This window comes from Sphingobacterium sp. 1.A.5 (assembly GCF_002734235.1).
GTDB lineage: Bacteria > Bacteroidota > Bacteroidia > Sphingobacteriales > Sphingobacteriaceae > Sphingobacterium > Sphingobacterium daejeonense.
In genome coordinates this window covers 57,672-173,014 of the sequence record NZ_PEBA01000012.1, presented here as the reverse complement: position 1 = coordinate 173,014, position 115,343 = coordinate 57,672, and the positions used below count along the sequence as shown (strand labels likewise).

The window sequence follows — 115,343 nt, the reverse complement described above, 5'->3', positions numbered from 1 at the left end:
AGCTTCAAGGAGTAACTGATTTCCAAGCATATTGGGCTATCAACGAAGCACTGAACGGAAAGTTTGGCTGGATGGATGGAGTGGTAAGACTTTATAACACCTTTGCAAGTGATTTTATTTATGAAGATCCTTATCGTAATGTTGTGTTTTTGGACAATCATGACCTGAGTCGATTTTTGTCAGTCGTTGGCGAGGATTTCAAAAAATATAAGTCTGGAATAGCTTGGTTGTTGACCACCAGGGGTATTCCTCAATTATATTATGGAACTGAAATACTCATGAAGAATTTCGCTAGTCCCGATGGTTTGGTCCGTGAGGATTTTCCAGGTGGATGGCCAAAAGATAAAGTCAATAAATTCACTGCTACAGGTCGTAGCGAAAGGGAAAATGAAGCCTTCAATTATGTGAAAACCTTAGCTAATTACCGCAAAAACAACCCTGTTTTGCATCACGGTAAAATGTTGCAGTTTATTCCGGAAGATGGGGTTTATGTGTATTTCCGCTATGACAATCAGAAGAGGGTGATGGTAGTTATGAACAGTAAACAAGAAGATATAAAACTCAATGCTAAAAGATTTCAGGAAGGAATTGGATCATCAACCAAAGCAATGAATGTAGTCACCGGGGCATCATTGGACCATATTCAGGAGATAGATGTTCCAGCTGTAAGTACACAGGTGTTTGAGTTAAAATAATATTATAATGGGTTTAGAAGCATGTTTATTTGATCTGGATGGAGTATTGGTTGATACTGCCAAATATCACTATCTGGCCTGGAAACAATTGGCAAATTCCTTGGGTTTTGATTTTTCTGAAGAGGAAAATGAACAGTTGAAGGGAATCAGCAGAGTGGAGAGTTTAAGGAAGATTTTAGCTTGGGGCGGAGTTGACTTCCCTCAGGAAAGACAAGATGAACTCGCAGTTTTAAAGAATGGCTGGTATGTGGAAATGATATCTGAGATGACTGCTAATGAGGTGTTACCAGGCTCAATAAAACTTTTGGAAGAACTAAAGAGTAACCATATCAAGATTGGACTGGGATCAGCAAGTAAAAATGCTAAGCTGATATTAGATAATACAGGACTTACACCTTATTTTGATGCCTTAGTTGATGGAAATATTGTCAACAAATCTAAACCTGATCCTGCAGTATTCCTCAAAGGAGCAGAATTGTTGAATGTTGATCCGAAATCCTGCGTAGTTTTTGAAGATGCAAGTGCTGGTGTAGAAGCAGCCTTGAGAGCAGAAATGAAAGCTATAGGAATAGGTGCTGAAAAGGACCTCGGAAAAGCTCATTTAGTCGTTAGTGATTTAACACATATCGACCTGAAAACAATTCAAAATCTATTTTAGTGCGTATCTAATTCATTTAATATATGAAAAATTATATCCAAGCCGATCCGTGGAATATCATAGAAGAGGGCTTTGACCCAAGACTGAATAAGATTTCTGAAAGTTTGTTTAGTATCGGCAACGGTAAGATGGGGCAGCGGGCAAACTTTGAAGAATCGTACTCTGGAGAAAGTTTACACGGATCCTATGTTGCAGGTATATACTTTCCAGATAAAACTAGAGTGGGCTGGTGGAAGAATGGATACCCACCAACATTTGATAAAGTTATCAATTCAACGAATTGGATCGGAATCGATATCTATATTGACAATGAATTATTGGACCTTGCCAAATGTCAAATTAAGGAATTCAAGCGTGTCTTGAATATGAAAGAAGGATATCTGCAAAGAACCTTTATTGCAAGCTTGGAATCTGGCAAAAATGTTAAAGTGAATGCAATCCGGTTCTGCAGCATTGCAGATGATGAAATCGGTGCAATACAATATTCAATAACCCCTGTTGACTTTGATGCAAATATTCGAATAGTTTCAAAGCTTGACGGTGATATTGCAAATGAAGACAGCAACTATGATTTTAAGTTTTGGAATGCTGTTTCAGATCGGTCAACAGATAATGGAATCTTCCTTCAGACAAAAACACTGAAGACTGAATTTGATCTCTGTGTGGGTGCTCAGACAAAACTAAAAGTAAATAATGAACCTGCTGAGAAATTAAAATATATCGTTCATCATAAACCAAAATACATAGCTGAGGAATTTTCCTTAGATGTATCAAAAGGTTTCGAGGTCGAGATTGTCAAAATTGCCTGTGTTGAATCTTCATTGAATTACAAGGCTGATGAATTAATGGCCTCTTGTGAGAAAAAACTTGTTGATGCTAGTAAAAAAGGATTTGACAATTTGATGAATGAACAAAAAGAAGCTTGGGCAGAGAAATGGGAGCAGAGTGATATTCAAATTGAAGGTGATATAAAAGCACAACAAGGGATCAGATTCAATATATTCCACTTGTTCCAGACTTATACGGGGACGGATTCTCGTCTTAATATAGGTCCCAAAGGTTTTACAGGGGAGAAATATGCCGGCGCCACATACTGGGATACCGAGGCGTATTGTATTCCATTTTACCTAGCTACTGCTCCTCAAGAGGTCGGCAGGAACTTATTGGTATATCGATATAATCATTTAGATAAAGCAATTGAAAATGCAGAAATGCTGGGCTTTATAAATGGTGCTGCATTGTATCCAATGGTAACGATGGATGGTACCGAAAGTCACAATGAATGGGAAATCACATTTGAAGAGATTCACAGAAATGGAGCCATTGCCTATGCCATTTATAATTATATCAATTACACCCAAGATTGGGATTATCTCCAAGAATATGGCCTCGAGGTATTGATTGCCATTGCTCGATTTTGGGCACAGCGTGTAAATTGGAGCCAGGAAAGGGAGAAATACGTCATGCTCGGGGTTACAGGACCGAATGAGTATGAAAACAATGTCAACAACAATTGGTATACGAATTACCTTGCTGTATGGTGTATTAAATATTCCCAAGAAGCCATGAAGTATGTCGAAGAAAACAATAAATCTCGATATGATGAAATCCTCGACAAGCTTAATTTCAATGCTGGGGAATTAGCCCAATGGAAGGATATTGAGAAGAACATGTATTATCCTTATCACGACAGGCTAAAAATCTATCTACAGCAAGATGGGTATTTGGACAAGGAGCAATGGCTGGTTAAAGACTTGCCAGCATCAGAAAGACCATTGAATCAAAAATGGAGTTGGGACCGGATATTGAGGTCAAATTTCATTAAACAGGCTGACGTTTTGCAAGGGATGTATTTTTTTGAGGATGACTTTGATATAGAAGATATCCGAAGGAATTTTGATTTCTATGAACCTCGTACTGTCCATGAAAGCTCATTGTCACCATGTATCCATAATATCCTTGCAGCGAAACTTAATGATGAATCTAGAGCATATGAGTTTTATTTAAGAACCGCTCGATTAGATCTAGATGATTACAACAACGATACAGAGGACGGTCTGCATATTACTTCCATGGCAGGGACATGGATGAGTATTGTTCAAGGATTCGCAGGAATGCGCATTAAAAACAATAAGCTCTATTTCCAACCCTTCCTTCCCGAACAATGGAATTCATTTACATTCCATATAGGATTTAGAGGAGATATATTATCCATAAAAATTAGTAAAGGTTTTATGGAAATTGTAAATAAATCGCATCATGATATTACAATAGCGGTTGTGGACAAGGAATACAGTATTCCGGCAAGTTCATCGCTGGAAATAAATTTGAAGGTTTAAGTTGATTATATAGTTATAGTGAAAAAGCGCCCTTGATGGCGCTTTTTTTACCTACACGGTCTGTAGCAATTATTCGCTGTTCATCCTTTTACTAATAAACCAAAAAGTTATGAGCTTAATCACACTAACATCAAAAAGAAAAGTCATTTTCTCATTTGCGGTACCATTTTTTCTGTTTTCCTCGGTATTGTTCCAGTATTGTGAAAAAGAAGGATCCAAATTGAACGAAGATGAATTTATTGTTACCTATTTGGACGAAAAATCAAAGTGTTCTGGAGAATTGGTTGAATACAGGGAAGAGGATCGTGAGAGAATTTCTAAGTTTTCAGGGAATACGGTTTCTTCAGAAAAGTTTGGTGTACTTAATTTCACTGGGAAATATAACAAAGGGAAACAAATTATCGTTAAGGTTCGGAAACCAGATGATAATATATACTGTACGACGGAGGTTTTAGCGTACGGAGCGGTATATAAAATAGAAGTTTTAGATTAAATACCAATATATAAAATTTAAAAGGGCGACATCATTCGATATCGCCCTTTGTTTGCTTTTATTATTTCTTAGCGAAATATAGTTTTTTGTCGATTTCATCACCGCCTAATTCAGCAGCTGCTTTTTTCCAGTTTTCGGGATTTAGCGTCTGTTGGTTTGTCGGATACCTTACACGATCAGGAAGGCGTGTTGCAACAACGTTTCCTGATTGTAGCGGAGTAAACACATAAGTTGAATTATCATTTGGCCTACGTCCGGTTTCTCCTGGCATTAAAAGAATATCAGAATCTGGATATCCTGTTCTTCTAAACTCATTCCAGGCTTCATCAGGATTGAAGAATAAAGTGATGTATTTCTGAGTCATCACATTTTTTTGATTCGCAGCAGGTAAAGTAGCTACATATTTATCTATGGCTGCAGCATCAATATTCTGACGTTCCATATTTGCTCTAACCCCTTTAATGTAATCAGCTTGGTTCCAATTATTAATTTCACTTAGAATAAATGCAACTTCTGAATACTCCATCAATACTTCACCTCTATCCACTTTTAGGATATCTTTTGCAAAGAAGTTCAAGTTAGCTTCGGCAGTAAAATATGCTTCAACTCTTGGCAAGCCGTAAGGCATCCCTGTGTATAACTTCATATCTGGAGAATCCTCATATCCTGCATTATATTCAGGGAATGTGATATTCTTAGGTGCTGCGATTTTATATAATCTTGGGTCAAATCCAAATCCGCCTGTTGTACCTTTAAGTAAATTTATAAAGGAACTATTTGGCCAGAAGTCATTTCTTTTGCCTACATAGAAAGTCTTCCAAAATGGATTTCCTTCTGCATCTGATGTTCCAGAAGCATGTATTGCATTGTCTGCATTTGAAGTGAATACCCCTGAATTTATTGCATCTTGAATCTCAGCATTTGCCGCAGGGTAAACGGCCTTTATTCTATTTGCGATTCTTAATCTCAAAGAATTTGCGAACTTTTTCCATTGACCAGCATCACCACTGTAGATATTGTCTCCATCTGTGAAAACATCTTTTCCTACCTCCAATTGTGCAGCGGCCTCTTTCAATTCCTTCAATAAGTCTTTATAAACTTCTTCTTGAGATACATAAGCAGGGGCAAGATATTCCTCAATGTTTAATGCTTGAAAATCAGGATTATCTTTTTGTCCGTATGACCAGTAAGGAATATCTCCAAAGTGGGTAACCAAGTTGTCGAAAACATAAGCCAACATAATCCTAGAAGCTGCAATTTGGTTGGGAATACTACCTAAAGCTTCCATTTGAGCTACTAATTCTGGCGTCTCGCATTTATCAATCACATCTTTGTAGTTACTAGCTGCACGATACAAAGCTGCCCAGCCATTGTTCGTTTGATTGGCCCTATATTGGTATTTATCTTCTTCAACATAGTTGTTCTGTGCTGAATATTGCATCCATGGCATAGACATTCTTGCCATCCACCAACCATCACGAGTATTGTCGAATAAAAATCTGTTCGCCCCATTAAAAATTGTATTTGTAGGTACAATTTCTGGATTATTGGGGTTCACATTTATTTCAGCTAAATCTTTTGTGCAGGATACCATACTCATTGTGGAAATCCCGATTACAGAAGAAAGTAAAATTGCTTTTATATTTTTCATATGCTTAAGGTCAAATAATTAAAACTGTAATTTTAAGTTCAATCCAAAAGTTTTAGATGCCGGTAAGTTACCGCCTTCAAAACCTTGAATATTTCCACTACCTGTAGTTGCCATTTCTGGATCGAAGTTTTTATTTGCCAATCCCCATGCTGCTAAGTTTCTAGCGAATGCAGAAATAGTTGCATTCTTGATCCTTAATTTACTTGTGAAAGATGTTGGAAGATCGTAACCAAAAGTAATTTCACGAAGCTTAACATAATCAGCATCAAAAACGTTCTGAGAAGTAGGACCCCCATAGAAATGATTGAAGTAGGTTTCAGCATCAACTCTTGTTTCGTTCTTCGCAGTATTCGTTACAGTATAAGTTCCATCAGGATTACGAGTAACATCACCAGTTACACCATCAACAATAATTCCCTCCTCACGGATGCCGTTTGCAGCGGTTTCTTCCAAAACACCTGTGTAGCTACCAAACATATTTGAGATAGAATAGAATTTACCTCCTTTTTGAATATCGATCAATGCACTAAGATTAAATGCTTTATATCTAAAGCTGTTTCTCCAACCGGCATTGAAATCAGGTAATATCGTACCTAAGTTTCTAACATCTGTACCTAGATAAAGACCATTTGCTCCCACTACTGGAGTTCCATTTGAATCACGGATAATATCAGTCGTATAGATTTGTCCATATGGTTGATCAACCATCGCAATTAAACTTGCATTAAATGGAGCTGTTCCGATTGTTAGAGTTTGGATATCATCATATAATTCAATCAATTTATTTCTGTTTCTTGAAAAATTGATGTTTGATGTCCACTCATAATCTTCATGTCTTACTGGAACCAAGGTAAGCATAGCTTCAATACCTTGATTGTTCATTTTTCCAGCATTCATAAACTTCGCATTATAACCAGTTTCTGGACCGGTTTGAACATTCATGATAAGGTCAGTGGTAGTCTCATTGTAATAGGTTACATCAATTCCAACTCTATTCTGGAACATTTGCATCTCAACACCAAATTCATAAGACTTTTTAGATTCTGGTCTTAATTCCTCATTCATTTTACTTAAACTCTTAAGGAAATAAGGATTTCCAATATATGTTGTGTTGGCATAAGTCGTGTTTAAATAGATATCTCTCAAACGATAAGGATCTGTATCATTACCTACTTGTGACCATCCTGCACGTAACTTACCAAAGTTTAACCAATCTGCTTTAACCAATTGAGAGAAAACCAAGGAACCGGTTACAGAAGGATAGAAATATGATGAGTTTTCTTTTGGTAGGGTAGATGACCAATCATTTCTCCATCCAAAATCTGCAAATAAGAAATCTTTGTAACCAAAAGAGAAATTACCGAATACGGAATTCACTCTCTTTTTGAAGTTTTCAACCAAAGCAGAAGGCGCCTGAGAGCTGTTTGAAATAGAATAAAGATCTTTTACGATCAATCCACCATTAGTACTTGTATTATTCAGTGCTCTAGTAGTGTTTCTTCTGTTGGTACCTATAAAAGCATTTAATGAGAAATCTTCCCATTTTTTGTCATAATGAACTCTAGCTTCATAGTTCATCTCCGTGAATTCACGGATGTTTTCCAAATATTCAGATACAGGTTGTGAACCTACGGCTGTACGCTCAGTTATTTTAAGGGTATAGTTGTCACCATAAATGTTACCTGTTGCATACAAGCCAGGAGCAATGTCATATTTCAATTCAACATTTCCATAAAAACGATCACGTTGGTCAGTAGCAATATTTTCATTGACAATCCAATAATAGTTGTCAGAATATTTAGGAGTCGCATTATTCCATGCTGTTCTGTTCCATGTTTTTTGTTCTCCCAATGATGTTTTATAGTTCTTCAGACGGTCATAATCCAATTGAACCTGACCCCATTGGAACATTTTTTGGCCAATTGAATTACTTCCATATCCTTGTTCAGGACGGTTGTAACCATTGGTTCTGATATAATTGATCGTTCCTGTAGCAGTAAGTTTTTCGCCAAATTTATTGTTCACACTTAAAGCAACGGTTGTTCTCTTTAGGTCTGAATTAGGTACAATACCAGATTGAGTTACATTTGATGCTGATAATCTAGCAGAAGTGTTTTCATAAGCTTTAGCTAAAGCAATTGAATTGGTATAACTTACACCTGTATTAAAAAATGATCTATAATCTTTTGATGGATATACCCAAGGTCTGGTTTTTAAATAATTTTGAGTGTCTTCAGGGTCGAATGCATCCCAATGCAATACCTCCTGACCATCCAATTTAGGTCCCCAAGATTCATCTGCTGTATAATCGACTAGTTTATATTCTTTACCGTCAATCATTTGCGTAGCGAAGTCTGTTTCAAAACCACCACCATATAATTTTTGTAATTTCGGGGTAATCCCTAATGACTCAAATCCAACTCCTGTGTTGAAAATGATTTCATCACGACCATTTTTAGCGTTTTTAGTTTTGATTAACACAACACCGTTCGCTGCGCGTGCTCCATATAGCGCCGATGCCGGACCACCTTTAAGAACGTTTACAGACTCAATTTCATCTGGGTTGATGTCGAATCCTGTATCACCATAATCCCTACCACCTGCACCACGGTCAGTATTTGGATTATTGTAATTGGAGTTGTCCATCGGAATTCCATCAACAACAATTAATGGTTTGTTTTCACCTGTTAGGGATCCAATACCTCTTAGGACGATACGTGTAGATCCGCCTAAACTCGAAGATGGGGCATTAATTACCGCACCGGCTACATTTCCTGATAAAGATTGCAATGGATTTCCGCCTCTTGCAGCATTTAATACATCTCCTTTTACCTCCTGTGAAGCATATCCCAAGGATTTTTTATCTCTTGAAATACCTAATGCTGTTACCACAACTTCATCTAAGGCTTCATCATTTCGTACTAATTGTACATTAATAACGGTTTGATTGGAAATGGAAACTCGTTGTGAGCTGTAACCGATGTAAGAGAATGAAAGTTCTGTTGCTGGTTCGGTTAAGGTGAGGGTGTAATTACCACCTTCATCGGTCTGTGTTCCTACAGTTGTCCCAACTGCGCTTACTGAAACCCCTGCAATAGGGCTGCCGTCACTTGAGGAGGTGACTTTCCCAGTAATTTCTCGATTTTGCGCATAAGTGACTCCAACCAAGAGCACACATAGCACCAAAATACTAAGTACTTTTTGTTTCATAGTTCGTTGTTTTGTTTATCATAATGTGGCAACCGTCTTTATAGCTAAAGAGGTAATCGACAAGTAAATTTATTAAATAAAAAGTAATGTTTTACATTTTTTAACATTTTATTTATTAATTGGGTTTAGATTGGAAAATAAATAAGAATATGTTGTTTAAATACGTGTATTTTTTACTTAATAAATTGTGCTTTATTGAATTTATCAGTAAAATTAGGCTGATTAGGACATTTTCTGTTAAGTTTGATTCTTGATAAAGACTAATTTTAATCATTGTAACAATGCTATGTGTTCATAGTATTTATAAGCTAATTATTGAGCAAATTTTGAATCCTATTTTTTAAAAAAATGGATATTCCTCTTTTCGATAATTCATAATTTATAGAGCAAGCGCTTTATTATTAAATTTGTGCTATTTTAGGACTTTTCTTAATTGAAAAAATAGCGCCATTATTAAGGTTGATTATGAGCATCATTACATTAAAAGAATTGGCGGCAAAATTGGGTCTATCGGTGTCTACCGTATCAAAAGCTTTGAACAATAGCTTTGAAATTAGTGATGAAACCAAAAATAGGGTCAGAAAAATGGCTCAAAAATATAATTATAAACCTAATATATTGGCCAAAAGCCTAAAAACAGGCCGTAGCAATTCAATTGGAGTGATCATTCCTTACTTAGGAAATCCATTTCAGTCCCAAGTCTTAGAAGGAGCTCACCAAGCTGCCTATGAAAGAAATTACAAACTTGTCTTTATGCAAAGCCGAGAGAATGCGAAGCTCGAACAAGAATCTTTAAAAACTTTGAACCAACAAAACGTAGACGGAGTGATAATTACTCCTTCTGCAAACAGCAATCTCAAGTATCTAAAACAATTTCATCAAATCTGTCCCCTAGTCCTCGTCGATAGAATTGATTTTGATTTGCCGACCTTTAAAATTGGTGTTAACAGTGAAAAAGGAGCTTACGATGCCACTCAGCATTTAATCAATTCAGGACGTAAGAACATTTTAGTGCTCTGCGGAATGAATATTGGAATAAACCAAAAAAGAATTTCAGGATATAATAAAGCATTGATGGCTAATTTTATACCTTTTGATAAAGAAAATATAATCCAAGTCGAATATGGTCAATCAAGAGAAGATTTAATTAAAAACCTAACTCAAATTTTAAAGGATAAATTAAATCAAAATTCTGAACCTATGGGAATATTAGGTACAACAGATACCCTAACGGTTTCATGTCTGGGAATTCTATCAAACCTAGGGATAAAAGTGCCGGAGCAAGTTTCTGTTATAGGCTTTGCAAATACCGAAGCTGCAGAGTCCTTAAACCCATCCTTATCCACAATCATTCAACCTGCATTTGAAATTGGACAGATAGGGGTTGAAAAATTAATTCAACTCATTGAATCTAAGGATAGGTTCAAAATGGATTTTGACACAACTATCCTAGATACATTTATCGTTGCCCGAAACTCAACTAAAGTTTGACGGGTTTCATTTTAGGAACCAAAATCTTCATGATAATCCATGCGATTAAATAAGCCAAAGAACAAAAGGTAAATACGATCATGTATCCTTGATCTATACCATTGGCTACGGTTTCACCCTGAGAAGAAAGTTGTTTCAGGAACTCTTCGATATTGGCAACGCCATTTTGCTCAAAAAAAGCATTACTTGTTTCTACGTTAGCTATTTCAGGAAATCTTTTCAGCAGATTTTCTCCATTTACCTCGCTCCAATGTGTCTCAGCATAATCAAATAACTTTCCAGAATAGATATTTATGAAAAATGAACCTAGTCCTCCAGCTAAACCTCCTATGCCCGTTACAGTAGCAATAGCCTTTTTGGGAAACATATCTCCAATCGTAGAGAATATATTGGCTGACCAAGATTGATGTGCAGCAGCACCAATACCGATCAAGATTGTTGGAATCCAAAAAGAATAGTGCCCAAATGGCTGAGCTAACAGAACCAATAATGGGAAAAATGCAAATATCAACATCGCACGCATCCTTCCGGCATATGCATTCATGCCTTTGTTGATGAAATATGAAGGTAACCAACCGCCAATCAAGGAAAGCATCGTGATGCTATATAGCACAAACAAAGCTAATTGACCATTTAAGTCGGAAGACTTAACTCCATAAACGGAGCTTAAGTATGCAGGCATCCAAAATAAATAAAACCACCAAACTCCGTCGGTCATAAATTTACCTACTGCAAATGCCCAAGTTTGATTGTGTTTTAAGCAGTTGAGTATACTCACCTTTCCTTGCGTCAAAGGTATTGTAACATCGTGTTGTTGCGCTTCGATTACGTCATCTTGCTGGAAATATTCCAATTCCGCCTGGTTTACTTTTGGATGCGACTCTGGTTTATCGTACATGAAAATCCAATATCCCATCCATACAAATCCCAATGCTCCAATTATAATAAATGACATTTCCCAACCCCAGTATTTAGCAATGACAGGAATACACAATGGAGCAATCAACGCACCAATAGTAGAACCGGCATTAAATATACTGGTGGCAAACGCTCTATCTTTTTTAGGGAAGTACTCCGCAGTTGTTTTGATCGCTGCCGGGAAGTTTCCAGCCTCACCTATGGCTAAAACAAATCGGGCAAAAATAAATAAGACTACACTGACATTGATAACCCTAGAAAAATCATGAACCTTTTTGATGGCTTCTTTTGCTCCTTCAAAACCAACAAACCATTCTCCTGCGACAATGCCTGATGTAGCTATTCCACAGAATGCATGGAGGATGGCTCCAAATGACCAAACAGCAATCGCCCATAGAAAACCTTTTTTTGTGTCCATCCAATCAATAAATCGACCGGCAAACAACATCCCAACAGCATAGAAAATCGAGAATAGGGCAGTGATCAAACCATAATCGTTATTCGTCCAGTGAAATTCTGGAGAAATAAAATCTTTCCACGTTAAGGATAGTACTTGCCTGTCCAAGTAATTAATGGTCGTTGCGAAAAATAGGAGGGCACATATAGTCCATCTATATTTGCTGGCTTTTTGGTCAGTCATAAGGCTGCTTATAAGGTTAACAGTTTATAATTACTATAATTATCAAAATAATACATCGATTTACACTTACTGGTAGTATCTATATGTGTTAGTTTGTGTTGCTGTTTATTGAGTTTTTCGCTTAAACATCTTACTGAGCAAGCCGAAGAATTCATCTTCCAATATGTGGATTCTTTTAATTCAATCTTGTTGATTGTATTACCTAGTTTTGGCATCACGATTATCTATTTTTTACGTAAATTTCTGTTTAAGAATAGGAAGAACAAAGGGATTGCAGAAATTTACAATACATTGGATAAGCGAAAAGATCACTTACCGTTTTTTAAGATTCCTTCACATTTTATCAATGGCTTTTTGACGGTCATATTTGGTGGATCTACAGGTGTTGAAGTTTCAACGGTTGTCGCAACTGCTACTATCGGTAATGAATCGTATAAAAGGGGATTTTCTGCTTTCAAATATAAGCGCGAATTGATTTGTGCAGGAGTCGCGGCTGGTGTAGCAGTTTTATTTGCAAGTCCAGTAGCAGGCCTTTTGTTTGCCATAGAAGTTATTGCCCGAAAGGTTCAAAAAACGATTTTGATTAGCTGTATTGCTTCAGCATTGTTTGCTGGGGTTTTTATCTATTTTTTTGATAGAAAACCATTCTTTGACACTCCGGTTCAAGGCTGACAATGGAAAGCCACACCATTCTTTTTGGTTTTGAGTTTGTTTGCTGGAGCTCTTTCTGTTTATTTTACCAGTGTTGTGATCAATGTTAAAAAGCTCTTTGAGAAGATTTCCAATAATTTTATCCGAGTAAATCTTGGTGCTATTACTGTAGGATTAATGATTTTCTTTTTACCGATATTGTATGGTGATAGTTACCATGGTTTACACAATGTATTAGATCAGATACTACAACAAAAAGAGTATTCTCTCTTAACTTTGGGACTGTTTGTAATCTTGAAACCAATAGCTTCTTCACTTACTTTGGGTGCAGGTGGAGATGGAGGTGTATTTGCACCTAGTATAGTTGCAGGAGCATTTTTAGGCTTGCTGGTTGCGTATAGTGCAAACTTGTTGTTTGGTACGAATTTGCTGTTGTTCAATTTTATGATAATAGGAGCTGCTTGTACATTGGCAGGATCTATTTTTGCACCGATGACAGCCATATTCTTGGCGTGTAGTTTGGCACCTAATGGCTATGCGTTGATCGTTCCTTTAGCATTATGTTGTTTTATAACCAAATATTTTGCTCAATGGTTGTTACCTTATAATGTTTATACTTATGAATCGTATAAAGAATCCGATTTAGCTCGGGCTGAAAGTTGATTTTCAAGAATGTTTTTGGTATGTTCATTGAGCCTTTTTACTTTTTCGTGAAAATCGCCTTGTATAGAATCTCGTAGTTGTCCCATTAGTGCTAGTGTTTCGTCAATCTCTTCAGGAATTAGCTGATCCAAAAATTCTTTTAAACGTTTTGCTATTGTAGGCGATTTTCCATTGGTAGAAATACCTATTTTGAGATTTCCTTTTTGCACAACACTGCCAAGGTAGAAATCACATAAAGAAGGTTTGTCGGCTACATTCAATAGAATATGTTTTGTTCTACATAGATATTGTATGTGGGCATTTAGCCATCTATTGTTACTGGCAACCAATACTAAATCTATTTTATCTAAGTCACTTTCTTTAAACGAGCGTTTTGAAAGATGTGTACGATTATGTTTGTTTACAAGTATCTCGACTTCGAGGCATACTTTTTCGGCTACGATGTGAACATTCGCTTCGGGCGAATTTTTTAGTATAGCCTGAAGTTTTTCTAAGCCGATTGGCCCAGCTCCGACTAATAGCACTTGTATTTTATCCAGTTTGACGTATATCGGAAATAAGGTGTTCATAGACTTGTGTTTTCAGACCACGATTCTATTATCTTGTAATATGCTGCTGTAGATGTTGTTTTGCAAGTTTACAACGTGTCCAATAACAATAATAGCAGGATGAGCCATTTCATGTTGCTGACTTGTTTTTTGTAAATCTTTAACCGAGCAAGTCACTATTTTTTGATTGGGACGAGTTGCGTGTTGTATTATAGCTGAAGGAGTGTCACCTTTGCCATGTAATACATATGTACGCGCTATCTCCGTTAGTTTTCGCATACCCATATAGATAATGACCGTTGAGTTACTTTGTGCCGCAAGCGTGAGGTCTGCCGCCATTTCTCCGTTACTTTTCATTCCAGTCAAAGCCCATACACCTTCACTTATGCCACGATGTGTCAAGGGAATATCATTTACGCCTGTGCCTTGCATGCTGCTGATTCCGGGTATGTATTCTACTGCGATCCCCAGGGTCTTTGCATACAACCATTCTTCAAAACCTCGTCCGAAAATATAAGGATCACCTCCTTTTAATCTGACCACATTAGAAAATCGGTTGCAATAATAACTTATTAGTGTATTAATATCGTCTTGTGGAACATATTCACCATAAGGATGCTTACCTACATAGACTTTTTTACAATCTTCTGGACATAAATCGAGTATTTCTTGACTAACAAGGTTGTCAAATAATACAATTTCTGATTTTTTTAACATATTGTAGGCTTTTATTGTTAAAAAATCTGGATTTCCAGGTCCTGATCCAATAATAAATAATGTTTTTTTGATTTCTGTTATCATTTTCACAACTTTTTTATCAAATTTATGATTTATTTATGATATAAATCATAAAATATTTGAATTTATATGGGTTTTATATCTAAATTAGCTGATGTAAGTTGTATTTTATTATAAAAATTGAATTTATGAGAGATAAAATAATAGTTGTGATCGGTAATGGGATGGTCGGTCATAAGTTTTGTGAGAAATTGCTAGCAAAAACAGATGTATTTAAGTTGATTGTGTTTGGTGAAGAGTCGATTCGTGCTTATGATCGCGTTCATTTGACAGATTATTTTAAAAAATCTGGAGTTAACGATCTTTATTTGTCAGATTTGACCTGGTATCATGAAAATAATATAGATCTGCACCTGAATGATCCCATAATTGCTATAGATACAGCACAGAAATCTGTTCAATCAAAACATGGCGTACGAGTTTCATATGATTTCATTGTTTTTGCCACAGGATCTGCTGCATTTGTTCCTCCGATACCAGGTATAGATAAAGAGGGCGTGTTCTTGTATAGGACTATTGAAGATCTAGATCGCATTAAAGAATATGCCGTACATGCACGCAAAGGAGCGGTGATTGGCGGAGGTCTTTTGGGATTGGAAGCTGCCAAAGCACTGGTCGATCTACAGATTAAAGAAACTGCTGTAGTTGAATTCGCAGCACGACTCATGCCAAGACAGATTGATGATGCCGCAAGTGCAACATTGCAAAATAAACTACATTCATTAGGACTTAATTGTCTACTACATAAATCGACTACCCAAATATTGGGAGATACCAAGGTTGCGGGTTTAGCATTTTCTGACGAAACATCTGTAGAGGCAGATATATTAATCATTTCTGCAGGAATCAAGCCTCGTGATGAACTAGCCAAAGTGGTCGGTCTGGCTACTGGACATCGTGGAGGTATCGTGGTAGACGAAAATATGCGTACTTCCGACCCTAGTATATTTGCTGTTGGTGAGTGTGCATTATATAATGAGATGATCTATGGTCTCGTAGCACCAGGTTACGAAATGGCAGAAATTGCAGCATCCACAATTTTAGGCGAACAGAAATCTTTTTGCGGTTTTGATATGAGTACTAAACTCAAATTGATGGGTGTCGATGTAGCTAGCTTTGGAGACCCTTTTATTTGCGAACCAGATGCACGAACTATCCATATTGAAGACAAGAACAAAGGAATCTACAAAAGACTCAACATTAGCTCAGATGGCAAAAGATTATTGGGAGGCATCTTGGTAGGTGAAGCGAGCAGTTACAATATGCTTTTGCAGACGGTTAATAACAATATGCCGATTCCGGAGCATCCAGAATTATTACTTTTTCATGAAAAGGCAAGTAGTCAACCTGTCGGATCGGGACTAGATACCCTACCAGACAATGCATTAATATGCAGTTGTGAAGGGGTGACCAAAGCTCAGATTTGTGATGCTGTAATCCAACAAGGTTGTGAAAATGCAGATGGGGTAAAGAAATGTACAAAAGCAGGCTCTGGTTGTGGAGGGTGTATTCCGATGGTAAAAGACCTCGTAACCTACACCATGAAGCAGCAAGGGAAATATATTCGCAATACTATCTGTGAACATTTTGACTATAGCAGGCAAGAGTTGTTTGATCTGATGAAGATACATGAACTGCATACTTACGACGAGGTTTTGGACAACTTGGGCAAGGGGCATGGATGCGAGGTATGTAAACCGCTAGTTTCTTCGCTACTTGCAAGTCTTTGGAATGAAATGATCTTGGGCAAAGGAAATGATGTTGCGCAGGATAGTAATGACCGTTTTTTGGCCAATATCCAACGTGGCGGAACGTACTCTGTTGTTCCTCGTATCCCAGGCGGGGAAATCCGTCCAGAGAAGCTCATCGTTATTGGAGAAGTAGCGAAGAAATACAATTTATATACTAAAATAACGGGAGGTCAACGTATCGATATGTTTGGTGCGCATGTAAATGATCTTCCTTCTATTTGGGAAGAACTTATTGCAGCTGGATTTGAAAGTGGACATGCTTATGGAAAAGCCCTACGTACTGTCAAAAGTTGCGTAGGAAGCACATGGTGCCGTTTTGGATTGCATGACAGTGTTTCTTTTGCGATCAAGATTGAAGAGCGGTATCGTGGAGTTCGTGCACCACACAAATTTAAGTCGGCAGTCAGCGGTTGTATTCGAGAATGCGCCGAAGCTCAAAGTAAGGATTTCGGTATTATCGCTACTGAAAAAGGTTGGAATCTTTATGTATGTGGCAATGGAGGCAGTAAACCTCAACATGCTTTGCTTTTAGCAAGTGATATTGATAGCAATACTTGTATTCAGTACTTAGACCGGTTTTTGATGTTTTACATCCGTACGGCAGACCCACTGACACGTACTGCGACATGGTTAAACAAGATGGATGGAGGTATTGATTACCTACGCAATGTTGTTGTTAATGATAGTCTTGGCATGGCAGAATCATGGGAAAAAGAGATGGAAGCACTAGTAAAAGCTTATCAATGTGAATGGAAAGCCGCTGTCAATGATCCGAACATTCGTAAGCGCTTTGTACACTTTGTAAATGCTCCAGACCAAAAAGACGAAACTGTCCAATTTGACGAAATGCGTGGACAGAAGAAAGCTGCAGATTGGAATGCAGTGATTACACAATAACGATTTAAAAAAAATATAAATGGAAACAATTACTACAACATCATGGGAATTAGCGTGTCATATTGATGATGCAGTCGAAAATGGCGGAGTTTGTGTTCAAATTGGAGGTAAACAAATTGCTCTATTTTACTTCAAACGTCGAAACGAATGGTATGCCACTCAGAATGAATGTCCACACAAAAAGCAAATGATTTTGAGTCGCGGAATGATAGGCTCTCTTGGCGAAAAACCAAAAGTAGCTTGTCCATTTCATAAAAAGACATTTGCATTGGACACAGGAGAATGTCTTTCGGGCGATGAATGTGCTATTCAAACTTACCCAGTCAAAGTAGAAGCTGGATTGGTCTACATCTCTTTAGAAAATTAACCAATTTTTTTAACAATAAAAATATAAATTCATGGATTACATCACACCAAAAGAAGTTGCCGATAACATGATGACTACGGCGATTAATAAGTCAAAATTAAGCATCAAAGATTTGTTGATAAGAGGGGCCCTGTCTGGAGCGTTGTTGGCTATTTCTGTTACGCTAGCCTTGATGGCGACAACACAAACTTCACTGAGCCTCATGGGAGCTTTTGTCTTCCCTGTAGGCTTTGTTATTATTGTTATTTTAGGTTTAGAATTGGTTACTGGAAGCTTTGCTCTAGTACCTCTAGCTTGGATGGAAAAGCAGATTACAGGGTTTAAGGTGCTTCAAAATCTATTTTGGGTATTTATTGGTAATTTGATAGGAAGCCTGTTGTTTGCTGTATTATTTTGGGCTGCTAGTACAGAGTCTGGGCAGTTGCAAGATCTTGGTGTTATTGAACAAGCATTAGTATCCATTAGCGAAAAAAAGACTATAGGATATAGTAGTCATGGGGCATCTGGGTTGTTCTCTGCGTTCGTAAAAGCGGTATTGTGTAATTGGATGGTGTGTATGGGGGTTATTATGTCTATGACATCTAAATCTACCTTGGGTAAGATATTGGCTGCTGGTATTCCCATCTTTATTTTCTTTGCTCTGGGCTATGAGCACGCTGTCGTGAATATGTTTGTTATTCCTGCGGGTATGATGTTTGGCGCTAAGGTGACTATGAGCGATTGGTGGTTGTACAATCAGTTGATCGTTACAGCTGGGAATATCGTCGGTGGTTTGTTATTTACAGGTATGGCTATTTACTACACGCATACGACTAAAGAACATCGATTATCTACCAAATAAATCATAGATTATGACAATTTTAAAAATCCTTATAACAGTTTTGTGCTTGTTTGGTTTATCTGCCAAAGGGCAAGACAAAAAATTAAGCACTACACTTTTTGAAGGCACCATTGTAGCAGGATACATTGATAAAGGAGCGTACATCAACTGTACTGGACCTGCTGTTAAATTTACTAAACCAACATACAGTGTGCTTTTGGGGTTACTCCCTTCGATTAAAATTAAAGAAGATAGAGCAACTGTAAAGAATTCTATCTTTACCCCGACGTTAGGTTTTGGAGCTACCATCATCGTATCAAAGAAGTTCGCTATCCAGATACCGACTTTCTATACACCCAAAACTGCTACTACGGATGGGAAGTGGAAACTTGGAGCTGGTATTGGATATAAATTGTAAGGTATTGGATACGAGGGAATGAATTGGTCGATAGCTTACTATCGGCTAATTCTCTTTTTTGAAAGGGTTAGATCAAACTGGATTCTATTAACTTTTGACGATCTAAAATCTTGATTCGCTTATTTGCAGTCTCAATAATTTTTTCGTTTTCTAGTTCCATCATCATCCGGTAGATAGTTTCGTACGTACTCCCTATGTATGCTGCTATATCTGTTTTAGATAGTGTAATGTTGATATAACCATCTCCTTCAATTCCCATTTTTTGTTCTAATTGCAGGATGCTCCATGCCAACCTTCCTTTTACGGAAAGTTGTACTTGATTGCTCGTCTTTTGTTCGGAAATTTGCAATTCGTCGGCATAAAATAACAGCATCTCATACGTGAAATCTGAATTTCCTTTCAATATCGTTTTGAAAAAATCAATAGGAATAAAACAGACCTCGCTGTTTTCTAATGCGGTGGCAGATATGGGGAAAAGTGTTTGCGAAGAAGATAATCCACGATGCCCTACTATATTCCCTTTTTTTGCAAAACGAACAATACTTTCTTTATCACCCCAGTGTTTATGTACTTTGATCACGCCTTCTTGAACAAAATAAATACCTTCTGCTGGCGTTCCTTCCTGGATAAATTGATCGCCTTTCTTTAATTTAATTATTTCTCTATTGGCATTAATCAATTCCTTCCATGCAGGAATTATATGTTTACACATAAAACATGTGTTCTCACAGTCTTTCTTTTTTTTTGCCATGTTTTTAAAGTGGAAGTCTTTTTGAGAAAACTTCTACCATTTTTTACAATCTATAATACAAATATATACCATTATTATTTTTTATACAGCACATTCTAGCAAGAAAATGTTCAACGAGAAGCTTTTGACGATGATTAGAAGTCAAAGGAACATGTTTTATAACTGATGACGACACCTGAGGCAAACTGACACTTAAAAAGTTGTCGTCAGTTTTATGCTACATAGAGTATAGAAGTACGTTTTGTGATTATTAGTAAGTAAAATCACAAAACGTACCTCAAATTACTATTATAATTAACTTAATTGGAGTGAAGCTGGACCAAATTCTTCAAAGTGAATATGACTATTGGCTCCACCTCGTTCTATTAAGTAATCGTGGTGCTTTTGTATAAAGCCTGCAGGTCCACAGATGTAGTAGTCTGCTTCGAGTTCTAACACATCATGGGCAAGGTTTGATAAATCAACCCAACCTTGTTGAATATGACTTTCCTCTTCTTCCACTTCATCATAGAATAGAAATTGCTTGACATTTATTTGTTGTTTGTTGATTTCGGTCAATCGATCCTTAAATGCATGGACTTGTTCGTTTCGACAACCATGAATCCACACGAGATTGGTTGATACATTATCTTTAGAAATCAGTGCTTCTAGCATGGATAATAGTGGCGTTTGACCAATTCCTCCGCTGATAAAAACTTTTGTATTGCTGTTTTCTTTTAGGACAAAAACTCCAGCTGGAGCACTTAAATCTATTATTTCACCCTCTTGTATATAGTCGTGTAATCGATTACTAATCATTCCGTCTGGATGATTTGTGCTGATTTCTTTCTTGACCGATATTCGATAGTATTTGCCATTTGGAGCACAAGAAATACTGTACTGTCTTGGTTGTAACAAATTAAGCTCTGGCAAGAATAATCGTAAACTAATGTATTGCCCTGGCTTGAAATCAGCGACTTGTCCATTATCAGTAGGATACAGTTAAAATGAGGTGATTTCTTCCGATTCCTTAACTTTTTGTTTAACGACAAACGGGCGCCAACCTGCCCAGCCTCCGGTTCTCTCAGTTTGCTTAATATACAATTTCTGTTCGTGACCAGCCATTAAGTCGGCAAGTTTACTATAAGCTAACGTCCACGCTTCTAGCAACTCAGGTGTTGCTGCATCTCCCAACACTTCTTGAATTGAAGCAATTAAATGCCTGCCGACAATCGTATAATGCTCTGGACGTATATCCAAGCTTGTATGCTTATGTCCGATATGGTCAACTACAGGAAGTAGTACTTCGGGTGTTTCAATATACTCAGCATAAGCTAGAACAGCCATGGCCAATGCAGTCTGTTTCTTGTTGTTTTGTTGATTACCCATATTGAATATATGTTTCAATTCAGGATTGTTTTCAAACATTCTTTTGTAGAAATGAGATGTCAATAGGACACCATGTTCTCGTAGCACGGGAACTGTTGCTTTGATAAGCTGTATTTGATCTGAAGTCATGGCAAATGTAATTTATTTATTAATTTTTGATATTTTAAATTCTGTTGTCAGCATGCCGATTAAGCCAATACTGATTACCATCGAAGCTATGAATAGAAAAATAGGTACATAAGGGAATCCTTGGTTGAAAAGAGCTAATGAAGCTTGAAGTGCTAGCAATAGTTCATTCAATACAACTCCAAAAATGAAAATGTTAAAATAGCTCTTCATATGATGGTTAAAACATAATAACTTGGTCTGGTAGCTATATCCGATCAAAAAGGTAGAAACAATGACTAGTAGAACAAGGTGTAAATAAGCAATAATAACTGGTCTGAATCCATATACATAGTCACTTAATGAAGGAATGACAGATAATGCTTGTAGACAAAATTTTAGTAATACAGCGACGGAAATCAGTAAAAAAACATTTTTTAAATATGGATGTATATAACACGTTTTTTTTTGAGTGGTAGAGGTGTGTAATTGAATCAACCAATAAATCCATATGGACTATTGTACAAATACAAGTATGGTAATCAATATGTAAATAACGCTATGGAACTTTACCCAAAGGATAGATAACAGGTATAGTGGTATGGTTGCGATACTAAGTGTATAGAATAATTTATCTGTAGCCCGTTGAAGAATATTGAGTTGAGATAACAAGTGACTGACCAATCCCATGATAGCAAAGAAAAACCATCCGTTAAATTGAAAGTGAAGATAGAAATAGATAGCAGACAATTGACGCTTAACTTCTAGCTGATGAGAACCCATTATATAAGCCAAATAGAATGTACCAACGGATGATATCAGTAAGAATACCAATGCCATATAAAACCATCTTGCTATACGATTGTCTAATTGTTGCTCTCGCATATCTTTCCAAAATGTTAGTGCGAAACAGTAGGAGATAAGAATACTACAGGTGGAGCATAATATAGAAATAACACCATACCCTTGATAGATAAAACTAAATAGCATACCATAGGAGCACATTAGATTCGCCCATAATATTCTATTTTGATTATGAGGTATAGGATCATTTTTGCCAAGGCGAAATGTTATAACAACTAGTAACAACATCAATAGATGTGATACCCATCCCGTAAAAGCAAAATGCGAATGTGCGTGCTGTAAGTTTTTTAGCTGGACGAACGGCATAGGCAATATGAATTTTAAACGCATAATTACCCCCATCAATGCAACGATAAGTAGATTGATCAAACCTATTGTTGCCCATGTTCTAGTAGATGTTTGCCGTAATATTCTCATTATTCGGAAACAAACTTAGCCCGAATATATGATATGTTTTATGAGTGAAATCATAAATTGATCTATCGTATTATAAGAAGAAGTTGTAAAAGCTACATCAGGACAATGACTAAATAACAATAGAAATGTGTAAGCCTGTAGTAGGACGAGTCACGGCTATATAAATCGTAAAAACTGTGAGCAACATGAGCGATCCCCAGAGCGCATTGATCCTTGTCGTCGGAAATAACAGTGCTGTCATCAAAATGATTTCTACGACCGGAACCAACCAAGTGAGTACATTGGCAATGTATTTCGGGAAAACCTGATTTTGCATTTCCCATCGTGATTTATCATAGTCCATCAGTTTGCTAAAGGCAGCGTAGAAGAATAGCATAGCAACTAGCGTAGTGATCGTAATAATCACCTTTTCCCTTTTTTTTATATATTCATGTTTCAAATTCATCGCCAGATCATTTAGCATGTTTTAAATAATAATTGTTAATGCTTACTTAACAAAGTTCAATATCATTTCTCGAATGGAGGTGTCAAAAAACAGAGAAAATTTGGGTGTTTTTGGCAAAAAAAAGGGGGTAAAATGTAAGTTTTTTGATACCCATAAAGTTTTAGTAACCTAAAAAGAGCTGGAAAAATGGCCTAACGGTACTCTGAGGGCGGAAATCCAAATGTCTTGACGAACTGTGTCCTAAAACTCCTAAAATTGTCGTATCCCACCAAAACACTGACTTCTGTTGGAGTTTTTTTCTCGATCTGCAAAAGTCTTTTCGCCTCCTTCATACGAAGATTTATCAGGTATCTGTGGGGCGTTTCTCCGAACTCGTCCTTAAACGTGTCAATCAAAGTTCTTTCGGTGATGTAAAATTTATCCATCAATGCTTTATTGTTCAGGTTGGGATCCATGTAATTTTGATCCATATGCTCTTTTATAAGACATGCACGGGCAGTCATTTTTTCCTCGACTGCTAGCTGATAATGATATAGCACCCTTTTTGCATCGCGAAGGAGGACTGCTTCAAGATCCTTGTCCCGTATCTCCGTCCTTCCAAAGAGCTTATCGAGACTTCTTTACATTCCTTTTTCGATTCGGCAGGAAGGCATATGTCCGAATGGTAGATTATTTTGTTCCATCTGCTGTAGAAACGGTTCCAATCTTGGATAATAGCGGATATTCTTTGTTACCCACTCGTTCCTAGGAATGATATAGCAGAGACGGTGTCTTCCTGCCGGTAAGCTGAACGAATACGTGCCTTGCCGGTTGTACGTAGCATAGCAGATATTTTCTTTTGCTTCGGCAATATGTTCTCCATCGTGTTTCTGGAATAGAATATTCCCTTCCAACATCATAAAGAGGAATAGGCTGGTATCCTCCATAAGGTAATCTGCCTGCAGATCGGTATGTATATCAACTTCCAACACCTCAAGAAAGAAAAGGATATGGCTGTAATGCTGGCTGATGATTGTACCCTCTTTGATATCTATGCGTTCTGCCTGGGCATAGGGCAAACGAAACCTACACCACCGGGGTATACTCCCGCTGATATCGGTCACAACAGCATGCGACCTGAACATATATTTTACCGTCCTGCGCATGGTTCGCAAGTTTTTTCATACAAGAATAGATGTCTTGAAATGTGATCTTCATATTAGTCTTCTATCAAATTTCGACATAATCTTGGGATGCTGATCTATGTGGTCTTCATCATGAACAGGTAGTTTTTTTATATTTTAAAACAAGTTGTCCGTTTATATTGTTTCTTAGGTTAGTAAAGCATGTTAGAAGTTATGGAGATTTAAAATATGGAAACTTTAAGCTTAATATTAACGGGAATTGTAGCTCTTGAACATTTGTATATCCTTTGGATGGAGATGTTCGCTTGGGAAACGGTTGGCAAAAAGACTTTTAGAGGTGCTTTACCGGAAGAACTGTTTAAGGCAACCAAAGGCTTAGCGGCTAATCAAGGTTTGTACAATGGCTTTTTAGCGGCGGGGCTGATATGGTCTTTTTTTATCGAAAACCCAGAATGGAGTTTTAATATCCGTGTATTCTTTTTGGGATGCGTGATTGTTGCAGCACTTTATGGAGGTATAACCTCTTCTAAAAGTATCCTTTTAAAACAAGGGCTGCCCGCAATACTTGCGCTGATTTGTGTATTGATTTCTTATAATTCTTAAAACAAAAAGTATGGAGTTTAAAAATGTAATAATAGCGGGAAGCGGTGTATTAGGCTATCAAATCGCTTTTCAAACGGCTTTTCATAACTTTAATGTAACTGTTTACGATATTAATGATGAAGTTTTAGAAAAGGCAAAAGCAAAGTTTGCTATTTTAAGTGCTGCTTTTAAAAGAGACTTAGGTGCTACAGATGAACAATTGGCAGCTACCAAAGCAAGATTATCCTATAGTTCGGATTTGGGAGAGGCTGTAAAAGATGCCGATTTAGTTATTGAAGCTGTTCCTGAAAATCCGGAGATTAAGATTGATTTCTATCAGAAATTGGCAAAATTGGCACCCGCTAAAACGGTATTTGCAACAAATTCATCGACTATGTTGCCTAGCCAGTTTGCCGAGTATACGGGGCGTCCGGAAAAATTTGTTGCACTTCATTTTGCGAATGAAATATGGAAACATAATACCGGTGAAGTGATGAAGCACGCAGGTACATCTGATGAGGTATTTGAAAGTTTGCTGCTATTTGCTAAACAGATAGGCATGGTGGCCTTGCCTTTGCACAAGGAACAGCCCGGTTATATTGTAAATTCCCTCTTAGTACCGCTTTTAAGTGCTGCTATGGATTTGTGGATAAGAGATATTGCGGATATTGAAACGATCGATAAGACTTGGATGGTAGCTACAGGAGCGCCGCTTGGTCCCTTTGGAATATTGGATGTAGTAGGTATTACTACTGCTTATAATATTAACAAAATGGCCGCAGACGCGACTAAAGATCCTGTAAAGGTTGAAATTGTAGAAAAATTAAAATCGGAGTTTATAGATCAAGGTAAATTAGGCGTTGCAACAGGTGAAGGATTTTATAAGTATCCTAATCCAAAATATAAAGTAGAAGATTTCTTAAAGTAATTAAAAATGCCTAATTATCAATATCTTCTGGCTTGTAACCTTTAATGTTATAAGGGTTGAAGGTTGAGATGTTAAACATGAACTTTATAAAATGGTAATTGTCAGTCCAAGAGGCACTGGTAATTACCATTTCTAGTTAGTACTGCTGCTTTGATACTATAATCTATTTGACCCAGATCTGCGATTTTTCGGTGATTTTTACCTTTAGTAGCACTATTTCTCCTTGTCACCAATTGGGTATAGTTGCACGCCTTAACACTAACTAAGGATTACAGACCCGATGCAAAAAGATATTAAACCCATTTTAGAGAAAGTAGAATCCGGCACTTACAATGGGGAGGAAGAGCGCATTGCCAAGCTCTGGCTTTTCCAATTAAGGAGTAAGGATCTGGATCAGATTTCGGAAGCCGAATTGGAGGATACCAGCGAACAGATCTGGAATCGTTTACAGCCGGACGCGGCAACCCCTGTCCGTAGGTTCAAAGGTTGGCAGCGTATCGGTGCTGTGGCGGCAGCTATCCTAGTCATTGCATTTGGATTTTATTTCTACTACGATAAGAAACAGCTTGGTTTGGAGTCTGCAAGCGGTCTTGTGCAGGATGTAGCTCCAGGGGCACAGGGTGCTACGTTGACCTTAGCCGACGGCAAGAAGGTAAGACTGTCCGATGCCTTGAGCGGTGCCATAGCCGAAGAATCCGGGGTGAGCATTACAAAATCAGCTGATGGGCAGTTGATTTATGCACTAAAGGGCAACAGTGCTGATGTTAATAAAGAGAATACCTTGTCTACTTCTAATGGGGAGACCTATCAGTTACGCTTGCCGGATGGTACCCGGGTCTGGTTGAACACGGGGTCGAGTTTGACCTATGCGCCCAAACTGGTCCAGGCAGGCAAGCGTAGGGTCAAGCTTGTAGGAGAAGCTTATTTTGAAGTGGCCAAAGATAGATCCAAACCTTTTATTGTAAGGACAGGTACACAGCAAGTCGAGGTTTTGGGAACCAGCTTCAACGTAAATGCCTATCTGGATGAACCCGTGACGAGCACTACGCTGGTGGAGGGATCTATTAAGATCAAGACCGAAAAAGGAGAACATCTTGTCCGACCTGGAGAACAGGCCATCAATACCGGAAAGGATATCCGCATCGTACGTACCGAGACAGAGAATATCACCGACTGGAAAGACGGCGATTTTTACTTAAACCATGTCGATTTCAAAGTGGCCATGCGCAAGATAGCCCGATGGTATGATGTCGATATCGTCTACGACGGTTCTGTACCCGAAGGTCTGGAATCTGGGGGATGGATATCCAGGGACAAACCGCTATCGCAGGTACTTAAATCTATCGAATCCTCGGGCATGGTACGATTTCGGAAAGAAGGCCGTACGATCCATGTGATCCGTTAGCTCTATACCGGCAAAAACAAAAAACTAACTAACCCTATTTTTAAATCTAAAATTGAAGAGCATGAAACGAGAGAAGACATAACTGCTATAAACGATAAACCAGAAGCATAAGATGCTCCTGGTCCAGCTTGGAATTATAACTATTTATGACAGCAACCTCATCCGTCGAAAGCTAAGGATTGCCGTCTTACCAAACTAAACAAACTTAGCGAAAATTGTGCGTATGTACAATGGGAGGCTTCTTGTCGGCTGCTAGGCTTGTTTAAAAACTATGACAATAAAATGTATAAAACCTTTGCCAAATATATAGAGGTATACAAAGGCCTCTATGCTAAAATCGTGCTGATTATGCGACTAACCACCATACTATTGATCGCAAGCCTGATGCAGGTCAGTGCATCGACATTCGGACAGCAGATCACCTTGTCCAAAAGAAATGTATCTATAGAATCTGCCCTGAAAGAAATCAGGGAGCAGAGCGGTTATGACTTCTTCTTTGATGGAAAGAGCCTACCCAAAGACAAGGTGATCGATGTTGCTTTAACAACTGCAAGTATCGATGCCGCCCTAAAAAGTGTGCTAAGAGGACTGCCTTTTACATACAGTATTGAAGGGAAGATCATTTCCATCCGCAAGAACGAACAGCCCTCATCGGGTATCGCGGCGGGAGCAGCCATACTAAATATCGACGTCCGTGGTCGTGTGGTCGATGAAGAAGGTAATCCGTTGGTCGGTGCGACGATCCGAGTCAAAGGCGGGGGCAATGACATCATTACCGATGAGAATGGACGGTTTATATTGCAGCAGGTCGCCGAGAATGCCACTATCCAGATCTCCTATGTGGGCTACTACCGTAGAGAGGTAAAAGCAGCACCCAACTTGGGTGATATCCGGTTGGAAATGCTGAGCAGTAATGTCGAGGAGGTGGAGGTAAGCTACTCTACAGGTTACCAGAATCTTTCGCGTGAGCGCAGTGCGGGTTCTTTTTCGAAGCCCAATGTCAATATCATGAAAAATCGCTCTTCCAGCGTGAATGTACTGCAGCGGTTGGACGGATTGGTCCCAGGGCTGACTCTGAATAATTCGATTACAGCCGAGGACAATCCCTTTCTGATACGCGGCCTAACATCTATTAATTCGACACGTGGTCCACTGGTGGTGGTAGACGGGGTCGAATTGCAGGGGGTCTCTATCGAAAGTCTTACAAGTAAAATTTGAGGAACTCTTTGGTCAATGAAAAACTGGGGCCTGATCGATATGCTTTTTTACGGAAATGTGTAAACCCATAACAGGACGAGACACTGGAGCAAGCGGAAGTTGGGCAGAGCCCTACTTTGCTTGCCGTATGCGCTGCAAACGGACTTTAGGGTGTCCTCCGGGGATACCCTTATGGCCTAGCGGCATGGTAGAGGTCGGTTTCGGTATACTCTCGGGTATACCGGACAGGCTTTTTCAGATATACCGATATATCATGATGCCGATGTACATATGGCTGTATATACCCTGATTTTCAAGGCACCTGTTTTGTATCTTTTTAGTAAATTTGATTTATGTCGTCAAAATACTTTAAATACCGCAGAGCATTCCAGCGTAAGGTACATCCTTATGATCTGGGGGTATTGACCGGTCTGAAAAGGGGAAGTGACGACAACCATTTCCTATTAAAGGTCTATAAACTCGACGCATATGCATTTGAGGATTATTATCTCTACCATCTGGAATATTATCTGGAAAAGGACGAACGGAACAATGAAAAAGAATTCTTTGAACATGTCTGGCGGATCGTAGAAAAGAGGATCGAATACTTTGAGGGGCGGGATCCCTTTTCTTCCAAGCATGCCCTATATGTATCCAATACCGGAAAACTAAGGGCATTTCAGGAATTTTTAATGGAAGGGACAAATGGAACATCAGGCCGAACGAACTCCTGCTGACAGAAAAGGACAACCTGATCGCAGAACTCCGCGAAAAGATCGGAACATTGGAAGAAAAACTTGCAAAGCTGGAGGACTTTGAGGTATCCGTCAAGGCGATGGTGCAGGATGACCATCTTCCGACCTTTATTGATCTCATCCACCAGTTAAAGGATCTAACACTACCCAATGGCCGAAAACTGTTGAAATCCGATTACGAAAGCCCCTACTACAAACTTGTCGCCATGTACTTTACCTACGAGGGTAAGGATATCCCCATCAGTACTGCGCGCAACTACTTCGTAAAAAAAGATCCGAAGGATGCAAAAAAAGGCGTGAAGATCGAAGAGCACGAAAAACTCTTTGTGATCGTTCCGAAAAAGAAGTCCTGATACCATCCCGTTCAGATTCCGAACATGACCAACAGCCTCCGTTGGTCAGCCTAGACATGCGATAATGCCCCATTTTTGTACCGTGGTCAGCGAAAGGATCGCGACTAGATCATCGTAACAAAAATCGGGAGAATATGGAAATAGACATCGTAACAAAGAAGGATCTCCAGCAGTTCAAGCAGGAAATACTGGAGGAAATGAGATCAATCCTAGCAAACAAAAAGGTAGAAACAAAGGACAGGCAATGGCTGCGCAGCGCAGAGGTGAGGCAGATGCTCGGTATATCTGCGGGAACCTTACAGAACCTGCGTATCAACGGTACATTGCCGTACCAAAAGATCGGTGGGACAATGTATTACCGTAGCGAAGATATCGAAACCATGATGAAAGGGAGGGCGGGGCATGGATAGACATATGCTTATACCCAGACATTCGTTCAGCGGCTATTTTGAGCGGAAAGCCAGTGACAGCAGGTTATTGCCATCGCACATCGGGCTTATCATGGCACTCTTCTACCATCAGGGCGGGAGCAATCCGTGGGATTTCTTTCACGCCAGCCGGAGCAGGCTTATGCGGTATTCGAGGTTACGCTCCATAGCCACTTATCACAAGTGCCTATCCGATCTGGTGGAATACGGCTATCTGGAATATATCCCTTCATGGCATCCGGTTAAAGCAAGCAGGTTCAGGTTTATCCAAATAGCTGATGGATAGAACAATGGTTAGATCGGATGAAAATACCAAATCGGTACGTTTTCCGAAGGAGATCGATGACAGGCTGGCGCTGTTGTCCCGAAAACTAGGAAGGACAAAGCGTCTGTTGGTCATGCAGATGGTCGATTATTTCTACAAGAGCAAGAAGGATCCGGCAGACCTGAACGATGAGGTACTGAAAAAGGAACTGTCGAGCGGTGTCAACCGTATCCTCTCCTTTATCAAGAAACAGGAGAGCGACCTGTTGGTACCGGTCTATTCCATGCTGGACGAGCTCACGGCGATGGTCAAACTAATGGGTTCGATCACCAAGGCGATTGCTGAAAGTCAGCTCAAGGGAAGCTCGGCTTTAGGCGAAAGTTTGGCGTATGCAAAGCTGATGGATGCCAATCTGAAAAATTTGATTGTAGCACTCGGAGAGAAGGAAACCCTGAAATCTAATTTCAGAAAGATACTGGAACATTATATCGCACAGCGAGAAACCCTGGGCTGGCCGGTGTCGGCAACGAAGAAAGAGGAACTCGCCAAACAGGTACGGAATGCTGTCGAAAAACTTTAACAGATCATAATGTACATCAATATCACGACCTCCGAAACGGGCGACAACAAAGGGAGCTGTGGCACATTGGTAAATTATCTTGAAAAAGAGAACAGGGATAAGAAAAGCATCGACCAGCACGAAAAATGGTTCAATGGCAACAGCAACGGCATCAGACCCCATGTGCGGATCGGTATAGACAACAACATCGCCAAGCTGGGAAAAGATGACAGCAAATTCTTTCTGATCAATATCAGTCCGAGCCAGAAAGAACTGACCTATCTGATATCTCAATACGGAGAACAAGGAATCAAGGACAATCTCAAAGAATTTGCTATCAAAGTCATGGACGAATACGCTAAAAATTTCAAGCGGGACAATATCCGTAGCCATAAAGATCTGCTCTGGTTCGGTAAACTGGAAAACTACCGATACTATGGCTATAATGATAAGGAAGTGAAGAACGGAAGCAGACAACTTGGCGAGCATAAGGAAGGACAACAGATGCATATCCAGATCATCGTAAGTCGTAAGGATATAACCAACAGGATCAAGCTCAGTCCGCAGAATACATCAAGAGGAAAGAATGTCTCTCATTCGAAAAAGCTGGGACAGTTCGACCGTACGGCATTCAAGCAATCGGGTGAAACCCTTTTTGATGAGATGTTTGGTTTTAATCGCGGACTGAAAGAACGGATGGATTATGCCAATACGATGAAGAACGGCACCGCACAGCAGAAAGCACAGTTACATGCAGTTTCAGCCTTAGCTGAACGCTATCCGCAGTTGCAAACTGCCCATGTGACAGATAGTTTTATGAAAGACATCAACACTGAAAAGTACCTTGATGTCGGCGGTATGCTTTCCTCTATTGCTGGAGGAGCGTGGGGATTATTTGAAATGCTGCTTGAGCCTACATTCGATACATCGGGCGGCGGTCAGACCGTGGCCGATGAGGAAGAAAAGAAGCGCAAGCGAAGGAAAAAAAGGGGACTACGGAGATGATGACAGGTACAACTCCCTGCGGTACACCTGCATTCTTCCTTTGTCAGAAAGCAGAAAAACCTCGCTCGATTAGCAAGAGGTGTTTTGCTAAAGCGCACACCACTTGCGAGGTAAAAGAAAGCTACTATATTGGGATAAAACTCTTCCCATCTGCACCGCTTTTGCAAAATTACCCACGGAGACGGAAAGTTCAAGGGTATAATAAACGCACTCCTTCGCTGCGGCCCATTCTCGTGCGCCCTTGACCCGATTCCGTCTCCTTGTGTCCGGTGGCCTAAGCGGTGAAAATGGGATGCTGTGTGTATGATATATGGTGGCTAATCATTGAAATAGATTCCCCAAGTTTTACGTATCAAACTATGCTTAAAAGAATAGCTCCGGATACAAATCTCTTAGCAGCGGATCGATCGAATGGTCTGTTTCAACATTCTCCAATCCAAACTCTTTGATCTTTCTTAAGAATGTACCCTTTTTATCCACTCCAACAATAAGATCCCATGTTTCATTCTTTTTCAAAGCAAGTTTAGTATAATACCTACACCGAGGCGGTATATTACCCGTGATATCGGTCACAACAGCATGCGACCTGAACATATATTTTACCGTCCTTTTCATGTCCGTATAGCTTGAAAACCTTAAAAACGGGAATTAAATTTAAAAACAATGGCGGTCTTGGACAAATATTTTCGACCAAATGGTGTTTCACCACCACGAAATACTTCTGATACACCATAAACCGATTATTATTAGTCTTCATATTCATTCGGTCAGTATAAATATACGGTGAATTAAGTGGTCAACGCGATTTTACCGGAATAAACATATAACCGTTTTCAAGTTTTGGTAGGTTAGTGATTTCTGAATGAACCACGTAGACGCGGGGCTTGATCATTTTCTCGCTGGTGACCATACCTCGCTTAGACCCAAACAATCGAGAATCTCCAAGGTCTGCGAACGAACAAATGTAGATTAGCTGGGAGATTGCCCTTGCTAATCGATATTGTTTGCATTCTTCTTTTAACCAGCTTTATCGGTATTCAAACACGGTTGTAGCGAAACAATCGGCATTTTTCCGAAAGAAGCCTTTGGCATTAATGTATCATATTTCGGTCTTTTACTAACCAATGTTTCCTCCAATTGATCCATATCCTGACCTATCCGTGTATCCAACAGCTTAGCGTAATGCTGGGTGGTCTTGATATCCGTATGACCGAGCATCTTGGATACCGTCTCAATAGGGACATTGTTGGATAGGGTAACTGTTGTGGCGAAAGTGTGCCTTGCCATGTGGAAGGTCAGTTTTTTGGTGATACCACATAAGTCGGCAATCTCTTTGAGGTAACTGTTCATTTTCTGGTTACTGAGTACCGGAAGCAACGTTCCTTTAGAAACACAGGACGGATAATCACTGTACCGTGAAAGAATTTCCAGAGCCTTTGGTAGTAATGGAATGTTCGATGCCGTTTCTGTTTTCTCTCGGCTGGTAAATATCCAGAGCTTGCCTCCGAAACCTTTTCCGATTTGGTTATCGGTAAGTTTTTTAACATCGGCGTATGACAGTCCCGTATAACAGCAGAACACAAAGATGTCACGTTCATGCGCGAGTCTGGGTACGGTAAACAGTTTACGTTCTATGCGCTCCAGTTCGTGCTCGGTAAGGAATTCTTTTTCTTTCGGTCTGGCAGAATTCTTATAGAATGCAAAAGGATCGTCGGTAATCCATTTGTGGGCAATGCACAGCCGTACTATTTTACGCAGATGCTTGATATACTTGGCAGCAGAAACTTCCGAACAGCCCAATGCAGAACGCAGATAAAATTCATATCCTGCGATAAAGCCGTGGTCCATCTTTCTGACATCAATGTCTGAGCATTTGTGTGCTGTCTTTAAATACAGTTCGATATGGGACATTGAGGTCTTATAACCTTTGAGTGTATTAGGCTTGAATCCGTTGCCCAATAGAGCTTCCATCTGATTGTTATGTTCAAGGAAAACAGCAAGCAACGATTTTCTCTTAATATCTTTTCCTAGATATTTCAGTTTAATGGATTCTGAGGTAATATCCTCGCCGCTTTTGACCATTTGGAGATGGAGGTCGGCAACCTTGTGTTCGACGGTATCCAGATATGTATTCAGTGTTTTAACCTCCTCTTTGGTTCCTTTGGCACGGTTTGCCTTTGAAATCCATTTAGCAGGTTCACAATCCTTCCCGGTGGACACCTCCTTTGGTATCCCGTCCACGGTAATGCGCATGTAGATCGGTTTCTGGCCGCTCACATAGTTTTTTGGTTTCTTCAGGTAGAAGAGCAAGGAATAATTTGTACTCATGATAGTATCATTTAAGTGAAACAAACTTAGCCTTGCAGCCTAACGAAATCAAGATGTTCATTTTCTGAACAAGTTGTCAATCAGAAGATTAACCCCTTTCCAGTGAGTCGTGTATTTTGAAAAAGCGACTCACCGAATGACTCACTTTTTTATTGGGAAAAACTGAATATTTTGTAAAATCTGATAAAATAAAAAACGCTGTAAACATTTAATTTACAGCGTTTTAGTATGTTTTGATCTCAAGATCTGTAGCCCGTAGGGGAATCGAACCCCTGTTTCAAGAATGAAAATCTTGCGTCCTAACCCCTAGACGAACGGGCCGTTTTGTTTTCCGGTGTGCAAATATAGAATTTACTTTTATTATCACAAAATATTTTTCATAAAAATTGCTGCTTTACATATAAGATGCTATTTTTAGGTTGAAAACAAATCATATGAAACTAATTAAAGCCTTAAGTATCTGCGGAATTCTGTTGGCAGCACTGCAATTGAATGCCCAACAGAAAAATATAGAAGTTAAGTGGGACTTCAATGAAAATTATAATCCCAAAGATAATATTGCCCTAAAAATAATCATCAAGAACAATGATGGACAGCCGGTCGATTTGAAAGGTTATAATCTTTGGTTCAATTCTATATATCCAATCGAAGAACAGAATATTCCACTATATTCTATTCACAATCGCAACGGGAATCTTTATTCCATTGATTTTGCTGACCAAGCAAAAATAGGTGCACAGGATTCTATGGTGATTGATTATAAATCCCCTTACCCTATTACTCACACTTCATTGACTCCAAATGGATTCTATCTACAGAGTAGAACAAACCCAAGGGAATTAATAAATATAGGTCACCCAACTGTTAACCCGCTAAAGGTTTCCGCCGAGGAACAAAATAAGGTCTTAAATGAGCTGTTTGAAAGAAATTCAAATCGAGTTACCAAAGGAGAGCAGTTGATCCTACCTACACCTGCGCATTTAAAGATGGGAAAAGGAACCTATAAATTCTCTCAGCAAGTAGGTTATTATATCAACGAGCACTTTAATTTTGCGCTAAGGCCGTTTCAAGACCTTTCAGAACAATTGACACAGTACTCTTTTATCAATCAAGATGAAAAGAATGCAGCTATAAAGGTTTTGTATAAGAAGGGATTAGGTCCAGAGGAATACAATCTGAAGATTAACGCGAAAGGGGTAACTATTGAGGCTACCGAAGCTGCGGGTGCATTCTATGCCCTTCAATCCATCAAGTCTATGCTTTCTGCAGAAGAGTTGAAAGGTAATGGAGAAGTATCTCTTCCTTATGTGGAAGTAAATGATGCGCCAAGATTTGATTACCGTGGCTTTATGATGGATATTGCCAGGAATTTTAAGGATATCAATACCATCAAAAAGTATATTGATGTCATGGGGCAATATAAAATAAATAAGCTTCACCTACATTTTATTGATGATGAAGGCTGGAGGTTAGAAATTCCTTCACTTCCAGAATTAACTGAAATAGGCTCCAAAAGATCACCTTACTATCAGGACGGCACGAGCATACAGCCAGCTTATGGTTCAGGAAACAATGTAACGGAGGGTCATTTTCTGACCAAGGCCCAATTTCAAGACCTTCTGAAGTATGCAGCTTCTAGATACGTAACGATTATTCCAGAAATTGAAACTCCCGGACATGCCCGAGCAGCTATAAAATCCATGGAAACAAGGTATAATCGTTTGATGAAAGAAGGGAAGACAAAAGAAGCCGAGGAGTTCCTGTTATATGAAACAGCTGATCAGTCGGAATATAGTTCTGCACAATATTGGGATGATAATGTCATGAACCCTGGGCTGCCTTCTGTATATCGGTTTTTAGATGTTGTGCTGGATGATATCAAGAAGATGTACGAGGAAGTTGGTTTGACCCTGAAAGTAGTTTCTTTGGGTGGCGATGAAGTTCCGGCGGGATCTTGGGAAAAATCTCCTGCTATTCAAGAACTCATGAAAAAAGAAGGCTTTAAGTCCGTTTACGAGGTATGGCCATACTATGTTGAAAAAATCAATGCAATCTGTGCGTCCAAAGGATTAACCATGCAGGGATGGGAAGAATTCGGAATGGTGAACAAAGGGTCGGGGATGGTAGTAAATGATAAATTGTCGCACCTCAATATGTACTTAGATGTTTGGGCAAATGTAATTGGTGGCGGACAAGAGGATCTTGTTTATAGGCTTGCCAATGCTGGATATAAAACTATCTTTATTTCAGCCGCCAACTTCTACCTAGATATGGTATGGGATAAAGATTTCAGAGAACCCGGACTTAAATGGGCGGCAATATCAGATCTTTACAACTCATTTTCATTGTTGCCTGAGGATTTTTTCTCTAACATGAGCTTGACAGATCCAGGTAAAAAATTGGAAAAAGATTATATCGCTTCAAAAGTAAGGCTTACGGAAAAAGGAAAGTCTAATTTATTGGGTGTTAAGGCTGCGCTTTGGGCGGAAACGGTTCTTACTCCAGAACGTATGGACTATATGCTATTCCCAAGGTTGTACGCATTATCCGAACGTGCATGGGCACCAAAAAGAGTATGGGAATCGGAAGCCAAATTCAATGAAAAGTCTTTCAACCAAACTTATGCTGATTTTGTAAATAAGGTCGGTATTTATGAATTGCCAAAACTCGACCTTATTGCTGATGGATTCAATTACAGATTGCCATCCGTAGGGGTAACTCAAAAAGAAAATAAGTTGATGGCGAATATAGAATACCCAGGATTTACGATTTATTACACAACTGACGGAACCGAACCAAACTCCAATTCAAATAAATATCCTTCTGAAGGAATTCAAGTGAAATCTGGTGACAAAATCAATCTGGCAGTAGTGGATGACAAAGGTAGGGTAGGAAGAGTGTCGACGTATGTAACGGAATAGACAATAGACAAAAGACATAAGAGATTAGAATTGTATTAATCCCTAGATAGGGTTGGTTGTTTTATACTTTTGTCTTTTTTCATAGTATTTTCACCACTACAGGGCAGCATGGCGTTTTGTAAACATTTCTATAATAGTTATACTCCTATAGGGTTGGAAGGTCGGATTACAAATCTGCTATAATAGTTACATCCCGATGGGGTTGTGCTATTATCGAAAATGATATTTCACGCCATACAACCTTGCTAGGGGTGGAACTATTATAGAAAAAAATGGCCATTGGATTATTTTCAGTGGCAGGTGGGGACACCTGCCACGGCTAGAAAACCCCATCGGGGTTAAATGCCAGGGCCATGAAATCCTTCTTAAATACTGTATTCATGTAATATCTATAGCATTGAAATCTCCCAAGAACCTAACGCCGTAGATGTGGCATGTTAACGGCTTTTTGGATGAAGACACTAGCAAACCATACCCTGTCTAATGTCTAATGTCTAATGTCTAAAAACTACCTGAACCCCATAAAAGAAGCAAAGCATAAATGTTTATGTAGTACATCAACTTTATTAAAACCAACTTTCTCCAATAAATTCAATTGGTATACTAATGGTCTTGGTGAGTCTTCTTTTTCAATATAGGCGAATACATGTTCTTGATATTCCTTATCCTTTAAGTCAGTCAAGAACGCTCCATACCTTTCATTATAAATAAACTCTTGGACTTCTGGACTGTTTTGCTGGACCATGTCCAAAATCCAAATACTGCCACCTTTCTTAAGAAGACCAAATAACTTTTTGAAAGCCCTTTCCCAATCCTTATCGTCGCGAAGATGGTGGAGAACCATCGTAGCAATAATAACGTCGTATTTTCCGTCCTCCAGTTCAACTGTTCTAAAATCCCCTTTGTAGATATTAACTTGGCCTGATGTATATTCCTGAACTCTCTCTTTTGCTCTATCCAACATGTTTTGACTAAGGTCAACCAAATCTACATTCACCTTGTTATTGGTCTTCATTAAGGTTTTTATAGCATAGTTACCGGCGCCGCAACCAATATCTAAGATGTTTTTAAGATCCGGATATACCTTTTGAATACCATCAGTGATGAGCTCCATATTGAAGACCGCATCAAGCGTATTCGCCTGACTGGTATTCAAATCCGAAAACCGTTCAACATCAGCATCAAACCGTTGTTCTATTTCTTCAAGCGTTGATTTTTTCATCTTATTTAAATTGGTAAACTATAGACTTCGATAGTCCCTTCGAATTGCGACCACCGCTATAGTAAATTTACGAATAATCCAATGAATTTGTGATTTCGATCCTGACTGTTCTAATGTCTATTGTCTAATGTCTTTTGTCTAACCCCATACAAAATAAAAAAGACGTCCCTAAAGACGTCTTTTTCGTTGTGTATGGGAGTTTAGAACTCCTTAAATTTCTCAGGCTCCATTTCCGTAAAGGATGCTACCTTTTGGTAGGTAATGCTGTCGCCGCTGCCTTTAAATGTGGTAGGAAGGATCAATCCATTCCCAACATCCTTATAGCCATTCACTAAATAGCTTTTGTTGTCCAAATCCAATCTTTTCACCAAGCCAGATTCTTCACTTACGTAGAAACTCCCAGAGTTACCCAAGAAGTTTGAGAAATCCAGTTTCTGTAGTTTCTCCGCATTGATGATCTTGTTGCTGGATTGTGAACTAATATTGGATGCCATAATGCTAATAGGCAAAGACAATACTTTCAAGTCTATATTATATTGACCAATTAGATCTGGCAATACTTCTTTATATTCTTGTAATGACACTTCAGCACCATTTTCATCAAATACATGATTTAATTTTTGGTTCTGAACATTCAATAAGGCGACTACATTTTCATTGTTCAATGTTCCTTCAAAACGAACATTCCCTGTTTGTTTGTCCAATAAGAACTTTCTGCTACCGCTGATAGAAGGATACTTGCTGTTCCCTGAAACGGTGAACATAAGGTATTTTGTGCTTTCCCATTTGTTCTTACCGCCTACGCCGGTCCAAATTTTGTCAATAATGCTGTTAGATTGTGCCAACATCAAGGTTGGTGAAAATGCTAAGACAGCAAATATTAAATAGATATAGTAAACTATATTCTTTCCTTGTTTCATAATACTGATTTTTATGATATATGAGAGGGTGACACTACGTGCAATAACTTGCAACCCCAAAATCAAATTGGGAATGATTGAGTTGCGTTGTCCGTATGTGCAAAATGTTTCATAACCTCCCAGTTATCAAAAACAATACCACTAATGATTTTTATGTATTAAAGCCATTTGGATTGCCGTAATGGCAGCCTCTTCTCCTTTGTTTCCGTGTTTTCCTCCAGCTCTATCCAATGCCTGTTGTTCATTGTCGGTTGTTAATACCCCAAAAATTACAGGTTTATTATATTTTATCCCCACATTTGCGATACCGTTTGCAACAGCATCACAGATAAAGTCAAAATGGCGGGTTTCACCTTGAATTACACAACCTAAAGTAATAACAGCATCCAATTCAGCATTGCGTAAAGCAATATCACTTCCTGAGATAAGCTCATAACTGCCGGGAACCTCAATAAGTTCAATGTTTTCGTCCTTAGCTCCGTGATCCAACAATCCTTTATACGCACCGTTCAATAGGGCGCCAGTAATCTGTGCATTCCATTGAGAAACTACAATCGCAAACTTTAAATTCTCAGCATTCCCCACTTGAAGATGTGAAAAGTCTGAAAGGTTTTTTAACGTACTTGACATACTATAACATTAAATAAAAAGGGCTACCAAAGGGTAGCCCTCAAAGTTAATTAAAATATTTTTGTTGATTAGCTTTGAACTATTGGTATCCAGAAAACTACTGTTGTTTTGCTTGAACGCGAGCAATAAAACTTTCGATTGAAGTAGATTCAACACTCTCAGGATATTCTTCCCTGATTCTTTGGTATGCTGCCTCTGCGTTCTTGAAGTCGTTCAACTCCTCATAAACCAATCCTAATTTCTTAAGGAATAATGGAGTAGTATAGCCGTTTTTGCTCTTATCTGCAGCTTTCTTGTAGATAGTTGCTGCCTTATCGTAAATTTTTTCTTCTGAATATGCATCTCCCAAAAGACCAATAATCAATGGGTCAAGAATTTCACTTCCTGTTTCAGAATATTGCTCTAAGTATTTGATCGCTTCTTTGAAGTTCTTTTGACGCAAATATAAACCTCCTAAATAAGCGTTTGCAATGTTTGCTGATTTAGTGTTAGAATACTCATCTGCTATTTCTTTGAAACCTGGGAATGAACCATCGCCTTCAATCGCTTTGTTTTGTAATGAATCGATCGTTGCGTAGTACTCTGCTTGGTACATTTGGTTTGCAGCTTTCTCAGCTCTAGGTGCTAAGTATAATTTTTGGTACCCAAAATATAACAAGATCAATACAATGATACCTGCTACGATAAAGATGATACTCTTTTCATTTTCTTGAAAAAATGATTTCTTCGGCCCTGTTTTTACCGCTGAAGAACCGCTTTGATTATTTTGTGACATTCTTTGTTTTAATAGATTACGGAACGCAAAAATACACTTTTAAAGAATACTTGCAATAACTTAGGAAAAATATTTAACAGCATTAAGAGTTGATATTGACCATTTTTTCCTTATCCAATTGTTCATAAATAGAATTTTGGCTTTTGAATTCAGGTACCATGACCTTCATCTGTCTAACAATATTGAGGTTGTTGTTGCTGTTTAATTCCTTTGAAAGCACATGAATTTCATTTTTTACCAATTCAAAGTCATTCTCTCTAACTTTGGCGATCATGATTTTTTCATGATGTGTAGGCATCGTGTTCTCAAGGTCATTCAACAACTCTTCATATAATTTCTCGCCTGGTCTAAGACCTGTGAATTTGATGTCGATATCTTTAAATGGCGTAAATCCAGACAATCTGATCATTTTCTTGGCCAAGTCCACAATTTTAACGGATTTGCCCATATCAAAAACGAAAATCTCACCCCCATTACCCATATTGCCAGCCTCGATAACTAATTGACAAGCCTCAGGGATAGTCATAAAATATCTTGTAATATCAGGATGGGTAACCGTAACAGGGCCACCCTTTTCTATTTGGTCCTTAAACCTAGGGATTACTGATCCGTTTGAACCCAAAACATTCCCGAACCGCGTTGTGATGAAACGCGTAGATTTAATGCCATTAACCGTAGTAAGGTAATTGTTCAAAGACTGAACATATTTTTCAGCAATTCTTTTAGTAGCACCCATCACATTCGTTGGGTTAACTGCTTTGTCGGTCGAAACAAAAACGAATTTTTGAACATCAAACTCAACAGCTAAATTTGATAACAGGTAGGTGCCGAATACATTTGTTTTAACTCCTTCACTAGGATGGTTCTCCATCATAGGTACATGCTTATATGCAGCAGCATGATAAACATAATGAGGCTTGAAATTTTCAAACAACAATCTCATTCTTTCTTCGCTACGAATGTCAGCAATAAAAGTATGATAGATTTGATTCTTAAACTGATCCTGAAGATCTAATTGAAGATTATGCAGTGGAGATTCAGCTTGATCACATAAAATGATCATTTGAGGTTCGTAGCGTCCTAACTGTTTAGAAATTTCGCTTCCGATAGATCCCGCAGCACCTGTGACCAATACTCTTTTTCCGCGCAATTGATCCAATAACTTTTCGTTGGATATTTGAATAGGAGCTCTCTCCAATAAATCTTCAATCTTGATTTGCTTTATCTGAGAAGGCGAGAGGTCACCATTTATGATTTTACTTACTGGTGGCAATGTCAAGACTGTAACATTATGCTCCAATGCTTGGTCAATAATATTGTTCTTGACTTCAATATCGATATTGGAAGAAGCGATAATCAACTCATCAACACCAAATTTATGAACTGCCCTTAGAAAATCTTTAGAACCATAAATCTTTAACCCATCAATTGATTTTCCAATTTTTTCCTCATTATCATCGATATAGGCAACTATTGTTTTTTCAGATCTGAAATCATGTTCAAAAGTACGTTTTACTGCAATTCCCAAATCTCCAGCTCCATATACGATTGCATTTTTCCGACCATTCCTTGTCGACTTAGTGTATTGGAAAAAGATCTTAATACAAGTACGATAGGTAGTGAGTCCTGTAAATGCAAACAGGGCATAAATAATAATGAGATTTGTAGGGATGTTGATCTGTATTTGTAACGCGATAAAGATCAGTTTGGCTATAAACATGATTATCGAGGTGAACACAATAGTAGATAAGATCCGGATCGAATCTACTGCAGAAGTGTACCTCACAATACCACTATAAAGCTTGAATACTAAAAATGAAATCGCAGTCAGGGTCATACAGAATAAAAATTCCACAGAGAAGTCTAACTTTGAAAAAGAATCAACATTAAAATTATTGTAAAGCGTGAATGCAAGTAAAAATGCACAGGCAGAAACAGCTATGTCGAACATAAAAATAATCCATCTTGGAACTATCTTAATGTGATTCAACGGCTTAATTATTCTCATTGTAACAGGTTAGTTTATAAACTTCCGATTATTATCTTTCATATAATCTAATTTAAACCAAATATAATCGTTTAGGGTTTATTTGTTGAAAATTTATTGTGTATTTTTAACTTGCATTATATTTAAGTAAATGATAAATGTATCAAAATTAGCCCAAGAAGGGGTCTTACAACCTAAAGAAGCTTTGCTGTCTAAAGATCGAAAAAAAGGCAGTTTGACCATTGGTATTCCTAAGGAAAATACCTTTCAGGAAAATCGAATTCCATTGACTCCTCTGTCTGTAGGTTTGTTGGTGGAAAATGGACATGATATCATTCTTGAATCTGGAGCCGGTGATGCCTCCAATTTCCAAGATCATCATTACAGTGAACAAGGAGCACGCATTGTTTATGACAAAAAGGAAGTATATAAAGCTGATTTGATCATAAAAATTTCCAGTCCAACATTGAAGGAAGTAGAATTAATGAAGAACCGTCAGGTTCTATTCAGTTCTCAACAACCCTCCTTAATGGACCTGAATGTTCTTAAAGCATTAATGAAAAAACAAATCACTGCTCTATCTTTTGAATATCTCCAAGATGAAGGTGGACATTTGTCCGTTGTAAGGGCAATGAGCGAAATCGTGGGAGCCACCTCTGTTTTAATAGCTGCAGAATATCTTTCTAACGTATTTGATGGAAAAGGGCTGATGCTAGGCGGGGTTACTGGAGTACCTCCAACTGAAATGGTCATTATCGGTGCTGGAACAGTTGGGGAATTTGCTGCTAGGACAGCCATTGCTTTAGGCGCGCAAGTAAAAGTATTCGATAGTTCTGTTTACAGATTAAGAAGGTTGCAGAGTAATGTTGGTAGCAGAGTTTTCACATCTGTGGTCCAACCAATCGTTCTCAATAAAGCCGTTAAAACATGTGATGTCGTGATTGGAGCTGTAAGGGCCAAAAACGGCAGGACACCATGCTTGATTTCTGAAGATACCGTTTCCAAGATGAAACCGAATTCAGTTTTGATAGATGTAAGTATTGACCAAGGTGGTGTTTTTGAAACTTCTGAGGTCACTAACCATGAGAAACCTACATTCAGAAAATACGATGTTATACACTATTGTGTGCCTAATATCGCCTCTAGGGTTGCCAGGACTGCCACTTATGCACTAACCAATATTTTTACTCCAATATTGATTGAAATTGGAGAAGCTGGTGGCATGAACAATATGATCTGGGCAAACCAAGGCATTCGAAGTGCCATCTATCTATACCACGGAAACCTAACTAATAAAGACATGAGCGAAAAGTTTCAGATCCCTTGCAAAGATCTCAACCTGATCGTGATGGCAAATTTATAAACTATGAAAAACTATTTAATCCTTTTTATTCTGAGCATGATTGCATGGCATACTAAAGCCCAAGATACCGGGCAAATGAGATATTTATATGGTACGGAAGAAATTCCTGGCGCAAAGGTAAAAGTTGAAAGTCTGGAAGAACTGGATAAACCTAAACTTTACGTTCATAAAGCAGAACAAGACCAAAAAGATTTGGTGTTTTTGGTGATACCGGGTGGTGGATATGCCGGGGTAGCGATAAACCATGAAGGGCATGATGTTGCAAAAAGATTAAATGATTTGGGATATTCTGCATATGTATTGCTTTATAGAATTCCTAAAGAGGAGACTATGAGCAATAAAAAGTTTGGACCTTTACAGGATGCTCAATATGCTATAGCACAGATTCGTGAAGAAAATCCTGAAAAACAGGTTGTTGTAATTGGTTTCTCAGCTGGGGGTCACCTTGCAGGATCTCTTTCCAATCTTTTCGAACATCCACAAACACCTTATTTGGAAAAAGCAAATTTGAGACCTGATTATTCAGTCCTTTGTTACCCAGTGCTAACCATGGAAGAAGGTGTAACGCATCAAGGATCAAAACAAAATCTAATAGGTCCCGAATTTAAAGCAGAAGATGTTGAATTATTTTCATTAGAAAAACAAGTGGATGAAACTAATCAGCCTACTTTTTTGATGAGTGCAAAGGATGACAAAGCTGTGCCTATTGAAAATAGCTATAGATATCAGAAAGCATTGAATTCATATAATATTCCCAATACGCTATTCACCTATGAAGAAGGTGGACACGGGTTTGGGCTGATCAATAAAACTGACAGTAGAGATTGGTTTGCAGCCATGATGGAATGGTTACAGACTGTTAAGAAATAATTCTATTTAAAGGAATGATAAGAAGATACGAGAATTTTGATTCTCGTATTTTTTTTGGTCTCTTTTTTTGGAAATTGAACGGTATGTAAAGTTAAATCATCATTTCCAACAATCAGCTCATTATAAAAACCTCGAAACTTGATATCCTTTATCCAAAATGAGCCATTGTCATCTGATTCAATATTTATATTCTCTTGTAAGATGGATATGAGAGAGCCAGTATCAATTCCCAAAACCTTAGCTTTGTTTGCTGAAAGGATATTGCTTTTTGCCAACAATCTGGCCGTATAAGGAGTATTGGGTTTGGAGTATAATTCCTTTGGTTTTCCATAATCTGCAATTTCTCCAGCTTTCATGACCAAAAGGTAATCAGACATTGCCAGAACTTCTGCAGGGTCATGAGATACCAAAATAACGGTAAGCCCAGTTCTGGCTACTATGTTCTGGATATCCTGTTGCAATTCGTCCCTGAATGCAGCGTCAACTTGGTTAAAAGGTTCATCCATCAACAATACTTCAGGATCATTGATCAAAGCTCTAGAGATGGCAACCCGCTGTTTTTCACCACCACTAAGGTCTGCCACTCTTTTCTGAGCCAAGTGGTCAATTCTTAATTGTTCCAAAACTTCCTGAGTACGTTTGGCTTTCAGTTCCAGATTCGTGTTTGATAATTGAGATGCCACATTATCCCAAACCTTGGCGTAAAGATTCAAATCGTCAAAACCTTGGGAAACCAATTTCATGGCGTCATGACCTGGAATCAACTTGTCTTTTCTTGTAGGAACTAACCAACCTCGATATCGCACTTCACCGGTACTTGGTTCCAATAATCCATAGATCAATTTCAACAAAGTACTCTTTCCACTTCCTGATTCTCCGATTATGGCGGTTATTTTGCCTTCCTCAATGCCATAGCTGACCCGGTTTACTGCCGTAACCAGCACTTTCCCATCAAAAACAGTCGACACATCCGATCCATGGATCAATGGAAGATCAGGCTTTTGAACATCAGAAAATATATATTGACAAGACTTAGATTGTTGAGCCATAAAAAATGTCGGGTTTTTTGAACCCGACACAAAAATACAGTTTATGAATCGTTTTTGCTATTAAAAACCTAGGGTTAATCCAAATGTTAGATTTCTCAGACCTTCTTGTTCAGGGCTTTTCTCAAACAAATCATTCATATAATATTTAGCAAACAAACCTAGATTATCATATCCTATCCTCACAAAAGGACCGTACTGAAAAGTCTGTAAGTTATAGTTGTCTTTGAATTTCTGCTTGCCATTTGCATCACTTTTTAAACGTTGTGTTCCTTTTAGCAAAATCCCTGTCATTGCACCGAATGCCAATTTTACACGTTTTCCATTTTCCAATTGTTTGCTTCTAAGTTCAAATGATAGGGGTAACCTTAAGTAAGTGGATGTAATTACATTTTTAGAATAGTTCGCAGACTCATCCAGCTCCACATAATCTATTGGCGAGGTATTTTCCAATAATTGGATATTCTGCTTCAATCTCCAATAATTCCACTCAAAACCTGCTGATAAATAAACTTTAAACTGATCTGAAAACCTGATTCCATATTGAGCAATATCAAAACCGAAGTTTGATGATCTTTTATAGCTCATGAACTGTTTTTCTTCAGATAATGTGAAACTACCCTCGTCAGATAACCTTGAGAAACCCCAGTCAACACGTGTAAAGGTTATCCCTCCATAAGATCTTGGGTAGGTTATCTCCTTTTTGATGGAATCTTTATCCTCCTCATCTACTTTACCGATACTCAAAGAATAGGATTTGCTGTCTGTAGAGTCATTTTTTTCCTTTTTATAAACGATCTGTGCAGATGCGCTACTCCCAATAAATGCTATTGAAGCAATGGTCAATAAATAGTTTTTAATATTCATGTTATCTTCTGGTTTTTGCAATACTGTTAAATAAATCTACTTTTATGGTACCCTCGTCATCACTGCTGAATTTGACAGTTTTATTTGATGGGTTTATGTTTTCGGCAATGTTGTTTAAAATATTGGTGAAAATGGTTTGTTTCTTTTTCGGCTGCTGTTTGACTTCTGCATACATGACATCTTCGTTTTCAATAATGTTTACCAATGGTTGGATAGGTGCAACCTCTATGGCACTCAGTTCAACCTTGTTTTGGTCAATTTCGTTCAATACGATGGCATTAATAACTTCCATTTCACTAGCTGGAGCAATCTTTTCATAAGATTTCTTCGTTTCACTCAAAGCTAACCTGTTTCTAGAATCAGCTAATCTATCTAGTTTCGCTTCGTCAGTTTTTGCTATAGTTTTTTCAATAGCTATCGTACCTTCAAGTGCGGGATTCTTAGATTCGGCTAAAACTGATTCTTTCCTCTGTGAAATCACTTTTTCAACTGGCTGATTGATGGTTGTCGAAGGAAATTCCAATTTCTGCTGATCTTCATTTGGAAGTTTTTCCACTTGATTTACTTCTTTGCTAGCTAACTGAGGTCGAACAGTTTCATTATTGAGTATTCGATCAGGCATATTCAGGCCGATTCCAAGAGCGATTAATAAGCAAGCACCAATTGCCCAAACCTGCCAATTCAGCTTAGGTTTCATTGGTATTACTTTAGTTTCGTCCAGTTTGGATTCAATTCCCTGCCATACTGAAGCAGGTGGAGTTGCTTCTTGGTCTTTCAGACTATCAGAAAACATTTTGTCTAGATCTTGATCTTTCATATTCCTAATTCCTCCATTTTTTGAATACGCTCTTTGAGCCAATTTCTTGCTCTTGAGAGCTGAGATTTTGAACTGCCTTCTGATATGTTCAACATTTCTGAAATCTCCTTGTGATTGTACCCCTCTATGGCGTACAGATTAAATACCGTCCGATATCCCATCGGAAGTCTTTTAATAAGGTTCAGTAGATCTTTGTAGTCCAGGTGATTTAATGAAGCTGTACTTGAGAACTCCATTTCCCTAGCAGTCAATTGATCTGTTGAAAGAAATTGGATCTTGTTCTTTCTGAGGCTTTCTATAGCCGTATTGACCATGACTCTTCGTATCCAACCTTCCAATGAACCTTTACCTTCATACATTTCACATTTGCTAAAGACCTTGATAAATCCATTCTGTAGCATGTCGTTTGCTTCATCTTGGTCTCTTGCGTATCGCAAGCACAACGCGTACATCTTGGATGCAAATAAATTATACAGCTCCGATTGAGCCTGTCGTTCATTCGACTTGCATCTCTCCCATATATGTATAACGTTATTAGGCTCCAATGTAATCTGGTTTATTTTAAGACGCGGGTTGGCCTAAAAGGGTTGCAACAGAATAAAAAATTAATTCAATTTTATCGTTCTGCTCTGGTCATCAGCTACTTCTATTTGAACAATGGCTGCGTCTTCAGGAATTAAATTAGGGATTTTCTCTGGCCATTCTATAAAACAATAGTTGTCGGAATAAAAATATTCCTCATATCCTAAGTCAAAAGCCTCTTGTTCATTTTTCAATCGATAGAAATCAAAATGATATATTGGCCCCTGCGCTGAGCTATATTCATTTACAATGGAAAAAGTTGGGCTAGAAGTACTATCCTCAACGTTCAGAAAATCACAAATTGCTTTAATAAATGTAGTTTTTCCGGCACCCATTGGTGCTTGAAAAACAAATACTCTTTTGTCACTTGCATTGTCTATTAGCCATTTGGCAGCATCAGGCAAAGCTTCAGGATTAGCAACTTTAAACTCCATTAGATTTTTGAATTATTTTGGACTGTAGGTGATAAATGGAATAATCATTTCTTCCAAGGATATACCTCCATGCTGAAATGTTCCATTGAAATAGTTAACAAACTGATTGTAGTTATTAGGATATACGAAATACGTATCTTCCTTGGCGAATACATAAGTCGAGCTGACATGTACTCGAGGTAGCTGTGCTTCCAAAGGGTTTTTGATTATAAATACATCCTTTTCTATGTAATTGAGGTTTTTGCCTTGTTTGTATCTTAAGTTCGTGTTCGTGTTGCGGTCACCAATTATCTTACTTGGTTTTTTAACCCTAATTGTCCCATGATCAGTTGTGATGATTACCCGAACATTTTTTTGGGACAACCATTTCAGAACATCCAACAAAGGGGAGTGTTCAAACCAAGAAAGAGTCAAAGACCTATATGCTGCTTCATCATTTGCCAATTCTCTGATCATAGCCATGTCCGTACGTGCATGGGAAAGCATATCTACAAAGTTATAGACCAATACATTCAGATCATTCAGCATGTATTTATTGATGTTCTCCAACACATCTTTTCCTTGGTCCATCGTAATTACTTTGGTATAACTATGTTTGATATCTCTACGATAAACTCTTTTAATCTGATCAGCTAGAAAAACATCTTCATATAGGTTTTTTCCACCTTCATCATCATCATTTTGCCATTCATTAGGAAATCTTTTTTCCATTTCTAAGGGTGTCAACCCGCTGAATATTGCATTCCGTGCATATTGAGTTGCTGTAGGGAGTATACTATAGTAACTGTCTTCTTCTTCTACACGATAATAATCGGTCATTACTTCATTGATAACTTTCCATTGATCATATCTCAAATTGTCGATTAAAAAAAAGAAGGTAGGTTTTTCAGGTTCCATTTTAGGGAATACCTTAGTCTTGAAAAGCTGGTGAGACAATATTGGACCGTTTTCAGGGTTTTTGGTCCAATTCAAATATTCTTTTTCAATAAACTTCGAGAACAATAAATTTGCTTCCGACTTTTGCATGGTCAATATTTCGTGCATCCCTGCATCTTCAAGTTTTTCTAAAGAAAGTTCCCAATACAGCAGTTTTTTATAGGCTTCGATCCATTGTTGATAATTTAGGTTATTATTCATGCGCATGCCCAATTCTCGAAAATCTTGCTGATAGGCCATGGATGTTCTTTCAGAAATCAAACGTTTATTCTCCGTAAACTTTTTGATGGTCAAGAGAATCTGTTTCGGGTTTACAGGTTTGATTAAATAATCGTCTATTTTAGCTCCGATAGCATCTTCCATCAGGTGCTCTTCCTCATTTTTGGTAACCAAAATAGTGGGTATTGAAGGGTTGATGGCTTTTAATTTGTCCAATGTTTCAAGTCCAGTCAATCCAGGCATGTTTTCATCCAGAAATACCAAATCAAAGGGCTCGTTCTGAAATGCTTCTACGGCATCCGAGCCATTGTTTACGGTTTTAACCTTATAATCTTTATGTTCCAATAATAAAATGTGAGGCTTTAGGAACTCAATTTCATCATCAGCCCAAAGTATATGTATTTTCTGCATGTGTCTTTCCTTATATGGGCTAATTTACGGCTTTTCTGATAGTATTTTGTAGAAAGTGATTAGTATTTAGGCAAGTGGTTTTAGAAAGGTGTCAAATAGGGGTCTTGTTCGACTCTTGTTCCTCTTTTGTTCGCAGGTTGTTCGGACCTTGTTCGGACCTTGTTCGGAACATCGCCGAACGAGGTCCGACCAAGGTCCGAATGAGAGAGGACGGAGAGTGGAACAAGAGTCGGATAAGATCAGGGATATATTCTAAAAGAAATTACTATGCATATTGGGGGTGTATTTTGTTTTGATAAAAGGTTTGAGGTTGCCAATTTTCCTGAGTTTTGTTGGTTAAACATTACATATTGCAGTGGTTTTAATTCTTTTTGGTTTTTTTTTAACATTTATTAAGTACCATGTATGTATCTTTGCCCGTATCTTAGCCATAATATACAGCATAATACCTGCAGATTTGGCAAGATATTTAATCACTATTTTAGGCATTTGAACAAGAAAAAAATTATAAATGACCCCGTCTACGGTTTTGTAACGATTCCGTCAGGGTTTATTTATGACCTGATTCAACATCCCTACTTGCAAAGACTGCGTTACATAAAGCAGGTTAGTATGACTCATTTGGTTTATCCTGGGGCATTACATACTCGCTTTCAGCATGTTGTAGGTGCTATGCACTTGATGAGCTTAGCCATCGAAACGCTCAGGGGTAAAGATGTTGAAATTTCCGAGGCTGAAGAAGAAGCAGCATTAGCGGCAATTCTGCTGCATGATGTAGGGCATGGCCCATTCTCACATTCTCTCGAGCATACACTAGTCGAAGGAGTTTCGCATGAACTTATCTCCGCACTGTTGATGGATAAGTTGAATACAGAATTTAATGGTCGACTAAACCTGGCCATCACCATATTTAACGATCAATATCATCGAAAATTTCTGCATCAATTGGTTTCGAGCCAGTTGGATACAGATAGGATGGATTATTTGAACAGAGATAGTTTCTTTACGGGAGTTTCTGAAGGGGTAATTTCCTTCGACCGTATTATCAAGATGCTGAATGTGAAGGATGATGAGTTGGTTGTTGAGGCTAAGGGGATTTATTCAGTTGAAAAGTTTCTGATCGCAAGGAGATTGATGTATTGGCAAGTATATTTGCACAAAACAGTCATTACTGCGGAGCAGATGATGATTAAGGCCCTTACTAGAGCTAAGGAGTTGAGCAATGGAGGAGTAAAACTATTTGCTACCCCTGCCTTAGATCATTTCTTGAACAATAAAATCGATAAAGAAACATTTCTTTCGGATGAGTCGCATTTAGCCTGGTTCACTCGTTTAGACGACACTGATATTTTATCGGCTATTAAGATTTGGGCAGATCATGACGATTTGATTTTAAGTGCGTTATGTTCTAAGTTGATCCATAGGGAACTATTCCGTACGGAATTGAGCAATACCCCATTTTCAGCGGATTATGTTTTGGAACTGAAGGAACGAATTATGGATCGGTTCAAGATTGGTGAAGAAGATTTGGACTATTTTTTATATCAACAGGTTATTGGGAACAATGCGTATGATTCATCTGTGAGCAAGATCTGCGTTTTGTTTAAAGATGGCCAGTTGAAAGATATTGCTGAGGCATCTGATTTGTCCAACATTGAATCATTATCCAGGAGGGTTGAGAAATACGCGATTACTTACCCCAAGGAAGTTGGATTCATTCCCACTGACCAAAGAATAATTATTAACATATAACACAAGAATTACTGAATGCAATTTACCGCGGAACAAATAGCGACATTATTAAAAGGACGGGTTGAAGGAAGTCCGGAGATCATGGTTGATCAGTTATCCAAGATCGAAGAAGCCAGTTCCAGCAGCCTTACTTTTTTGGCGAATCCAAAGTACGAACACTTTATATATGAGACTGAGGCGGGGATTATCGTAATCAACGAAGACCTGGTCTTGCAAAAGCCTGTAAAATCCACTCTGATACGAGTAAAGAATGCTTATTCTGCCTTTACGGAGCTTTTGAAGCTTTATGATGAATTAAGAAATGATAAACAAGGGATTGATGATCAGGTATTTGTTCATGAATCTACTACATTAGGAAAAGATATCTATGTTGGCGCTTTTAGTTATATCGGCAAAAACGTAGTGATAGGAGATAAAGTAAAGATTTATCCTCAAGTATATATTGGAGACAATGTTAAGATTGGGGATCAGGTAACCTTGCTTCCGGGCGTAAAAGTTTATAACGATTGCAGCATTGGTAACCGCGTGATTATACATGCTGGATCAGTGATTGGAAGTGATGGTTTTGGTTTTGCACCTAAAGAAGATGGGTCGTATGAGAAGATTCCTCAGATAGGGAATGTAATTATTGAGGATGATGTTGAGATTGGAGCAAATACGGTTGTAGACCGTGCTACTCTTGGGTCAACAAAAATATTAAGTGGTGTAAAATTAGACAACTTGATTCAGATTGCCCATAATGTAGAGATAGGTTCGAATACGGTTATAGCTGCACAGACGGGTATATCTGGCAGTACCAAGATTTCTGAGAATGTGGTGTTGGGTGGTCAAGTCGGAGTTGTGGGTCATATAACGATTGCTAAAGGTTCTCAAGTGCAGGCACAATCAGGGATCAATAGGTCGATTACGGAGGAGAACAAAAAGTGGGGTGGTAGCCCGGCTTTTCCTTACAATAATGAGCTTCGCTCGCAAGTGTTATATTCGAAGCTTCCGGAACTCGAAAAACGCATTTCAGAGTTAGAAAAGCAATTAAATGATAAAAATAATAGCTAACTTTACCGGATAATTTTTTTGCAAACCACTAATGTTAGATATGAATGTAAAACAGAGAACCATTAAATCTGATGTCCATTTTTCGGGCGTTGGCCTTCACACGGGGAAACAGGTCAACGTAACATTGAAACCAGCAGATGAGAATCACTGGTATAAATTCAAGAGAATAGATTTAGAGGGTCAACCAATTGTCAATGTTGATGCTGACAATGTGAGCAATACGGCTAGGGGAACTACTATTTCACAGAATGGTGCTTCCGTTAGTACGATTGAGCATTTGATGGCTGCATTAGTTGGCCTGCAATTGGATAATGTTTTAATAGAAATAGATGGTCCTGAGGTTCCTATTTTGGATGGTAGTTCAGCGATTTTCATCGATAAGATTCAAGAAGTAGGGTTTCATGATCAAGAAGCTGACCGCGAGTATTTCGAGGTCACAGATAATATACATTATACAGATCCAGAGAGTAAAGTAGAGATTGTTGCGATGCCTGTTGATGGTTACCGTATTACCTGCATGATTGATTTCAATTCACCAGTTTTGGGAAGTCAGCATGCATCCTTGAGCAATCTGGATGAATTCAGCAAAGAGATAGCTGGTAGCCGCACTTTTTGCTTCTTACATGAGTTAGAGGCTTTAGTTAGTCAAAACCTAATTAAAGGGGGAGACTTGTCGAATGCGATTGTGATTGTTGACAAAGAGGTTACTGAAGGAGAGTTAGATAAATTACAGGATTTATTTCATAAGCGTGTTGAGGTTGCTCAAGAGGGTATCTTGAACAATATTTCATTGCGTTATCAGAATGAACCTGCAAGACATAAATTGTTGGACATGATTGGCGACCTTGCCCTAGTAGGGAAACCAATTAAGGGCCATATTATGGCAGCACGTCCTGGACATGCTGCAAACGTTGCATTTGCTAAACGCATAAAAGGTCAAATGAAACGTGAAAGGAATAAAAAGAACGTAAAGGTTTATGACCCCAATACACCTCCTGTGTATGATACAGTTCAAATCATGAATATTTTGCCGCATCGTCAGCCATTTTTGATGATCGACAAGATATTGGAACTGTCTGAAACACATGTGGTTGGTCTTAAGAACGTGACGATGAACGAGGATTTGTTCATGGGTCATTTTCCTGGTGCTCCTTTATTTCCGGGTGTATTGCAGATTGAGGCAATGGCACAAACTGGGGGTATTTTGGTCTTAAACACCGTTCCTGACCCTGAAAACTGGTTGACATTATTCTTGAAGATTGAAAATGCGAGATTTAAGAACCAAGTTGTACCTGGGGATACTGTTATTTTCACTTGTGAGTTGTTGGAGCCGATCCGTCGCGGAATTGCAAGGATGAAAGGAGTTGGCATGGTTGGTGATAAAGTAGTAAGTGAAGCAGAATTGATGGCCCAGATCGTTAAGGTCAAAGGATAATTAAAATTAGAATGATTCAACCATTATCATATATACATCCTGAGGCAAAGATTGCACAGAATGTTGTTATTGAACCTTTTTCTACTATCCATAAGGATGTAGAGATTGGTGAAGGTACTTGGATAGGCTCGAATGTTACCATAATGAATGGTGCGCGTATTGGTAAAAATTGCAAGATTTTTCCTGGTGCCGTGATTTCAGGTGAGCCTCAGGACCTTAAGTTTGAGGGCGAGATCACAACTGCTGAAATCGGTGATAATACGACAATCCGTGAATGTGTAACCATTAATAGAGGTACAAAGGATAGATATCGTACCGTGATTGGTAAGAATTGCTTAATTCAGGCTTACAGTCATATTGCCCACGATTGTTTTATTGGAGATAATTGTATTTTCTCAAATTCTAGTACGTTGGCAGGTCATATCACTGTTGGTGATTATGTGGTTCTTGCAGGAATGGTTGCTGTGCATCAATTCTGTAAAATTGGATCACATGCTTTCGTAACAGGTGGTACCTTAGTAAGAAAAGATGTACCTCCGTATATTAAAGCGGCAAGGGAACCTATTTCATATGCGGGGATTAACTCTGTGGGATTGAGAAGAAGAGGTTTTTCAAATGAGCAGATCAATGAAATTCAAAATATCTACCGTGTGTTATTTGTTCAACATAGTAACTTAGGTAAAGCACTGGATATTGTTGAGGCTGAATTTGAAGCAACAGAACTAAGGGATGAAATCTTAGGTTTTGTAAGGGCTTCAAACCGTGGTGTAGTAAAGGGATTTGGGCAAGGAAAATCGGGTATTTAATATAAAATAGCAGATTATTTGAATATAATTTTACAAGATATTGGTAGGAGGTATGATAGGGAATGGATTTTTAGACATCTCGATTATACCTTTTCTTTTGGAAACAGTTATGCTATCTTAGGTCCGAATGGATCTGGGAAATCCACCCTAATAAAAGTTTTGACAGGCTCATTGGCACCCAGTGAAGGCACAATGAGATTTGAGGACAGGGGAGTGGAGCTTGGAGCAGAACATGTTTATCAAAAGATAAGTCTTGCTGCGCCTTATATTGAGTTGATAGAGGAGTTTACCTTAAATGAAATGATTGATTTTCATTTTAGGTTTAAAAAAATCCTTCCATCCTTTACGGTTGAGAAAGTGAAGGATACCTTAGGTTTTCCAAAACACACATTTCAAAAAGAGATCCGGCATTTTTCCTCAGGTATGAAGCAAAGGGTGAAGCTTGTTTTGGCATGTTGTTCTGAATGTCAAGTTTTGTTTTTGGATGAGCCGACGAGCAATTTGGACAAAGAAGGAGAGGGTTGGTATTTGAATCTTTTGGAAAGCAGCAAGAGTGATCGAATTTTGATTGTAGGTTCAAATCAAGAACATGAATACAGTTTTTGTGATGAATATCTACAAATAATGGACTATAAGTAAGGTGATAATCACCTTTTTTTATATTTTTGCGGTAGAAATAAAGAAAAATTATGGCAAAGGCTTCAGACGTTAAAAGTGGAAATATACTTCGTTTCAATGGGGAATTAGTTTCGGTAGAGGATTATATTCACCGTACCCCTGGGAACTTACGTGCATTCTATCAAGCAAGAATGCGTAATGTTAAGACTGGAAAATTAGTAGAATATAGATTCAGGACAGATGAAGAGGTAGAAATTGCTCGCGTAGAGACCAATGACTACCAATATTTATATGAAGATGGTGAATTTTTCGTGGTTATGGACAACGAGACCTACGAGCAATTCAACATTCCGAAGGTTCTTTTTGGTGATTCAGCAAGGTTCTTGAAAGAAGGCATGAATGTAATCGTTGCTTTCGAAAGCGAAGAAGCTATTATGGCTCAAACACCTGCAAGTGTGGAATTGGAAATTACTTATACAGAACCAGCAGTCAAAGGTGATACATCTACCAATGCATTGAAAAATGCTACTGTTGAAACTGGAGTTGAGATCCGAGTTCCATTATTCATCAATCAAGGAGATAGAGTTAAAGTAGATACGCGAACAGGTGATTACATGGAGCGTGTTAAATAAGATTTTAGGTTTAGGTTGATTATTCGGTCTTGATAGCTCCCACGCTACAAGGCCGTTTTTTTTACTATGAAAAAGGCAGATCTCAGGAAAATATTCAAGGAAAAGCGAAATGAACTTACAGAAGTGCAGGTCTCTGCTATGGACTTGTTGATCTTTGAAGAATTGACTTCCTATGATTGGTCCAACATCACATACCTGCATTGCTATCTTGCGATTGCCAAATTCAAGGAATTTGATACCATGCCATTTATTGAATGGATTTGGAAGAATCATCCATCCATTCAGATTGTTATATCCAAATCTGATTTCAGGACTCATCAACTACAGCATTATGTTCTGGATAAGGATACGATCCTAAGCCATAACTCGTGGGGTATTCCAGAGCCAGAAGGATCAATCGAGGTAAATCCCAAAGATATTGATGCTGTATTGGCGCCTCTGCTGATATTTGACGTGAATGGAAATAGGGTTGGCTATGGCAAGGGTTTTTATGATCGTTTTTTTGCTTCCTGTAAACCGACAGTATTACGGACTGGGATATCATATTTCGAACCTATAGCACAGATAGACGATATCAATGAGTGGGATGTTCCTATTTCAGTGGTTTTTACCCCAATGAAAACATATTTCCTCTAAAGATTTATTTCCTCTGTTTTTGGAATTATTAGCTTTGGTTTACAATTTATTGAAACAATAAAGCGTTTAAATAAGAAACCTATCACAAATAGCTCCACAAGCTATTAGTTAATGGTTAAAATATATGGAGAAATTGGGCAATCAGCGATACGTTCTGAATTACCAGAAAATATGAGAAAGTTTGTCTAAAAAGCTTAATAAACAATTTTTCGTTATTTACTCCCTGTAATGCTATTGATGGCATAAATATTTTGGCACTGCCAGAACATTAGTTTATCCATGCTTTTTAGACAAAAACTTTCTTTATTTATAAAGAATTCTAAATTTAATAGTGTGGTCTACCTGTTTAAGTTGCTTTAACATCTGTTTATCATAAGCAGCATCAATATCTGTCACTGCATAACCGACCTCCCCTCTGGTCATTAAAAATTGAGAAAAGATATTAATGTTATTTTCAGCGTAAATATTGTTTATCTGTGCCATGACACCTGGAACGTTATTATGGATATGCAATAATCTATGTGCACGAGTCAGGTTTGGCAATGTCAGGTTAGGGAAATTCCTGCTTTGGTCTGTATCGCCATTATTGATGAATCCTGCCATTCTGCGAGGAATAAATTCAGCATTTCTTTTTTTATTCTTTTTATCATCAAAAACAACAATTCCCTTTTCATTACAAATAGCTTTGGATAAATGACCTTTTACATCACCCAAATAACCAATTGTTTTTAGTTTATCAGCGCGCGATAATACATCATCTGAGATTGATTCACCATTGGCTAGCAATAACATTCCGACATCTTTCACATATTTCTCTTCCAACGTTTCCTTTACGCGGATTGAAAAACCATCTCTTTTGAGGATATGGGCAGCGATTTCAGGCACATCACCTACGATAAGACATAAGATTCTATTCTTAGGGTAAGAAATTGCTCTTGGAAGATCATTCACATAAAGGAATTCATCGAAGCTTGGCGCTATGTGATCAGCTTTGTCCGTTACCGATTGGCGTGAAATGTTTTCTGTGAAAGCGTAGAATTTTTCTATTAAACCTGATTCTTTAAGTTGAAAGTCCGAATATCCATCGCCAATACCGAATATTCTACCATCAATATTTAGTTGTTTTAGGAGCTTAACCTTTCCGCCTTCATCCGATAGGGGGTTTGCTTCATCATAGCCAATAATATTGCCTTCAGCGTCAAATCTGAATGTATTCGCATAGATATTTTCCTTTTTGATATGATAAGGACTTACTACCGGTGTGATAAATTCTTTAAACCCACCAGAGACAATCCATGCAGTATCGGAGTGTTCTTTGAAAAACTCCTTATTTCTACTGAAAGACTTGGATACCTTTTTCTTTAGATGAGCGATTAACTTATCCAAATGAGTGCGGTTTGCCTGTAATAAATTAACACGACCAGCAAGACTTTCGCGGAAGGAGATTTTTCCTTCCATGGCGAGGTTAGTATAACGTTCGATTTCTCGGTATATTTTCTCCTGGTCAGGGTGATTTTCCAAAGAAATCCTTGCCAATTCGTCAAGAGCCTCGACTTGGGTGAAAGTGCTGTCGAAGTCTATGATGTAATAATTTTTCACTTTATGGTTGTTTAGATTGTTATTTCACATAATAGGCATAGCACACATCCTTTAATGTTTGTTCTAAAGGTTTGAATGTATAGCCTAGTTTTTCCTTTATTTTGGAATTATCGTATTGTAGTTTGCTATTAGCAGCTCTTGCAGTTTCCGCAGTAATTGCGGGCCTTTTCCCATTGAATACAGATGCTACCTTTGACAATCTCCAGGCAACAGACAACAGCATTGGTGTTGCTTTGATGCTTGGAGCTGGTTTGTTCATAAGCTCACTGATTTTTGTCAATAGATCTTGGTTGCTGATATTTTCAGCATTCAGAATAAATCTTTCTGCAGAAATATCACTGTTCATGAGTTCAATCATAATTTTTGCAACATCACTGACATCCACGATTCCAACAGAACCCAACGGATAAATTTTATTTCCTTTTTCTACCAGGTCAAATATTGCTCTTGATCCTTTTTCTCCCCAACCTATTCCCATGATAACGGAAGGGTTTACGATGACCGCATCCAATCCTTCAGCGATTCCACGCCATACTTCCATTTCACTCTCGTATTTGGCAAGTGAATATTTTGAAAGTTTTGGATTAAATTCCCATTTATCCTCTTCGGTTACCGGTAGTCCTTTTTTACTAAATCCAAGGGCAGCGATTGAACTTACATGAAGCAGTCTTTTATTGTACTGAAGGCACAGATTAACGATATGTTTTGTTCCTTCCACATTTGTTTGGACAACCTCTTTGGCATCTTCCTTTTGGTATGAGATTTTAGCTGCGCAGTGATATACATGATCTACTTTTGGGATGATATCTTCAAGGGCGAAATAATCGGTGATTTCAGCATCTGCCCATTGGATGAGCGATGAAGATTTGAGATGGTCAGGAATGATTGACGAGGTTCTTTTTAAGGCAATGACACTATGCCCATCATCAATGAGGTATTGCAATAACGTAGACCCTAAAAAACCTGTTCCGCCAGTAACTAATATCACTTCCTAACTTATTGTTGAAAAATTATGTACTTCAAAAGTAAGTTAATAAATGCATATTTGCTAAATACAAGAGGATAATCTCAAGAAAAATTGAGGATTTAGACAATCAATATGACATTAGCTGATTTTTTATCGCCCATCTCCCTAAAAGAATTAGGTCTTTCAGAAGACTATTACAACTCACAGTTCGGAAAATCAATTGAAAAGTATACTGAAACTTTCCCTAATTGGGAGGAAGATGGTAACTATCCACAGATTGCCATTTTCGGAGTCGAGGAGGGGCGTTCAGCTGTCAACAACAATGGGACACAGAAAGGTCCTGATATGGTGCGGAAACACCTTTATGATTTATATCAAGGCGATTATAAGGTTAAGATCGTTGATTTGGGGAATATCAAGGCTGGTGCGACAGTTCGAGATACGTATGTTGCGGTTAAGCTGGTGATGGAGGAATTGATGAAAAAGGATATTCTTCCGATTTTAATCGGTGGGGGACAGGATCTGACTTATGCTCAATACACAGCTTATGAGAAATTAGAACAGCGTGTTGATGTTGCGATTATTGATTCTAGATTTGATTTGGATCAAGAGAATGCTGAGGACATGCCTTTGAATTCTCAAACCTATCTAAATCACCTTATCCTTCATCAGCCTGATTATTTGTTCAATTTAAGCAATATTGGATTTCAGACCTATTTGGTTAGTAAAGAATCCATCAATATGTATGATAAGCTTTTCTTTAATGCGATGCGTTTGGGGAGTTTTTCGGGCAAATTGGATCAGGCAGAGCCTATTATTCGTGCTGCGGATATGGTTAGCTTTGATATTGGTGCCATACGAGCTTCAGAAGCAGGAGGGAACGCCAATGCAGGCCCTAATGGTCTTTATGGAGATGAAGCATGTCAATTAGCACGTTATGCGGGTATGTCTGATAAGTGTAGCTCATTTGGAATCTATGAATATAACCCTACGTTTGATCCGATGGGACAAACAGGGATGTTGATTGCTCAAATGATTTGGTGTTTTATCGATGGATATTACAGCCGGAAGAAAGATGCGCCAATGTATCCGAAGTCCAATTATATCATCTATAGAACCACATTGGAAGCGGAAGATTATGAATTGGTATTTGTGAAGAGTAAGAAATCTGATCGTTGGTGGATGCAAGTTCCATATTTTGGATCTAAGTCAGTAAATGAGCGCTTTTATTTAGTTCCATGCCGTTATGAAGACTATCAAATGGCAGTATCTGGAGAGATGCCAGATTTATGGTGGAAAACACACCAAAAACTTCAATAAAAAGTTTTAAATAGTCGAGCGAATATGGAAGTGGTTTATTTGATTTCTTTAGTAGTATTGGTTATTGTGTGCGCCGTATTGATTTGGCGGGCTGCAAGATCTGTTTCACGTGAAGAATTCAATAGGCAACAAGACGGGCTGAAGGATTTGCAGGTAGAATACGGCAAGGTTCAGGAGCGGGAAAAGTTATTGTTGGCTGACCGAGATCGCTTGATAAAGGAACTTAAAGAAGAAGTGCTGACTAGGCAAAGTGTTGAGAGAAGCCTTGAAGGTACCAACGCTTACCTGCAGGCTCAACAGGAAAAATTTGCTGAGCAAAAGACTGAATTGCAGAATATGAAAATCCAGTTCAACAATGAATTTCAAGTCTTGGCCAATAAAATCTTAGAAGAGAAATCAACAAAATTCACTCAATTAAACCAACAGAATATTTCTCAAGTATTGGAACCTTTGAAGGAAAAGATCAAGGTTTTTGAAGAGAAGGTTGAGAAATCATATCAGCAGGAATCAGCGGAGCGCAACGTTCTGAAAGGCGTTGTGGAACAGCTGATGCAACAGAGCATTCAGATTAAGGACGAAGCGAATAACCTCGCAAAAGCTCTGAAAGGAGACAATAAAAAACAAGGAAATTGGGGTGAGGTAATTTTAGAGCGTGTTCTTGAGCGCTCAGGATTGATCAAAGACCAAGAATATAAATTGCAGGCATCAGTGATGGAAGCGGATGGGAGGCGGTTTCAACCGGATGCGGTGATCTATCTTCCAGATGAAAAGCACCTTATTGTTGATGCCAAGCTATCCTTAGTCGCTTATGAAAGAGCCGTCAATGCAGATACAGATGAGGATAGGTTGCTATTTGTTAAACAGCATGTACACTCTATTGAGAGTCATGTCCGCGAACTTTCAGCCAAGGATTATCATTCTCTTTATGGTATTCAATCTCCTGATTTCGTGCTTTTGTTTATTCCTATCGAATCATCCTTGAGCTTAGCTGTTAACCACAAGCCTGAATTGTTTAGTGATGCATGGGATAGGAGAGTTGTGATCGTGAGTCCATCTACCTTATTGGCTACCCTACGAACTATCGCGAGTGTCTGGAAACAAGAGCGACAAAACCGCAATGTATTGGAAATTGCCAAAGAAGCCGGCCTTCTCTATGATAAATTTGTGGGGTTTCTTCAAGATATGGACCAATTGCAAGCCATAATACAAAAAGCGGGCGAAAAGCATGAAGACGCGATGAAGAAATTAAGCTCTGGCTCAGGGAATGTCATCCGAAAAATAGAACAATTGAAAACGCTTGGTGCGAAAGCCAATAAACAGATTGGCGATAAGTATATCGAAGATTAATTGCTTCAAATTATAAGTTATAACTACTACATTTTCTCTGCGTTGTTGTTTTTCTAAAAAATATGGTAATTCCTCTATATTTGTTTGATTTACAGCTTTAATGACTTACATTTAAGGAAAGTTTCATCCACAAAACAGAACGTCTTATGGAAGATATGATCCTCTACAACCGACTGCAATTTGCATTCACCATTACCTTTCACTACCTCTTTCCACAGTTGACCATGGGTTTGTCTCTCATGATTGTCTATTTCAAGTGGAGATTTCTTAGAACCAATAATGTTATATATAACGATACTGCTAAGTTTTGGATGAAAATCTTTGCTTTGAATTTTGCTATGGGTGTCGTGACAGGCATTCCGATGGAGTTTCAATTTGGCACAAATTGGGCTAAATTTTCCGAGTTGACTGGCGGAATTATAGGACAGACGTTGGCGATGGAGGGGATGTTTTCTTTCTTTTTAGAATCTTCCTTTTTGGGGATGTTTATTTTTGGAGAGAAGCTTTTGGGTCAGAAGCTACATTTTGTTTCTGGTTTATTGGTTTTCATTTGGTCATGGGCATCAGGCTATCTCATTCTTGCCACCCACGCTTGGATGCAACATCCTGTCGGCTATGAAATATTGGAGAACGGAAAATTTGTGTTGAATAATTTCTCGGCCTTGTTTTCAAATCCGTGGTTGATGCCTTCTTATTTACATAATCAGGCAGGTTCTTTAATCACGGCTTCATTCTTCGTTTCAGCAGTAGGAGCCTTTTATCTCCTTAGCAATACACACAAGGAATACGGTTATATTTTTTTAAAGTCAGGGGTCATATTTGGAGTAATTTCTTCTATTGCTGTTGCTTTTCCAACTGGGGATATGTTGGCAAAAAATGTGGTAAAGCATCAGCCGGTCACATTTGCTGCCATGGAAGGGATTTTTGAGACAGAAAAAGGTGGTTCAGAAATTATCTTGATCGGTCAACCTGATATGGAGAATAAAAAATTGGACAATAAGATTGCTGTTCCGAATGTTTTGAGTTTTTTAACCTATCAAAGATGGCATGCTACCATTAAGGGGTTGAATGAATTTGACCAAGACATACATCCCACAAATGTCCCTGGATTATATTACAGCTATCATATTATGGCTGGGTTGGGGACTATTTTTATCGGTATCATGGTAATTGCCACATTTTTGCTGTGGCGAAAAAAACTATATAGCACCAAATGGATCTTATGGATTTTGATGTTTGCCATTCCTTTTCCTTATATCGCCAATACGGCTGGCTGGTATACTGCAGAATTGGGGAGACAGCCTTGGTTGGTTTATAACCTCATGCGTATGGTAGATGGTGTATCACCAACTGTATCTTCTGGTAATACCTTATTCACTTTATTGGGATTTGTCGGGTTATATTTATTGTTAGGGCTATTGTTTTTGATGTTGGTTCTGAAAATTATTAGAAAAGGTCCTGAAACTAAACATGCTTTAAACTCTTAGCTTATGGAATTATTCTGGTTTGTCACACTTGTTTTTATGTTGGGCATCTATGTGGTACTTGATGGATATGATTTTGGGGCAGGGATTGTTCATTTACTATTTGCCAAGACTGATGAAGAAAGAGCTGCCATACGCAGTGCGATTGGTCCATTTTGGGACGCCAATGAGGTTTGGCTAATTGCTTCAGGTGGAGTTTTGTTTTTTGCCTTTCCGACTTTATATGCATCTGCTTTCAGTGGGTTTTATTTGCCACTTATGTTGGTTCTTTGGTTTTTAATATTCAGGGCAGTAGGTTTGGAGCTCCGCGGTCAGATTCACAATCGTCTTTGGGAGCGATTCTGGGAGAAAGCCTTTGGTATAGCCAGTTTATTTTTGGCTTTATTTTTCGGTGCTGCCTTAGGTAATGTTGTGAGGGGAGTAAACTTAGGTATGGTTGAAAATGGTCAATCTACACAAGAGCCACATTATTTCTTCCTACAGCTTTGGAATCCAACCTTAGACCCTTTAGCCGATGTACATGGAATTATAGATTGGTTTACTATCTTGATAGGCATTGTATCGGTCATAACCCTTACCATTCATGGTGGTAATTGGATCATCCTTAAGACCTCGACCGATCTCAACAGAAGGCTGAAAGGCATTATTTTCAAGCTTAATATTGCCTTGGTCATTCTTGTGATCCTTACTGCGATTTTATGGCAGCATGTTAAACCATTTCCGCTTAATAATCTGATTGGACATGCTTGGCTATGGATTTTTCCACTTTGTGCAGGAATTGGTTTATTCGGTCAGTTCTGGATCAAGAAATTCAAAAAAGACGGAATGGGATTTCTGTTTTCCACTCTTTTTATTTTAGGTAGCTTTGCAACAACAGTAGCTTCATTATTCCCAAATGTTCTCCCCTCCACGAATTCCGTGAACCCATCTTTAACGATTTACAACGTCGCAGCTCATGAATACGGTTTGTCAGTAGGGTTTAATTGGTTTGTGATTGCTTTTATATTGGTAGTCATTTACTTTATCATCCAATTTAGGGTGTTTAAAGGAAAATTGGATGATGTGGGGTATCATTGAAAAAGTATTTAGTATAAAGTATTTAGTATTTAGACGATTTAAAAGCTTGCATAAACTGTCTAAATACTAAATACTAACTACTAACTACTCACTTAATACCCCGCTGCTTTGTCGTCTCCTCGGTGGTCTGCTCCGGTTTGGAGTTTTCCGTTTTTGAGGATAACTATGTTTTCAACTCGGCCGATTGCGCCTCTTTTGTTGATTTTATAACCGTCTTCGTATAGGCTTTGGCGGGTTTTTTCGTTGATTGCATCTGTTTCTACATCGATAACATCTGGTTTCCATTGGTGATGGAATCGAGGTGCTGAAACGGATTCTTGAGCTGTCATGTCGAATTCCAAGACGTTCAAGATGGTTTGAAATACGGTGGTGATAATTGTTGATCCTCCGGGAGTTCCTACCACCATCTTCAGTTTGCCGTCTTCTTCGACAATCGTAGGTGTCATAGCACTCAACATCCGTTTTCCTGGCTGAATGGAGTTTGCTTTTCCGCCCAATAAGCCATACATATTTGGTGATCCCGGTTTCACGGAGAAGTCATCCATTTCATTGTTTAAAAGAAACCCTGCTCCATCAACCCATACCAAAGATCCATAGGAGCCATTTATGGTGGTTGTTAAGGATACAGCGTTTCCATTTTTATCGACAATACTGTAGTGTGTAGTTTCTTCGGACTCATAACCTGGAAATTTGGAAGCTTTCACTTCATCGCTAGGTGTCGCTTTTTCCAGACTTACCTTTGCCATTCTATCTTGGTTGAATTTAGCATCAGTAAGGTTTGCGATTGGTACTCTGTAAAAATCAGGGTCACCTAAGTGTGTAGCACGGTCAGCGTATATACGACGTTCAGCTTCTACCATAGCACGTACAGTACTGTCACTTTGGAATCCCCATTTCTTCAGGGGGTATTTTTCTACGGATTGGAGTAGAGCCATTAATGCAACGCCACCACTTGATGGAGGGGGCATTGAAATTACTTTATATGTTTTATAGTTTCCGACGATTGGATCTCTCCATGCAGCTTGATAATTTTCGAGGTCTTTTAAACTGATAATTCCATTTCCTCTCTTCATTTCAGCAACGATATATTCCGCGGTTTTTCCTTTATAGAATCCGTCTCTACCTTGTTCAGCAATGCGGGTTAATGTTTCTGCTAATTCAGGCTGTACAAATTGGTCGCCTTTTTTCCATTCTTGATCACGGATGATTGCTGCACCTGTTGGGTTGAATTTTTTGAATCGTTCTTGATATCTATTGAATTCTCCGGCTTGTTGTTCTGTTATTGGGAATCCTTTTGCTGCAAGATCAATTGCGGGTTGTACTAAATCTTTCCAAGGCAATGTACCGTATTTCTTATAGGCAGCGTCCATACCTGCTACGGAACCAGGGACTCCTGATGCTAATTGGCCATACAAGCTTAGATCTGTAATTGGGTTTCCATCTTTGTCTAAGTACATATCAGTGAATGCTTTTTCAGGGGCTTTTTCACGGAAGTCTAGTGATGATACACTTCCATCCCTGCCGCGGAACACCATAAATCCACCACCGCCCAAGTTTCCGGCGTTGGGGTATACAACCGCAAGAGCAAATTTTACGGCTATGGCTGCATCTACAGCATTCCCGCCCTTTTTCAAGATTTCTACTCCCACCTCTGATGCTATCGGGTGAGCCGTCACTACTGCTCCATTGTCAAACTCAGTCTGGTTAGAGGCAGTCTGTTGTTTTACTGAGCATGATCCCAGCAAATAGACGATGAAGAATAAATAAATCAAATTAGGTTTTTTCATGTGGCTAAGATAATAAATTGGTATAATTACATGAATTATATTAAATTGAATGAAAATTAAAATTATGCGTTTACTTAGCCTTTTCCTTGTCTTATTTGTTTCCTTACAGTTGAATGCTCAGACTGTTAAAATCCTCACCTACAATATTCATCATGCCAACCCGCCCTCTGAGCCTAATAAAATCGACATTGAAGCTATAGCTAAAGTGATCAATGAATCTGGTGCTGAAATTGTTGGTATTCAAGAGGTTGATATCAATGTTTCACGTTCTGAAATGATGAATCAGGCCGAGAAACTTTCGGAATTGACAGGGACGGATTATTTTTTCTCAAAAGGGATTGATTTAGAGAAGGGATATTATGGTACTTTAATTCTAAGTAAACATAAGATAATAGGGAAAAGAAGATATGATCTTCCAATGCCTGTAAAGAGTGAGAATCGTTCGTTGGCAATTGTAGATGTAGAATTGCCTGGAGGGAAGACTATATCATTTGCCAATACCCACCTTGATTTGAAGGAAGAAAATAGAATTGCACAAGCAGAATTCATTAATGAGTTGGGTGAGCTGTACAGTAAACCTTTAATCTTCGTTGGTGACTTAAATGCCAAACCAGAATCAAAACCTATTCAGGTTTTAGAGAAATACTTTGTTAGAAATACAAAAAACAATCAACCTACTTCACCAAATGTGAATGCTAGAAATGAGATTGATTATATTATGGTCTTGAACAACCAAGAATTTGAATGGAAGGATTACAGAGTTATTAAGGAAGAATATGCATCTGATCACTTGCCGTTATTTGCTGAGGTGGTTTTTAGATAGTAGACATTAGACAATAGACATAAACATAAGAAAGGGTAGAGTTTAGGGATGTGTTATGGAAATAGTTAATAAATAGGATGTATAGGCGTTAAAGTATTGTCTAATTTGGGAATGATATAGGGGGGAGGTATTATGGATGATGTTTGTATAAGATTTATTATCTTTATGTTCAAACCAATAATTATGAAGCTAAAATCCCTAATTCTTCTTTTTGGGTTAATTAATTTTTCTTTTCTTGCTTATTCTCAGACGGAAAAGGACAAGTTGGATATCTATACTATTTTTCTGAATTCTTTTGTTAGTGATATAGTTGTTATTAGCGACGAGACTGTCATTGCGAAAGATGAAGTTCGAATTCCTTATCAAGAGGCCGTATCTAAAATTCCAAAATTAGACGAAGAGGGATTTAAGGATTTATTTGAACAGAATAAGCAAAAGACCTTATTAAATTTTGAAAATCATTCTCAAAAAAAAAATAGTTTTATTAACTCACTCTTCTTATGAAGATATATTTGGTAATGAGGGGGGTGGTATAAATATTACAAGACCTTTCCAAAATCGAATGGATTAGTTAGACTTTCAAATTTTGGTTTTAATAAAGAAGGAACACAAGCTGTCTTTTTCTATGCTTACTTACAAGAAGGAAGAGCTGGAGTTGGCTACTTAGCTATCTATGAAAAAGCAAATAATCAATGGGTTTTTGAAGATAGGGACGATATTTGGGTGTACTAGGTAAGAGAGACAATAGACAATAGGCATAAGAACGGATGCTTCTTAAAGGATTATTTTAATTTTTGATTGTTTTTGTGTCTTTCTGAATCTCGCATATTTTTTTTGTCAAGGTTTTTTTCCAGCGCTGATGTCAGATCAATTCCAGTTTGGTTTGCTAGGCATATCAATACAAATAATACATCTGCCATTTCATCGCCTAAATTTACTTCTTCGTCCGATTTCTTGAAAGATTGCTCTCCGTATTGTCTTGCCATGATCCTGGCTACTTCACCTACTTCTTCCATTAACATGGCAGTATTTGTAAGTTCATTGAAATAACGGACTCCCGTTGTAGTTATCCATTTATCAACCATTTCCTGTGCTTCTTTGATGGTCATATTTGGTTTTTTTAGAAATTATCCTTGTCCTTTGTATTCATGATGATGGTTACTGGTCCATCATTTAGTAACTCAATTTTCATGTCTCCTCCGAAAACTCCCATTTGAACATTTTTATTTAACAATTCTGATAATACCTTTCCCATTTCTTCATACATAGGTTTAGCTATATCTGGTTTGCCAGCACGAATAAAGGAAGGTCTGTTTCCTTTTTTTGTTTGCGCAAAAAGTGTGAATTGGGAAATCAATAAAATGTTTCCATTGATATCTTGAATTGATTTATTCATTAGGCCATTCTCATCAGAAAATATTCGCAGGTTCACCAGTTTCTGAGCTAACCATTGTAGGTCTTCTTTTCCATCTTCTTCTTCTACTCCTAGAAATATAAGTAAGCCTTGGTCTATTTTTCCGGTGATTTGTCCTTTTACGGTACATGAGGCATAGGTTACACGTTGGATTACTGCTCGCATGGTTTAAAAATATTAAGTTAAAATGGATTTGGCAAGATTTTATTTGAGGTAGGTGGAGACTTCAAGCTTGGCAAATAGAGGTTGCCGGGTACAGCAAGCATGGCAACCTCTTTATTGTTTATTTTTAAAATCTGATATTCAATCCTAACATGGCATTGGTTTCTGCCTGTGGATAGTAGAAATTAAAGTAGTCTCTTTGTCCAACGGACTGCATAATCATGCTGTATGTATAACCAGAGGTAGCATATTTCTCATTGAAGATATTGTTGACCATTAAGTTGAGGTCTATTTTTTCTATTCCAAATGCTGAGAAAGTATATACCGCTTGAAAATTATTGACGAAGGATGGAGCGATACTTCTGTTCTTGCCTGATGTATTATCCAAATATATTCTAGATATATATTTGCTCAAGAAACTAAAGCTCAAAGCTTCTATAGGTCTATATGTAATATTATTTGAAAGGACTACTGCGGGCGATTTTGCTATATCAGTAGACTTATGGGTAATTAGTTCATTTTTTACGACATTAAAATCTGCATCATAAACAGGTATGTGCTCTACAAAATCCTTGATTTTATTTTGGCTCAATGCTGCGGTAGCTGCCCATAAGAATTTTGGGTGTACTCTCCAGCTAGCATCTAATTCAAAGCCCAGTCTATAGCTTTTGTCCACATTGATTCGCACTGCTGATCCAACATCATTCAATGCGCCGGTAGGAATCAATTGGTCTCTATAAAGCATGGCATAAGCGTTTGCACCAAGATTGAAGTTTTCATTTCTAAACCTATACCCAGCTTCAATATCTTGCATCTTTTCGGTTTTCGGGAATTCTCCGATTGGATTCTCTACATAGTCATTTCTTGTTGGTTCTTTGCTCGCAAAAGCATAGGATGCATATAAGTTTGAATTGTCATTTAAGAAATATGTAATACCCGCTTTTGGATTTATGAAATTATGGTGGTCATCAAATTTAAAGTCTTTGATTTTGTCATCATCACCTTTACCATTGTAAACTATATTACGATATTGCAGGTCTAGATTGAAAAGCACATTTTCCAGTCTGTAATCAGCCTTGGCAAAGAAGTTGAAATCATTTTTATTTGCCTGGCTGAAATAATACTTTTCTCCTAATTGATCATCAGGAATCAAGTTAGCCCAAATCACTTCGCCATAGTGGTCGCCTTTATATTGGTTGTATGCTCCTCCAAAGGTGAAATTTAGATTGTTTGAAGGTTTATATATCAAGGAATAAGTCAAGCCATAAAAATGGTTGTCCAACCACCTCCTACGGATTAGATCGGTATTTTTGATAATCTCACCGTTTTGAAGTAAAGTATCGATTCCGTAATGAGTTAAACCATCCATTGACCTAAATTCTTCATAATAACCAGCTCCACGTGTATAATGTAGGGCAGTATTGAAGGTCATCTTTTCAGAAGGGCGATAAGAGTAGTTTAGATGCGCATGGGTTTGGGTATAATTATCTGTTTGATTGTCATAAGTATAATAGTTGTATTTGCGATCTCCATTCAAGAACCTCTCTCTTTCAGCGTCGAATAGCCATAAATTATCTGCATATTCCTCAATTCTATCTTTATTTCCGGTGAAAAGAGGTTCTGCCAATCCATACCAAGCTTGGTAAGTTTTTTCTTTCCCTGAGAATACCGTTGCTTTTAAGGTGTGCTTATCGGTGTATATTCCTCCATCTACATAGAATGATTTAAGATTTGATGATGCTCTATCTACATATCCGTCAGAGCTTATTCTTGATAAGCGTGCATTGAAGGCATATTTGTTAGCGATCAATCCTGAACCAGCTTTTAATGTATTTTTCCATGAATTATAAGATCCGAATGCGTTATTGAATTCCAGATATGGTTTTTCTTCCAATCTATCTGTTTGGAAATTGAGTGAGGCTCCAAATGCTGCGGGTCCGTTAGTTGAAGTTCCTATTCCGCGTTGGATCTGTATACTTTCTGTATTAGAAGCAAAATCGGGAAGATTTACAAAGAAAGATCCCATACTCTCGGGGTTATTTAGAGGGACTCCATTTAATGTGACATTAATTCTTTCATTGTCGGATCCTCGGATTGTCATATTGGTATATCCGATACCGGCACCAGCATCAGAACCAATGACCACTCCTGGTGTTTGGTCCAATAAATACGGTATATCCTGTCCAAGATTTTTTTTCTGGATTTCCTCTTCATTTAGTGTTTTAAATGTTGTTGCTGAGTTTTCTTTTGCACGTGTTGCAGAGACATAAACCTCCTCAAACTTAAAATCCTCATCTTTTAATTGTATGGAAAAATTAGCTACGACAGATGGATTGATTCTTGAAACTTCCGATTTATAACCGATAAAAGAAATTTTTAAGTTATAGAATTGGTCTTTCAGGTTGCTGAATTCGACGATTCCTTGATTGTTTGAAGATTTGGTTTTTCCGTCAATAGTTACGGTTGCACCTATTGCTGGGGCTCCAGAACTATCTAAAACCCTTACAGTGAAGGTTTGTTGTGCATAGCTCATGAGCGTTAGCAAACATAAGGCTATAGTAGCCCAAAGCTTGTTGAACATAATAAATTTTTTGTTTTAATGAGTTAAACTTTCTTGCTGCAAGGGGTTACAACAAGTTTTATTTAACCGCCCTTTCCCTACGCTGGCATTACCCAGATCAGGTTTGTGTTTCTTGTATGTTGTTGAAACACAGGGTATAATCTCAGCCTGTCTTTGTGTTATTAAACAAGGCACCCCTAATAGATAGGGCAAATCTAGGCTTTTGGTTGAAAAAAACAAAATTTTAATAATATTGTAACAAATTCGTAATTATTTTTTTATTAGTTAAACTGATTATAATTTTTTGTAAATTGCCTGCAATGCCCTCGATGGGTTAAATTCGCTAACTTTTAGAAAAACGGAACTTATATTTTTATGAACTATTACGCTGCTGATGTTGTGTTTCCCGTTGCCGGTCTTGCTATAAAAAAGGGGGTCGTTGCGATGGACGAAGATGGAGTTGTTAAGGGTGTTTTCAATCCAGGTGAGATAGATGAGACCCTGATAGAACAATTTAAAGGGGCGTTAATCCCAGGTTTTATTAATGCACATTGCCATTTGGAACTCTCGCATATGCTTGGTGTAGTTCCAAGAAGGACAGGTCTTCCAATCTTTCTTTCTACAGTAATCAATGAACGGGGAAATCATGAGATGAAATTGGAAGAGGCAATCGAAGCAGCTGACAAATTAATGTACGAGAATGGCATCCAAGCCGTAGGTGACCATGTGAATTCTGCAGTTACAGCAAAAATCAAAGAGACTAGCCCTATAAAATATCATACCTTTGTAGAGGTCATGGCTACTACCAAGGAGGATGTAGTTACAAGAATCGACATTGCTAAGGAAATTGAATTCCACTTTGACTATAAACATTCTTCGATTACCCCACATGCACCATATTCATGTTCCAAATTTTTGTTTAAAACTCTTAAAAGAGCAATCAGTGAGGATAATATTATCAGTATCCATAATCAAGAAAGTGATGAGGAGAACAAGCTTTTTAGATATAAAGAGGGGGAGTTCTTGGACTTTTTTGAAAAGATGGATGTGGTTATGGAGGATTTCAGGGCGCAAGCAAGAAATTCCATTCAATCTTACCTGCCTTATATACCTGCCAAGAATAAATTGATATTAGTCCATAATACCTACACGTCAATTAAGGATCTGGATTTTGTGGATAGGATGGGCAGATCTGTTTATTTCTGTTTGTGTCCCAAAGCTAATCTTTACATTGAAGATAGAATCCCAAAAATTAATAATTTCATCCTGGGAGGTCATGATATCGTTATTGGCACAGATAGTTTGGCGTCAAATGATACGTTGGATATTTTAGAGGAATTGAAAGTTATTCACCAAGAATATCCAGAATTGGATTTTAATGAAACTATCAAATGGGCTACTTTAAATGGGGCAAAAGCTTTGAATTTAGATAGCGAATTAGGTTCATTGGAAGTTGGAAAAAGACCAGGTTTATTGTTGCTTGAAGGTATGGATACCTTCAAGCTCAATCCAAAAGTTAAGGTAAGAAGAATTAGATAGTTTTTAATTCTATTTCTTCTTATACCTTTGTATTCATGAAACATTGGAATATTAAGGTTACCGGAAAGGTTCAAGGTGTTTTTTTTCGAGCATCTACGAAGGCTGTTGCTGATCAGTTGGGTGTAAAAGGTTTTGTAAAGAACTTATCCGATGGTTCAGTTTATATCGAAGCAGAAGGCGATGAATTTGCCCTTGAATCTTTGTTGGAATTTTGTGGGGAAGGTCCAGAAAAAGCTGAGGTAGACCAAGTGGATTATGAAGAATCCACAGATCTTAAGGGATTTCGGAATTTTGAGGTTATCAAGAAAAATAAATAAACGTGTCGGTAATTAAGAAATTTGTCAGCGATACGATGATTTATGGTCTTTCGACCATCATTTCAAGAATGCTGGGGTTTGTGATGACCCCATTCTTTACTGCTAAATTCTCAACATCTATTTACGGTATTTTCACCAATCTATTTGCGATAGCTTCCATGCTGAATGCTGTCTTAGCTTTTGGAATGGAGACTACCTTTTTTCGTTATCTTCAAAAAGTAGAGGGAGATAAGAAGAAAGTGTTTGATAACAGTTTTTTCATCACGCTTATCACTACGGTCATCTTTCTGTTGACCGTATTTACGTTTCTACATCCTATTGCGAATTGGTTGAGTCAAGGAGAAAATACTTCTGACTATATGGTGTATGTCAAGTTATTTGCATTGATAATAGCGGTTGATGCGGTTGCTGTAGTTCCTTTTGCGAAATTACGTGCAGAAGGTCGTCCTATCCGTTATGGATTTGTAAAGCTCATCAATATTCTTGTATTTATTTTCATCAATCTATTTTTATTGGCATGGTTACCTAAGCTCAACATTTCTTCAGAATTTTTCAGGGAATTCAGTGCTGGTTGGTTTCGTGAAGGTTGGTTAGGGAATGTGTTTATTGCTAACCTTATTGCTAGTGCGGTTACTCTACTTCTCCTCATTCCACAAATATTGACCTTTAGATTCAGGATTGATTCGAAATTGATTCGCGATATGCTAGCTTATTCCTTTCCCATTTTAATAGCGAACATTTCTTTTATAGTCAACGAGAATTTAGATAAAATTATGTTTCCTAGACTCTTGCCTGGGGAACAGGGGGATGCTGATTTAGGAGTTTATGGTGCTGTTGCGAAAATCGCTGTATTTCTAAATCTATTTGTTACTGCATTTCGATTGGGGGCAGAGCCATTTTTCTTTTCATATTCCAAGAATGAGAATGCGAAGAAAACTTATGCGATGATCATGGAGTATTTCGTAATTGCCATGATCATTGTAATGGTTGGTTTATGTGCTAATTTAGATTGGTTGAAGAATTTTATTAGGGGCGGAGAATTGGATAGAGATGCCTATTGGTCGGGATTATTTATCGTTCCAATATTATTGTTCAATTATGTCTTATTAGGTATATACATGAATTTGTCGGTATGGTATAAATTATCAGATCAGACAAAGTATGGCCTTTACATCTCTGTTATAGGCGCTGTAATTACGATTATTTTAAACGTTTTACTTATTCCGAAGTATTCATACGTAGGTGCTGCAATCTCAACGACATGTACATACTTGGTTATGGTCTCTTTGTCGTATTTCTGGGGTCAACAAAACTATTCAATTCCTTATAAGACAAATAAGATAATATTGTATTTAATAGCGGGATTTTTGGTGTCCTGGGCAGCCTATTACAGTAATTTCTGGATGGGGAACTTAATCTTGATTCTGTTCTTGGCTGTAGTGGCTTATGTAGAAAAAAACAATATTCTTAAAATTCTGAGGAGGGCTTAAGAATTAAAAAAAGAAGTCGCTTATTAAGCGACTTCTTCTGCAAAATTAAATCTTATTTCTTCTAGGACCTCTTGGATTTCATTTACGTCCTGAAGGCTAACTAGTTTCATTCTATATTCTTTGAAATTTGGAATTCCTTTGAAATAATTGGCGTAATGCCTACGCATTTCAAAAATTCCGGTTTTATCGCCTTTCCATTCGATTGATTTGACCAAGTGGGTATTGCAGACATCAACACGCTCTGATACTGTTGGGCCATCTAAACGTTCGCCGGTATTAAAGAAGTGTTTTATTTCTCTGAATATCCAAGGGTAACCAATAGATGCTCTTCCAATCATAATTCCGTCTACTTCATATTCTTGTCGCCAAGCAGCTGCTTTTTCCACTGAATCAACATCACCATTTCCGAATATTGGGATTTTTATCCTTGGGTTTCTCTTTACATCTTTGATCATCGACCAGTCAGCCTGTCCTTTGTACATTTGTGCCCTTGTACGGCCATGAATTGCCAAAGCTTTAATGCCTATGTCCTGAAGTCTTTCTGCCACTTCATATACATTTTTGGTATTGTCGTCCCAACCAAGTCTTGTTTTTACAGTAACAGGAAGGTGGGTGGCATCAACAACAGCTTTGGTCATTGCAACCATTTTGTCGATATCTTGCAGTAAGCTAGCTCCTGCACCTCGACAAGCCACATTCTTTACAGGGCAGCCATAATTAATGTCGATAAGATTTGGCTGCGCAGCTGTGCAAATCTCTGCAGATTGGCGCATATGTTCAATATCAGAACCGAAAATTTGAATGCCGATAGGTCGCTCATATTCGAAAATGTCAAGTTTTTGGCGCGATTTAGCGGCATCACGGATCAACCCCTCTGAAGAAATAAACTCCGTATACATCATATCCACCCCATTCTGCTTACAAACAAAACGGAACGGCGGATCGCTGACATCCTCCATCGGAGCCAATAACAAAGGGAACTCACCTAAATCAATATTCTCACCAATCTTTACTGACATTTTTGATTTTTTTACAAAAGTACGAAATAGACAAGACAATAGACAATAGACGTAAGACATTACACCTTTGGTTTTCTACATTTTGACTAATTTCTGTTTTTATTGCGGTTGTATGGTGGAAGTGGCGGGTGAAGACACCCGCCACGGCTTGTTAGTGACACTCGTCACGGCTTATTTAAGGGAGACACTAGCACGCTATACAGTATCTAATGTCTACTGTCTACTGTCTACTGTTTAAAATTTAAATCTTTTCAACGAATTCCTTAATTGCTTCTGCTGGATTTTCTGTTTTCATAAAATTCTCCCCGATTAAAAATGCATTGAAACCTGCCTTTTTAAGGTTTTTGATCGTTTCAGGGTCAGAGATTCCGCTTTCGGATACTTTGATGATAGTACTAGGTATCTTGTTTACTAAATCATAAGAATGGTCTAAGGAGACGATAAAATCCTTAAGATTTCTATTGTTTACTCCGATTGCATCGATGCTATTGAAGATACTGCGGTTCAACTCTTCTTCGTTGTGAACTTCTAGCAAGACATTCAAACCTAGTGTTTTCGCATATTTTGATAGAGTTTCAATTTCTTTAGAATCTAAACATGCAGCAATCAATAGGATTATATCTGCCCCATATGCTTTTGCTTCGGCTATTTGGTACTCGTCTACAATAAATTCTTTTCTCAATATTGGTATTTGTAGTACTTCCCGCGCAGCCGTTAGGTCATCAAGGGAACCTTGGAAGAAATCTTTGTCTGTAAGTACCGAAATAGCGGATGCTCCAACATCCTGATAACCTTTTACTACTTCTTGAACCGTGGAGGTACCGTTTAAAAGCCCTTTTGAAGGTGAAGCTCGTTTATATTCGGCTATTATACCTGTTTTATCTGGATTTAATACACTTTCTTTCAGATTGTAACAGGTTCTTGAAAATAGAGGCATTTTTTGTAGTTCTTCCAGGCTCACCTTTGCTTTAGCTTCAGCTACCTCTTCTTTTTTTCTGACTACAATTTTATCTAGTATGGTCATGTTGCTTCTTTTATAAACAATTAATTCGATCCGTTGATCCAGTTTGCTATCAAGGTTTTTCCGTTGTCAGTTAAGATCGACTCTGGATGGAATTGCATTCCTTTAACATCATATTTTGTATGGGTAAGAGCCATGATTACGCCATTTGGATCAACTGCTGTAACTTTCAGGTCTTCTGTAAGTGTTTGAGGGTCTACTGCCCAAGAATGGTATCTTCCGATTTTGGAATCTGTAGGGAATTCATTGAATAATTGTTCTGTAGGGTCGGTAACCTGTATACTTGTTGCTACCCCATGCAGAGGTTTAGGCATATTGTAAAGTTTTGCACCGAAAACTTCAGCTATTGCTTGTTGTCCCAAGCAGATGCCCAAAATACTTTTTGTCGGAGAATATCTCTTAATAACATCCATTAACAATCCAGCCTCTTCAGGTATTCCTGGCCCAGGTGATAATAATATCTTGTCGTATTTTTCAACGTCATCAAGGTTAAACTTGTCATTTCTGACAACTACATAATCTTCCTTCAACTCTTGAAGAAGGTGAACCAAATTGTAGGTAAATGAATCGTAATTATCGATTACTAATATTGGCTTGCTCATTTTATATTGTTTCCGCTAATTCTAAAGCTCTGCGAAGAGCTGAAATTTTGTTATTAACCTCTTGTAGTTCTTTTTCGGGATCAGAATCCAAAACTATACCTGCTCCTGCTTGATAATGTAAGAAGTTTTGTTTGCTCAGGAATGATCTAATCATAATGGCATGATTGAAGTCTCCGTTGAAGCCCATAAATCCAATTGCGCCCGAATAAAAAGATCTTTGTAATCCTTCGTATCTATCGATCAATGTGATTGCCATATGTTTTGGTGCGCCTGAAAGTGTCCCCGCGGGGTAGGTGTCGCCAACTACATCATACGGATTGGTATTTGGGTTTAGGATGCCACTTACCTTAGAAACCAAATGAATCACATGTGAATAATACTGTGCTTCTTTATAAGATTTGACCTGCACGTTATGACAGTGGTGACTTAGGTCATTTCTTGCCAAATCTACCAGCATGACATGTTCTGCACTTTCCTTAGGGTCATTTTTGAGTTCTTCGGCTATTTTTTCATCTTGCTCCATATTTCCTGTTCTTTTAAAAGTGCCTGCTATAGGATATATGGTAGCGATATCATTTTTGATAGTCAATTGAGCTTCCGGTGATGACCCGAAAAGTTTGAAATCGCCATAATCAAAATAAAACAAATATGGGGATGGGTTGATAGACCTTAAAGCTCTGTAAACATTGAACTCATCGCCAGAAAATGGAGTTTCAAAAGCTCTTGAGGGAACAATCTGGAAGACATCGCCACGTTGGATATGTTCTTTCATTTTGTTGACAAGGGCTTTGAACTCTTCATCGTTCATGTTGGAGGTTTCTTCACCTTTTAAATTGAATGTATATTCAGGGAAGTTTTTGTTCTGTATCAAGAACTGAAGTCTGTCAAGGTCGCTTTCTTCGTTTTCCAAGAGGTTTTCAAAGACATGAAGTTGATTCCTGAAGTGATCGATAGCGATGACATATTTATAGATATGGTACTGCAGGGTAGGGATTTTTCTTCTGTTATTATCTTTAGCCGTTAATTCGATGTCTTCAAAATATTCCACGGCTTCAAAAGTGAAATAGCCGAATAATCCATTTGTAATAACATTTACATCTGGAATCGGGTCGGCAAGGAAGGATTTTCTGAAATTTGAGACCTCCTCTCTCAGATTTATGTCGCTTGATTTTTTTGTGATCTTTTGTTGATTAGGCAGGCTTATGCTCAGTTCGTTATTTTCTAGTATAATGCCTGCGACAGGGTTACAGCAGATATAGCTGATATTATTGTCCCTGCTATGATATTCAGAGCTTTCTAGCAATAAGCTGTTTGGGAATGTATCACGCAGTCGTAGGTAGATGCTTACCGGAGTGGTTGTATCTGCTAAGATTTTTTTGTGGTTCGTCCTGAATTTATAGTTCATATGATTAATATAATAGTTTGCAAAAATAAAAAAAGCCCGACGATTTTCGTCGGGCTACCATTCAGTGGTTTTGGTTGATTATGAAAAATTTTATCTAAAATATACCACCCTCCCGACTTATTTAGTCAGAAGCCACCAACGGTTAGTATATTGAGTAACAGTCATCATTGAATGACAAAATTAATAGAAAAATTGAATATTCAAACTTTATTTGTTAAAAAAGCAAGGATTTGACAGGATTTTTAGTCGTTTAGCAAATCTGGTCTTCTTTCTTTTGTTCTAATGAGTTGTTGCTCATGGCGCCAGGCTGTTATTTTAGCCTCATGTCCGGATAACAAAATATCCGGTACTTTATGTCCATTCCAGTCAACAGGTCGGGTATAAATTGGAGCATCTAAAAGGCCGTCTTGAAATGAATCAGATAGGGCTGATGTCTCATCCGAAAGGACTCCCGGGATAATACGTACTATGGAGTCCACCAAAATGGCTGCTGGTAATTCGCCTCCAGATAAAACATAGTCACCAATAGATATTTCTCTTGTAACGTAAATGTCTCTGATTCTTTGGTCTATTCCTTTATAATGGCCACACAGTATGATTATATTTTTTGCAGAGCTTAATCCATTGGCAATTTCTTGATTCAATGTTTCACCATCTGGTGTCATATATATGATTTCATCGTATTCTCTTTCAGATTTGAGTTTATCGATGCATGCTGCGAAAGGGGCAATTTGCATGACCATTCCAGAACCGCCACCATAAGGATAGTCATCTACTGATTTTTGCTTGTTGACAGCATAGTCTCTCAGATTATGAACATAGATTGAGCAAAGTCCTTTATTCTGTGCACGTTGTAGGATAGAATGTGCAAAAGGACTGTCCAATAATTGTGGCAAAACTGTAATAATATCAAATCGCATATGCAAATGTACGTGATTATTAAATAAAATAGGCTTAAAAATGCATGTTTGAAAGGCGGTTTAGTATTGATTAATAAAACGCTATTAAGGTAAAATTTTAGACTTAACAATATGCTTTAATTAATTATGAGTGTTTATTTTGATTTTATTTAGTATTTAATATGTAATAAAAATAAATAATAAAGAAATAACACTATGTTAACATAATATTTACATTAATATTTTGGAAATAAAATAAATATTGGAAAAATTTTCAAAATTTGGTGCGAAAATTTAAAAAATAAAATGGCGAATTTTTGTTTCAAGTGAGATGTAATAATAGATTTGATACTGGTTTAACAATTATTAACAATTAGCCAGAATAGAACCAAAAATTTATTAACTAAAAACAACAAACATGAAACAAAGATTACTCAGCATGTTTTTGCTGTGTACTATGCTTATCGGTGTGGTGCATGCACAAAATCGGCAAGTGAGTGGTAAAGTTACATCTGCATCAGATGGTAGTCCTATTGCGGGAGCTACAGTTAATGTGGTTAATAACAATACTGCGACTCAAACCGATGAATCTGGAAATTATTCCATTTCAGTTCCTACAAATGGTCAACTTCAATTCCGCTACATTGGTTTTGAAAGCCAAACTATTACTGTTGGTTCACAAACTACTATTAATGTGCAATTAGTAGGTGGAGACAATTCCCTTGAAGAAGTTGTTGTAACAGGTGCGTATGGTATTCGTGAAAATACCCGTGCTTCTTCGACTTCATCTCAAACATTAACATCCGAAAAGGTTAATGTCACAAGACAGCCAAATTTGAATAATTCATTGGCTGGACAAGTAAGTGGTTTGCAGGTACGCTCACAATCAGCAGCAGCTTTAGGTAGACAAACAGAAGTTCGTTTAAGAGGAGCTTCAGGGTTTTCAACTGGTCAGGGGGCTATTTATGTTGTCAATGGAACGATCGTTCCTAATTCGGATGATTTAAATATGGATGATATCGCGTCGGTTACTGTACTACAGGGGCCTGCTGCATCTGCTCAATTTGGTTCGCAAGGTGCAAATGGTGCCGTTGTTATTACGCTTAAAAATGCATATAAAGGTGATTATTTAGGTGTAGATGTGAATGTAGGTGCAAATTTTGACAAGGCTTATATCATGCCAAACTATCAAAATTCGTATGCAGGTGGTTCATCACAAGCGATGAGTCAATATGTATGGCAACCAAATCATCCAGAAGAATGGAAAGCATTAGACGGTAAATATTACCATGATTATTCGGATGATGCTTCATGGGGACCAAGAATGGTAGGCCAAGAATATATTCCTTGGTATGCATGGTATGGTGGTCATGACAGATCTTACAAAACAGCTTCTCTAACGCCGCAACCAGACAATGCACGTGATTATTTTGAAACAGGTGTAGTTTTAAATAATGGTATTGCTATTTCAAAAGGTGGTGATAATTATTCTACAAGATTTTCATACAATAATCAAAATGTAAATGGTTTGATCCCTACATCAGGATTGGATCGTCACTTATTGAATTTTACTGGTGAACTAGATTTGAATGACAAGTTTAGTGTTGGTGCTAACATCAATTATGTTTATCAAAATTTAAAAGGTGAAATTGATGATGCTTATTCAAACCAATCTACTGGTTCATTCAGTCAATGGTTTCACAGAGATTTGGATATCAATATCTTAGAAGAATTAAGAGGCTTAACAACTCCGGATGGTATTTATGCATCATGGAACAAAGCAAATCCAACAGCTTACAATCCAGCGAATGAAAGAGGGTTCTATGCAGCTAACTATTGGTACAATCCATATACCTATTATGATCTGATCAATAGATACAACCAAAGAGACCGACTATTTGGTCATGTTTTTGCCAGATATCAAATCTACAGTGATTTAAGCATTCAAGCTACTTATAGAAAACAGCAGAATACAACTTTTTGGGAAACAAAGTATAGCTCGGATTTAAATAAGAGCGGTTTGCAAACAACAGGTAACAACGCACTTGCAAAAGGTTACTATGGAACTGGTAATACCTATTCAAATAGAAGAAATATAGAGTTTTTGCTAAACTACAAGAAAGAAATTGAGGACTTTAGCATTGATGCGAACATTGTAGCAGATTTCTATCGCTCAAAAAATAATGAAAACTCTGGAAATACAGTTGATGGATTGACAGTTGATAATCTTTATACTTTAGCAAACTCTGTCAGTCAGGCTAATCAATATAATTGGAGAGAACAAGAGGCTTACAATGCGTTAATGTTCCGTTCTACATTTGGTTATAAAAACTTCCTGTTTGCCAATGTAACCTTGAGAAATGACTGGTTCTCTACTTTGCCAAAAGATGATAATTCAGTATTGTCAAAATCTTTTGGTGCATCATTCGTTTTCTCAGACTTGATCAAAGAGAGCACTCCATGGTTAAGTTATGGTAAGTTACGTGCTGCTTGGGGTGAGATTCCTATGGCTTTAGGTCTGACTTCAACTACTTTTGGAGCATATCGTTACCCAGGTGCTGAATATGGAGTTGGTCAATTCAAATGGAACGGTAATTCCCTTACATCTACTCCAGATGTTATTGTTGATCCATCCATCCGTGGTTCAGTTGTTACTCAAAAGGACTTAGGTCTTGAATTGAGATTCTTAAAAGATCGTATTGGAACTGAGGTTACATATTGGGATGGTTCTTCCATTGGTTTCCCTCAATCTATAACAATCAATGGAGCTACAGGATACTCTACTTTGTTGACGAATGTTGGGGAGATTGAAAAAAAGGGTGTTGAATTCCGCGTATTCGGGGTTCCATTGAGAACTCAAGACCTTGATTGGTCTATTTCTGCTACTTACGCAAACTTGGCCAAAAACGATATCAAAGAAATCAGTGAAAAATATGACATTCAACGTTTAAATGTTGCTGGTGTGTGGGGGTCGACCATGCCTTACCTGGTACACCAAGAAGGAATGCGTTGGGGTCAAATATATGGTAACGGTATCAAACGCAATGCTGAAGGTGTTCCAATTCTTAATGAGGATGGTTTGTACGAAAATGATCCTGCAGTATTCTTTGGATCTGTTGTTCCAAAACATACAGGTGGTGTTCAAAACACATTCCGTTACAAGGATTTCACCTTGGCGGCGAATATTGACTGGTCAATCGGTGGTAAATTCGTTTCATTGTCAAATATGTTTGGTTCTTATTCAGGTCTTACTGCTAGGACTGCTACTACGAATGATAAAGGGAACCCAATTCGCGACGATGTAAATGACGGCGGTGGTGTTCGCGTGGATGGTGTTGACAAAGATAACAATCCTGTAACTCATTATGTAGGTGCTCAGGATTATTACCATTGGTTAAATGACAACAAGACATATGATGACTTTGTTTATGATTTAACATTCGTAAAACTTAGAGCTATATCAATAGGATATAACATTCCTGTTAAGAAATTAGGTTGGAGCAAAGTATTGCGCACAGCAAGTGTTTCTGTTGTTGCAAACAATCCTTTGTTGTTATATGCAAAAACGAAGGATTTTGACCCTTCAGAAGTTTCTGCTCTTCAAGGTGAAACAGGTCAGCTGCCAGGTACTAGAGGATTCGGATTTAACCTACGTTTTGGCTTTTAATTGATAGAAAACATGAAAAAGAAATTTTTATATATATTAATGGCTGTCAGCACTCTAGCTAGCAGCTGTGATGCACTTTCTGATTTCGGTGATACAAACGTTAACCCAAATGCTACTACTGATCCTAAGTCTGATGCATTGTTGACCAATGTTTTGGCTGGAATAGGAGGATATGCATCCAATACGCACTACCAGCCCGGATTATATGCTCAGTATATTTCTGAAACGCAATATACAGATGCTTCGATGTATTCCTTGGCACAGAATGCTTTTGTAGGGTTTTATTCTGGGCATTTAAATGACCTTAAAGATTATGCGACCCGTAATGCCGAAAATGTAAATGCAAATGCTGTTGCTACAATTATACAGCAATATATTTTTCAGTATTTGACTGACTGTTGGGGAGATCTTCCATATTCAGAAGCTCTGAAATCTATGGAAATTGTAACTCCAAAGTATGATACTCAAGAGCAGATCTATAAAGGGATGATTGCTGCACTTAATGATGCAGAAAGTAAATTGTCTCCAAGTGGAGGTGCAATTGCTGGTGACATCATTTATGGTGGTAATGTAGCTGCGTGGAAAAAATTTGCCAATTCATTACGTATGACTATGGCGATTCAACTTTCAAAAAGATACCCTGGTGCAAATGATTATGCCGCTACCGAATTTAAAGCTGCTTTAGCTGATACGGACGGTTATATTAAGACAAATGCGGACAACTTCAAGTTGAATTATCCAGGTGGAAACTTTAAAAATCCTTGGAGAAATACCTATGATGGTCGTAAAGATTATGCTGAAAGCAAAACAATGACCGATATCATGGCATCGTTGAATGATGGTAGACAGAATGCCTTTGGTGGTGCGAATGATGATTTAACTGCTCCAGACGCATTTACTACTTCGAACGTTGGTTTCCCATATGGATTGCAGCGTCCAGATGCTGAGGCTTTTGCAAGTGCCAATACAAATTTTGCGCGTGTATTAAGAGGTGACTTTAGGACTGAAACAGCTCCTTATGTCATTCTGAGTGCTGGCCAAGTTGCTTTGGCTAGAGCTGAGGCAGCTCAAAGAGGCTGGACTACAGAAACAGTGAATACGGTGTATAGAGAAGGTATAACATTGAGTTTCCAACAATGGGGAGTAAATGTTCCTGCTACTTACTTTAATCAAAGTGGTGTTGTGTTGAATGGTGGTGCGGGCGACTTGAACAAAGTTATTCTTCAACGTTATATCTCACACTATCCTGATGGAAGGATGGGATGGAATATCTGGAGAAAATCTGCAGTTCCAACCTTAACTCCAGCTCCTGGAGCGCCAGCTGGGTCAACAATTCCTAGGAGATTTGTATTTACAACCTTGGAGTATTCTACTAACCCGAACGTAAATGAGGCAGTTGCTCGTTTAGAAGGTGGGGATAAGATGTCTTCAAGAATATGGTGGGATAAATAATCGATATCAAATGAAAAAGTCAATTTTTAACTATATATTTTTCATTCTTGGAATAGTGCTTCTATTCCAAGGATGTGTCAAAGAATCCTTTGAAGGAGATGACCTTGGAGATACAGGGACAACTTTCCTGAAAACTCCTGATGGAGAAGTTGTGGTACATTGGTTGTCACCATTTACAGATAAAAAGAAAGTAAATCTTTTTAATTTGTTCAAAGATGCTCACAATTCTGCTGAATTGAATGCAAGCAATACAGTAACATTGCTAGTAAATCCAGCTATCATTGATGAATATAATGAGGCAAATGAAACTAGTTTTGAAGTATTACCTGCTTCCTTCTTCACCTGGGCGCCAACTGATGTGGTAACATATTCTGGCAACAATGTGAGTGTAGCGTTTGGTAATGGTCAATTATATGGAGATATCGCTATTAATTTAGATGGATCTAAATGGACTGACTTAGCTCAGAAGTATGCATTAGCATTTGAAGTAAAAGAGACTGGTGGTATTTCTCCAAGTTCAGCAATGGCGGATACGATCGTTGTTGAGTTGGGATTGAAAAACACTTGGGATGGTGTCTATAAATGGACAGGTACGCTTACTGATAATACCAATGCAACAATTGCTCATGTTTCAGGACCTTATGGAGAGCAGTATGGCGATTATGAGTTAGAGTTACAAACGGTAGGAGAAACTAAAGTAGCCATGTTTGACCCAATCCTATGGTCAGACTTTATGTATCCAATGTATTCAGGTGGATGGTCTGGTTATGGATCATTCGCTCCAGTATTCGAATTTGATAAGGCTACTAATAAAATTATTTCAGTAACAAATTACTATGGTCAACCAGCAGGAAATACACGTTCGGCACAGTTAGACCCTTCAGGTGAAAACTATTATGATCCTGAAACAAAAACCATAAAAGTGAAATATTTCATGCTACAACCTTCTGTTGTAACTGCTGCACCTCATATCCGTGCATCTATTGATGAAGAGTTTGTGTTTGTGAAAGGAAGATAATACCAATCTAGCTTTTTGTTTCACAGTTAGTATATGATCCGGCCAATTATTTGGCCGGATTTTTTATTTAATAAGAAAGTTTACGGACATCTACAGTTTCTTTTAGAGAAAGTTGCCCAGGTAGTAGTCCTGAACATATATTTTAGCGTTATAACATGTAGTTTTATTGAAATTCAATATCAATGCTTATTCCTGTAATGTAGATGTTACATTTTTTAAAACTCACCAATTCTCAATAATATTGCAAATTTTCAGATGAAGGAGTATTCAAAATAGAATTATAGAGTAATTCAGAATTTTATTTTGATTCACAAATGGGTTTTTGTCTCTTGTTTTGATTTTTGGTAAGCTGTCTGTTGATTATTCCGAACTCTATTAAATAAGTATACATTGTTGCTGTATTATTTAATATTTCTGATTAGTATAATGATGTCATCGACAAAATTTAAGTTTATAATGTTGTGATTTTTTGAATTATCTCCTTTAATTGATTGTATATCAATTATTTTGCCTCTTATTCTTTCTTAAGATTTGATATGATTTTTATCTAGAATCGCCAAAATTATATCAAAATTATCCTCATTATTTCAATTTATTAATAATTCTATTAAAAATGGTTTCAAAACTAACTTTTATATTATCTATTTGATAAAAATTAAAGTTATTCTGAATTAACTTGTTAAATATTTAAGCAAAGTCTATATTTGTCGACTGTTTAACAAAATTTAACAGACTCTGTTTTAATACTTTTAATTAATAGCAAAATTTATGAAACACAAATTACTCAGCTTAATTTTTGTGTTAACCTGTTTTATCGGAGCAGCGTTTGCACAAGATCGTCAAGTGAGTGGTAAGGTAACTTCGGCTACCGACGGCGCGCCTTTAAGCGGTGTGTCTGTAGCTCTAGTGGGAACTGGAGTTGCAGCTCAATCTGATGCAAATGGGGACTATACGATTACTGTAGAAGGCAGTAATGCTGTATTGAACTTCTCCTTTGTTGGTTTTACTTCAACAAGAGTTCAAGTAGGAACACAAACTTCTATCAATGTTCAGTTAGTAGAAGATGAAATGTCCTTAGATGAGGTTGTAGTTGTCGGTTACGGTAGCACAACGAAAGAAGCATTTACAGGATCAGCGAAAAAAGTTGATGGCGCTAAGCTTCAGCAAAAAAATGTATCCAATATCTCGCAAGCAATTGCAGGTGAGGTTGCGGGTCTACAAGTCGTTAATACATCTGGACAGCCTGGAAGTTCTTCAACAATCCGTATCCGTGGTTTCGGTTCTGTAAATGGTAACCGTGACCCATTATATGTAGTGGATGGAGTTCCTTTCTCCGGAAGTATTTCTTCTATCAACAATGCGGATATTGAAAACGTAACTGTATTAAAAGATGCTGCAGCTACTGCAATTTATGGTTCTAGAGGTGCAAACGGTGTTATCGTTGTAACTACTAAAACCGGTCGTGGAGCAACTTCTTATGTAGAAGCAGATGCAAATTTCGGTACTAATATGTCACTTATCCCACGTTATGACGTGATTAAGTCACCTGAAGAGTACATTGGCCTAAGCTGGCAAGCAATGTACAATGAGGGTGTGGCAAATGGTGTTGATGGTGTAAAATATGCAAATGATAATTTGTTCTCCGATAGAGGTATCGATCCATTGAACAACATTTGGAATGTTAATTCTATCGCTGATTTAATTGACCCTGAAACTAGAAAAGTTAAGAGTAATGTCACTCGTAAATTCAACCCTGAGAACTGGGAAGATTACGCGTTCCAAAATGCTGCAAGAACTGATATCAACGTAAGATTTGGTGGTTCAAGTGACAAAACTAACTATTTCACTTCATTCGGTTATTTAGGTGATAAAGGATATTCTATCAATTCTGATTTTGAGCGTTTGACTGGTCGTGTAAGTGTTGACCATAAAGTAAACAAAATCATCAATGTAGGTATGAACATGAATTACGCAAAAACTGAGCGTAATACTGGTGGTCAGTCTGAAGATTCAGGAAGTATTTTCTGGTTCGTAGACAACATTCCTTCTATCTACCCATTGTTTGAGAGAGATGCAGATGGAAATACTCTTCCTGATCCTATTTTCGGTGGTTCTATTTATGATTACGGAATTAACTCAGCTCGTAAATTCGGTTCATTAACCAATGCGATCGCTGATGCTACTTATGATATCAAACGTCATAACCGTAATGAATTAAATGGTAGAGCATACGTGAACTTTAATATTATCGAAGGATTGACTTTTGAAAACTCTTTAGGCATTCAATTGTACAATAACCTTTATAATGATAGAGGTAATAAATTCTACGGTAGTTCAGCAGGTCAAAACGGTTCTTTGTACCAAAGACGTGAAGATTTGAACTATTACAACCTTTTGAACTTATTGCGTTATAGAAAAGATTTCGGAGATCACTCTTTTGAAGCTTTAGCGGCACATGAGGCTGTTAAATGGAAAAGCAACATCCTTGATAACTCTGGTTACAATTTGATCAGCAACGATGTGTTGGAATTCAACAACGTTGTAGTTTCAAATCCAGTTAGTTCATTTACCAATGAATATGCTCTAGAAAGTTATTTCGGTCAGATCAACTATGATTATCAAAATAAATACTATTTATCAGGAAGTATCAGACGTGATGGTTCATCTCGTTTCAAAACTGATAAATGGGGAACTTTTGGTTCCATTGGTGCAGGTTGGATCGTATCAAACGAATCTTTCATGCAGGATCAAGATATCTTTGATTTCTTGAAATATAAAATCTCATACGGTTTGATCGGTGATCAAGCAGGTGTTGGTTATTACCCAGGTTACACTTTGGTTACTCCAGAAAACGTAAATACTGAGTTAGGTCTTAAAATCGGTGACGATATGGGTAATACAGATTTGACTTGGGAAACGTCAAAAATGTTCCAAACTGGTGTTGAATTTGAGATTGGTAAGTATTTATCAGGTACAGTTGAATACTATATCAAGAATACGGACAACTTGATCTTCCAATTTGGTTTAGGTCCTTCATTAGGTTACCCAACAATCTTGGTTAATGATGGTCAATTAAGAAACCAAGGTATCGAGTTTGATTTAGTAGGTCACATCTTCAAAAATGAAAACTTCTATTTAGACTTAGGTATCAACGGTGAAAGTTTCAAAAACAAAATCACGAAAATGCCAATCGAAGCTTCAACAAACCTTCCTAAAACGATCGATATCCAAGGAATTTATGGTTGGGCAGAAGGACACTCTATTTATGATTTCTACATGAGAGATTTCGTAGGTGTTGATGCTGAAGATGGAAAAAGCATGTGGAAAGTATATTACACTGATAATGACAATAACGGTGAATTTACTGCTGGTGAACAAATCTCTTCAATGGCTTTGTTTACAAACCCAGATAATAAAGAGATCAAAGAATCAACTACTAAAACATATTCTCAAGCAACTCAATACTATGTAGGTAAATCAGCAATTCCAGCTATTAGAGGTGCGTTCAACTTGAGAACAGGTTACAAAGGATTTGACTTAAGTGCGCAAGTATTATATAGCCTAGGTGGTTATGCATATGATGGAGCTTACGCAACATTGATGAGCAATGACCCGATTGGTGGAAATAACTGGCATAAAGATATCCACAACAGTTGGCAAAAACCAGGTGATGTAACTGATGTTCCAAGAATCAACAACGATTTAGATGCTAACGTGGTTTCTACTTCAACAAGATTCTTGACAAAAGCTAATTATCTAATGTTGAACAACGTACGTTTAGGTTATAACTTTAAGTCTGATTGGATCAAAGCTTTTGGTGCGCAAGCATTGTCAGTATGGGTTTCAGCAGATAACCTTGCGATTGCTTCTGCAAGAAGAGGTTTTAACCCTTCAACTCACCAAGCAGGTGCATCTAGCATGTATAGATATTCACCATTATCAACGATCAGCGGTGGATTAAGAGTTAGATTTTAATTTTTTAAGAGAGAAATAAAATGAAAAAGTCATTATATATATTGTTGGGATCTGCGCTGTTATTTTCTTCTTGTGGAAAAGACTTCCTAGATGCTCAACCAACAGAAAAACCATCTACTGATCAAATTTCAGAAGCTGGTAAAGATGACCCTTCTGTATTGAACGGTTATATCCTAGGTATCTATGCTACTATGTATAGTACTTTCTCTGCAATTCCTGCAGATGAGGATCACGATGATTTCGGACAAAAAGGTTATGATATCTATATGGATATGTTGAGTTCAGATATGGTATTAGGTGCATTGAACTACGGTTGGTATTCAAACGTTGTGAGATACAATGCTACCACTGACTATACTCGTACTGAAGCTGCTAAACCATGGAGATACTACTATAAAGTTATCATGGCTGCAAACTATGCAATGGATGCAGTTGGTGGTTCGGAAGTAGAGGTCCCGGCAGATGACAAAGAAACTAGATATGTAATTGGTCAAGCTAAAGCAATGCGTGCATATGCATACTTCTATTTGGCTAACTTATACGGAGTTGAATATGGTTCTGGAAATGATAAAATTCTTCCTATTTATACAAATACGGAGCAGCCAAATCAACCTCTTTCAACTACAAAAGAAGTTTATGATCTAATCATCTCTGACTTAGAAACTGCAGTTGAGTACTTGAGCGATTATGATAGAAATGGTAAACACAAAGTAAACAAATATGTTGCTGAAGGTTTATTGGCATACGCTTTAGGTGCAAGAGGTACACAAGCAGATTGGCAAAGGGTAGCGACATTGACAAATGATATCATCACGAATGGTGGTTTCCCGTTGACGACAAAAAGCCAAACTGTTGCTCAATTCAATGCAGCTGGTGCTTTAACAAATACTGACGGTGGATTCAATAATGTGGCTACTCCAAGCTGGATGTGGGGTGTTGATTTAACTTTGGCTAGTAACCTTGACTTAGTATCATGGTGGGGACAAGTAGATTACTTCACTTACAGTTATGCTGCTGCTGGAGATCCTAAAATTATCGATAAAGGATTATTTGATAAAATCCCTGATAATGATATCCGTAAAAAACAATTCAACGCTCGTTTATTGCCAACGAATAAATTCTATACTCCTCAACGTGTACCTATGGGTGAGCGTCAGGTTGTAACAGATTATCTTTATATGCGTGTTGATGAGATGGTTTTATTGAATGCTGAAGCAAATGCAAACATTGGAAATGAAGCTGCTGCTATCGCATCATTGAAAAAACTTCTTGATCTGCGTTTAGATAATACAAGTTATTTGACTTCGTTGTCAGGACAAGCATTAAAAAATGAAATCTACTTGCAAACCCGTATTGAGCTTTGGGGTGAAGGAAAATCTTATTTGGCTATGAAACGTAATAAAGCTACAGTAACAAGAGGTTCTAACCACTTGTATTTCTCTGGACAGTCTTTCAAATACAATTCAGATCAAATGACTTTCCCTATTCCTCAAGTGGAAATTCAAAACAACCCTCAGATTTAATCTGATAGGGAGGTAATACTATTTAAAGCCTTCAGGGAATCCTGAAGGCTTTTTTTGTTTTATGACATGTCTGTTGGCAGTCATAATCTAGTGTTTTATTTCTTATTAGTAAAAAATACATTTATTATTGTCTAATAAATCATAAAACACCATTTAAACAAATATTAAATAATTCTTGTCTTTAATATATCGTTAATAATCTCTTTTTATTTCAAAAATTATTTATAAAATATTGATTGTATTAAAGAATTTAATCAAATTTATATCTGAAACGGATTGTGAACTATATATAGCCAATTAACATTAGAAAATTTCCGATATTTTTTAATTATTATATTTATTTAACTAAACAATTATTTTATGAAACAAAATAGTTGATATATTAATTGTAAAAAAGTTAGGCTGCTCAAATTAATAAGCAGCCTTTCTTATTTAATTACCTTTTCCCTTTATCCTTTCACTGCCAGGATACTCAGTTCCTGAGCCACTCTTCCAGCAATTTCAGCAAAGGCTGCTGCAACTGGCTCATCCTGATCCAATGCAATTGGGAACCCATTGTCTCCAGCATCAGCCACGGATTTTACCAATGGAATCTCTCCCAAGAAAGGCACATTATTTACCTCCGCCAATCTTTTGCCGCCATCTTTGCCGAAAATATAATATTTATTGTCAGGTAACTCCGCAGGAGTGAAGTAAGACATGTTTTCAATTACACCAATAATCGGAACTTTCACACCTTCCATTTGATACATTGCCATTCCTTTGATGGCATCAGCCAATGCTACTTGTTGCGGTGTAGTTACGATTACTGCTCCGGAGATAGGATAGCTTTGTGCTGTAGTGATGTGAATATCTCCAGTGCCAGGAGGCATATCTACTATTAAGTAATCCAATTCTCCCCAGTCTGTATCTCCAAACAATTGTTTTATGGCAGATGTTGCCATAGGGCCACGCCAAGGAATAGGTTGATTAGGATCTGTGAAAAAACCGATAGACAATAATTTCAGGCCGAACCTTTCAATTGGTACAATCCTGTTTTTGCCATCAGCTCCTTGGCTGGATTGAGGCTTGGCATCCTCAACACCGAACATGATAGGTACTGAAGGTCCGTAAATATCCGCATCTAACAATCCAGTTTTAGCACCTGTATTTGCCAATGCCAAAGCTAAATTAGCAGCAACTGTAGATTTACCAACACCACCTTTTCCAGATGATACTAGAATAATATTCTTAATATTTTTTAACTGCACATTTTCTGCTGCACGTACCCTAGCCGTCATATTAATGTCTACATCAACTTCCTTGGAGACAAACAATGCTATAGCATTACGGCAAGCATGCTCAATATGACCTTTTAAAGGGCATGCAGGTGTGGTCAGGACCACATCGAATTTTATCTTATTGGGTAATATTTCAATGTTTTCAATCATGTTCAGTGTTACCAAATCTTTTTTTAGATCTGGCTCTTCCACATGACCCAAAGCATGTAAAATCTGTTCTTTAGTAATCATGAATTTAAATTAAGTTAACAAAGCTAAAGAAAGATGCTCAATATCTTGTCATAATGATGTTTTTAATGATTTTTGCATATTTTTACTTTATTCTAAAGGTTACACGTTAATATATGTTAGACTTTAAAAACATTAAGCTACCTGAATTGGGTTTTGTGAAGAAGAGGTGGTTTATAATCACTGCTGCGTCTGTAGTGGGAATACTGTTAATTGGCTTTATTTGGGCAATGTCCTTGAGAGGAGATATGTTGAATAAAGCTGTAGCGAAAGTTCAGAAGAAATTAAAGGATGACTATCAACTTAATTTTGAAGTCAATAAATACGAATTTGCTGGATTAACAACAGTAGATTTTCAAAAAGTAAAACTATATCCAGATACTGGAGAGCAATTGGCAGCTATTGATCAGTTCAAAGTTTCTGTAAAGTTATTTCCGCTCCTTTCAGGAAATGTAAAACTTGATGAACTTGACCTTAAGAATGCTACAATTACCCTCGTAAAAAAAGACAGCAGCTCAAACTATGATTTCTTATTCCGAAAGAAAAATGAGTCTGACACGACTAAGGATACCAGCCCAGCCAGAACATTGGCAGAAACGGTAGATAATCTTTTGAAAAGAGTTTTCCAGGCAGTTCCTGACAATTTGAATTTAGAAAATGTGAGTCTATCATTCCAAGATTCAGCCTCAACTCAGGTAGTTAAAATACCAGAAGGAAAAATTGATGATGGAGATTATGATATTGATGTTTTCCTAAATGAACAAGAGGCAAAATGGAATTTTAAAGGAAATATTAATTCAAGCCGACAAACAGCAAACGTGATAATATCATCTGACAATAAAGACGCTCAAATCCCTTTTATAGCGAGAAGGTTTGGTTTGAAAGTCAGTTTTGATGAATTGAGTTTCCATTTGGATGATGTTGCTAGAAGAGGGAAGGAGAACCTAGAAATAAAAGGAGGGATCAGTGCTAAAAACCTACGGGTTAATCATCATCGATTATCCTTAGATACGATTGTTTTACCTGGAGGTTCTGCTGATGGAGGTTTTTTAGTGTCCGAAAATACCATTGAATTACTTACTGGCACAAAGGTGCAAGTAAAAGACTTCTCATTTGAACCGAAACTTAAATTCAGTAAAAAGCCGAAAAAAGTTTTAGAAATGGCAGTCCATACTGGAAAATTCAAAGCTCAAGATTTCTTTGATGCTCTACCAGTAGGATTGTTCGAAAATCTAGATGGGATTAAGGTTGCAGGAGATATACAATATGATATGGACTTCAAAGTTGACTTGGATGACCCCGATAACCTTACATTCGCTTCGAAAATCGATGATGCAAATCTAAAAGTTGAGAAATGGGGGAAAGCCAATATTGCAGAGTTAAATGGACCATTCGTATATGAAGCATACGAAGATACCTTGAAAATGCGCGATATTACCCTTGGCCCTTCAAATCCGAATTTTACCCCATTAACCCAAATAGCACCTATATTAAGAAAAACAGTCCTCAATACGGAAGATCCTTTTTTCTATAAGCACAATGGATTTGAATTAGAGGCATTCCAACTGTCCATTGTGACCAATATTAAAGAAAAAAAATTCAAACGTGGCGCAAGTACGATTTCGATGCAATTGGTGAAAAACCTATACCTGAATCGTAATAAAACCATGATGCGAAAATTCGAAGAAATCCTATTGGTTTGGTTGATGGAACAATCCAAGCAAGTCAGTAAAGATCGAATGCTGGAAATTTATTTGAATATTATTGAGTGGGGAAAGAATGTATATGGGATATCTGAGGCATCGAAATATTATTTTGGAACTAAACCCCCAGAATTAACAATAGGAGAGAGCTTATATCTTTCCAGTATAATTCCTAGGCCAAAAACCGGACTTTCATCATTTGATTATACCGGTCAATTGAAACCGTGGGTAATGAAACATTTTAATACTTATGGTTATATCATGAATAAAATGAATCAATTGGAAGGAGAGAATGTCCCTGCAAATTATGGATTCTATCAGGTCCAGCTTCAACCGAATTTGAGACCTCCGAGACCTAAAGGCGTGCCAGACTCCATGATGTCACATGACGACATTAAGGATATGGTTGATGAAATCGATAGGGAAGAGAAGATCCGAAAAACCTTATTGGAAAGACTTTTTGGGAAACCAAGCGAAGAGGAGACTGAAAAAAACAACTAAGCAATGAAAAATATATTCATAGATGGTCTTGAGTTTGAGTTAATGATCGACTACGAACAGATTCAAAAGAGAATACGTCTTATTGGAATAGACATCAATCTAAAATATGAAGATAAACATCCTGTTTTTATCGGTGTTTTGAATGGATGCTTTATGTTTATGGCTGATTTAATGAAACAGGTGCACATTCCGTGTGAAATGTCATTTGTGAAACTTGCTTCTTATTCAGGCACTAATCAAGGGGAAATCCATGAACTAATAGGGGTCGGAATGTCATTGGAAGGAAGACATGTGGTAATTGTTGAGGACGTTGTCGACTCGGGGAGATCATTGGTACACACCATTGAAGCGTTGGAGCGCTTGGGAGTAGCAAGTATATCAGTAGCTACATTGTTGTTGAAGCCCGAATGTTTGCTCTATTCATTTGACAATATCATGTATGTAGGATTTGAAATCGAAAAAGAATTTGTTGTAGGTTATGGATTAGACTATAATGGTCAATGCCGTAACCTACAAAATATTTATAAGAACATTCCTTCTACCTAAAACTACAATTTATTAGATGATCGTTTACCATGCCAACAGCTTGCATATAGGCATAACAAGTAGTAGAACCAAAAAATTTAATCCCTCTCTTTTTAAGATCTTTTGAAATCCTATCCGAAAGCTCGGTAGTTGCAGGAACAGCATCCAGAGCAGGTACCTTATTGATAATCGGTTTCTGTTGCGGTAGAAATGAATATAGATAGTTATAAAAACTTCCAAATTCTTTCTGAATCTCCATAAATATTTTAGCATTATTTATGGTACTGGTTATTTTTAATTTATTCCTTATTATTCCCGGGTCTTCAAGCAGTCTCTCAATATCCTGATCAGTGTATTTTGCTATCTTCTTGTAATTGAAGTCTGAGAATGCCTTTCTATAGCCTTCTCTTTTTCTAAGGATTGTGATCCAACTTAATCCTGCCTGCGCTGATTCCAAAATCAAGAATTCAAAAAGAACATTATCGTCTTTAACAGGTTTTCCCCATTCATTATCATGGTAAGATTGGTACAATTCATCAGTTCCGCACCAACCGCACCTTACAATTTCATTTTTACTCATTTTTTCAATTTCTAAAGCAATTATTTTGTTCTAACTTTACGACTTTCATGAAACACATCAAAGCATTTGGATTAATATTCTTCCTGATTTTTAGCAGCATATTTATTGCTCCTAAATCTTATGCTCAACTTCCTGCCGTTGACTCTACAGCAGTAGTGGATTCCATTGCTATTAAAGACTCTTTGGCTAGGCTCGCTGTGTTTGATTCATTAGATATCAGCCTTAAAAATAGTCAAATAATCCTGTTCCCCGACAAGGGAATAAATTATTTGAAAATGGAAATAGATTCTGTCAAGAGTACTGGAAAGCAAGACCTGTTTTTTGGGATGGATACTGTACATTCAAATACAAAACCTGGAGTATTACTGGAAGGAACCGAAAAAAACTATAGACCAGCATGGATACTCCTTATCGTTTTTATTCTGTTCCTAATCCTTGGGGTATTGAGAATTGTTTTTCCGGTGGAACTGAAAATAATAGTGGATGCATATTACAAGGAAAGATTATTGCTACAAGTCAGTAAGGAAGACAACCTAGCAACTTCATGGCCTTATATATTTTTATATGCTGTTTTTAGTTTGTCCTTAGGGTTATTTGTGGTGGTTATTGTGTCGAGTTTCGGCGACAAAAATTATCTTACTTTCGAAAACTTCCTAAAGAATTCTGGATTTGTAGCATTCTTGTTTATCGCCAAGATTCTAATCATTCGATTTGTATCATTCGTGTTTCAGTTGGAAAAAATTGTTCGTGAATATATAGCAATTCTTTACTTAGTTTATTTTAACAGCATGTTTTTCCTCATGCCATTTTTATTGGCTGTGGTGTTTATTCCTGCCAATTATTTCAAATCTATATCGATAATTTACATCTGTTTAGTAATAATTTTATTCAGTTACAGGTTCTTAAGGACCGCTTTGCACTTATTCGGTCATTTCAAATTTTCTATTTTTTATTTAATTCTTTATCTTTGCAGTCTCGAATTAGCACCAATTTTGATATTAGTGAGGTCACTAAGTAATTAAGAAAGAGTATATGCAGATTGATGTAGAAAGATCCAAAAAAGTAAAGAGCATTTTAGTTACTTTACCAAAGCCTGAAAACGATAAATCTCCCTACTTCACACTAGCAGAGAAGTACAATTTAAAATTAGATTTTAGAGGTTTTATTCATGTAGAAGGCGTCTCTGCAAAGGATGTCAGAAAAGAAAAAGTGAATTTTGCAGATTTTTCTGCAGTAATCTTCACAAGTAAAAATGCAGTTGACCACTTTTTTAGGGTCTGTGAAGAAATGCGCTTTGAAGTCTCAGCAGATTTAAAATACTTCTGTATATCGGAAACAATCGCCCTTTATCTTCAAAAGTATATCCAATACCGTAAACGTAAAATCTTCTTCGGTAAACAAACAGCTCAAGATCTGGAAGATGTGTTGAAAAAACACAATAAAGAAAAATTCCTTTTCCCTTGCTCGGATGTTGCAAATGAAGAAACTCAACGTTGGCTGCAAGAAAATGGCTATGATTTCACACCAGCAGTGTTGTTCAGAACAGTAATCTCGGACATCAAAGATCTTAAAGATGTGTTCTATGACATCATTGTGTTCTTTAGCCCTTCTTCTGTACAGTCTCTTTATGAGAATTTCCCAGACTTTGTTCAAAACAAAACCAGAATTGCTGCTTTTGGAGCAACAACCCAACAAGCATTGTTAGAACATGACTTGATTCTTGATATCCCAGCTCCAACACCTAATGCACCTAGCATGACAATGGCAATAGAGCAATATATAAAGCAAGTAAATAAATAAATTGCTGAAAATATTTAAAGGCTATCCCAAAATGGATAGCCTTTTTTGTTGAACATTGTGTAAGACCTTTGTAAATTTGATGTTTATCATTTTTTAATAAATTAATTCTGCATAATTTGCCAACAATCAATATAAATATCATCCTCAGGGAGGTTGGGTATATTTATTGTAGGAATATTTTTTTTATGTTTGCATTAACTCAAAAATGGGAATATTGTGAAATTAAAACCTGTTAATAGTATCTCAGGAATAGCTCCTAAGGACTTTGTTAGGGACTATCTAAATAAAAGCCAGCCTGTTATCATCAAGGATTTTATCAGCAAAGATAGTCCATGCTGGAACAAGTGGAGTTACGACTATTTCAAGGAAATAGCGGGTAATGAGCAAATCGACGTATATGGTCGTGAAGAAGAATCACAAAACCATGCTGCTAGTCCTCCAGTGGGTAGGATGAGCTTCGGAGAGTATCTAGATCTAATCCGCAAAGAACCAACCGAACTTAGATTGTTCCTGTTTAATTTGATGAAAATTAGACCCGAACTCAAAAAAGATGTCATCTTTAATGATGTTACCGGGGGTAAAGTTCTGCAATGGTTACCTTATATGTTCTTTGGAGGTGAAGGATCAGCAACTAGAAATCATTTTGATATTGACATGTCACATGTTTTTATATCTCAATTTCAAGGCGCTAAACGTATTTGGTTGTTCCCAAATAACCAATCTGATCTAATGTATAAACTGCCTTACAACTTTCATAGTATAGCAAATCTGAAAAATAGTAAAGTAGAAGATTACCCAGGATTGGAATTTTTGGATGGTTACGAAGCTGTTATAAACCCTGGAGAAACACTGTATATGCCCGCTGGTTGGTGGCACTATATACAATATGAAACTGAAGGATATTCAATTTCTGTCCGTGCATTAGCAAATTCTATCAGCGAAAAATTAAAAGGAGCAAGAAACCTATTCGTTACTCGACACTTTGATGATACCATGAGAAAAATCTTCAAAGATAAATGGTTTGATTATAAAATTAATACTGCCAAAAAGAGAGCAAATAAAGCAATTAAGAAATACAAAAGATAGTTTTTTATATTAACAGAAAGGGTTCCAAAATTATTTGGAACCCTTTTCGATTAAACAAACTATGGTGTTTCAAATCCATATTTCTTATAGATGTTTTTAGCAACATCCGATTTCATAAAATCTACAAAATCCTTTCCAGCTTGTGCGCGAGGTGCATTTTTCATCTCAGCAATCATATAGGTAGCCTTTATGTTTTCCTCCGCAGGGATTTCAACCAGTTCAACCGGGTGATTTAATAACTTCTGATAGACAACTTCGGAATACCAAACCGGAGCAGCATCTACCTCTTTATACAAAATCTTCATCGGACTTTCCCGATGATGTATTTTGGTCAAATATGTAGTGCCCTTCCCAACCTTATCTTTCATAATAGTATTCTCCAGGTTTTCGCCGCCCAGTTTGTTGTAGACAGAAACTATTTGCCGACCGATACCTTCCCAGGCAGGATTGGGCATCGCTATTTTTACATCTTCCTTTGCAAGATCTAGAATGGAATTAACTGATTTGGGATTGCCTTTTGGAACCATGATTGCCAATTTATTGTAAGCATATATTTCTGTTCTTGAAAAATGATTTTTCATACTGTCAATCCTATTCTTTCCAGCAGCATATACATCTGGCTGATGAGTAATCCTCATATTACCAATAGTGATGGAACCACCCTCAATTTGTTTGGCAAGTATTCCCGGTGGAAGAGTCTCAACAAAAATTCGTTCATATTTTGGATGTTTCTTCTTGAAGGCCTCAATTAAATCATCCATCACCATAAATTGATTCCCCGCGAAAAATATAACTAATTGGGGGTCGACAATATCACCAAATAAATCGGGAACATTATCAATTCGGTGAACAGTGAAATTTACAGAGGATTCCGGAGCTGTGTTCCATGGCGGATCATATTTATAGTTGTCTTGGGAATAGGCTTTGTTCATAATCAGAATAACAGCAAATACTATCAATCGTTTTAAATTCATATCAGTCTCTTTATTTTATAATCTATGGTTTTACAATTACCCATCCTTCGGATGCTCTGATTACCAACTCTCCATTTCCGCTTGGGACATAGCCTATGAAATCATATAATTGATCTTTTTTTAAGCTCCTTTCCTGGAGTGAATTGCTGCACTGCGCAACAATTACTCCTTTGTCAATAAGTTCTTTTAGGGCATCAGCATATCCTGAATCCTTTAGCATCACTTCTGTTCCCCCAGAAAACGTGATTAGCTCTAAATCAATTTTACCTTTCAAACGCGGGTCGTTGAGAACATTTTTAATGTTACGGAATGCTTTTTTTACAACATCAGGATTGTTGCTGTCCAGTTGGTAGATTGCTTTGTAATGTTGGTTATGAGTGTCGGCACCTGAAAACTTAGCGTTTTCCATAAGTTTTTTGTCAATGGATTGCGCATGTGAAAGCTGCGTTGCGCACATAAAAATAATACTGCATAAAATAATAATCTGTTTCATATTCTTAAAAATTAAAAAGGTCCGTATTTATGTTGTTCTTGAGGTTTATTGTCAGCAAATGGGGGATAAGGACTATCTATAGGTTTCTTGTTCAAATCTGGATAGTCTTTTTCCTTGGCAAGTTTTGAAGGCCTTTCAAATGAATTAATATAAGCAGCGACATCATAAGCTTCTTCATCTGTAAGAATCGGAGATTCTGAGGTAGCACCTAATGGCATATTACCTTTGATAAACTTAGCAGCAGTCAACATTCTACCCATACCAGCACCATCATTAAAAGAATCATTGCCCCATAAAGGCGGATATATGTATCCCTCTTCCATCGAACCCGATTTTTTGACCAACCCCTGCCCATCAGATTGATGACAACTCACACATTGTGATTTGAAAACAGTTTCGCCATGAGTCAAATCTGCCTTTCTATTGGGTGCATCAATTTTTACAAATCCCTGCCCTTCAATACGTGAACCAACCATAACGTCTTTGCTTAGATGTTTGATATAACTCACGATGGCAATCATCTCATCACTTTCCACGGGAAGTTTCTTGCCGTTCATACTCCTTTCAAAACAGCCATTAATCCGCTCCTCAAGCGTAGCGACTTTCCCCTCACGTCCACTATAAATTGGGAAAAGTGCACTCAAACCTATATAAGGAGCAGCATATGCCTTTGTGCCACCATTAAGATGACAACTAGTACATGCCAGATTATTACCTGAATAAACCGCTCCAAACTTATTGTTGGGACCAAGATATTTTTGGGTCTCCTTGATTAATTTTTCACCATATGCAGCAATCTTCCCTTCTTCCGTTTCTGGATAAGGAGAAACTTTAAAATCCTTAATGTCGCGTAAGGAATTATGAGAAACAATCTTCTCTGTTTCTTGACTCACTGATGGGGATTGCAAGATTTCAGTATTAAAACCCAATGCCTGAAAAACGATAACAAGAACTATGAAAATAAATAGTCCAGCAACAATTCTTGTCTGTTGGGCTATTTTATTTACCTCCTTAAAAAGATTTTGTGATTGGTTTAAATTGTTTTTCATATAGACAAACATAAGCCTGTCTATGCACTTGCTAAAACGGTAAAATGTTATAGGCTATAACCTAAAGTTATGCTATGACTTAAGTGTTTGATTTAGAAAGCGGATAAACTGTTTGGGAAGACCCGAAAGCTCTCCGTGTAGATGAACTAAATATAGTTCCCGATTAATTTCTTTCCCCTCGATCTCAATTTGCCTTAAAATTCCATTTTCCAACTCGTTTTTAACCGCATATCGCGAAAGAATGCCAATGCTATTACTATATCTAATATATTGCTTGATGGATTCTGAACTAGACATTTGTACTCGATTTATCAAATCATTCGCATGAAGACCATTTTCTTTGAATTTTTGAAAGACAATATCATTCGTTCCAGAACCAGGCTCCCTAAAGATGAATTCCTGTTGCTTGGCATATTCAAGACTAATAGGTTCTTGATCAAATAAAGGATGAGAATGTCTCGCAACCCAAATTAACTGATCATCTAAGATCTTGCTGTACTTAAGAGATTGATCTTCTGCAATACCCTCAACAAAACCTAAACCTATTTTTCTTTCATATAACCATCGGACAACCTGTGCCGTATTTCCCGTAAATAATTTGATGTTTACCGAAGGATTCTCACTTGAAAACTCTGCAATAATTTTAGGTAGAATATATTGGGCAATGGTCGTGCTTGCACCAATAATTAAATTGCCTCGAACTTGATTGTTGAGCAAACCTAATTTATAATCTGCTAATTCATATTCTTGAATAATGACCTGCACGGATTCCAATAGAGTAGAACCAGCCTCCGTCAAAACCAATCTGCTGCCGTTTCTTATAAATAAAGCCTGGCCAATCGTATGTTCCAACTCTTGGATATGCTTGGAAACAGCAGGCTGGCTAATATTAAGTTCTCTGGATGCTTTTGTGAAACTTAAATCCCTAGCAGCATGATAAAATACTTTTATCCTAAAATTTATTTCTAACATAAGTGTGACCCTGGTTCAGGTATTAATCTTCTCCCTCGGCTTTCTCGGAAATACTATACTTGTAAAATAAAGTGTATGGATCTGATGGATAAACAATAGCATCAGGATTATGTTTAAATGGAATATCTGGATTGAATAGTTCTTCAAGCTTTTCCCTCAGGAATTCAACGAAAACCTTTTTTTGATCTTCCAATATTAAGTCCTCAAATACTAAACTACCACTTCTATTCCTGAATAAAGTTCCATCCTCTCGCATACGTCGTGCAACATATAAATGCGGTTCCAAACCTTTTAATCCTGAAACTTGCTCATACACATACGCATAGAATAAGGTCTGTAAGAGAGCTTTATTTTCCGTGTTATCTGAAAAGACATTGTCTAAATTCCCAAAAATTACCTGGTCCGCTCCGGTTTTATAATCTACGATCCGTAATTTCCGTTGTCCATTTTTGCTGATTACTTCATCAACCCTGTCGATAATACCGAAGAGTCTTATTTTTTGGGGAACACCCTGTATGTTTATCTCAAAATCCAAAAAATAATCCTGGTCGTTCTCTAATTCCACTATCCTAAAAGATTCATACTGGTCAATATCATATTGTAGATACATCTTGATGTATTCAGATGATATCTTATGCATGATTCTTTGCAAACTATTCAAATCTTCCAGTTTAGTTAATTCTGTTTGATATTGTTTGCCGATTTCTTTTATGACTGTAGAATCAACTTTTTCAAGTGCTTTTTCAAGTTCTGAGGTAGGTGTTAAGTCAGTAGAACCCTTGTAAGGAGATAATAATTGCTCCATGCATTCATGGATTACTGTCCCTAATTTGTTCATCTCAAACTCTTGAGAAATTGATGGCGGTTCTTTTATATCTGCTACATACTTTAGAAAAAACTGTAATGGTGACATCAAATATGTCGTAAAGGCGGATGCTGATAAGGCTTTCCTGTCCTTTATATATGAGCCATATAACTTATCCCAAATAACTCCTTTTTTGTCAATGACTAATTCTTCCGGTTGAACAGGAAATAATAATGGTTGTTGCTGTGATCTTTTTATGAACTTAAAATTAGTTTCAAAGTTCAATTGCTTGATAAATCGACTTTCTTCACCTGTGCTATTTTCGTCTACAATACCATTATAAAATAAATGAATATTATTAGAATATTGAAAATGCCTATAAAATAAATATGCAGAAAGTGCATCTTGATTTTCTAAAACTGGAAGGCTATATGCCTTACGCAAATTGTTGGGCAAAAATGTTGCTGCGCTAGATGTCTTAGGCAATATTCCCTCATTCGCTCCTAAAACATAAACATGATCGAAATTTAAACATCTACTCTCTAATAGACCCATAATCTGCAAACCATATAATTGATCTCCCTCAATGGCAGAATTGATTGGAGCTAAAGCTTTTTTGATCAAACCTATTTGGAAAGAAATACTAAGATGACCAAGTTTGTCAAAACCTAAATGTAATTGGTTCAACACTTTCTTAGTTTCAATCAATAAATTAGACTCAATGACTTTTGTTGTGCCTTCAAGAGAAATGCTTTGCACTAAATCGTCAATCATTCTGACCATTGTAGGAATTAGTTCCGCAGAGTTTTTAATAGGCTTGAAAAAATTTGGTAAAACAGAACTACTAACATCAATTTCAGCAATGGAAACTTCAAACAATTGTTTCTCGGAGGATTCCTTTTGAATTTGCTGTTTCTGTTTTTTTGAAATCTTTGTCAGCGGATGACTTAAAAAAGTTTCCAACAACTGATAGGGGAGTTTCTCTTTCTTTTGATGTGAAATATAGAGTTGAACTTCACACCAAAGGTCAAATAATCCATATATCGGAGATTGGATCAAAGGATATCCAGTAGTGATATTAATATCCATTTGTGGTAAACTCTGGAGCAATGGAACTAACAAACTTTCATCTGCAAGTAAAATGGCAGCTGTTTCATTTTTAAAGTCTATTCCACCAGTATTTAAAAGTATATCATGAAGCAGTTTAGCCTCACTATTCTTGCCCGAGGTTTGGTATAGATTAACATCGATATCCCTATTGCCTATGATGTTTGGAGCTTCACCCAATGCATTTACCAAGCCAGTTTGAAATAAATTCCGACGAAGAAAAAGACCCGCTTCTTGAATTTTGTCATCTAAATAATGAGCATCAACATCAAAATAAAATATCGCCTTATCTTCCTCTTGCCATTGCTTAAAAAGTCCTGCTTCAGCTTTGTTTAATGCATTGAATCCAACAAAAATGACCTTCTTAAACTGGTTTATAAATCCTTGGTTTTCTCCTCTTCCCTCTGCTAAATCTCTATATAAAGTTGGGAAATTAGTTTGATTTTCAGTTTTTAGCTTCTCCTTGAACGATTTGTAAAGAATCGGTAATCTCTTCCACAATGCCAAAAATCTTTGTTGAACAGCAGTATGTCCTTTCATACTGAAGGATTTCCAAAACTGCTTAATGAAAACCTGTTGCTCTTCTGTAAAATGTTGGAATGTAATATCGATTTCGGTAGTATCGAATAATTCCATGTAAATTTGATCAATAGGAACCAAATCATAATCCAATTGACCAAAATCACTCAATATAATCTCTGCAATAGGATAGAATTCCTCCAAAGTCTCTGGCTCTTTTCCTTCCTTTTCCAAAAGATCATTGTGTAATTCAAAAAGATAAAAAAACTGAGTCAATTGAGTTGCTTGAACCTTCTTGGAAGATAAAGCAAAAAATTCCTGAATCGTAAAAAATTGTGGCGACCAGATAGCCTGACCAAAAACATCAACAAGGTGTTTCTTAAGGTAGGTAATAGGCCTTTTATTATTGAATACAATGGCAATATCTGAAATATCCTTGCCAAATTTTGCTTGAATGTCTTCCGCTACTAGTCTTAAAAATGCTTTCTCCATGATTTATTTTTATTTCACCTCAACCAATTCCTTGGATTTAGCATAATATAGATATCCCTTAATGTTATGATAACCAACATTTTTTAATGCGTTCATATACCTTCCTACCTGCGTTTTGTGATTAATATAATCGCCCTGTGTAAATTTGAAGTCAAGGACGATGGTCTCCTTATCATTCGTAAAAACTTTGTCCGGTCTTTGAGTACTACCGTCTTCCAAAATAATACTGGATTCATTCCAAACTTTATAATCTCCAGTAAGCCATTCATGGATGAGCGGATGATGCCAAATTTGTTTAATCTCCCCTAAGAGAGAATCCTTTTCATCTAATCCTAAGATCCCTTCTTCTATAAATTGATTGACATAAAATAAAATCTCATCTTCATTCTCAACTAAGGAAACTATCTCATGTGCTAAAACACCATATTGTGCAGCCTTTTCCAACATCAATATGTTGTTTATATTACGCTTGGTGGATTTTTCTAAAGCTGTTTCTAAAGCCAAAGATTGCGGATAATTTTTAAGCTCTATCTTGGAAGTAATATCCGTTTTGATATGTTCTTCTTTCTTAATGTTATCGTCAAGAATATTTAATGAATTGTTATCTAAACGGAATACTGATCCAGGTTCGGATAATACTTGAATTAATATGTCACTTATAAATTCATTCTTAATTTCTGAACCCAAAATTTCTCCAGTCTTTTTATCTACCTCATCTTTAAATTGGGGAGCAGTAATATATAAGTGGCTCTTTGCCCTCGTTGTTGCTACATAGAAGGTGTTTAATGCATCCATATAATTGAATAGCATCTCCTCATAATATTGCTTATAAAAAATAGACCTTCCTAGAGATTGAGTGTATTTGACAGGTATTTTTCCGAGATCTGAAAAAGGGCTTTCCAATACATCGATCCAAAAATCACCGTTTATTAATCCATCAAGCTTCCAAGAAGAAAAAGGAATCATAACGACCTCATAAGCTAATCCCTTTGATTTGTGAATCGTCGTAACCTCAATCGCGTTTATCTTGCCATTTGAAGGTAAAACTGCTCTTTCACCATCCTCATCCCAATATTCCAAAAATTGAATAATTCCTCTTTCACCCAACGTAGAAAAAGCTGTAACTAAATCTTTGAAGGCTAATAAATATGGAAGGTGGATACTTCCTTCATCCCCAAGATGATATAATTCAATCAATTTTTCAACCAAATGGACCAAAGGCATTTTTTGCAATGCTGACCAAGATTCAATCAATTCAATGGGAAGTACTTCAGAAAGGTCCTGTAAATTATTCCCTTTAAATTTTAACCAATTGCTCTGTTCAAATTTTGATTTCCCATGCGATAATTGATATAGATACGCCATGTTAGCATGATGGATAACATGCTTGTCCGACTGAAAAACCAAAGCTCTTAAAGTCTCAAGAATAAGATTAATCGCATTATTGGAAATAAGGCTCAACGCATCACCCGAGATAACCTCAAAACTGAGACCTTCCTCATTTTTATAACGCATCAGTTCCTGGATAATAAGTTTCGCTTGAGCATTGCTGCGAACCAAAATACCTATATCAGAAGGTTTGTATTTCCCACTTGAAATCCATTCTCCAATTTTTGTACATAGATCCCTAACAGATTCCTCAATGACTTGGTTATTTCTTGAACGACCACTTGTAACCGGCAAAAAATTGATTTCGATACTGCCCTGAGGTTTTTCGGGGTCGGTTTTGGATATAGGAATCAGTTGTTCGCTATTTTCATAAGCTTTAATCAATAAATTGTTATTGCCTAATGAATTCCACCAGACTAAACCTTCCTCAGATAACCCTTCCGCTACCTTTTCATTAAGAACCGCCTGCATCAATTTGGGTATCTTATCAAACAAATAATTGTTAAGCTTGATTATATTTGGAAGACTCCTATAGTTGGTGTCTAATGTGCCGTTCTCAATAAAATCAACGACATTATGCTCTGATAAATGAAAATGGTTTGAAACCTGTTGATCGATTTGCTGCAAGAGAATACGCCAATCTCCATTTCTCCAACGATAAATGCTCTGCTTTACATCTCCTACAACCAAATGCTCACTTATTTTTCCTGTAGCTACAGAAAGGGCATTTAATAATAACGGACTGTAATTTTTCCATTGAATTCTGGAAGTGTCCTGAAACTCGTCAAATAAAAAATAATTATACCTATTACCTATCTTTTCCCAGATAAAAGTTGGATCAGCATGCTCATCTAAACCTAGTTTATTCAATAAAATCTGTGCATCCGATATCAATTGAGCAGAATTTTCCTTCCTCCATAAACTCAACAAATCGCTCATCTCCTTAAGTAATCTCAAAAAATACAGATTCGTATGCACCGACTGGTAACCAATATAGCTGGCAAAATGTTGTTGAAGGGTTAATATGGCATCCAATGCCGGTTTTATACCTGATATATATTCATAACGAACGACTTTATTGGAATCTGTGAAGGCATCTTCATTATCAGCCAATTCAGAAAACTTGTCGAAAACCTTACTCTGTATATCAGAAATCGATATTTTTCGAACATCGATATTCAACTTGCTAGTTGATACAAACTTATTTCTGGATTTTCCTTTCATCTCTGTTTCATCAACCCCTAAACTTTGATAAACAGATTTATATGTTTCTAAACTTTGGGAAAGTGCTTCTAAAAATGAATTCGTTTTATCCTCTATTTCTTTATTCAAAAGATTGAAAATCTTATTCGTGTCAGAAGAAATCATAAAGCTGTCAAACTCCTGAAAATTCTCCGAAAAGATTAAACCAGCCAACCCCATTAATTGTTGACGGTAGTTCCAATTTTCATTGTTGCTGATTTTTTGCTCTGCATAGCTGATGATCCATTCCAACAACTCTGGTCGCTCATCCAATAACTGATTTAACATCACTGTCAAATCTCTTTTCACTTTATTGGTGTTCATTTCTATGGCATAGCCAGAATCTAAATTCAGCTCGTATGTAAAACTCCAAATTACCTTTTGAGAGAATCCATCAATAGTACTTACTGAAAAATGACTGTAGTCATGAAGGATTCGGCGGTAAACCCTATTTGCTTTCTCTTGAATTGTAATCCTATCCCATGACCCAACCTGTTGTAATTGAGATCTATATTGTTCAATTTCATCACTATCAGCACCTGTCGCCAAGCCGTGAAGAACTGTCATAATCCGATGTTTCATCTCAGCAGTAGCCTTGTTTGTAAAAGTTACTGCCAAAATTTCCCTATAGCTACTTTCCTTAGATAACAATAAAGTCAAATAATGAACCGTTAAACTGAAGGTTTTCCCAGATCCAGCAGAGGCCTTTACAATTTTTAATGGAGCAATTCTTTGCATAAAACGACAATAATTAGAAGAGCTTGAATATCGGAAAATTTTAGAATTAAGTAGTAAGTATTTAGTATTTAGAATGTGAATTGGCTATAAAGTAGTTGATAAATTCGTTGCTTAATCACTTTGTAAAACATTATAAATGTCTAAATACTAAATACTTTGTTCTAAATACTATTTTTTGTATCTTTGCGTCCCCTCCTGCATGTAGCACGGGGGATATGTTGAATACATAAATAAAATTAAAACATGGCAACTAAAATCAGATTGCAAAGACACGGTAAAAAAGGAAAACCTTTTTACCATGTAGTAGTAGCAGACGCACGTTCACCACGTGATGGTAAGTTCATTGAGCGTTTAGGTTCTTATAACCCTAACACTAACCCAGCAACAATTATCTTGGATTTCGAGAAATCATTGGACTGGATGAACAAAGGTGCTCAACCTACTGACACTGTTCGCGCTATCCTTTCTTACAAAGGTGTATTGTACAAAAAACACTTACAAGGTGGTGTGAAAAAAGGTGCTTTTGATGAAGCTAAAGCTGAAGAGCTTTTCGCAGCTTGGACTGAAGGAAAAGATGCACAAATCGAAGGCAAAAAATCAGGCTTGGCAAAATCTAAAGATGATGCTAAAAAAGCTGCTCTAGCTGCTGAAGCTAAGAAAAAAGAAGAAAAAGCTGCCGCTATCGCTGCTAAAAATGCCCCTGTTGCTGAAGAAACAGCTACAGAAGAAGCAGAAGAAGCTGCTGATGCTGCAGAAAACACTGAAGAAACTGAAGGTTAATCCTTACTCTAAAGTATTTGAAAATGCCGGTCTAATCTTAGATCGGCTTTTTTTATAAATACAAACTCCAGAAAAAGGATAAATTAGGAACATTAAATAATACCTATTAATAATTCGTATTTTTGCAAATTAATTTTAAAGTATGACTAAGGATCAGTGTTTTTATATAGGATATATTAGCAAAACCAGAGGGTTGAAAGGAGAAGTCCAAATGTTCTTCGAGTTCGATAATTACATGGACTTGGATTTGGAAATGGTGTTCTTGGAAATAGATAAAAAATTAGTCCCTTTCTTCGTAGATAAAATTAAACTGCAGAATAATAGCACTGCCTATGTCAATTTTGAAGATATTGACCATATCGATAAAGCCCAACCTTTATTAAGAAAAAGCGTATATCTGCCAAATGACAAAATGCCCGAACGTGATCCTGATGATTTTACATACCATGATTTAGTCGGATTTATAGCAATTGAAGAAGGCGAAGGAGAACTGGGAGAAATAACTCATGTACAAGAAATGCCCCAACAATTTATAGCAACAGTGGATATTGATGGTAGAGATGCTATGTTCCCACTAAATGAAGATTTTATTGTGGGTATAGATCCTGAAGAAAAAATAATCGTCCTCAAGTTACCTGAAGGATTGATAGATATGTATTTGGAATAAAAAAGAAGGGAATTCATGCGAATTCCCTTCTTTTTTTGCATAACATTTTGAGATTAAGTTGCTAATAACGATATTAGCCCTCGCTTATAGAGAAAGGCAGAGGGAATAGACCCGCTGAAGCCTTAGCAACCTGACACCAGTCAAGGTGCTACATTCTACCCCGATTAGGGAAAGATAAGCCAAAGAATCAGGATCCGCTGTGTTCTCTCTAAGCCTTAATATATTTTTATGAAAATCGTAGATCATATCAAAAACGCGAAAGGCAAGACGTTATATTCTTTTGAGCTGTTACCGCCTGCAAAAGGACAGGGAATTCAAAGTATCTTTCAAACAATGGACGAACTTATGGAATTCAAACCTCCCTTTATCGACGTGACCTACCATCGCGAAGATTACCTCTACAAACAGCACGCTAATGGATTGTTGGAAAGGGTATCCTATAGAAAACGTCCAGGAACAGTAGCAATCTGCGCCGCAATCATGAGTAAATATAAAGTCGATGCAGTACCTCATTTGATTTGTGGTGGTTTCACTAAAGAAGAAACCGAAAATGCTCTCATTGACTTGAATTTCTTAGGTATTGACAACGTATTGGTACTAAGAGGAGATGCTAGAAAAGGTGATGCAGATTTTATCCCAACACCTGGAGGACATGCTTATGCTACAGACCTCCTAAGACAAGTAGTGGATATGAATGAAGGATCATATCTGCATGAAGATATAGGAAGCTCCGAAAAAACAAACTTCTGTATAGGTGTCGCTGGCTACCCAGAAAAACACTTCGAATCCCCAAACTTCAATACTGACTTTAAATGGTTGAAGAAAAAAGTAGAAATGGGAGCAGAGTTTATCGTAACTCAGATGTTTTTCAATGTAGAGAAATATAAAGAGTTCGTAACGAAATGCCGCGAGAATGATATACATGTGCCTATTATTCCCGGATTAAAACCATTGACAACAAAAAAACAACTTATAACACTACCTCGGATATTCCACCTAGATATTCCCGAAGATTTAAGCGATGCAGTCGAATCCTGCAAAACAAATGCTGATGTAAGACAAGTTGGAGAAGAATGGCTAGTACAACAATGTAAAGAATTAATTGATTTTGGAGTTCCAGTCCTGCATTTCTACACCATGAGTAACCCAGGGCCAACCAAAAAAATCGTAGAGAAATTAGTATAGGATATAATCCATTATTATAAATAATATACAAATAGGCGAATGAGAAATCATTCGCCTGTTTTTTTTACCGCTGTTAAATATTGTTAAGGTGAGATTCTTATAGATATACTTTCTTAAATTTATTTGATAACTAACCATGTATTATGAACTATAATAAAATCAACAATTATCTTGGATGGCTTTGTGGATTCATTGCCCTTCTAGTATATTCTTTTACTGTAGAAAGATCAGTGAGCTGGTGGGATACTGGTGAATTTATTGCAGCAAGTAAAAATCTAGAAGTTGTTCACCAACCTGGTGCACCTTTATTTCTAATGATCCAAAACTTATTCTCAAATTTTGCTCTCGGAAATAATTCCAATATCGCTCTATGGATGAATATTGGATCATCAACTTGTTCTGCTCTGACCATTGTTTTTCTTTTTTGGACTATTACAGCCTTGGCTAGAAAAATTGTTTTGGGAAATAAAGAAGGTTCATCAATCCAATACATCCAAATATTCTCAGCAGGTATAGTGGGTGCATTAGCCTATAGCTTTACAGATTCATTTTGGTATTCGGCAGTTGAGTCGGAGGTTTATGCTATGTCTTCACTCTGTACAGCGATTGTATTCTGGTTAGCACTTAAATGGGAGCGAAGAGCAGATAACCCAGACTCCAATAAATGGCTTTTATTGATCGCTTTTGTTATGGGATTATCAATTGGTGTCCATTTATTAAACCTTCTAACAATCCCCGCCTTAGCATTGATGATCTATTTTAGAAAAGCAAAACATGTTAACTGGAAAGGAGCAGTGATATCGTTTGGTTGGGGCGTCCTTGCGTTAGCATTTATTTTGTGGGGAGTTATTCAGTATTCAGTACGAATAGCATCAAATTTTGATGTGTTTTTCGTGAATACGTTAGGCCTGCCTTTCGGAACAGGTATAGCATTTTTTATTTTGTTAATCATAGCTTGTGCAGTTTATGGCATAATATACTCAATTAAGACAAACAAACCATTATTGAATTTGATAATTCTAGGAATCTGTTTGCTTTGCTTTGGTTTTACTTCTTTTAGTATGGTTTTAATTAGAGCACAAACAAATATTGCTTTAAACAATTATCAGCCAGATAATGCTTTTTCATTTTTAAGCTATTTAAGTAGAGAACAATATATATCCGAACCATTATTTAAAGGACCAACATTTAATTCAAATATTATTGATGTAAATGAAGGCAAAACATATAGAAAAGATGAAAAACAATATGCTGAGATTGATTATGTAAAGGGGTATGAATATGATAAACAAGTTCTTTTTCCGCGATTATATAGTAGTAAACATGCTGATTTTTATAAGCAATATTTAAATTTATCAGAGGGAGAAACTCCAACCATTACAGATAACTTGAAGTTCTTCTTCAATTATCAAATTGGACATATGTATTCTCGGTATTTTATGTGGAATTTCGTCGGTCGCCAAAATGATACCCCTGGACAAGGTGAAATTACATCCGGAAATTGGATCTCAGGAGTAAATTTTTTAGATGAACTTCGGCTTCCTGGAATAAATACTGCACCGGAATACATGAAAAATGACCCTAGTAGAAATACCTATTTTTTCCTGCCATTAATATTAGGAATTATAGGTGCACTTTGGCAATTAAAGAAAAATAAGAAAGATACAGCAATTGTTGCCCTGATGTTCTTTTTCACCGGTTTGGCCATAGTTATTTATTTAAATCAATCACCTTTACAGCCTAGAGAACGTGATTATTCCTATGCAGGATCATTTTATGTGTTTGCAATTTGGATTGGGTTGGGAGTTTTAGGAATTATTGATTATTTAAAAACAAAGGCTCAGCGAATTTCAATCAGTACATTGACATATTCTACTGCTGCAATATGTATCCTAGCAGGTCCAATTTTATTGGTAAAGGAGAATTGGGATGACCATGACCGCTCCGAAAGAAATATGACCAGAGAAGTAGCATTAAATACTTTAAATTCTTGCGAACCAAATGCAATCGTAATTACTTACGGAGATAACGATACCTTTCCTTTGTGGTATCTGCAGGGAGTCGAAGGTATACGTACAGATGTTCGTGTCCTGAATTACGGATACCTCCAGTCAGATTGGTATGTAAAACAAGCAATGGAAGATATCAACCAATCAGAAGCATTGCCTATTGGCTTTAGCCATGATAAAGTGAAAAAAGGAATAAGAGATGGAATACAGGTAATGGACTTTGGAATTGAAGGATATTCAGATGTTGACAAACTATTAGAAGTTATGCTGTCTGACAATAAAAAAGACATGTTGGAAACTAGTAGGGGAGAGTTTGTAAACGTAATGCCTAATCGCAGACTTCAGTTGAAAATCAATAAAAACCAGGTAATAGAGAACGCCAATGTTCCGAAAGAATGGCAACAATTTATTCCAGAATATATGCAATGGGAATTAAAAAATAATTTTGTTTCTAGAGCGGATTTAAGTTTAATGTCGATTTTAACGAACAATAATTGGGAAAGACCAATTTATTTTATTTCATCTTCCGCATCGGCAACCTCGATGGGAATGGACAAGTATTTAGCCTCTGAAGGCTTGGTGAAAAAATTAATGCCAATAGATATGGGACAAGCTTCAGATAGATCTACATTAGTAAACTCAGACAAGATTCACGAAAATGCAATAAATAAATTTAATTGGAGTTCAATAGATTATTTAGACCATTTTGATGTGGATTCCAATTTTCATTATGAAGGTTGGATATATCCAAATGTATACGTGGATGGAATGCAGACCTTAATGATGCAAGGTAAATTTGACAAAGCAAAAGATTTGGCTTTACAAGCCTACGATTTCCAACCCAAAGTGGTCAAAAGTATGAGACAAGTATATTCAAATTCGGTATTGTTGGATACTCTTGTCAAAGTTAAGGAGGTAGAAAAAGCTAAATCATTGGCAAGTAAACAATTGAAAGCAATCAACGAAAATTTGGACTTTCAATATGAAATTGCAAAAAAATCAAAAATGGGGTTTGATCCAATTTCCGTTGAATTGGGAATAGCGTCATTAGAAAGGTATATCCCATCCTTAAAAGAATTGGGTGACGCTAATTTATTAGCAGAAGCAACAAGTCTAGATAAAAAATATAAAGATATTTGGATGTAAAAAAAGGAGGCGATTGCCTCCTTTTCGTTTATTTCTTATCCCTTTTTAGCCTCTTTTGCCCAAGAGTCCTTTAAGGTAACTGTTCTATTGAATACTAACTTTTCGTTATTTGAATGTTTGTCATCTAGCGTAAAGTATCCAAGTCTAATAAATTGATACCCTTTTCCAACCTCAGCATTTGCTAGATCCGGTTCAGCATATGCTTTCTCGATAATGTGCAAACTGTTTGGATTGATAGATGATTTGAAATCTTCAGAAGCAGCTGGATTTTCATCTTGGAACAAACGATCATATAAACGAACCTCAACCTCTTTAGCATGAGGAACGGAAACCCAATGGATAGTTCCCTTAACTTTCATTCCAGATGTATCCTCGCCAGATTTTGAATTTGGAACATAGTCACAGTAAACCTCTGTTACATTACCATTTTCATCCTTTTTGAAATCTGTACACGTAACAATATATCCATGTTTTAAACGAACAGAAAGACCTGGTCCTAAACGAAAGAATTTCTTAGGTGCATCTTCCATGAAATCATCACGCTCAATCCATAATTCTTTCGAAAATGGAATCACTCTGCTACCTTCGCCACCCTCAACTTCAGGATTGTTCTCACCGTTTAATTCTTCAACTTTCCCGTCCGGATAATTGTTGATAATTAACTTGATAGGATCCAATACGGCCATCCTACGCCATGCAGTCTTATTGAGGTCTTCACGGATGCAGAACTCCAATAAACTAACATCAATCATGTTTTCACGCTTCTGAATCCCAATGCGCTCACAGA

The 115,343-nt window shown here is 37.3% G+C and carries 97 protein-coding genes, 1 tRNA gene, 1 pseudogene and 2 riboswitches (2 of these 101 cut by a window edge); of the genes and pseudogenes, 52 read left to right on the top strand and 47 right to left on the bottom strand.

Annotated features, from left to right (window positions below):
• The 4 genes from CRT24_RS07795 to CRT24_RS07780 form a co-directional block, all read left to right on the top strand.
• A protein-coding gene (locus CRT24_RS07795) for a glycoside hydrolase family 13 protein (RefSeq protein ID WP_099370676.1) crosses the window boundary here: on the top strand, positions 1-695 show its end. 1,141 nt of this gene lie to the left of the window's left edge; the window shows 695 of its 1,836 coding nt (coding positions 1,142-1,836); the start codon falls outside the window, past its left edge; its stop codon occupies positions 693-695.
• A gap of 7 nt (positions 696-702) precedes the next feature.
• Complete coding sequence (gene pgmB, locus CRT24_RS07790; protein WP_257213996.1) at positions 703-1,353, top strand: beta-phosphoglucomutase; 651 nt, start codon at positions 703-705, stop codon at positions 1,351-1,353.
• A 23-nt stretch (positions 1,354-1,376) separates the two neighbouring features.
• Positions 1,377-3,692 (top strand): family 65 glycosyl hydrolase domain-containing protein, encoded by a 2,316-nt coding sequence (locus CRT24_RS07785; RefSeq protein ID WP_099370674.1) that lies wholly within the window; start codon positions 1,377-1,379, stop codon positions 3,690-3,692.
• A 109-nt stretch (positions 3,693-3,801) separates the two neighbouring features.
• Positions 3,802-4,185 (top strand): hypothetical protein, encoded by a 384-nt coding sequence (locus tag CRT24_RS07780; RefSeq protein ID WP_099370673.1) that lies wholly within the window; start codon positions 3,802-3,804, stop codon positions 4,183-4,185.
• A gap of 61 nt (positions 4,186-4,246) precedes the next feature.
• Here the strand turns inward: CRT24_RS07780 and CRT24_RS07775 are convergent, their stop codons facing one another.
• Positions 4,247-5,836, bottom strand: a complete 1,590-nt coding sequence (locus CRT24_RS07775; RefSeq protein WP_099370672.1) for a SusD/RagB family nutrient-binding outer membrane lipoprotein — start codon at positions 5,834-5,836, stop codon at positions 4,247-4,249.
• An 18-nt stretch (positions 5,837-5,854) separates the two neighbouring features.
• Entirely contained in the window at positions 5,855-9,046 is a 3,192-nt protein-coding gene (locus CRT24_RS07770; RefSeq protein ID WP_099370671.1) for a SusC/RagA family TonB-linked outer membrane protein, read from the bottom strand.
• Between the two features lie 465 nt (positions 9,047-9,511).
• Here CRT24_RS07770 and CRT24_RS07765 point away from each other — a divergent pair, with 465 nt between their 5' ends.
• Positions 9,512-10,537, top strand: coding sequence for a LacI family DNA-binding transcriptional regulator (locus CRT24_RS07765; RefSeq protein WP_099370670.1), 1,026 nt, complete (start codon positions 9,512-9,514; stop codon positions 10,535-10,537).
• On the opposite strand, the gene CRT24_RS07760 is transcribed toward CRT24_RS07765, so the two are convergent.
• Positions 10,527-12,095 (bottom strand): MFS transporter, encoded by a 1,569-nt coding sequence (locus tag CRT24_RS07760; RefSeq protein WP_099370669.1) that lies wholly within the window; start codon positions 12,093-12,095, stop codon positions 10,527-10,529. The genes CRT24_RS07765 and CRT24_RS07760 overlap by 11 nt on opposite strands.
• A 165-nt stretch (positions 12,096-12,260) precedes the next feature.
• Here CRT24_RS07760 and CRT24_RS07755 point away from each other — a divergent pair.
• Positions 12,261-13,409: pseudogene (locus CRT24_RS07755) on the top strand (chloride channel protein).
• On the opposite strand, the gene CRT24_RS07750 reads toward CRT24_RS07755, so the two are convergent.
• The gene (locus tag CRT24_RS07750; protein WP_099370668.1) at positions 13,364-13,978 is read right to left on the bottom strand and encodes a bifunctional precorrin-2 dehydrogenase/sirohydrochlorin ferrochelatase; all 615 of its coding nucleotides are present in this window, start codon (positions 13,976-13,978) and stop codon (positions 13,364-13,366) included. The pseudogene CRT24_RS07755 and the gene CRT24_RS07750 sit on opposite strands and share 46 nt — an antisense overlap.
• Positions 13,979-13,990: 12 nt before the next feature.
• Complete coding sequence (cobA, locus tag CRT24_RS07745; protein WP_099370667.1) at positions 13,991-14,758, bottom strand: uroporphyrinogen-III C-methyltransferase; 768 nt, start codon at positions 14,756-14,758, stop codon at positions 13,991-13,993.
• Between the two features lie 125 nt (positions 14,759-14,883).
• On the opposite strand from cobA, the gene nirB reads away from it, so the two are divergent.
• The 4 genes from nirB to CRT24_RS07725 are packed head-to-tail and all read left to right on the top strand — an operon-like array spanning position 14,884 to position 19,008.
• Positions 14,884-17,403 (top strand): nitrite reductase large subunit NirB, encoded by a 2,520-nt coding sequence (gene nirB / locus CRT24_RS07740; RefSeq protein ID WP_099370666.1) that lies wholly within the window; start codon positions 14,884-14,886, stop codon positions 17,401-17,403.
• Positions 17,404-17,422: 19 nt separating this feature from the next.
• Positions 17,423-17,770 (top strand): nitrite reductase small subunit NirD, encoded by a 348-nt coding sequence (gene nirD / locus CRT24_RS07735; protein WP_099370665.1) that lies wholly within the window; start codon positions 17,423-17,425, stop codon positions 17,768-17,770.
• Positions 17,771-17,801: 31 nt separating this feature from the next.
• Positions 17,802-18,611 carry a formate/nitrite transporter family protein gene (locus tag CRT24_RS07730; RefSeq protein ID WP_099370664.1) on the top strand — a complete coding sequence of 270 codons (810 nt, stop codon included), beginning with the start codon at positions 17,802-17,804 and terminating at the stop codon, positions 18,609-18,611.
• A 10-nt stretch (positions 18,612-18,621) separates the two neighbouring features.
• Complete coding sequence (locus tag CRT24_RS07725; RefSeq protein ID WP_257213995.1) at positions 18,622-19,008, top strand: hypothetical protein; 387 nt, start codon at positions 18,622-18,624, stop codon at positions 19,006-19,008.
• Between the two features lie 67 nt (positions 19,009-19,075).
• Here the strand turns inward: CRT24_RS07725 and CRT24_RS07720 are convergent, their stop codons facing one another.
• The 8 genes from CRT24_RS07720 to CRT24_RS07690 form a co-directional block, all read right to left on the bottom strand.
• Positions 19,076-19,720: a Crp/Fnr family transcriptional regulator gene (locus CRT24_RS07720; protein WP_180269087.1), complete on the bottom strand. Its 645-nt coding sequence runs from the start codon at positions 19,718-19,720 to the stop codon at positions 19,076-19,078.
• 333 nt (positions 19,721-20,053) lie between these two features.
• Entirely contained in the window at positions 20,054-20,656 is a 603-nt protein-coding gene (locus CRT24_RS21035; protein WP_257213994.1) for a hypothetical protein, read from the bottom strand.
• A gap of 84 nt (positions 20,657-20,740) precedes the next feature.
• Positions 20,741-21,256 (bottom strand): globin domain-containing protein, encoded by a 516-nt coding sequence (locus CRT24_RS21030; RefSeq protein ID WP_218962590.1) that lies wholly within the window; start codon positions 21,254-21,256, stop codon positions 20,741-20,743.
• Positions 21,257-21,268: 12 nt separating this feature from the next.
• On the bottom strand, positions 21,269-21,466 hold the full coding sequence (locus CRT24_RS20620) for a hypothetical protein (protein WP_144034533.1): 198 nt from the start codon (positions 21,464-21,466) through the stop codon (positions 21,269-21,271).
• A gap of 282 nt (positions 21,467-21,748) precedes the next feature.
• Positions 21,749-22,513: a hypothetical protein gene (locus tag CRT24_RS07705; protein WP_099370661.1), complete on the bottom strand. Its 765-nt coding sequence runs from the start codon at positions 22,511-22,513 to the stop codon at positions 21,749-21,751.
• A gap of 109 nt (positions 22,514-22,622) precedes the next feature.
• Positions 22,623-22,958: a MauE/DoxX family redox-associated membrane protein gene (locus CRT24_RS07700; RefSeq protein ID WP_257213993.1), complete on the bottom strand. Its 336-nt coding sequence runs from the start codon at positions 22,956-22,958 to the stop codon at positions 22,623-22,625.
• Between the two features lie 191 nt (positions 22,959-23,149).
• Entirely contained in the window at positions 23,150-23,428 is a 279-nt protein-coding gene (locus tag CRT24_RS07695) for an AraC family transcriptional regulator (protein WP_180269085.1), read from the bottom strand.
• Positions 23,429-23,578: 150 nt separating this feature from the next.
• A complete protein-coding gene (locus tag CRT24_RS07690) occupies positions 23,579-24,103 on the bottom strand; it encodes a hypothetical protein (protein ID WP_099370658.1) in 525 nt (174 codons plus the stop codon).
• 207 nt (positions 24,104-24,310) lie between these two features.
• Between CRT24_RS07690 and CRT24_RS07685 the strand changes: the two genes are divergently transcribed.
• From CRT24_RS07685 to CRT24_RS07645, 9 genes are all read left to right on the top strand, one after another.
• A complete protein-coding gene (locus CRT24_RS07685) occupies positions 24,311-24,685 on the top strand; it encodes a DUF1304 domain-containing protein (protein ID WP_093099140.1) in 375 nt (124 codons plus the stop codon).
• Positions 24,686-24,695: 10 nt separating this feature from the next.
• Positions 24,696-25,592, top strand: coding sequence for a 3-hydroxyacyl-CoA dehydrogenase (locus CRT24_RS07680; RefSeq protein WP_099370657.1), 897 nt, complete (start codon positions 24,696-24,698; stop codon positions 25,590-25,592).
• 280 nt (positions 25,593-25,872) lie between these two features.
• On the top strand, positions 25,873-26,997 hold the full coding sequence (locus CRT24_RS07675; RefSeq protein ID WP_099370656.1) for a FecR family protein: 1,125 nt from the start codon (positions 25,873-25,875) through the stop codon (positions 26,995-26,997).
• A gap of 282 nt (positions 26,998-27,279) precedes the next feature.
• Positions 27,280-28,215 (top strand): STN domain-containing protein, encoded by a 936-nt coding sequence (locus CRT24_RS07670; RefSeq protein ID WP_099370655.1) that lies wholly within the window; start codon positions 27,280-27,282, stop codon positions 28,213-28,215.
• A gap of 332 nt (positions 28,216-28,547) precedes the next feature.
• On the top strand, positions 28,548-28,931 hold the full coding sequence (locus tag CRT24_RS21225) for a hypothetical protein (RefSeq protein ID WP_257213992.1): 384 nt from the start codon (positions 28,548-28,550) through the stop codon (positions 28,929-28,931).
• Between the two features lie 47 nt (positions 28,932-28,978).
• Complete coding sequence (locus tag CRT24_RS21220) at positions 28,979-29,302, top strand: hypothetical protein (RefSeq protein WP_257213991.1); 324 nt, start codon at positions 28,979-28,981, stop codon at positions 29,300-29,302.
• Between the two features lie 197 nt (positions 29,303-29,499).
• The gene (locus CRT24_RS07660; protein WP_306473158.1) at positions 29,500-29,712 is read left to right on the top strand and encodes a helix-turn-helix domain-containing protein; all 213 of its coding nucleotides are present in this window, start codon (positions 29,500-29,502) and stop codon (positions 29,710-29,712) included.
• Positions 29,713-30,008: 296 nt separating this feature from the next.
• A complete protein-coding gene (locus tag CRT24_RS07650; protein ID WP_257213990.1) occupies positions 30,009-30,575 on the top strand; it encodes a BfmA/BtgA family mobilization protein in 567 nt (188 codons plus the stop codon).
• Between the two features lie 9 nt (positions 30,576-30,584).
• Positions 30,585-31,559, top strand: coding sequence for a DUF5712 family protein (locus CRT24_RS07645; protein WP_099370652.1), 975 nt, complete (start codon positions 30,585-30,587; stop codon positions 31,557-31,559).
• Positions 31,560-31,922: 363 nt separating this feature from the next.
• Here the strand turns inward: CRT24_RS07645 and CRT24_RS07640 are convergent, their stop codons facing one another.
• From CRT24_RS07640 to CRT24_RS07630, 3 genes are all read right to left on the bottom strand, one after another.
• On the bottom strand, positions 31,923-32,174 hold the full coding sequence (locus CRT24_RS07640) for a DUF6035 family protein (RefSeq protein ID WP_144034531.1): 252 nt from the start codon (positions 32,172-32,174) through the stop codon (positions 31,923-31,925).
• Between the two features lie 402 nt (positions 32,175-32,576).
• Complete coding sequence (locus CRT24_RS07635) at positions 32,577-33,887, bottom strand: site-specific integrase (protein WP_099370650.1); 1,311 nt, start codon at positions 33,885-33,887, stop codon at positions 32,577-32,579.
• 249 nt (positions 33,888-34,136) lie between these two features.
• Positions 34,137-34,208 (bottom strand) — tRNA-Glu (locus CRT24_RS07630).
• Positions 34,209-34,321: 113 nt separating this feature from the next.
• Between CRT24_RS07630 and CRT24_RS07625 the strand changes: the two genes are divergently transcribed.
• Positions 34,322-36,808, top strand: coding sequence for a family 20 glycosylhydrolase (locus tag CRT24_RS07625; protein WP_099370649.1), 2,487 nt, complete (start codon positions 34,322-34,324; stop codon positions 36,806-36,808).
• 508 nt (positions 36,809-37,316) lie between these two features.
• Here CRT24_RS07625 and CRT24_RS07620 read toward each other — a convergent pair.
• From CRT24_RS07620 to CRT24_RS07600, 5 genes are all read right to left on the bottom strand, one after another.
• Positions 37,317-38,030 carry a class I SAM-dependent methyltransferase gene (locus CRT24_RS07620; protein WP_099370648.1) on the bottom strand — a complete coding sequence of 238 codons (714 nt, stop codon included), beginning with the start codon at positions 38,028-38,030 and terminating at the stop codon, positions 37,317-37,319.
• A gap of 200 nt (positions 38,031-38,230) precedes the next feature.
• Positions 38,231-38,950, bottom strand: coding sequence for a hypothetical protein (locus CRT24_RS07615; protein ID WP_144034530.1), 720 nt, complete (start codon positions 38,948-38,950; stop codon positions 38,231-38,233).
• A gap of 141 nt (positions 38,951-39,091) precedes the next feature.
• Positions 39,092-39,580 (bottom strand): 6,7-dimethyl-8-ribityllumazine synthase, encoded by a 489-nt coding sequence (gene ribH, locus CRT24_RS07610; protein WP_099370646.1) that lies wholly within the window; start codon positions 39,578-39,580, stop codon positions 39,092-39,094.
• A gap of 97 nt (positions 39,581-39,677) precedes the next feature.
• Complete coding sequence (locus CRT24_RS07605; protein ID WP_099370645.1) at positions 39,678-40,355, bottom strand: tetratricopeptide repeat protein; 678 nt, start codon at positions 40,353-40,355, stop codon at positions 39,678-39,680.
• An 82-nt stretch (positions 40,356-40,437) separates the two neighbouring features.
• Positions 40,438-42,363, bottom strand: coding sequence for a nucleoside-diphosphate sugar epimerase/dehydratase (locus tag CRT24_RS07600; RefSeq protein WP_099370644.1), 1,926 nt, complete (start codon positions 42,361-42,363; stop codon positions 40,438-40,440).
• A gap of 130 nt (positions 42,364-42,493) precedes the next feature.
• Here CRT24_RS07600 and CRT24_RS07595 point away from each other — a divergent pair, with 130 nt between their 5' ends.
• Both CRT24_RS07595 and CRT24_RS07590 read left to right on the top strand, forming a co-directional pair.
• On the top strand, positions 42,494-43,705 hold the full coding sequence (locus tag CRT24_RS07595) for an alanine dehydrogenase (RefSeq protein ID WP_099370643.1): 1,212 nt from the start codon (positions 42,494-42,496) through the stop codon (positions 43,703-43,705).
• 3 nt (positions 43,706-43,708) lie between these two features.
• On the top strand, positions 43,709-44,575 hold the full coding sequence (locus tag CRT24_RS07590) for an alpha/beta hydrolase (RefSeq protein WP_099370642.1): 867 nt from the start codon (positions 43,709-43,711) through the stop codon (positions 44,573-44,575).
• Positions 44,576-44,577: 2 nt separating this feature from the next.
• Here the strand turns inward: CRT24_RS07590 and CRT24_RS07585 are convergent, their stop codons facing one another.
• From CRT24_RS07585 to CRT24_RS07560, 6 genes are read right to left on the bottom strand one after another with little or no spacing between them, the layout of a single operon-like run.
• Positions 44,578-45,624 (bottom strand): ABC transporter ATP-binding protein, encoded by a 1,047-nt coding sequence (locus tag CRT24_RS07585; RefSeq protein ID WP_099370641.1) that lies wholly within the window; start codon positions 45,622-45,624, stop codon positions 44,578-44,580.
• 60 nt (positions 45,625-45,684) lie between these two features.
• The gene (locus CRT24_RS07580; RefSeq protein WP_099370640.1) at positions 45,685-46,488 is read right to left on the bottom strand and encodes an outer membrane beta-barrel protein; all 804 of its coding nucleotides are present in this window, start codon (positions 46,486-46,488) and stop codon (positions 45,685-45,687) included.
• 1 nt (position 46,489) lies between these two features.
• Positions 46,490-47,305 (bottom strand): hypothetical protein, encoded by an 816-nt coding sequence (locus CRT24_RS07575; protein ID WP_099370639.1) that lies wholly within the window; start codon positions 47,303-47,305, stop codon positions 46,490-46,492.
• Entirely contained in the window at positions 47,302-47,850 is a 549-nt protein-coding gene (locus CRT24_RS07570) for an RNA polymerase sigma factor (RefSeq protein ID WP_099370638.1), read from the bottom strand. Before CRT24_RS07570 ends, CRT24_RS07575 begins: the two co-directional genes overlap by 4 nt.
• A gap of 60 nt (positions 47,851-47,910) precedes the next feature.
• Complete coding sequence (gene tsaE / locus CRT24_RS07565; RefSeq protein WP_099370637.1) at positions 47,911-48,321, bottom strand: tRNA (adenosine(37)-N6)-threonylcarbamoyltransferase complex ATPase subunit type 1 TsaE; 411 nt, start codon at positions 48,319-48,321, stop codon at positions 47,911-47,913.
• Between the two features lie 12 nt (positions 48,322-48,333).
• A complete protein-coding gene (locus tag CRT24_RS07560; RefSeq protein ID WP_099370636.1) occupies positions 48,334-49,887 on the bottom strand; it encodes a PglZ domain-containing protein in 1,554 nt (517 codons plus the stop codon).
• A 489-nt stretch (positions 49,888-50,376) separates the two neighbouring features.
• Here CRT24_RS07560 and CRT24_RS07555 point away from each other — a divergent pair, with 489 nt between their 5' ends.
• The 7 genes from CRT24_RS07555 to CRT24_RS07525 all read left to right on the top strand — a co-directional run bounded on the left by CRT24_RS07555 (position 50,377) and on the right by CRT24_RS07525 (position 56,819).
• Positions 50,377-51,639 carry an HD domain-containing protein gene (locus tag CRT24_RS07555; RefSeq protein ID WP_257213989.1) on the top strand — a complete coding sequence of 421 codons (1,263 nt, stop codon included), beginning with the start codon at positions 50,377-50,379 and terminating at the stop codon, positions 51,637-51,639.
• 15 nt (positions 51,640-51,654) lie between these two features.
• Positions 51,655-52,692 carry a UDP-3-O-(3-hydroxymyristoyl)glucosamine N-acyltransferase gene (gene lpxD, locus CRT24_RS07550; RefSeq protein WP_099370634.1) on the top strand — a complete coding sequence of 346 codons (1,038 nt, stop codon included), beginning with the start codon at positions 51,655-51,657 and terminating at the stop codon, positions 52,690-52,692.
• Between the two features lie 40 nt (positions 52,693-52,732).
• Entirely contained in the window at positions 52,733-54,127 is a 1,395-nt protein-coding gene (locus CRT24_RS07545; protein WP_180269084.1) for a bifunctional UDP-3-O-[3-hydroxymyristoyl] N-acetylglucosamine deacetylase/3-hydroxyacyl-ACP dehydratase, read from the top strand.
• An 11-nt stretch (positions 54,128-54,138) separates the two neighbouring features.
• Complete coding sequence (gene lpxA / locus CRT24_RS07540) at positions 54,139-54,933, top strand: acyl-ACP--UDP-N-acetylglucosamine O-acyltransferase (RefSeq protein WP_099370632.1); 795 nt, start codon at positions 54,139-54,141, stop codon at positions 54,931-54,933.
• Positions 54,934-54,951: 18 nt separating this feature from the next.
• The gene (locus CRT24_RS07535) at positions 54,952-55,572 is read left to right on the top strand and encodes an ATP-binding cassette domain-containing protein (protein WP_099370631.1); all 621 of its coding nucleotides are present in this window, start codon (positions 54,952-54,954) and stop codon (positions 55,570-55,572) included.
• Positions 55,573-55,622: 50 nt separating this feature from the next.
• Positions 55,623-56,183, top strand: a complete 561-nt coding sequence (efp, locus tag CRT24_RS07530; protein WP_099370630.1) for an elongation factor P — start codon at positions 55,623-55,625, stop codon at positions 56,181-56,183.
• 66 nt (positions 56,184-56,249) lie between these two features.
• A complete protein-coding gene (locus CRT24_RS07525) occupies positions 56,250-56,819 on the top strand; it encodes a 5-formyltetrahydrofolate cyclo-ligase (protein ID WP_099370629.1) in 570 nt (189 codons plus the stop codon).
• Between the two features lie 303 nt (positions 56,820-57,122).
• On the opposite strand, the gene CRT24_RS07520 is transcribed toward CRT24_RS07525, so the two are convergent.
• Both CRT24_RS07520 and CRT24_RS07515 read right to left on the bottom strand, forming a co-directional pair.
• Complete coding sequence (locus tag CRT24_RS07520) at positions 57,123-58,418, bottom strand: HAD-IB family phosphatase (RefSeq protein ID WP_099370628.1); 1,296 nt, start codon at positions 58,416-58,418, stop codon at positions 57,123-57,125.
• Positions 58,419-58,437: 19 nt separating this feature from the next.
• Positions 58,438-59,406 carry an NAD-dependent epimerase/dehydratase family protein gene (locus tag CRT24_RS07515; protein WP_099370627.1) on the bottom strand — a complete coding sequence of 323 codons (969 nt, stop codon included), beginning with the start codon at positions 59,404-59,406 and terminating at the stop codon, positions 58,438-58,440.
• A 111-nt stretch (positions 59,407-59,517) separates the two neighbouring features.
• Here CRT24_RS07515 and CRT24_RS07510 point away from each other — a divergent pair, with 111 nt between their 5' ends.
• The 4 genes from CRT24_RS07510 to cydB all read left to right on the top strand — a co-directional run bounded on the left by CRT24_RS07510 (position 59,518) and on the right by cydB (position 64,613).
• Positions 59,518-60,705: a formimidoylglutamase gene (locus tag CRT24_RS07510; RefSeq protein WP_099370626.1), complete on the top strand. Its 1,188-nt coding sequence runs from the start codon at positions 59,518-59,520 to the stop codon at positions 60,703-60,705.
• 24 nt (positions 60,706-60,729) lie between these two features.
• Complete coding sequence (locus CRT24_RS07505) at positions 60,730-62,052, top strand: DNA recombination protein RmuC (protein WP_099370625.1); 1,323 nt, start codon at positions 60,730-60,732, stop codon at positions 62,050-62,052.
• Positions 62,053-62,198: 146 nt separating this feature from the next.
• Positions 62,199-63,539: a cytochrome ubiquinol oxidase subunit I gene (locus tag CRT24_RS07500; RefSeq protein WP_099370624.1), complete on the top strand. Its 1,341-nt coding sequence runs from the start codon at positions 62,199-62,201 to the stop codon at positions 63,537-63,539.
• Between the two features lie 3 nt (positions 63,540-63,542).
• Entirely contained in the window at positions 63,543-64,613 is a 1,071-nt protein-coding gene (gene cydB, locus CRT24_RS07495) for a cytochrome d ubiquinol oxidase subunit II (protein WP_099370623.1), read from the top strand.
• 92 nt (positions 64,614-64,705) lie between these two features.
• Here cydB and ggt read toward each other — a convergent pair whose 3' ends face one another.
• Positions 64,706-66,400: a gamma-glutamyltransferase gene (gene ggt / locus CRT24_RS07490; protein WP_099370622.1), complete on the bottom strand. Its 1,695-nt coding sequence runs from the start codon at positions 66,398-66,400 to the stop codon at positions 64,706-64,708.
• Between the two features lie 49 nt (positions 66,401-66,449).
• On the opposite strand from ggt, the gene CRT24_RS07485 reads away from it, so the two are divergent.
• Together CRT24_RS07485 and CRT24_RS07480 are read left to right on the top strand one after the other, a co-directional pair.
• Complete coding sequence (locus CRT24_RS07485) at positions 66,450-67,223, top strand: endonuclease/exonuclease/phosphatase family protein (RefSeq protein WP_099370621.1); 774 nt, start codon at positions 66,450-66,452, stop codon at positions 67,221-67,223.
• Between the two features lie 183 nt (positions 67,224-67,406).
• The gene (locus CRT24_RS07480) at positions 67,407-67,727 is read left to right on the top strand and encodes a hypothetical protein (protein ID WP_144034529.1); all 321 of its coding nucleotides are present in this window, start codon (positions 67,407-67,409) and stop codon (positions 67,725-67,727) included.
• 278 nt (positions 67,728-68,005) lie between these two features.
• On the opposite strand, the gene CRT24_RS07475 is transcribed toward CRT24_RS07480, so the two are convergent.
• From CRT24_RS07475 to CRT24_RS07465, 3 genes are all read right to left on the bottom strand, one after another.
• Entirely contained in the window at positions 68,006-68,332 is a 327-nt protein-coding gene (locus CRT24_RS07475; protein WP_099370619.1) for a nucleotide pyrophosphohydrolase, read from the bottom strand.
• 11 nt (positions 68,333-68,343) lie between these two features.
• Entirely contained in the window at positions 68,344-68,802 is a 459-nt protein-coding gene (gene dtd / locus CRT24_RS07470; protein ID WP_099370618.1) for a D-aminoacyl-tRNA deacylase, read from the bottom strand.
• A gap of 124 nt (positions 68,803-68,926) precedes the next feature.
• Complete coding sequence (locus CRT24_RS07465; protein WP_099370617.1) at positions 68,927-71,380, bottom strand: TonB-dependent receptor; 2,454 nt, start codon at positions 71,378-71,380, stop codon at positions 68,927-68,929.
• Positions 71,381-71,437: 57 nt separating this feature from the next.
• Positions 71,438-71,568: riboswitch (TPP riboswitch) on the bottom strand.
• A 166-nt stretch (positions 71,569-71,734) separates the two neighbouring features.
• Here CRT24_RS07465 and CRT24_RS07460 point away from each other — a divergent pair.
• Genes CRT24_RS07460 through CRT24_RS07450 form a run of 3 tightly spaced genes read left to right on the top strand, consistent with a single transcriptional unit; the run spans position 71,735 to position 74,705 of the window.
• Positions 71,735-72,898 carry an amidohydrolase family protein gene (locus tag CRT24_RS07460; protein WP_099370616.1) on the top strand — a complete coding sequence of 388 codons (1,164 nt, stop codon included), beginning with the start codon at positions 71,735-71,737 and terminating at the stop codon, positions 72,896-72,898.
• A 35-nt stretch (positions 72,899-72,933) separates the two neighbouring features.
• On the top strand, positions 72,934-73,215 hold the full coding sequence (locus CRT24_RS07455; protein ID WP_099370615.1) for an acylphosphatase: 282 nt from the start codon (positions 72,934-72,936) through the stop codon (positions 73,213-73,215).
• Positions 73,216-73,217: 2 nt separating this feature from the next.
• Positions 73,218-74,705, top strand: a complete 1,488-nt coding sequence (locus CRT24_RS07450) for a lipopolysaccharide biosynthesis protein (RefSeq protein ID WP_257213988.1) — start codon at positions 73,218-73,220, stop codon at positions 74,703-74,705.
• Between the two features lie 23 nt (positions 74,706-74,728).
• On the opposite strand, the gene dusB is transcribed toward CRT24_RS07450, so the two are convergent.
• The 5 genes from dusB to trmD form a co-directional block, all read right to left on the bottom strand.
• The gene (dusB, locus tag CRT24_RS07445; RefSeq protein WP_099370614.1) at positions 74,729-75,724 is read right to left on the bottom strand and encodes a tRNA dihydrouridine synthase DusB; all 996 of its coding nucleotides are present in this window, start codon (positions 75,722-75,724) and stop codon (positions 74,729-74,731) included.
• A 241-nt stretch (positions 75,725-75,965) separates the two neighbouring features.
• Entirely contained in the window at positions 75,966-76,748 is a 783-nt protein-coding gene (gene trpC / locus CRT24_RS07440) for an indole-3-glycerol phosphate synthase TrpC (protein ID WP_099370613.1), read from the bottom strand.
• Positions 76,749-76,768: 20 nt separating this feature from the next.
• Complete coding sequence (locus CRT24_RS07435) at positions 76,769-77,347, bottom strand: aminodeoxychorismate/anthranilate synthase component II (RefSeq protein ID WP_099370612.1); 579 nt, start codon at positions 77,345-77,347, stop codon at positions 76,769-76,771.
• Position 77,348: 1 nt separating this feature from the next.
• Positions 77,349-78,752 (bottom strand): anthranilate synthase component I family protein, encoded by a 1,404-nt coding sequence (locus CRT24_RS07430; protein WP_099370611.1) that lies wholly within the window; start codon positions 78,750-78,752, stop codon positions 77,349-77,351.
• Between the two features lie 242 nt (positions 78,753-78,994).
• Positions 78,995-79,672 (bottom strand): tRNA (guanosine(37)-N1)-methyltransferase TrmD, encoded by a 678-nt coding sequence (trmD, locus tag CRT24_RS07425; protein ID WP_099370610.1) that lies wholly within the window; start codon positions 79,670-79,672, stop codon positions 78,995-78,997.
• Positions 79,673-80,069: 397 nt separating this feature from the next.
• Here trmD and CRT24_RS07420 point away from each other — a divergent pair, with 397 nt between their 5' ends.
• From CRT24_RS07420 to CRT24_RS07400, 5 genes are all read left to right on the top strand, one after another.
• The gene (locus tag CRT24_RS07420; RefSeq protein WP_099370609.1) at positions 80,070-83,318 is read left to right on the top strand and encodes a SusC/RagA family TonB-linked outer membrane protein; all 3,249 of its coding nucleotides are present in this window, start codon (positions 80,070-80,072) and stop codon (positions 83,316-83,318) included.
• A 12-nt stretch (positions 83,319-83,330) separates the two neighbouring features.
• Complete coding sequence (locus CRT24_RS07415) at positions 83,331-84,770, top strand: SusD/RagB family nutrient-binding outer membrane lipoprotein (protein WP_099370608.1); 1,440 nt, start codon at positions 83,331-83,333, stop codon at positions 84,768-84,770.
• Between the two features lie 10 nt (positions 84,771-84,780).
• On the top strand, positions 84,781-85,788 hold the full coding sequence (locus CRT24_RS07410) for a DUF1735 domain-containing protein (protein WP_099370607.1): 1,008 nt from the start codon (positions 84,781-84,783) through the stop codon (positions 85,786-85,788).
• Between the two features lie 768 nt (positions 85,789-86,556).
• Complete coding sequence (locus CRT24_RS07405) at positions 86,557-89,763, top strand: SusC/RagA family TonB-linked outer membrane protein (RefSeq protein ID WP_099370606.1); 3,207 nt, start codon at positions 86,557-86,559, stop codon at positions 89,761-89,763.
• Between the two features lie 20 nt (positions 89,764-89,783).
• Positions 89,784-91,286, top strand: a complete 1,503-nt coding sequence (locus CRT24_RS07400; protein WP_099370605.1) for a RagB/SusD family nutrient uptake outer membrane protein — start codon at positions 89,784-89,786, stop codon at positions 91,284-91,286.
• A 449-nt stretch (positions 91,287-91,735) separates the two neighbouring features.
• On the opposite strand, the gene CRT24_RS07395 is transcribed toward CRT24_RS07400, so the two are convergent.
• The gene (locus tag CRT24_RS07395) at positions 91,736-92,797 is read right to left on the bottom strand and encodes an Mrp/NBP35 family ATP-binding protein (protein WP_099370604.1); all 1,062 of its coding nucleotides are present in this window, start codon (positions 92,795-92,797) and stop codon (positions 91,736-91,738) included.
• Positions 92,798-92,910: 113 nt separating this feature from the next.
• Here CRT24_RS07395 and CRT24_RS07390 point away from each other — a divergent pair, with 113 nt between their 5' ends.
• Positions 92,911-94,998 carry a transglycosylase domain-containing protein gene (locus CRT24_RS07390; RefSeq protein ID WP_099370603.1) on the top strand — a complete coding sequence of 696 codons (2,088 nt, stop codon included), beginning with the start codon at positions 92,911-92,913 and terminating at the stop codon, positions 94,996-94,998.
• A gap of 3 nt (positions 94,999-95,001) precedes the next feature.
• Positions 95,002-95,544 carry a phosphoribosyltransferase gene (locus CRT24_RS07385; protein WP_099370602.1) on the top strand — a complete coding sequence of 181 codons (543 nt, stop codon included), beginning with the start codon at positions 95,002-95,004 and terminating at the stop codon, positions 95,542-95,544.
• Here CRT24_RS07385 and CRT24_RS07380 read toward each other — a convergent pair.
• Complete coding sequence (locus CRT24_RS07380; protein WP_099370601.1) at positions 95,537-96,103, bottom strand: DNA-3-methyladenine glycosylase I; 567 nt, start codon at positions 96,101-96,103, stop codon at positions 95,537-95,539. The two genes, CRT24_RS07385 and CRT24_RS07380, sit on opposite strands and share 8 nt — an antisense overlap.
• A gap of 47 nt (positions 96,104-96,150) precedes the next feature.
• Here CRT24_RS07380 and CRT24_RS07375 point away from each other — a divergent pair, with 47 nt between their 5' ends.
• From CRT24_RS07375 to CRT24_RS07365, 3 genes are all read left to right on the top strand, one after another.
• Positions 96,151-97,125 carry a DUF4271 domain-containing protein gene (locus CRT24_RS07375; protein WP_099370600.1) on the top strand — a complete coding sequence of 325 codons (975 nt, stop codon included), beginning with the start codon at positions 96,151-96,153 and terminating at the stop codon, positions 97,123-97,125.
• 10 nt (positions 97,126-97,135) lie between these two features.
• Entirely contained in the window at positions 97,136-97,903 is a 768-nt protein-coding gene (locus CRT24_RS07370) for a uroporphyrinogen-III synthase (RefSeq protein ID WP_099370599.1), read from the top strand.
• A gap of 216 nt (positions 97,904-98,119) precedes the next feature.
• The gene (locus CRT24_RS07365; RefSeq protein WP_099370598.1) at positions 98,120-98,989 is read left to right on the top strand and encodes a cupin-like domain-containing protein; all 870 of its coding nucleotides are present in this window, start codon (positions 98,120-98,122) and stop codon (positions 98,987-98,989) included.
• A gap of 59 nt (positions 98,990-99,048) precedes the next feature.
• On the opposite strand, the gene CRT24_RS07360 is transcribed toward CRT24_RS07365, so the two are convergent.
• The 6 genes from CRT24_RS07360 to CRT24_RS07335 all read right to left on the bottom strand — a co-directional run bounded on the left by CRT24_RS07360 (position 99,049) and on the right by CRT24_RS07335 (position 108,769).
• Positions 99,049-99,963, bottom strand: coding sequence for a substrate-binding domain-containing protein (locus CRT24_RS07360; RefSeq protein ID WP_099370597.1), 915 nt, complete (start codon positions 99,961-99,963; stop codon positions 99,049-99,051).
• Positions 99,964-99,985: 22 nt separating this feature from the next.
• On the bottom strand, positions 99,986-100,456 hold the full coding sequence (locus CRT24_RS07355; RefSeq protein ID WP_099370596.1) for a DsrE family protein: 471 nt from the start codon (positions 100,454-100,456) through the stop codon (positions 99,986-99,988).
• Between the two features lie 11 nt (positions 100,457-100,467).
• The gene (locus CRT24_RS07350; protein WP_099370595.1) at positions 100,468-101,505 is read right to left on the bottom strand and encodes a c-type cytochrome; all 1,038 of its coding nucleotides are present in this window, start codon (positions 101,503-101,505) and stop codon (positions 100,468-100,470) included.
• 72 nt (positions 101,506-101,577) lie between these two features.
• Complete coding sequence (locus CRT24_RS07345) at positions 101,578-102,477, bottom strand: LysR family transcriptional regulator (protein ID WP_099370594.1); 900 nt, start codon at positions 102,475-102,477, stop codon at positions 101,578-101,580.
• A 22-nt stretch (positions 102,478-102,499) separates the two neighbouring features.
• The gene (locus CRT24_RS07340; RefSeq protein ID WP_099370593.1) at positions 102,500-105,400 is read right to left on the bottom strand and encodes a PD-(D/E)XK nuclease family protein; all 2,901 of its coding nucleotides are present in this window, start codon (positions 105,398-105,400) and stop codon (positions 102,500-102,502) included.
• Between the two features lie 9 nt (positions 105,401-105,409).
• A complete protein-coding gene (locus tag CRT24_RS07335) occupies positions 105,410-108,769 on the bottom strand; it encodes an exodeoxyribonuclease V subunit beta (protein ID WP_099370592.1) in 3,360 nt (1,119 codons plus the stop codon).
• A 243-nt stretch (positions 108,770-109,012) separates the two neighbouring features.
• On the opposite strand from CRT24_RS07335, the gene CRT24_RS07330 reads away from it, so the two are divergent.
• From CRT24_RS07330 to CRT24_RS07315, 4 genes are all read left to right on the top strand, one after another.
• A complete protein-coding gene (locus CRT24_RS07330; RefSeq protein ID WP_099370591.1) occupies positions 109,013-109,549 on the top strand; it encodes a 30S ribosomal protein S16 in 537 nt (178 codons plus the stop codon).
• A 142-nt stretch (positions 109,550-109,691) separates the two neighbouring features.
• Positions 109,692-110,216 carry a ribosome maturation factor RimM gene (gene rimM, locus CRT24_RS07325; RefSeq protein WP_099370590.1) on the top strand — a complete coding sequence of 175 codons (525 nt, stop codon included), beginning with the start codon at positions 109,692-109,694 and terminating at the stop codon, positions 110,214-110,216.
• Between the two features lie 81 nt (positions 110,217-110,297).
• Positions 110,298-110,397, top strand: a riboswitch (SAM riboswitch).
• 47 nt (positions 110,398-110,444) lie between these two features.
• On the top strand, positions 110,445-111,401 hold the full coding sequence (locus CRT24_RS07320) for a methylenetetrahydrofolate reductase (protein WP_099370589.1): 957 nt from the start codon (positions 110,445-110,447) through the stop codon (positions 111,399-111,401).
• A gap of 143 nt (positions 111,402-111,544) precedes the next feature.
• Entirely contained in the window at positions 111,545-114,556 is a 3,012-nt protein-coding gene (locus tag CRT24_RS07315) for a protein O-mannosyl-transferase family (RefSeq protein ID WP_099370588.1), read from the top strand.
• 35 nt (positions 114,557-114,591) lie between these two features.
• Here the strand turns inward: CRT24_RS07315 and CRT24_RS07310 are convergent, their stop codons facing one another.
• Positions 114,592-115,343 carry the 3' end of a glutamine--tRNA ligase/YqeY domain fusion protein gene (locus CRT24_RS07310; RefSeq protein WP_099370587.1) on the bottom strand. Its footprint extends 922 nt past the window's final position, so the window shows 752 of its 1,674 coding nt (coding positions 923-1,674); its start codon lies off the right edge, out of view; the stop codon is at positions 114,592-114,594.

Coding starts and splice junctions, on each gene's coding strand:
- pgmB (WP_257213996.1), top strand. CDS start 703: ATGGGTTTAGAAGCATGTTTATTTGATCTGGATGGAGTATTGGTTGAT.
- CRT24_RS07785 (WP_099370674.1), top strand. CDS start 1,377: ATGAAAAATTATATCCAAGCCGATCCGTGGAATATCATAGAAGAGGGC.
- CRT24_RS07780 (WP_099370673.1), top strand. CDS start 3,802: ATGAGCTTAATCACACTAACATCAAAAAGAAAAGTCATTTTCTCATTT.
- CRT24_RS07775 (WP_099370672.1), bottom strand. CDS start 5,836: ATGAAAAATATAAAAGCAATTTTACTTTCTTCTGTAATCGGGATTTCC.
- CRT24_RS07770 (WP_099370671.1), bottom strand. CDS start 9,046: ATGAAACAAAAAGTACTTAGTATTTTGGTGCTATGTGTGCTCTTGGTT.
- CRT24_RS07765 (WP_099370670.1), top strand. CDS start 9,512: ATGAGCATCATTACATTAAAAGAATTGGCGGCAAAATTGGGTCTATCG.
- CRT24_RS07760 (WP_099370669.1), bottom strand. CDS start 12,095: ATGACTGACCAAAAAGCCAGCAAATATAGATGGACTATATGTGCCCTC.
- CRT24_RS07750 (WP_099370668.1), bottom strand. CDS start 13,978: ATGAACACCTTATTTCCGATATACGTCAAACTGGATAAAATACAAGTG.
- cobA (WP_099370667.1), bottom strand. CDS start 14,758: ATGATAACAGAAATCAAAAAAACATTATTTATTATTGGATCAGGACCT.
- nirB (WP_099370666.1), top strand. CDS start 14,884: ATGAGAGATAAAATAATAGTTGTGATCGGTAATGGGATGGTCGGTCAT.
- nirD (WP_099370665.1), top strand. CDS start 17,423: ATGGAAACAATTACTACAACATCATGGGAATTAGCGTGTCATATTGAT.
- CRT24_RS07730 (WP_099370664.1), top strand. CDS start 17,802: ATGGATTACATCACACCAAAAGAAGTTGCCGATAACATGATGACTACG.
- CRT24_RS07725 (WP_257213995.1), top strand. CDS start 18,622: ATGACAATTTTAAAAATCCTTATAACAGTTTTGTGCTTGTTTGGTTTA.
- CRT24_RS07720 (WP_180269087.1), bottom strand. CDS start 19,720: ATGTGTAAACATATAATTCCTGCATGGAAGGAATTGATTAATGCCAAT.
- CRT24_RS21030 (WP_218962590.1), bottom strand. CDS start 21,256: ATGACTTCAGATCAAATACAGCTTATCAAAGCAACAGTTCCCGTGCTA.
- CRT24_RS20620 (WP_144034533.1), bottom strand. CDS start 21,466: ATGAAGAGCTATTTTAACATTTTCATTTTTGGAGTTGTATTGAATGAA.
- CRT24_RS07705 (WP_099370661.1), bottom strand. CDS start 22,513: ATGAGAATATTACGGCAAACATCTACTAGAACATGGGCAACAATAGGT.
- CRT24_RS07700 (WP_257213993.1), bottom strand. CDS start 22,958: ATGAATTTGAAACATGAATATATAAAAAAAAGGGAAAAGGTGATTATT.
- CRT24_RS07695 (WP_180269085.1), bottom strand. CDS start 23,428: ATGGATCAAAATTACATGGATCCCAACCTGAACAATAAAGCATTGATG.
- CRT24_RS07690 (WP_099370658.1), bottom strand. CDS start 24,103: ATGCGCAGGACGGTAAAATATATGTTCAGGTCGCATGCTGTTGTGACC.
- CRT24_RS07685 (WP_093099140.1), top strand. CDS start 24,311: ATGGAAACTTTAAGCTTAATATTAACGGGAATTGTAGCTCTTGAACAT.
- CRT24_RS07680 (WP_099370657.1), top strand. CDS start 24,696: ATGGAGTTTAAAAATGTAATAATAGCGGGAAGCGGTGTATTAGGCTAT.
- CRT24_RS07675 (WP_099370656.1), top strand. CDS start 25,873: ATGCAAAAAGATATTAAACCCATTTTAGAGAAAGTAGAATCCGGCACT.
- CRT24_RS07670 (WP_099370655.1), top strand. CDS start 27,280: ATGTATAAAACCTTTGCCAAATATATAGAGGTATACAAAGGCCTCTAT.
- CRT24_RS21225 (WP_257213992.1), top strand. CDS start 28,548: ATGTCGTCAAAATACTTTAAATACCGCAGAGCATTCCAGCGTAAGGTA.
- CRT24_RS07660 (WP_306473158.1), top strand. CDS start 29,500: ATGAGATCAATCCTAGCAAACAAAAAGGTAGAAACAAAGGACAGGCAA.
- CRT24_RS07650 (WP_257213990.1), top strand. CDS start 30,009: ATGGATAGAACAATGGTTAGATCGGATGAAAATACCAAATCGGTACGT.
- CRT24_RS07645 (WP_099370652.1), top strand. CDS start 30,585: ATGTACATCAATATCACGACCTCCGAAACGGGCGACAACAAAGGGAGC.
- CRT24_RS07640 (WP_144034531.1), bottom strand. CDS start 32,174: ATGAAAAGGACGGTAAAATATATGTTCAGGTCGCATGCTGTTGTGACC.
- CRT24_RS07635 (WP_099370650.1), bottom strand. CDS start 33,887: ATGAGTACAAATTATTCCTTGCTCTTCTACCTGAAGAAACCAAAAAAC.
- CRT24_RS07625 (WP_099370649.1), top strand. CDS start 34,322: ATGAAACTAATTAAAGCCTTAAGTATCTGCGGAATTCTGTTGGCAGCA.
- CRT24_RS07620 (WP_099370648.1), bottom strand. CDS start 38,030: ATGAAAAAATCAACGCTTGAAGAAATAGAACAACGGTTTGATGCTGAT.
- CRT24_RS07615 (WP_144034530.1), bottom strand. CDS start 38,950: ATGAAACAAGGAAAGAATATAGTTTACTATATCTATTTAATATTTGCT.
- ribH (WP_099370646.1), bottom strand. CDS start 39,580: ATGTCAAGTACGTTAAAAAACCTTTCAGACTTTTCACATCTTCAAGTG.
- CRT24_RS07605 (WP_099370645.1), bottom strand. CDS start 40,355: ATGTCACAAAATAATCAAAGCGGTTCTTCAGCGGTAAAAACAGGGCCG.
- CRT24_RS07600 (WP_099370644.1), bottom strand. CDS start 42,363: ATGAGAATAATTAAGCCGTTGAATCACATTAAGATAGTTCCAAGATGG.
- CRT24_RS07595 (WP_099370643.1), top strand. CDS start 42,494: ATGATAAATGTATCAAAATTAGCCCAAGAAGGGGTCTTACAACCTAAA.
- CRT24_RS07590 (WP_099370642.1), top strand. CDS start 43,709: ATGAAAAACTATTTAATCCTTTTTATTCTGAGCATGATTGCATGGCAT.
- CRT24_RS07585 (WP_099370641.1), bottom strand. CDS start 45,624: ATGGCTCAACAATCTAAGTCTTGTCAATATATATTTTCTGATGTTCAA.
- CRT24_RS07580 (WP_099370640.1), bottom strand. CDS start 46,488: ATGAATATTAAAAACTATTTATTGACCATTGCTTCAATAGCATTTATT.
- CRT24_RS07575 (WP_099370639.1), bottom strand. CDS start 47,305: ATGAAAGATCAAGATCTAGACAAAATGTTTTCTGATAGTCTGAAAGAC.
- tsaE (WP_099370637.1), bottom strand. CDS start 48,321: ATGGAGTTTAAAGTTGCTAATCCTGAAGCTTTGCCTGATGCTGCCAAA.
- CRT24_RS07560 (WP_099370636.1), bottom strand. CDS start 49,887: ATGCAGAAAATACATATACTTTGGGCTGATGATGAAATTGAGTTCCTA.
- lpxD (WP_099370634.1), top strand. CDS start 51,655: ATGCAATTTACCGCGGAACAAATAGCGACATTATTAAAAGGACGGGTT.
- CRT24_RS07545 (WP_180269084.1), top strand. CDS start 52,733: ATGAATGTAAAACAGAGAACCATTAAATCTGATGTCCATTTTTCGGGC.
- lpxA (WP_099370632.1), top strand. CDS start 54,139: ATGATTCAACCATTATCATATATACATCCTGAGGCAAAGATTGCACAG.
- efp (WP_099370630.1), top strand. CDS start 55,623: ATGGCAAAGGCTTCAGACGTTAAAAGTGGAAATATACTTCGTTTCAAT.
- CRT24_RS07525 (WP_099370629.1), top strand. CDS start 56,250: ATGAAAAAGGCAGATCTCAGGAAAATATTCAAGGAAAAGCGAAATGAA.
- CRT24_RS07510 (WP_099370626.1), top strand. CDS start 59,518: ATGACATTAGCTGATTTTTTATCGCCCATCTCCCTAAAAGAATTAGGT.
- CRT24_RS07505 (WP_099370625.1), top strand. CDS start 60,730: ATGGAAGTGGTTTATTTGATTTCTTTAGTAGTATTGGTTATTGTGTGC.
- CRT24_RS07500 (WP_099370624.1), top strand. CDS start 62,199: ATGGAAGATATGATCCTCTACAACCGACTGCAATTTGCATTCACCATT.
- cydB (WP_099370623.1), top strand. CDS start 63,543: ATGGAATTATTCTGGTTTGTCACACTTGTTTTTATGTTGGGCATCTAT.
- ggt (WP_099370622.1), bottom strand. CDS start 66,400: ATGAAAAAACCTAATTTGATTTATTTATTCTTCATCGTCTATTTGCTG.
- CRT24_RS07485 (WP_099370621.1), top strand. CDS start 66,450: ATGAAAATTAAAATTATGCGTTTACTTAGCCTTTTCCTTGTCTTATTT.
- CRT24_RS07480 (WP_144034529.1), top strand. CDS start 67,407: ATGAAGCTAAAATCCCTAATTCTTCTTTTTGGGTTAATTAATTTTTCT.
- CRT24_RS07475 (WP_099370619.1), bottom strand. CDS start 68,332: ATGACCATCAAAGAAGCACAGGAAATGGTTGATAAATGGATAACTACA.
- dtd (WP_099370618.1), bottom strand. CDS start 68,802: ATGCGAGCAGTAATCCAACGTGTAACCTATGCCTCATGTACCGTAAAA.
- CRT24_RS07465 (WP_099370617.1), bottom strand. CDS start 71,380: ATGTTCAACAAGCTTTGGGCTACTATAGCCTTATGTTTGCTAACGCTC.
- CRT24_RS07460 (WP_099370616.1), top strand. CDS start 71,735: ATGAACTATTACGCTGCTGATGTTGTGTTTCCCGTTGCCGGTCTTGCT.
- CRT24_RS07455 (WP_099370615.1), top strand. CDS start 72,934: ATGAAACATTGGAATATTAAGGTTACCGGAAAGGTTCAAGGTGTTTTT.
- dusB (WP_099370614.1), bottom strand. CDS start 75,724: ATGTCAGTAAAGATTGGTGAGAATATTGATTTAGGTGAGTTCCCTTTG.
- trpC (WP_099370613.1), bottom strand. CDS start 76,748: ATGACCATACTAGATAAAATTGTAGTCAGAAAAAAAGAAGAGGTAGCT.
- CRT24_RS07435 (WP_099370612.1), bottom strand. CDS start 77,347: ATGAGCAAGCCAATATTAGTAATCGATAATTACGATTCATTTACCTAC.
- CRT24_RS07430 (WP_099370611.1), bottom strand. CDS start 78,752: ATGAACTATAAATTCAGGACGAACCACAAAAAAATCTTAGCAGATACA.
- trmD (WP_099370610.1), bottom strand. CDS start 79,672: ATGCGATTTGATATTATTACAGTTTTGCCACAATTATTGGACAGTCCT.
- CRT24_RS07420 (WP_099370609.1), top strand. CDS start 80,070: ATGAAACAAAGATTACTCAGCATGTTTTTGCTGTGTACTATGCTTATC.
- CRT24_RS07415 (WP_099370608.1), top strand. CDS start 83,331: ATGAAAAAGAAATTTTTATATATATTAATGGCTGTCAGCACTCTAGCT.
- CRT24_RS07410 (WP_099370607.1), top strand. CDS start 84,781: ATGAAAAAGTCAATTTTTAACTATATATTTTTCATTCTTGGAATAGTG.
- CRT24_RS07405 (WP_099370606.1), top strand. CDS start 86,557: ATGAAACACAAATTACTCAGCTTAATTTTTGTGTTAACCTGTTTTATC.
- CRT24_RS07400 (WP_099370605.1), top strand. CDS start 89,784: ATGAAAAAGTCATTATATATATTGTTGGGATCTGCGCTGTTATTTTCT.
- CRT24_RS07395 (WP_099370604.1), bottom strand. CDS start 92,797: ATGATTACTAAAGAACAGATTTTACATGCTTTGGGTCATGTGGAAGAG.
- CRT24_RS07390 (WP_099370603.1), top strand. CDS start 92,911: ATGTTAGACTTTAAAAACATTAAGCTACCTGAATTGGGTTTTGTGAAG.
- CRT24_RS07385 (WP_099370602.1), top strand. CDS start 95,002: ATGAAAAATATATTCATAGATGGTCTTGAGTTTGAGTTAATGATCGAC.
- CRT24_RS07380 (WP_099370601.1), bottom strand. CDS start 96,103: ATGAGTAAAAATGAAATTGTAAGGTGCGGTTGGTGCGGAACTGATGAA.
- CRT24_RS07375 (WP_099370600.1), top strand. CDS start 96,151: ATGAAACACATCAAAGCATTTGGATTAATATTCTTCCTGATTTTTAGC.
- CRT24_RS07370 (WP_099370599.1), top strand. CDS start 97,136: ATGCAGATTGATGTAGAAAGATCCAAAAAAGTAAAGAGCATTTTAGTT.
- CRT24_RS07360 (WP_099370597.1), bottom strand. CDS start 99,963: ATGAATTTAAAACGATTGATAGTATTTGCTGTTATTCTGATTATGAAC.
- CRT24_RS07355 (WP_099370596.1), bottom strand. CDS start 100,456: ATGAAACAGATTATTATTTTATGCAGTATTATTTTTATGTGCGCAACG.
- CRT24_RS07350 (WP_099370595.1), bottom strand. CDS start 101,505: ATGAAAAACAATTTAAACCAATCACAAAATCTTTTTAAGGAGGTAAAT.
- CRT24_RS07345 (WP_099370594.1), bottom strand. CDS start 102,477: ATGTTAGAAATAAATTTTAGGATAAAAGTATTTTATCATGCTGCTAGG.
- CRT24_RS07340 (WP_099370593.1), bottom strand. CDS start 105,400: ATGGAGAAAGCATTTTTAAGACTAGTAGCGGAAGACATTCAAGCAAAA.
- CRT24_RS07335 (WP_099370592.1), bottom strand. CDS start 108,769: ATGCAAAGAATTGCTCCATTAAAAATTGTAAAGGCCTCTGCTGGATCT.
- CRT24_RS07330 (WP_099370591.1), top strand. CDS start 109,013: ATGGCAACTAAAATCAGATTGCAAAGACACGGTAAAAAAGGAAAACCT.
- rimM (WP_099370590.1), top strand. CDS start 109,692: ATGACTAAGGATCAGTGTTTTTATATAGGATATATTAGCAAAACCAGA.
- CRT24_RS07320 (WP_099370589.1), top strand. CDS start 110,445: ATGAAAATCGTAGATCATATCAAAAACGCGAAAGGCAAGACGTTATAT.
- CRT24_RS07315 (WP_099370588.1), top strand. CDS start 111,545: ATGAACTATAATAAAATCAACAATTATCTTGGATGGCTTTGTGGATTC.